This is a genomic window from Vibrio sp. 1401 (genome assembly GCF_033340295.1).
The window spans coordinates 1-90014 of the sequence record NZ_JAWOWF010000018.1 but is presented as its reverse complement, the minus strand read 5'-3'; the positions used below and the strand labels follow the sequence as shown (position 1 = coordinate 90014).

The following is a 90014-nucleotide window of genomic DNA, read 5'->3' as shown; positions in this document are numbered from 1 at the left end:
AGAGCGTACCACTTTCAGCAGTTGGCTTCCTCTTCTACACCTTTCCATGAATGTCGCACTTATTATCTGAAATCGGGCTTTGGTAGTTATGCTATTACAACAAAAGACAATACGATTGTAACCGCACTCGATGCGTCTTGGGTAGCTAAATCCATCTACGACGTACGTCCAATGTTAAAAGGAATTCGGTATAAATCTTCAATGATGTATACCAACCAAAGCGGAGAAACATTCCTTGCTCTAAAAGATGAAATCAATGATCAGTTTGACGTTCTAGCGTTCACATCATTGGATGAAAGCATCAAAAATATGCATTCGGTAATGACATGGCTCGTTGGCTTGATTTTTACTGGTGGTGCTATTTGTTGTATTGCGCTTGGGGCAGTTCTAAAACGCCAACTTAATCAACTACCAAAGATTGTTGATGTCATCGGAGGCATGGCTAATGGACAATTTGGAAGTTTCGAGATCAAAAAGAGTAATAATGAGATAAATCTAATATCTAATTCATTATCAACCATGCAACAAAGTATGAGCTCGTTCATTGGCGATACTAAATCACTCTGCAATGATGTGTTAACAAAGCAAGCTAATGTCTCTAATGTTGTGCAAAATGTTACCCAAGAAATAAACGAGGGGCTTTCTGCCGTCGAACAAGTTGCAACCGCAGCAACAGAGTTAAGCGCTACCGCCGAGGAAGTTGCTAAAAACGCTTCAGATGCAGAGGTAGCAACAAATGAAGCACTTGATGCTGTTAGTCGTGGTTCTATGGTATTAACGCGCGCAAGGGATACAAATGAACAAGTACGCTCTTCTATTGCAGAAAGTATCGCAGTGGTTAGTCAATTGCGCGGTTATTCGGAAGAAATAGGAACCGTACTTGAAATGATCAGCGCTGTGTCTGAACAAACTAACCTACTTGCACTTAACGCTGCCATCGAAGCTGCAAGGGCTGGTGAACAAGGTCGAGGTTTTGCGGTAGTGGCTGATGAAGTTCGAACATTAGCAAGCCGCACCCAAGAATCTACCGACATAATAAGAGACTTTATTAACCAACTGCAAGAGCAATCGAAAACTGCCGATAATCTAATGAAGCATAACTCGCACTTAATGGATGAATCATCAAAGACGAGTGATGAGCTTAATACCTCATTCCAAGAAATAACGGTACAAATAGATAACATTTCGCAAATCAATTCAATGGTAGCTACAGCATCAAGTGAACAGTCATGTGTAACACAAGATATTTCAATGCAGATTAATGGGATCAACAGTAACGTTAAGAGCTATTCGAACGCTTTCAATGAAACAGAGAAGTCCTGTGCTGAAAGTTCAGAAAGAATAAACCAACTAAACAAATCTTTAGAGTTCTTTAAAAGCGAATAGAGCGAGTATAAGTAACGAAATACAACATCATAAATAACTGAGATAAATATTAACCAGCAAAGAAATTTCAAGCGATATGAATGTGATTCTTCGAGTTAGAAAAAAACTTAAAATCGGATAACTGTGAGTATTACAGGGCGTTGAGATGATTTGGTTTATAAATCAATTAAATTATTTGAACGTCATGGAAATAATCATAAGTGTTATGAATGTTTCGTAGATATGATATATAAAAATAATTTTTCGGGTAATTGATTAATGGTAAATAAATGTAAGCTCTGTAAGGGTGATGGTATTATTATTGAGCTAGGAATCGACAAAATGTTCATTTGTAAGGATTGCGTTGAATATTTGAGTTTTCTACATTGTGAAAATACTTTTGATTTGTTGCCAGAGGTTGCGGCTTCGATTTTTAATGCACATTGCAGTTTAATATTATTAAGAAAAACTTTACCTCAACTTATACAGCATCATCAATTCAGCGAACTAACTAGTGAGTTAACAGGCGCAGTATCAGCATTAGGACGAATCCTTGATAGCTCAGAGAACGAGATACACGAATCGATAATGGAGCATTTGTACGAACAAAAAAATCAATTGGAAACGTTACTTAATTTATATGATCTGCCTGTAAGTAATTAGGTATAGGTGATTGATATGGAAGCAACTAAAACAATTATTGTACGTAATTTTGGTAGTTTCTTCGATATGTGCGATAACGAGTTGGTGAATAATTTAAACGTTCACTGCACGTTTTTTTGTTAATGAAGATGAAAAAAAATTTATGGAAGAATTATTTTTAAAAAAAGGTGGTAGAAAACTGTCCACTTCATCGAAAAAAAATTTCTTTCAGAAATTAAATATAAACATTTAGATTAAATAATTATGTTATTAAATGAAGTTAGTAAAAATTTAGCAGTGGTGTTAATTTTGTGTGGTTTTTCATCGCAAGTCTTTGCGGGAGGATATATGTTCTCTGAGCTTGGCGAACTGAGCACAAGTACGGCTGGCGCAGGTTCTGCTGCCGTAGCTGAAGGCGCTGAAGCTGCTTTTGTAAACCCTGCGAGTATGGTTCGCTTAAAAGGAAAACATATTGCGACCAACTTAGGCCTGCTTAATCTTGATAGTACTTATTACGATATGGGATCAAACGTAGGTGGGCACGAAAGTTCCTTTAAAGAAACGTCACTTAAAAAACTACTTCCAATCGGCAGTTTCTACTTTACAAATGAGATAGATGATAAATCTAGCTTCGGTATTGCAATGGGGGCCACTGGAGGGGCTGGTTTCGGCTATGGTAGCGGATTTTCAGGCTCAATCATGGCACAAGATGGTCTGCTACTGACTGCTCAATTAAACCCAAGCGTTGCTTACAAAGTGAATAACAAACTATCGTTGGGTATTGGTGTAAGTGCTGAAATGGCATATATCAATCAAACATTAAATACGACGGCTATCGACGGCGGACTCAATGTTATAGATGGTGAGATTTCTGCCGACGATATTTCTTTTGGTTGGAATATTGGTGTTATGTACCAGTTTAGTGATGCTAACCGTATTGGATTTGCCTATCGCTCACAAATAGAACATGAATTAGAAGGTGACTTAGCTCTTAAAGTTGAAGGACGTTATATAGGGTTGCCTTCAGGTAAAAGTTCACTTCCTGCTCAAGTGAATGTAATTATGCCAGCTCAGGTAAAACTTAGTGGTTATCACGTAGTTAAGAATAATGTTGCGTTACTGTGGACTTTGGGTTGGCAAGATTTAAGTGCAGTTCAACAAACGGATGTTATTGTCCATGGGTCTAACTCACCTATTATTCGTAGCTGGAAAGATACATATTCAACTGCTATCGGTGGTCATTTTAAGATCAATAAATCCTTGCGATTTGAACTAGGTTACTCGTACGAGACGTCACCACAAGATGATCCTACGAAAATCAATGTGGACGTTCCAACTGGACCAATCTCAAAGTACTCAACAGGTTTAACTTGGTTTATTAATGAGGCCATGAAAGCTCAGTTCTACTATGAACATCTAGATGGTAATTCAGTTCGTACTCTAGCTCCAGATAACCTAACTAATGGCCATTTAACTCAATTAAATGGTGTTTACGATTTGAATGTTCACTTTGTTGGTGCAGTATTGAATTACGCATTTTAAACAATGTAGGGGGAAAAATGATTAAAAAAATAATCAAATTATTCATAGTGCTTTTTGTGATTAGCTCTGCAATCGTCCAATATGCTATGTATTACATCGCTCAACATCTTCCCTCTGATGAACTCATTGGAGCTATTGTGAGTTCATCTTTGCAAGCTATTTTTTTGTGCGGTGGTTTATTCTGGATTTTAAGAAAAGAACTTTTATGCATAAGTCATTTACTTAATGAAATCAATGAAATGAAGGGTGGTGATTTGTGCACTAGTCAAGATCTACCGAAATTCACTAATGAGTTTGATATTATATTTAATATTCTTAATTCGTCAAAAGAAACTATATCGGAAACAATTGATGCAGTAAAAGATACTACGCTTGCTATTCTGGCTAGCGACAAACGAACAAAAGTCATTGTTGGAACTTTTATTGCCAATTCAGAACAAGAGCGTTTGGAAATTGAACAAGTTGCTACTGCAGCTGCAGAATTATCCGCTACTGCTCGTGAAGTTGCTGATAATGCTGTTAATGCTGAGCGTGCAAACAGTACTATGAATGAGGCAATACAAGGTGGTGTTGCAGTCCTAGGCCGTGCCCAACAGGTCATAACAGAGATTAATAGTTCTTTGAGTTCGTCATCTGATATTGTCAGTGAGCTTCGTGCTTATAGTGAAGAAATTAACCCTATAGTAGAAATGATTGCTTCAGTATCCGAACAAACCAATTTATTAGCACTTAATGCAGCAATTGAAGCGGCTAGGGCTGGTGAGTATGGGCGCGGCTTTGCTGTTGTAGCAGAAGAGGTCCGCGCGCTCGCTGAAAGGACACAAAAGTCTACGGTTAATATTCAAGAAGTGGTTGATCGTTTGCAGGTTAAGTCTAATGAGGCTGATGAGGTTATGTCGGTAAATAACAATTTAATTGACGAGTCAATTAAGATTGCCAGTGAACTAGAACATGCATTTAGTAGTATCTCTGAAGAGGTAGAAACACTGACTTCAATTAATGCTATGGTTGCGGCGGCATCCGAAGAGCAATCGACGGTGACTGAGGAGATCTCCATGCGTATTAACGAGATTAATCGTGGGCTTGAAGAAAATATTCAGAATGTATATCAAGCTTCAGACGATATGAAAATTAGAGATGTACGTTTGAACGAATTATCAAACCAATTAGCATTTTTTAAAACTAAGGGGCAAGTATTAATATTCATGGTTTAGGGTTAGTTCTAGAATCGATGCTGTCAAATCTGGATTTTGTCGTTGTTGTTGATCTAAAACCAGAAGTCTCACGAATAGGACGTTTAGTATATAAACCTCTTGAATTTCAAGTTGTTAATTTCGAGTATGACCTCGATCATCATTTAGTAAAACTTATCATTTCTAAATTCATACCACTTGCACCTTTAGGTAAAGTTGTCACTAATAGTGAAATAAATGGGGAGAGCATCTTTCTTGGTATGAACTTCTGCACTTTGAGTAATTCGCTTGTGCAGATTGATGTAATAGATAAAGGACAGGATCACGTTGAAGATGTTTCTGTTCATTCCTCTTTGTCTTCATTAATTCAAGTTGAGGAATAAGAATAAAAAGGAGGGTTAACTCCTCCTTTTAAAACTTGTATTAAACCGAAATTTTTTAAAATTTAACCATCAATTAAAATATCATATTCGCTATCTATACTCATTCAATTTATTCATTCCAGCAACGGTATAAGAGATACCAAACTAGCTTGTACATAAGCCATTATTTGGTGCTTAGCATGAATCTGATTTAAGCATTTTTGATGATCACGGGTATTGGCATGAATTTTATGAACATAACCGAGTAGTCTTATTTCTCATTGGAGAATGCGTTAATGTGGATTAAAAATACAGGGTAGTTTGCAGCTAGCCTTTACGATATTTATTGATGAAGAAAAACATATAAATATGAAATATATAGCACCACAAAGTATACATCGCGACTTCTTTTACTTTTACGTAAATAGTCGGTACGCATCGAAGAAATCCTATGATAAATCGCTTGTAAGCAAAATTGCTTTGCTTGCTAACGATGCTTTTGATCCCATGGTGTGGGATTCTTATAACGCAACGAATAGCGTTTCCAAAAAAGCGCTAATGCACATTATTGCTCACTTTGTTGAAACTGCGGGTAGTTCGTTCGCCGATCCGGAATACATAATGCAAGCAGTCAGTGCTTGCAGGGCAGGACAAAACTTAAACATTGAATTCCCGTCATTGTTTACAAGCAAATTCGGACAATTGTTTGCTGAAATGCATTCTCAAAGATACGGACATCGAACGGATAGTAACTTTGACGATGAATTTCCATTCACTCTATCTACGGAAGAAGTTTTTTTACCAAATGTTCGTGGCTACCGTTTAAGCTTAAACCTACAACACCTTCAAAAAATACCAAGCATCAAGAAAATCAGGTCAAGTAGTCTTGCAAGGTGCTTTTTTTAACGGCTCAGTATTTAAACTATTAATTGCTGTTAGATCGTTTTCTGGCGGCGATACTCTTAGTTATAAATTTAAAGCTAAGCGCTGTCAGTTAACTCATAAGATTAACGGCTTAAATGCTTACTTTGATGTGACATCATGATTTTTATATATACCAGTTCAACTTGAAGATGCCAGTTCCAACACCTGAAAAGTATCCGTAATTCTGGATGAGAGTGCTCCTGAAACATCTGGTGGCGTCATATCTAAAAAACGGCCCTTATCAAGGACCGCTCGTATGAGTTAGCCTTTGTAATTTTTTAGCATCAGGAGCGCTTATTTATTTTGAGCTCGCTCGTAAGATTCTAGGATTTCAGCTTTAGCGGCAGCAACATCTGCCCAACCATCCACTTTCACCCATTTGCCTGCTTCAAGCTCTTTGTAACGCTCAAAGAATTGCGTGATCTGCGCTTTCAGTAGTTCTGGGATATCGTCCACATCTTGGATGTGCTCGTACTCTTTCGAGATTTTTGAGTGGGGAACCGCAAACACTTTTGCATCTTCACCCGATTCATCTGTCATCTTCAAAACGCCAACAGGACGGCAGCGAATGACTGAACCTGGCATGAGTGGGTATGGTGTTGGTACCAATACGTCGACTGGGTCGCCATCAAGAGACAGGGTATTGTTCACGTAGCCATAGTTGCATGGGTAGAACATTGGTGCAGACATGAAACGGTCGACAAATACAGCACCAGAGTTTTTATCTACTTCGTACTTGATTGGATCTGCATTTGCAGGAATTTCGATAACGACATAGATATCTTCAGGCAGCGACTTGCCTGCTGGTACATGGTTTAAGCTCATTAGAATATTCCTTTTCATTAACGATGAGTCACACAAAAGCGGCTTCATCTGATGATAAATTCGCGTTTCACTTTAGCGACAAAAACGCGGCAGGTAAACACCTGCCGCGTTGGACAAAGGTCTGAAATTATTTTTCGTCGCGGTGCAGTTCAAGGAACTCTTCAACTTTGCGAACCATGTTCTTCGAACCCACAAAGAAAGGTACACGCTGGTGCAACTCAGTAGGCTTGATGTCCATAATGCGATTCACGCCGTCCGATGCAATGCCGCCAGCTTGCTCAATGAGGAATGCCATAGGGTTACATTCGTAAAGCAGGCGTAGCTTGCCTTGTGGGTGGCTTTGTGTGCTTGGGTAAAGGTAGATACCACCTTTCAGTAGGTTGCGGTGGAAATCAGCAACCAGCGAGCCAATATAGCGAGAAGTGTATGGGCGACCGTCTTCTGGCACGTTTTCTTGGCAGTACTTGATGTACTTCTTCACCCCTTGAGGGAAACGAATGTAATTACCTTCGTTGATGGAGTAGATCTTACCATCATCAGGAATCATCATGTTTTCATGAGAAAGACAGAAGCTGCCGATAGATGGGTCGTAAGTAAAGCCGTTTACGCCGTTACCAGTTGTGTATACCAACATGGTGGAGGAGCCGTAAATCACGTAGCCCGCAGCCACTTGCTTGTGACCAGGTTGTAGGAAGTCTTCTTCAGTTGGTGGAGTACCGATTGGAGAAACACGACGGTAAATCGAGAAGATAGTACCAACAGAGACGTTCACATCGATGTTAGAAGAACCATCAAGTGGGTCCATCAGTACTACATATTTGGCGTTTTGGTTGAGTTCTTTATTGAACGCAACTGCTTCGTCTTCTTCTTCACTGGCAACGCCACACACTTGATCACGAGCTTCAAGCGCGGCTTTGAACTTATCGTTCGCGTAAACATCGAGCTTTTGCTGATCTTCACCTTGGACATTTTCCGTGCCTACAGCACCAGTGATATCACCGAGACCCGCTGCGTTGATTTCGCGGTTAACGATTTTTGCAGCTAAACGAATGGAGGCTAAAAGGGATGATAGATCACCGCTAGCGTGGGGGAAATCCGCTTGTTTTTCGACAATGAACTCGCCTAGGGTGCGCAGTCCTGACATGGTTAATCCTTACATTTTCATTTCATTGGGGGTAGTGCGCAAGTGAGCATCTCTTTATGGATGTTAAACGTTTGCGCTGGATGTAAGTTTAAGTCGCAGATCTTTTTAATGGTAATGAAGTAACTGTTTGAGATCTCAATTTATTTGTAGACTTGTTTGAGGGCTTCATCAGTAAGCAAGAGGTTGTACAGTCTGTGTTCAACCTTGTCATATTTGTGAAAGGGACTGCAAGAAGAAGGCTAAAGTCTCTCGCTTTTCTGGTTGTGATCGCGATAATGAAAGCATTAAAGAACGCATTACAAGGTTTAGTTTATGCACATTCATATCTTGGGTATCTGTGGCACATTTATGGGCGGCGCTGCGATTTTAGCGCGCCAATTAGGGCATAAAGTCACTGGTTCTGATGCCAACGTTTATCCGCCAATGAGCACACTGCTTGAGTCTCAAGGTATTGAAATTATTGAAGGCTTTGACCCGTCTCAACTCGACCCTCAACCAGATCTTGTGGTGATTGGTAATGCGATGAGCCGTGGCAACCCTTGTGTCGAGCATGTGCTCAACACTAACATGCGCTACACCTCTGGTCCGCAGTGGCTCAACGAGTTTTTGCTGCATGATCGTTGGGTATTGGCGGTATCGGGTACACATGGGAAAACGACCACGTCGAGCATGCTTGCTTGGATACTTGAAGATTGTGGTTATCAACCGGGTTTCTTAGTCGGTGGGGTACTCGGTAACTTCGGAGTGTCTGCTCGTTTGGGTGAAAGCATGTTTTTTGTCGTTGAAGCGGACGAATATGACAGTGCTTTTTTCGATAAGCGTTCTAAGTTTGTGCATTACCATCCTCGCACTTTAATCATGAACAATCTTGAGTTTGATCATGCCGACATCTTCGATGATCTAGAAGCGATCAAGCGCCAATTCCATCATTTAGTGCGAACTGTACCGGGCAATGGATTGATCTTAGCGCCGAGGAAAGATCAAGCGTTAGCGGATGTATTAGAGCGTGGTTGCTGGACTGAAAAACAGTTCTCTGGTGAGAATGGTGACTGGCAAGCGCACAAATTAGTGCTTGATGGCTCAAAATTTGACGTTGCGTTGCAAGGTGAGAAGGTTGGTACCGTCGAATGGAATTTGGTGGGTGACCACAATGTGGATAATGCGCTGATGGCAATCGCTGCTGCACGACATGTTGGAGTCACTCCGGATCTTGCTTGCCAGGCATTAGGGCGTTTCATCAATACCAAGCGCCGTTTAGAGCTGAAAGGTGAAGAACAAGGTGTGACGGTTTACGATGATTTTGCGCATCACCCAACGGCAATTGAACTTACTGTCGGTGGTTTGCGTAACAAGGTAGGTGAAAAACGCATCCTTGCTGTGTTGGAGCCGCGTTCTGCCACCATGAAGCGAGGTGTACACAAAAACACACTTGCAGAGTCACTACACAGTGCAGATGAAGTCTTCTTGTTCCAGCCAGATAATATCGAGTGGTCTGTGCAAGACATTGCCGACCAATGCACACAGCCAGCGTTTGTCGATGCGGATATAGATAACTTTGTAGCCAAGATCGTCGAACGTGCGCGACCAGGTGACCAAATTCTAGTCATGAGCAACGGTGGCTTTGGTGGTATTCACGGAAAACTTCTTGAGCAGTTAAACAAAAAGCCTGATTGATATGCAAAACAAAACACAACCCTCTCATAAAAAAGCCATCACGTTGGCATTAACGGGTGCTTCTGGTGCTCCCTACGGCCTTCGTCTTTTAGAATGCTTGGTTGCGGCGGATTATCATGTCTACGTTCTGATTTCTTCGGCAGCTCGTGTTGTGATGGCAACCGAGCATAATCTTAAGCTACCAAGTGGCCCAGAAGCGGCGCAGCAAGCATTGGTAGAGCACCTGAACTGCAATCGAAATAACATCACCGTTTGCGGTAAAGACGATTGGTTCTCACCGGTTGCGTCTGGTTCTGCTGCACCAAAGCAAATGGTGGTTTGCCCATGTTCTGCGGGAAGCGTTGCAGCGATTGCGCATGGTATGTCAGATAACTTGATCGAGCGGGCCGCTGATGTGGTAATGAAAGAGCGCGGGCAGCTGTTGCTCGTGGTTCGCGAAACACCATTTTCAACGCTACATCTGGAGAACATGCACAAACTGTCGCAAATGGGCGTCACCATCATGCCAGCAGCTCCAGGCTTCTATCATCAGCCAAAGAGTATTGAAGACTTAGTGGATTTTATGGTGGCGAGAATTCTTGACCACTTAGGTATTGAGCAAGGTTTGGTGCCTCGTTGGGGTTATGACCAGCGTTCGTGAGCTGATTGTGTAACCACTCAAATACCTTTACAATCCATCCAACTCATCGGGGAGCAAACCCATTTTGCATTGAGTCAATCAATGCATTTGGGCGCTGAGACCTAAGTGCTTTACTAGGGACCCGTATTACCTGAACCAGATAATGCTGGCGTAGGAATTGAGTCTGGATATTGGAAATCCTTAATAGCCGCCTCAAACCCTGTGCCGCTCAACTTATTTCTCTGAAATACTCATGGAGAGCGAGCAGTGAAAACCACTCTAAATCTGATTGCCTTAGCTGCAATCACCTCTACTTCAGCGTTTGCCGCTGAAAACACATTAACCATCTATACCTACGACTCTTTTGCCGCAGATTGGGGGCCGGGTCCTAAAATCGAGCAAGCTTTTGAAGCAAAATGTGGCTGTGACGTTAACTTCGTAGCGTTAGACGATGGCGTGTCGATTCTGAATCGTCTTCGTCTTGAAGGCGGTAATAGCAAAGCGGACATCGTATTAGGTTTGGATAACAATCTGATGGCAGAAGCGAAGAAAACCGATCTGCTTGCCGAGCACAATGTGGATACGGCTAACACAGTGTTACCAAACGGTTGGAGTGACACGACGTTTGTACCGTACGATTACGGCTACTTCGCGTTTGTGTACAACAAAGAGAAACTGGCTAATCCGCCGAAAAGCATGAAAGAGCTGGTGGAAACGCGCGACGATCTGAAAGTGATTTACCAAGATCCGCGGACTTCAACGCCGGGCCAAGGCTTAATGCTATGGATGAAATCTATTTATGGCGACGATGTGACGCAAGCGTGGCAGAAGCTAGCGAGCAAAACCGTAACGGTCACGAAAGGTTGGTCTGAGGCGTATTCTATGTTCCTCAATGGTGAGTCCGATTTAGTGCTTTCTTACACCACTTCACCTGCGTACCACTTAATTGCGGAAAACGATTCGAAGTTTGCTACGGCGAATTTTGCTGAAGGCCACTACATGCAAGTTGAAGTAGCCGCCAAAGTGAAAGGGGCAAAAAATTCAGAACTTGCTGATCAATTTATGAGTTTCATTTTAAGTGATGAGTTCCAATCGGCGATGCCAACGGGTAACTGGATGTACCCAGTCACTGACGTTGAGTTACCTAAAGGTTTTGAAACTTTGAGTGTTCCAAGCAAGTCGTTGAGCTTTAGTGCTGATGAAGTGGCAAAAATGCGTAAGTCTTGGATTCGCGAATGGCAAAGCGCATTGACGTTTTAGCTGACGTTTCCATCCTCATCTGAATGAGATAGGTTTTACCTTTGAATTCTGTTCCAAAAATAGGTTTAGGGGTCGCGATGATCATCGCGACCTTTGTTATTTCTGCCCTAGGTGCTTTGATTGTTCAAGCCCCTTCACTTGATGTGTCTGTGGTATGGGGCGACCCGTACTATCAACATGTCACCAAGTTCAGTTTCTACCAAGCGTTTCTTTCCACATTGCTCAGTGTTGGCTTTGCCATTCCAGTAGCGCACGCACTTTCGCGTCGCCAATTTATTGGTAAATCATTACTGCTTAAGCTGTTTGCATCGACACTGGTTTTGCCGGTTTTGGTTGGTGTTTTTGGGCTGTTAGCGATTTATGGCAACAGTGGTTTGTTGGCGCAGTGGTTGCAAAGTTTCGACACTAAACTGCCATTCTCTATTTACGGTTTGAACGGCATTTTACTCGCCCATGTGTTCTTTAATTTACCTTACGCGGCACGATTGCTTCTGCAAGCCTTGGAGTCTATTCCTGCCGAGCAGCATAAGCTTTGCGCGCATCTTGGGATGAGCCATTGGGATAAGTTTCGCTGGGTAGAATGGCCGCGTTTAAGGCAGCAGCTTCCCCACGTTTGTGGGTTGGTGTTTATGTTGTGCTTTACCAGTTTTGCCACTGTAATGGCGTTGGGGGGAGGGCCAAAATCCACCACCATTGAATTGGCCATTTACCAAGCGATTAAGTTTGATTTTGATTTACAAGCTGGGGCGTTATTGGCGCTGTGGCAGATGCTGTTATGTGGACTGCTTGCTATTGGAGTGCAGAAGTTAACAAGGCCTGTTTCTATCAGTGCTGGAAGCACATCGGTACAGCAATATTTAACGAAGGATCATGGGTGGTCAAAAGCTTGGGATAGCTTTTGGATCATAGGTGCCTTTTTACTGGTAATACCGCCGTTATTGATGGTGTTACTGAGTGGCATCAACCAACAAGTTTGGACAGTATTAACCGATGAGCGTTTTTGGTCTGCGCTATTGAACTCTCTCAAAGTCGCCTGTGTCGCTAGCGCGCTTGCGGTCGCTGCAGGGGTGTCCATACTATTGACCAGTCGCCGTTGGCGGTTGCAGTACAAAAACACGCGAGCCGATCAGATAGAGTTAATCGGCACCATTATTTTGGTGACTCCAGGTCTGGTGATTAGCACCGGTTTATTCTTACTACTGCGCGCATTTACCGATGTTTTTAGCTTGGCATTTTTTGTCGTGATTTTGGTGAACGGTTTGATGGCTTTGCCTTACGTGATCAAAACGCTAGCGCAGCCAATGCTGCACATTGAACAACAGTATCAGTATGTATGTGCCAGCTTAGGCATGCGTGGCTGGCAACGGTTTAAAGTGGTGGAGTGGCAGGCGCTACGCAAGCCGTTTGCACATGCGTTTGCGATCAGCTTTATGTTTGCGATTGGCGATTTAAGTGCTATTGCGTTGTTTGGCGGACAAGAGTTCCGCACTTTACCTCTGTATTTATTCCAGCTGCTTGGCAGCTATCAGATGGACGCGGCTGCGGTGGTATCGGTGACCTTATTGTTGTTGAGTGTGGGCTGTTTTGCCTTGATTGAGAAAGTATTGAAAACGAAGGAGAGAGCGTAATGTTAGTGTTGGATGATGTGCAGTACACCTACCAACGTGAACTGTTTCGTTTTGACTTAACGATTGAGCAAGGACAGATTGTATCGCTGATGGGACCAAGTGGGGCAGGGAAGTCAACCTTGCTGGCGTTGGTGGCAGGATTCATCCATCCTGACCGTGGTGATATTTGTGTTGATGGTGAGTCCATTGTGCGTAAAGAGCCTTATCTGCGTCCGTTCTCTATGTTGTTCCAAGAGCACAATTTGTTTGCTCACTTATCGGTGCGTGACAATATCGGTTTGGGCTTACACCCGGGGCTAAAGCTCACGGTGGACCAAAATCGTCAGATTGAACAAGCCGCGCAGCAAGTTGGTGTTGCAGAGTACCTCGACCGTTTGCCAGAGCATCTTTCTGGTGGCCAGCGTCAACGTGTTGCCTTAGCGCGTTGTTTTGTTCAGCCTCATCCCATGTGGCTGTTGGATGAGCCGTTCTCGGCGCTTGATCCGGTGTTGCGTGAAGAGATGCTAGGCTTGGTAAAAAAACTGGCAGCAGAGCGGGGAATAACCGTATTGATGGTCACGCACCATTTAAGCGATGCCAAAGCGATTGCCAGCCACTTTGTGTTTGTGGCGGATGGTAAAGTGGAAGCCGCGGGTGATATGTCTGCATTGAGTGAACAGCATGCTAGTGAGAAGCTTGCGGCATTTATCCGAGCCGCATGCTAGTGCCCGATAGTTGCTAGGTTATGCTTCTCCGCAACACAAACCATGCCTAGGGCCAAATTCAAATTGAGATCTTAAGCTCATGATATGGTCAATCATTGCTTGTACGCGCCGTGGGCGGTTTGCTCCAGGACGATACACTAAATAAATAGGCATTGGTACCGTGTGCCATTGCGGCAACACTCTGACTAAGGTGCCACTTTCTAGCTCTTGCGTCATGTTCTGCACAGGTAAGTTCGCGATGCCTAGTCCTTTAAGTGCGCCTTTTAATATTGCTTCTACAGTTGTACTTGAAAAGTTACTGGTTATTGAAACATTGACGGTATTATCGTGTGAGATCAGCGTCCAAGGTCCTATTTCTGAAACATATTGATACCTCAAACAGTTATGTTTTGTCAGGTCTTCTGGCGTTTCAGGTACGCCGAACTCAGCTAAATACTCAGGCTAGCAGCCAGGACTCGAGTGGTATAGCCTAATTTTTTCGCGATTAATCGATCATCAACTATCTGACCGACTCGAATTGCCATATCAAAGCCGTGTGAAAACAGATCAACAAAATCGTTCGATGCTTCTAACGCAATTTGTACTTTTGGCCATTGTTTTAAAAATGGCAAAAAGATGTGCTCCGCCATATACGCATCCAACGCTGGTGGCGCGGAAATACGCAGCCGGCCTTGGATCTGTTGTTCCATCTCCTGAACGTCATGGCCAATTGAGTGGAATTCCTCAACTAAGCTTGCAGCACGCTCTAAAACCATTTGGCCAGCTTCGGTGATCACTAACTTTCGGGTTGTGCGCTCTAGCAGTTTGGCTTCAAAGTGTTGTTCGAGTTTGGTTATGGCTTTGCTAACAGTAGATTTTGGTAGGTTTAACTCCAGCGCGCACTTGGTTAAGCTCAGTAGTCGACAGCTTGTGACAAAGATAGAAAGCGTTCTAAAGTTAATTGTTTCTAAATTGCGAACAATCACTTTCAATTATCCATATTGTTTCAATATTAATCTGATTATAGTCTGGCACCTCATCCTTAGCCATCAAGTTATTGTCATTTGAGGTAAACACCATGTCCAACGCTGTAGACTTATTTTCTCCTATCGAACTCGGTCAATTAGCATTAGATAACCGTGCCATTATGGCGCCTTTAACGCGAGCTCGTGCTGGTGCGGACCATATTCCTAATGACCTTATGGTTGAATACTACGCTCAACGTGCGAGTGCCGGACTTATCATTGCTGAATGCACCATGGTGATGGAAGGTACGTCTGCTTTCATGGCAGAGCCGGGCATTTACAGCGAAGAGCAAATCGCAGCTTGGAAAAAGGTAACGGATGCGGTTCATGAGAGAGGCGGTAAGATTGTACTGCAAATTTGGCATGCGGGACGAGCTTGTCATCCTGATCTGAATGAAGGAAAAACACCTGTAGCGGCGAGCGCATTGGCCATTCGTGATGAATTAGTCCATACCCCTTCGGGTAAGCAAGCATATACGGTACCACGAGCACTCGAAGTGGATGAGATAGCTTCCATTGTTGCGGCGTTTAAACAAGGTGCAGAAAACGCCAAGAAAGCAGGCTTTGATGGGGTCGAGATACATGGCGCCAATGGTTATCTTATTGATAACTTCCTTCGTGACGGTTCAAATTTACGTACCGATGAATACGGTGGTTCGGTTGAAAATCGTGCTCGATTTTTACTTGAGATAGTGAAAGAAGTCGTTGAGGTGTGGGGACCTGGAAGAGTCGGTCTGCGCACATCTCCGCTAAATGGATTTAATGACATGAAAGACAATGATCCAGTTGGCTTGGTGCGTTACTTAGCAGAGCAACTTAATTCTTTCGATCTTGCTTATTGGCACGTGATGCGTGCGGATCTGAAAGGCGTACAAAAAGCAGATGTTCTCAAGCCAGCACGCGAAAACTATAAAGGTCACTTAATGGCGAACGTGGGCTACAGTGCACAAGAAGCGGCAACAGCAATTGCAGAAAACAAAGTTGATGTGGTCGCATTTGGCGTTCCCTTTATCGCAAACCCAGATTTAGTCGAGAGATTTAAGAAAAATGCACCTCTTAATGAGGCGAAACCAGAACACTTTTATTTGGGGGGAGCAGAAGGTTATACCGATTACCCAGTGATGGCATAACCCTTACTTGTTTAATATAAAAAGGACGCTAATGTTAGCGTCCTTTTTCGTTTCTGTATTTACTTAGCCTTGCGGTTTTACGACCATCACATTGATTGGAGAATATTCCACAACCTTACTCGCGACAGAGCCAAGCATTACTTTATTGATTTTAGAGCGCTTGTGGCTTGGCATAATGATGAGATCAGCGCCTAAACGTTCTGCATAATCAAGAATGGTCGCGTAGGCCTTGCCTTCAGCAACATGCACTTGGTAAACCACATCTTCAGCAATATGCTCATTAGCGAAAGCTTTTAGTTGCTGCTTCACGTCTTGCTTCATTTTGGCTGCAGCATCTTTCGGAAAGTATGTGGCAACCATCGACATGTGAATACCAGGTAGTACCGTCAGAAGATGGATTTGAGCATTTGCTTGCTTTGCCTGCCAAACCGCTAGTTCAACTGCTCGGTCTGAAAAGCCTTGGTCATTTAGATCAACCGGAACAAGAATTTGTTTGTACATTCAATGTCTCTCATTAAGGCCCCTTTATCCTCGGGGCCAAATCGGTTATGCGCTCAATTGTTCCTTACGAGCACGACGTTTTTGGTTCATTGCAAGCACCAGCAAAATCATTAAGCATGGTACAAACACCCACTCTTTCATCGGACGGTCTGCATCCTGGATAACCCACTTGATTTCCCAATCAAAGTCGATACCTGCGGACTCTGCTGGACTACCAAATTCAACCATATCGACAATCATTTTGTTGTCACTTTCGGTCAGCATCAGACCCATAGATGAAATACGTGCGTCTGCTGTTGTCGCACTGTCTTCGAATGGAAGACGAACCGTTTTCTCAATGTAGTCGCCCTCAAGGTTTTCACCGGCAACACGTAACTCCAATGATTCTCCTACATTTAGTGTTTCCGTGATTTGAGCTACCTCAACGCCAGGAGAAAGAACTTTCGCTGGGTACAGCATGTCCCACCAAAAACCTGGACGGAAAAACGAAAACGTCAGTACTAATAATAGGACTGTTTCCCACCACTTGTTACGCGTGAACCACCACCCTTGAGTTGCCGCAGAGAAAATCAGCATTGCAATGATCGATGAGATGACCGTGAGTGCCAAATGCCACCAAGAGTCGATCCCCATTAACAATAACTGGGTATTGAACACAAACATGAACGGCAAAATAGCGGTTCGAATATCGTAAGTAAAACCTTGGATACCGGTACGAATTGGATCTGATTTCGCAATTGCGGCTGCTGCAAAAGCTGCAAGACCTACAGGTGGGGTATCGTCGGCCAAAATACCAAAGTAGAAAACGAACAAGTGCACCGCTATCAACGGGATAATCAAGCCATGCGCCGCGCCGAGCGTAACAATAACCGGCGCCATTAGCGTAGAGACCACGATGTAGTTCGCCGTTGTTGGCAGACCCATCCCCAGAACCAAGCTAATGATGGCGGTAAACAGCAGCATAAGAATGATGCTGCCACCAGAGATAAACTCGACGAAGTCGGTCATCACTAGGCCGATACCCGTTAGTGTAACAACACCAACAACGGTGCCCGCTGCCGCGGTTGCAACGCCGATACCAATCATATTGCGCGCACCAGAAACTAAGCTCTCGGCAAGATCGACAAAGCCATCTTTGGTTTGCTGAAGCATGTCACCTTGCTTTGACAGCAGTGCAATCAACGGACGTTGAGTGAGCAAAATGAAAATCATGAACACCGTTGCCCAGAATGCCGAAAGGCCAGGTGAGAAACGTTCGACAGTCAAACACCAAACTAATACGACGATAGGGAGTAGGTAGTGCAAGCCTGACTTAACGGTTGGGCCAGGATCAGGTACTTCTGTTAATTCTGCATCAATCTCAATTGCGCCATCTTGCACGTGATTTGCTGAGACTTTCACCAACCCAACGTACGCGATTAATAGTGCGACGGTAACAATTGGTGTCGCGGCATCACCAAAGACGTCTTTTGTCCAACCCACTCCGTAGTAAACCAATGCGCTGATCACACACAATCCTAAGATTGTGCCAGTAAAGGACAGCAGACTTTGTACTAGTGTTGGGTTGTGGCGACGAGGAAGGCCCGTCATGCCTGCTTTACACGCTTCAAGGTGAACAATGTAAATTAAAGCAATATAAGAGATTAGCGCTGGAAGTAGGGCGGCTTTAATCACCTCAACGTAGGAGATACCGACGTATTCCACCATCAAAAATGCTGCTGCACCCATGATTGGCGGTGTTAACTGACCATTGGTTGAAGCCGCTACCTCTACCGCACCCGCTTTTGTGCCGGGAAAGCCAACACGCTTCATCAGTGGAATGGTAAAGGTGCCAGTTGTTACTACGTTTGCGATTGAAGAACCAGAAACCAGACCAGATAAACCTGATGCAACAACGGCCGCTTTAGCTGGACCACCTTTCATATGGCCAAGCAACGAGAAGGCAACGTTAATGAAGTAAGCACCAGCACCAGCGCGTTCCAGCATTGCTCCAAACAATACAAACAAGAAGACAAAAGAGGTAGAAACACCTAGCGCAACCCCAAATACGCCTTCTGTTGTTAGCCACAAGTGAGACATGGCCTTGTTCAAGCTTGCCCCTTTGTGCGCGATAACGTCAGGCATGTAAGGGCCTGCAAAGGTGTAAGTAAGGAAAACAGCAGCCACGACCATTAATGGTGGACCAAGAGCTCGGCGTGTTGCTTCTAAAAGGAGGATCATACCGATAACAGCAACAACGATATCAACCGTTGTCGGTGCGCCTGAGCGTCCTGCTAGCTCGGTATAAAAAAGGTATATATAGGCTGCTGAAAAGCTGCCAGCCAACGCGAGTATCCAATCAACAAGAGGGATATGATCGCGAGGAGAATTCTTCATCGCTGGATAAGCAGTGAAAGCCAAAAAGATCGCGAAAGTAAGGTGGATAGATCGCGCTTCCGTGTCGTTCAGTACGCCAAAATTGAAAATAAATGGTAACGGGGATGCGTACCATAATTGAAATAGTGACCAACACAGAGGAACAAACCAAAGGATTCGTCCTTGCATTCCCGAAGGGCTACGTGCACCTGTGTCTGCCTGAGCCACCATTTCTTGCACATCTTGTGACGGAGCTTGATTCGTCGCCATGTACTTTTTCCTTATTATTGATGGTCCTGTCTGATTTTTATCGAGAACCACACTTCGCCTCTATCAGTGTAGTGAATGGAGCGAAGTTTGCTTTCGAGTATTTTGCTGCCTGAACTCAAAGTGTTGATTGTTGGATACTCTGTTAGGCGGCGTTTAAGTTTTCTTGGGTATGAGCTCGCAGTTTTCAGAAGAAAACTGGCGAATGATGCATACAGTTAGAACGTGCTATAACCTGTATGCTCAAACAGGCAGAAAATATTCTTTCCTGCCTGTATGTAGAGTCTGAGGAAATTACTTAATTAGACCCATTTCTTTGTAGTATTTTTCTGCACCTGGGTGAAGAGGAATAGAAAGACCAGCTTTCACCATGTCTTCTTTCTTCAAGTTTGCGAATGCAGGGTGTAGACGTTTGAAGGTATCAAAGTTTTCAAACACAGCTTTTGCCACGTTGTAAGCGACATCGTCTGAAACATCAGAGGTCGTTACCATTGTTGCTGCAACACCAAAGCTGTTTACGTCTTTGTCTGTACCACGGTACATACCAGCCGGTACTGAGCTAAAGGCGTAGTATGGGTTGTCGGCAACAATTTTATCGATTTTAGGGCCTGTTGCTGAAACTAGCTTCGCATCACATGATGTGGTTGCTTCTTTGATTGAACCGTTCGGGTGGCCGACCATGTAAATGAAGGCGTCAATTTTGTTATCACAAAGTGCCTGAGAGCGTTCAGAGCCTTTTAGCTCAGACGCCAATTTGAAGCTGTCGTTTGTCCAACCCATCGCTTCCATGACAACGCCCATCGTTGCACGGTCACCAGAGCCTGGGTTACCGATGTTTACTCGCTTACCTTTCAGGTCTTCAACGTTTTCAATACCTGAATCTGCACGCGCAATGATGTTGAAAGGTTCTGTATGAAGAGAGAACATTGCGCGTAGCTTCTTGTACGGGCCTTGTTCTTCAAACTTGCTCGTACCGTTGTAGCCGTGGTACTGCCAATCCGATTGCACGATACCAAAATCTAATTCGCCCGCACGGATAGTGTTAACGTTGTAAATTGAGCCACCAGTTGATTCTACTGAACAACGGATGTTGTGGTCTTTACGACCTTTATTTACCAACTTACAGATAGCACCACCAGTTGGGTAGTAAACACCAGTCACAGAGCCAGTACCGATGGTAATAAACTCTTGAGCGTTAACTGCGCCTGCGCCCATTACGGCTGCAGCGATAGCGCCTACTTTGAGAAGTTTGTTAAATGCCATGAATTTCCCTTCCTTATATTCATTATTTACCCGGAAATAACCATAAATCACTTCTGGAGTTTCCTATTTGGAAACGGCACCTTTTTCAATCCAATCGTTTGAAAAAGCGAGCGAATCATAACAAAAAATTGGCAGAAAATTATCCAATTGTTAAATGTTATAGTTGATAAGTCTGAATTTTGTATCAGGGGATAGGATTCAATTTGTGATTTAATTCTTTTTATAACAAATACTTAATTAACATTTAGTGACTGAAATGAAAAAGATCAATTGCGTGATGTTAATCACAAAACGGATGGTTAAAGAATGAGCGGAGTAAGCAAAAAATTTACATAAATTATGGGCTACAAAATGAGACTTCTTTTATAACCCACAATGAGTTAGCTGATTGAAGCTTTATAGAACTTAACCAGTATATTCGAACAGCTCGCACACTGATTTGAAGAGTTGCTCAGTCGTAATTGCCATGGTTGGCGTAATGAAAATGGTATCGTCACCTGCGACAACACCAAGAATACCTTCGGATTTACCGAGTGAATCAAGCAAGCGAGCAATCAACTGTGCTGCACCTGGGCCGGTGTGAATTACTACTAACGCTGCGTTACGATCGATGTCTAGTACCAGTTCACGCAGAGAGCTGCTGACTGTTGGGACACCTAGCTCAGCAGGAAGACAGTAAACCATTTCCATTTTTGCATTGCGCGTACGGACGGCGCCAAATTTAGTCAGCATACGTGAGACTTTAGATTGGTTGATACTCTCAAACCCTTGCTGTTTGAGTGCGTCAACAATCTCGCCCTGTGAGCCAAAGCTTTCTTCTTTTAACAGGGCTTTAAAGGCGCGAACTAAGTTGTCTTGTTTTTCTGAATTGCGCATAGTCATTACAAATCTCTTATTACGGGTCAGCAATTTTGCATATTCTCGCATATATATTCAGGCGGTGCCAAAGAGTCCCAGTATTATGTTAGATGCGTCACTGTAAACTATATACCACATAGAATTCTTTAGCGCGCTGAAGTAGGGCTGTATCTGTTTTCTTGAATTCCTTGTCATTTCAACAGAATAAAAGAATAATCCAGGCCCCATTTGTAGCACGGTAACAGCGAGTTGCGCGAGGTCGCAAAGCTAGCGTTAATTGATTGTAATCAAGTTGTGATTCCGATAGCTTTATTTAAGTTGGTTACAAACTACCCTACGAATACGTTTATAAGAGAAATACTCTCAAGGAGAACTACATGAAAGTAGCCGTTATTGGTGCCGCTGGTGGCATCGGTCAAGCCCTGGCCCTTCTACTTAAGAACCGTCTTCCTGCTGGTTCTGATCTAGCCCTATATGATATTGCTCCAGTAACTCCTGGTGTGGCCGCTGATCTTAGCCACATCCCTACGCCAGTTTCTATCAAAGGTTACGCTGGTGAAGATCCTACTCCAGCACTAGAAGGCGCGGATGTTGTGCTAATTTCTGCTGGTGTTGCGCGTAAGCCAGGTATGGATCGTGCGGATCTATTTAATGTAAACGCTGGTATCGTTAAATCGCTAGCGGAGAAGATTGCGGTTGTTTGTCCGAAAGCTTGTGTTGGTATCATCACAAACCCTGTAAATACAACAGTGCCAATTGCTGCTGAAGTTCTTAAAAAAGCGGGTGTTTATGATAAGCGTCGTCTATTTGGTGTAACAACGTTGGATGTTATCCGTTCAGAAACGTTTGTTGCTGAGCTAAAAGACAAAGATCCAGGTGACGTTCGCGTGCCAGTTATTGGTGGTCACTCTGGCGTAACGATCTTACCTCTACTGTCTCAAGTAGAAGGTGTTGAGTTTACAGCTGAAGAAGTAGAAGCATTAACGAAACGTATTCAAAATGCAGGTACTGAAGTTGTAGAAGCGAAAGCGGGTGGTGGTAGTGCAACACTATCAATGGGCCAAGCTGCATGTCGCTTTGGTCTGTCTCTGGTTCGTGCTCTTCAAGGTGAAGAAGGCGTAGTTGAGTGCGCTTACGTTGAAGGCGACGGCGAACACGCGACTTACTTCGCGCAACCTGTGAAACTGGGTAAAGAAGGCGTTGAAGAAGTACTAAGCTACGGCAAACTCAGCGATTACGAAAAGTCTGCATTAGACGGTATGCTAGAAACACTAAATGGCGACATCAACATTGGTGTTGAATTCGCAAAGTAATCTAGAAAGCCTATATAAGAAGAAAGCCGATCATTTTGATCGGCTTTTTTGATCCTTGATTTCTCAACTTCGTAAAAATGGTCGAATAAAACCACGTAGTGAAGGAGAAGATGATGGAAGCGAGTCGAATCCGTAAAGGCATGGTTGTTGAGTGCCAACAAGGCGTCGGTACGATATTAGTGGTCGACCATGAAGCAGAGACGGTATTGTTGTCCAAACAAGGGACTGAACAGCAACTCGCCGTTAGCTTTGATGAAATAGAAGATGATCCACAACTGCATGGCGGTAGTGACAGATATTACTAGCGCCTCGGGGCGTCGTCATTAGGTATCAAACGTAAAAAAGGAAGAGCATGCTCTTCCTTTTTGCTATAAGTCTTGCGTTATGGGTAGCTATTGATTACTTCGTGCGTTGTACTGCGACATGAGCCAGAGTAACAAGCGCTTGTTTGTATTCAGACTCTGGCAACACTGATAGTTCTGCGATTGCTTTGTCTGCTTCTTCTAGAGCTTTTTGCGTTGTGTATTCCAGAGAGCCTGCTTCTTTCATGACCGCAAGAATTTCTTCTAAGCGATCCATGCCATTCGCTTTCTCAATCGCTTCACGAATCATGATTGCGTTTTCTGGTGTGGTATTACGCATAGCATGGAGTAGAGGTAAAGTTGGCTTACCTTCGGCCAAGTCATCACCCACATTTTTACCCATGTCTTCGCCATCAGAAGTGTAATCCATGACGTCATCAATGAGCTGAAACGCAGTGCCTAGATACTTACCGTAATTTTGCATTGCGATTTCCACATGCTCAGGAGCATCATTTAAGATTGCACCGATTTGAGTTGCGGATTCAAATAAGCGCGCAGTCTTAGAGTAGATGACTTGCATGTAGCTTTCTTCTGTCGTGTCAGGGTCGTTACAGTTCATCAACTGCTGTACTTCACCTTCGGCGATCACGTTTACGGCATTGCTCATTAGTTTAAGGATCTTCATGGATCCTAGTTCCGTCATCATCTGAAATGAGCGTGTATAGATAAAGTCCCCAACTAATACGCTAGCCGCATTGCCAAATGCTGCATTCGCAGTGGCTTTACCACGGCGCATGTCTGATTCATCTACCACGTCATCATGCAGCAAAGTTGCTGTATGGATGAACTCAATAAACGCAGCTGCCATTGTATGACCATTGCCTTGGTAACCAAGTGCACGGGCTGACAGTATCGCTAAAAGCGGTCTTAGACGTTTGCCTCCACCACTCACGATATAAAAACCGAGCTGGTTGATTAAAGAGACATCAGAATTAAGTTGGGCTTGAATTGTTTCATTCACTTTTGCCATGTCATCGGCAGTAAGCGCTTGGATAGTTTTAAAATCCATCGTATATCCGGCTGAAGTTAGACCCTGCAAGGCTTATTCGATTTATATAATTGTCGAATAATACACTAAAAAACGTTGATTAATACATTACTAAAGGGCATGATTGCCGCACTTTTCTTTGGCGATTAGCTTTTCGCCAATTTTTTCAAAATATGGCTTGTCATAGGAGCATCTATTCTGTAGAATCTGCGCCCTATTGATGATTAGTTTAGCGCACACCCTCAAGAAAGGCTGTGCGGAAAAAGCGGAGTAAAATATGTACGCTGTTTTCCAATCTGGTGGTAAACAACACCGTGTAAGCGAAGGTCAAACTCTTCGTTTAGAGAAATTAGACGTTGAAACTGGTGCAACTGTAGAATTTGATAAAGTTCTTCTTGTTGCTAACGGCGAAGACATCAAAGTTGGTGCTCCTCTTGTAGAGGGCGGCAAAATTGTTGCTGAAGTTGTACAACACGGTCGTGGCGATAAAGTTAAAATCGTTAAGTTCCGTCGTCGTAAGCACTCTCGTAAGCAACAGGGTCACCGTCAGTGGTTCACTGAAGTGAAGATCACTGGTATCAACGCTTAATCTATTAGGAGAGTTTAACAATGGCACACAAAAAAGCTGGTGGTTCTACTCGTAACGGCCGCGATTCAGAAAGCAAACGTCTAGGTGTTAAGCGTTTCGGTGGTGAATCTGTACTTGCAGGTAACATCATCGTTCGTCAACGTGGTACTAAGTTCCACGCTGGTAACAACGTAGGTATCGGTAAAGACCACACTCTATTCGCTCTTACTGAAGGTAAAGTGAAGTTCGAAGTAAAAGGTCCTAAGAACCGTAAGTTTGTAAGCATCGAAGCTGAGTAATTAGGTTTTTAACCAAATTACTTAATAGCTTTAAGCTGAATTCAAAAGCCCTGCCGAATCGGCGGGGTTTTTTATTTGTGGCAGTCGACATATCGAAGTTTCTCGCTAAGATCCTAAGCGATTTGAATCTGGGAGCTTAGATCTGTCATCTGCTAAAATTGTCGGATGACATAGTAAGATTTAATCCACGCACGAAGTAGTCGGAGTAAAAGATGAAGTTCGTAGATGAAGCGGTAGTAAAAGTTCAGGCTGGTGATGGCGGTAGTGGCGTTGTCAGTTTCTGGCGTGAAAAATTCATCACTAAAGGTGGCCCTGATGGCGGTGATGGCGGTGACGGTGGTGATGTTTATATCCAAGCCGATGAAAACCTAAATACCCTGATTGATTACCGTTTCCAGCGCTTCTACGAAGCTGAGCGTGGTGAAAACGGTCGCGGTGGTAACTGTACAGGTAAGCGTGGTAAAGACATCGTTCTTCGTGTACCTGTGGGTACGCGCGCTGTGGATATCCACACAAATGAAATCGTGGCGGAAGTTGCTGAACACGGTAAGAAAGTGATGATCGCAAAAGGCGGTTGGCACGGTCTAGGTAACACGCGTTTCAAATCTTCAGTAAACCGCGCGCCTCGTCAGAGAACATTGGGTACAAAAGGTGAAGTACGCGAAATTCGCCTTGAGCTATTGCTTCTTGCTGATGTGGGTATGCTTGGTCTACCTAATGCCGGTAAATCAACCTTTATCCGCGCAGTATCAGCAGCAAAGCCGAAAGTCGCTGATTACCCATTCACGACTTTGATCCCAAGCTTGGGTGTCGTAAGTGTCGTACCAGAGAAAAGTTTTGTTGTTGCAGACATCCCTGGTTTGATCGAGGGTGCAGCAGATGGCGCTGGCCTTGGTATTCGATTCTTGAAGCACTTAGAGCGTTGTCGAGTGTTGCTGCACATGATCGATATTATGCCAATTGATCAGTCCGATCCGGTGCAAAATGCATTGACGATCATTGATGAATTAGAACAATACAGCGAAAAACTGGCAAGTAAGCCGCGCTGGTTAGTGTTCAACAAAGTTGATCTAATGCCTGAAGAAGAAGCGAATGAGAAGATCCAAGAAATCTTAGACGCACTAGGTTGGGAAGACGAGCACTTTAAGATCTCGGCGATCAATCGTAACGGTACTAAAGAGCTTTGTTACAAACTGGCTGACTTTATGGATAACCTACCTCGCGAAGAGGAAGAAGTGGCTGAAGAAGATAAAGTTAACTTCATGTGGGATGATTACCATAAAGATGCGATGGCGGGTAAAGACGTTATCACTGAAGATGACGACGACGATTGGGATGACTGGGACGATGAAGAAGATGACGGTCACGTTGTCTACGTTCGTGACTAATCAGAACGGTCAAACAATGCCTGTTTGCCTATAATTCATTAAGCCGCAATTATTTATTGCGGCTTTTTTTGTATCTAAATCATATTTAGGTGATGTGATTTACGGCACAATAACTGATACGTCGTGTTTTTTTGAGGGTTAGTTTGGCCCTCGCGCGTATGAATGAGTAACACCCTAAAAGGAATTAGACTTATTTATGACTCTAGAAACCATACCGCCTAGAGAGTTGGCGGTATCTACTCAACGATCGATTTCTCGTCTTGTCGCCCAAGCCGGACAAATGCTACTTGCTCATGGTGCTGAAAGTACTCTTGTGAGCGATATTATGCGTCGTATTGGCCTTGCTTGTGGGGTGAATGAAGTTGCGGTAGCACTATCAGCTAATGCATTGGTTGTGACGACGGTAATGGATGGGCATTGCATCACCACCACCCGAAGCTGCGCTGATCGTGGCATCAATATGCGCGTTATTACGCAAATTCAACGAATCTGTATCATGATGGAACGTGGTTTGCTCGATTCAACCATGGCGCAGAAAAAGCTGAACGCTATCAGTCCAGAGCGTTATAACCGCTGGTTGGTGGTGTTTATGATTGGCTTGTCTTGTGCGGCATTCAGTCATCTAGCTGGTGGTGATTGGGGAGTCTTCATCATGACCTTTTTAGCTTCAGCTGGTGGCATGATCGTTCGCCAAGAAATTGGTCATCGTCATTTCAACCCTCTATTGAACTTTGCTGCGACCGCTTTTGTGACTACCTTAATTTCAGCACAGGCGGAAATTTACCAAATCGGTAATCTACCTACCGTAGCAATGGCATCGTCGGTATTAATGCTTGTACCTGGTTTCCCACTCATTAACTCTGTCGCAGATATGTTGAAAGGCCACATTAATATGGGGATTGCTCGATTTTTGATGGCTAGTTTACTAACGTTGGCGACATGTTTGGGGATCGTTGCTGCGATGAGTGTAACTGGAATTTGGGGGTGGGCTATCTAATGAGTTTATTTGATTTGATGTTTGGCCTTTTGAATGACATGTTTTTTGCGGCGATTCCCGCCGTAGGATTTGCATTGGTTTTTAACGTACCACAAAGAGCTTTAGTGTATTGCGCTGTTGGTGGCGCGATTGGTCATGGTAGCCGCTACTTGATGATGCAGTTTGGCATTCCTATTGAGTGGGCAACCTTTTTTGCTGCGACGTTAGTTGGGATGATTGGTGTGTACTGGTCTCACCGTTTTCTCGCGCATCCAAAAGTGTTTACTGTGGCTGCTTTGATCCCGATGGTGCCGGGTGTGTTTGCGTACAAAGCAATGATCGCTATGGTAGAGATCAATCATGTTGGCTACTCACCCGAGCTTGTCGCAACCTGTATGGAAAACTTTCTTAAGGCCATGTTTATTATTGCAGGTTTAGCTGTTGGTCTTGCGGTTCCAGGGCTGTTATTCTATCGCCGCAGACCAATTGTATAAGGACCTAACATGATCATTAGTATGATTGCCGCGATGGCCGACAATCGCATCATTGGCAAAGACAATCAAATGCCTTGGCATCTTCCCGCCGATTTTGCTTGGTTTAAGCGTTGTACCATGGGAAAACCGGTTGTGATGGGACGCAAAACCTATGAGTCTATTGGTCGCCCTTTACCTGGTCGCTTGAATATTGTTATCAGCCGTGATGAGACACTAAAGATCGAAGGCGTCACTACCGTAACATCGATTGAGCAAGCTTTGGACGTGGCTGGTGACGTGGAAGAAGTGATGATCATTGGTGGTGGTGCGATTTACGCATCTTGTCTGCCTATGGCCAATAAACTGTATGTAACACACATTGAAGCGGCCATTGATGGTGATACTCAGTTCCCAGATTGGGGAGACGAGTTTAAGGAAACTTACTCAGAAATGTATCAAGCCGATGAGAAGAACGCCTACAACATGCGTTTTACGGTGTTAGAGAAGTAATTCGAGATTAAAACGGGGTAATGCCGTTCGTATAGCAGCGAGCGGTCATCCCAACCTACCGTCATCCTGAAAAGCGACGAACGAGCGAGGTTCAGGATCCTCTATACGAGTACTTTGTTGTCAAAGGTATTTCTATCTATTCGCAGCGCGAGGATATTAGATTCCTAGTCTCGTTAAGGCTCGTTGGAATGACCCTACAGGAGGTGTTAAGTGACAGGTATTCCTCCTACTATGGATTATCGACTGTTATTCAGTGTTTAACTTAACGCATCCTGAGTAAAAATTTTCTTATCTTCCCAACGGATCATGGTCAGGCTTCCGCCCCAAACGCAGCCAGTATCTAGCCCGATGACTTCGTTGTTCATATAGCCTTGTAGTGCAGCCCAGTGCCCAAAGAGCACCGCTTTGTTTAAGTGGATACGTTTAGGCACATCAAACCATGGAATAAGTTCGTTACCGGAAACTTGTTGCGGTGGCAATTTACAATCCATATCCAAACGACCATTAGGGAAACAAAAGCGCATCCGCGTAAAAGCATTGATAATATAACGGTATCGGTCCAAACCTTGTAGAGAGTCATCCCAGGAATCAGGTTGATTGCTGTACATGTTTTTTAATAGCCAAGGCAGCTCTTCACTTTGGATGATGCGCTCAACTTCTCGGGCACACTTTCTCGCTGTTTTTAGATTCCACTGCGGTGATATGCCAGCGTGACACATCACGAACTCGTCATGCTCGGCCATTAGAGGTTGCTGAGCTAGCCATGTCAGTAATTCCTCTTTGTCAGGGGCCGTGAAAATAGGTGCGGTTCTATCTTTGTCTTTGACCTTTTTTATCCCGTGAGCCACTGCGAGAAGGTGAAGATCGTGATTACCAAGCACCACGATTGCGCTTGCGCCAAGTGACTTCACAAAGCGTAACGTTTCTAGTGATTTAGGCCCTCTGGCGACCAAATCACCAGCAAGCCAAAGTTGGTCTTTTTTCGCAGAGAAAGATACTTTTTCTAGTAGTCGCTGCAATTCATCAAAACAGCCTTGGATGTCACCAACAATATAGGTAGCCACTGAATCTCCAATTTACTAATTTAAAACATTTGGAACAGCCAAGCGAAATGGTTCGATTTCGGTGATGAACTCTTGCCCTTTCTCATCCAGCATTTTGTAGTGTCCTTGCATAACGCCGACAGGGGTTTCTAACGCGGTTCCGCTACTGTACGTGTATTCATCATTGCTTGGAATAAAGGGCTGCTGGCCTACCACTCCGTCACCTTCAACCGTCATTTGCTTGCCATTCGAGTCTGTGATTAGCCAGCGGCGGCTCACTAACTGTACGGTTTGCTGGCTAAGGTTTTTGATGGTGATGATATAAGCGAAAACGTAGCGTTGTAGCTCTGGGTTGGACTGTTCTTCGATGTATTTGGTGTGAACTTGAATTTTGATGCAAGGTTGAATGACGTCCATGTGCACTCCTCAGAAACGTAATATCCCAATAATAATAAGCCAAACCTACAAGGGTTTGGCTCATTGTTTGAGTTCTTAGTGCTGCGGGTTATCCGCAAGCCAGTTCGCCATTGCGACGAATTGTTCTAGCGTCAGGTTCTCTGGACGCATGCTTGGGTTAACACCTAGTTCTTCTAGTACTTCTGTGCTTAACAACGATTTGTAGCAGTTACGAACTGTTTTACGACGTTGGTTAAAGCCTTCACGACAAACGCGATCGAGCAAACGCAGATCTTTCGCCGGGCATGGCAGCTCTTCGTAAGGTACTAAACGAACAACGGCAGAATCCACTTTCGGTGGTGGAACGAATGCCGTTGGCGGTACTTCCAGTACCGGTACCACTTTACAGTAGTACTGAGCCATTACCGTTAAACGGCCGTAAGCTTTGCTGCCAGGGCCGGCGGCTAAGCGGTTTACCACTTCTTTTTGCAACATAAAGTGCATGTCTTGAATGTCTTTATGGAACTCAAAAAGGTGGAACATCAATGGTGTAGAGATGTTGTACGGCAAGTTACCAAAAATGCGCAGCTTGTTGTTTGGCTTCACTAGTTGAGTGAAGTCAAAACGCATAGCGTCACCCTCATGGATGGTCAACTTATCTGCCAGTTCAGGGTGAGTACGTAGGCGTTCCGCCAGATCGCGGTCTAATTCGATAACTGTGAACTTATCTACTTCACGACCTACTGGCTCAGTAATTGCTCCAAGACCAGGACCGATTTCAACCAGGTTTTGACCTGGTTTTGGGTTAATCGCTGATACGATTCCATCAATAATGTATGGATCGTTCAGGAAGTTTTGACCAAAACGTTTACGCGCTTTGTGTCCTAAATGGACATCATTTCTCATTGTTTCTTCTCTACCAAATCTATCGCATGCGTGAGCGCTGTTCGGAAACTCCCTGTATCCGCTTGACCTGTCCCTGCCAGATCTAATGCAGTACCGTGGTCCACCGATGTTCTAATAAAAGGTAGACCAAGAGTAATGTTTACTGAACGACCAAAGCCTTTGTATTTTAATACTGGCAACACTTGATCATGGTACATGCCTAAAACAGCATCAGCATCATTTAAATATTTTTCATTGAAAATGGTATCAGCCGGCAGAGGGCCGATCAGGTTGATACCTTTTTCTTGTCGAATTTTTTCCAGTGTCGGAGTGATGGTTTCGATCTCTTCACGACCTAAGCAGCCATCTTCGCCAGCATGAGGGTTAAGCCCGCAAACGTAGATGTTTGGTTGTGCGATAGCAAACTTTTCTACAAGGTCTTTATGAAGAATATCGATGATTTTTTCTAATCGCTCTTCGGTGACAGCTTTGGACACATAAGCTAAAGGAATATGTGTTGTAACCAGCGCCACGCGTAGTCCTTCCGTTGCTAGCATCATTACGACTAGCGGCGTTTGTGACTTCTCGGCGAAAAATTCAGTATGACCACTGAATGCAACACCTGCGCGATTAATCACCCCCTTATGAACAGGGCCGGTGACAATAGCATCAAATTCATCATTCATACAGCCTAAAGCCGCTCTTTCTAGCGTTTTTAGTACATAGTGGCCATTCGCTTCATTGAGCTCGCCTGCGACCGCAGGTTCCGATATTTGGATATGGTCAACGATAAGCGTGCCCGCTTTTTGTGCTTTAGGTGCTTCTTCTGGATTGTAATCAGACAGTTGGACTTCGATGCCAAGCTGCTTGGCTCGCTCCGTCAGCATATTCTTATCGGCACAGACGACAATTTGGTGCGCCCAATCTTCTTTCGATAGGGCAAGCACTAAGTCTGGGCCGATACCCGCAGGTTCCCCTGCGGTTACGACAATTCTACGAATTGTATTAGTTGTCATTGTTGTCATCCACGATTTCAACAAACGCACTTGCGCGTAGCTCTTGCATCCATGCGCCCGCTTCTTCATTAAATTTACGGTTAAATAGAATACGGTAAGCTTTGTTCTTCATCGCTGAGTCAGTACGGTCAACTTGGCGACGATCCAACACTTCAACGATATGCCAGCCGTGAACGGTTTTGAACGGTTCGCTGATTGAGCCAACTGGCAGAGTTTCTACTTGGTGCTTGAATTCTGGCACGTAAAGATCTGGTGTTTGATAACCTAGTTCACCGTCTTGTGCTGCCGAGCCAGGATCTTGACTGTATTGTGTTGCCAATTGAGCGAACGTTGCTTCACCGGCTTTGATGCGGCGTACAAATTCATTCAGTTGCTTCTTCGCCCCTTCGTCGCTCAGAATCACTGTTGGTTTAATCAAAATATGACGCGCATTTACTTCCGTTACCGAAACCGTTTCTAGGCCTTTTACATCCTCTATTTTTAGGATGTGGAAACCAACGCCACTACGGAATGGACCAATAATGCTGCCTTTATTTTGCATCTTGATCTGATCAGCAAAGATGGTTGGCATCTCTTCTTTACGCATCCAGCCCCAATCACCACCTTGTAAAGCTTTAGGACCTTTAGAGTAGGTGTAGGCCATCTCCGTAAAATCTGCACCTTCGTTTAGCTTTTTCGCGAGCGCTTTAGCTTCTGCTTCTACAGCAGATTTTTCTTTATCGTCAGAGAAGCGCAGTTGAATGTGTCCAATTTTGTATTGAACAGTCGCATTGGTTTCTTGTGATAGTTGCTCAGCAAGGCTATCTACCTCTGCTGGAAGGATATTAATACGGCGACGAACCAGTGCATTGCGGGCTTCTGATGCGGCGATTTCCTTACGAATTTGTTCGCGGAATTCTGGGTAACTTAAACCTTCACTTTCTACAGAAGCAGCGAGTTGTTCTACTGTTTGCTCATTATTACGTGCGATCTCCGCAATCGCTTGGTTTAAACGGTTGTCGTCAATACGTACACCGATACGGTCTGCTTCTTGGCCTTGCAACGTGTCAATAATCAGCTTTTCAACAACTTGTTCTGTTAACACGCTAGCAGAAGGTAAGCTTTTTCCGCTTTGACGTGCGTTGGCTTGCAGCGTTTTCATCGCTGTTTCGATGTCGCTTTGTAGAATTACACCGTCGTTCACGATGACCGCAACCTTATCGATCTCTACTGGTGCTGCAACCGCTCCGCAAGAGAGTAGGGTCGTGAATAAGATTGATTTCCAAATTTTCATTTAAAATTCCGTCAGTATTTTTTGAATAGGCGTCTTAAATGAATAAGACGCCTATTTCGATTAATTGTTCAGATAGAATGGGCGGCCGTACTTAATCGCGTTGTCAGAACCATCCAGTTCTTTGACTGCAGTGTCTTCACGCTGATTGGTCGCAAAGCCTTGAATACCGAAGTTAACGCTAAAGTTATTTTCGTATTCAGGTGATGCGCCAGTGCTGCCGATAGTTTGGTTTTTCCAACCAAGCAATTGGTTGGCGTAAGTCACACCAATGTACCAACAGTCAGACTGGTAACGCAGGCTCGCTAGCCATTCTAGGTCCGCATTTTCATTGAGGTCGTAGTAGTATTGACCACTTGCAGACCAGTTCGGGTTGAACTCGTAGGCCGCTACAATACCTGCTTGTGAAATGCCTTTACGAGTAATTGTGTCTAGGTTTTCGAGAATGATCGTATCTTCGATGTATTCACGCGTGACGTAACGATAGTTACCCTGAATAAAGCCACCGTTAAATTGGTACTCTAAGGTACTGTTCGCCAACTGCATGGAGCTCAAATCGATATCGTATTGAATTCCACCGTGATAGAACAAGTAATCGTTGTAGTTGAAATCGGCTTCAATCGCCCATGATGAATAGTTGGTGGTCTCATCCGGAAGATTTGGGCTGTTGCTCAGTTTGGTCTTTTTATCGAAGTAGTAAATCTGACCAAATGAAACGTTAAGACGCTCTTTATAGTCATCATCAAAGAAGCGAGTACTCGCACCGTAGCTTAACTGGTTCGCCGAGGCGATTTTATCAATGCCACTGTACTTACGACTGCGGAATAGCCCGTAGTAGTCGGTTTGTAGCAAGGTGGTATCGTAGTTGTAGATGTTGGTTTGATCTTCTTCAGGTACGTACAAGTACTGCAGCTGAGGCTCCAGTGTTTGTGTGTAGCCCTTGATCCAGCTTGTATCTCGCTCTAAGTAAAGTTGCGCATGCGTACGGAACTCAGGAATAACACGAGAAACTTCATCATCCAACTGGTTTTGCAAGTTTACATCTGTCAAACCCGTTAAGTCTTGAGAGTAATACGTAGAGAGCACACGCGCTTCTGTTGTCCACGTTGCCCATGAGTTTGAGAGTGGTAATGTAAGCCCTGGTTCAATGTGAACACGGGTCGCATTTGGTCGCGCAGCATCGCTGGTATCGAAGCGGCTGACTTGGCTCTTCACGTCAAAGTTAAGGTAATCTCCCCACAACGGCGTGTAGTAGTTCAAGTCTAACTGAGGAAGCAGGCGATAAGGGCGGTTCTCTTCTTTCAATAAGATTTGGAAGTCACGAACGGTTAACGAGGCATCCCAGAAGTCAGAACGATATTGTACTTGTCCTTCTTGGACCAGTTGACCATCTTCACGGTTACCAATGTCGGAGTCGAGATCGAGGAAGTAATCAATATCACTCACTTTTGAGTAATCGACTTTGACTATCCACTGTTTATTGATGATACCGTCGTGTTTAACTTGGTAGCCCCAACGAGACTCGTCCTGATATTTGCGATCACTATTGAGGTATTCGCCTTTGATTTCCCCATTTCCCCAACCATCTGTTAGATAGCGGAAATCAGTATCGAGTTTTGTACCACGTTGCTGCATATAGAGCGTGGTGAGTGTCATGTCATATTGAGGCGCGATGTTCCAATAGAATGGCACCTCGACTTCCATACCATCACTAGAACCGTACGATAAAGAAGGGAAGAGGAAACCCGTTTTACGCGTATCTCCAATTGGCATGGTTAGATACGGCACATAGAAAACAGGCACATCTAACACTTCAAATCGAGGGTGGTGCAGCGTCGCTGTCTCTTCATCTTGGTCAACATCGATGCCTGACGCAACCAATCGCCATGAATTATCGCCTTGAGGGCACGATGTGATAGAGCCGTCTTCGAGTTCATAAACCGACTGACCTGTGCGAGCGATATAGGCTGCAGTGCCTCGGCCTTGTTGGCAAAGGAACTGATAATCGGTGTTCTCAAGTGAAAACGTATCTTGATTAATGTCGTTAGTAACACGATCAGATCGAGCTTTGACTTGGCCGTCATTGAAAGTCACGTTGCCTTCGGCAACCACGACGTTGTCTTGTTGGTGCAGCGTTACGCTATCTGCGGTAATTTTCTTCTGGCCTTGGGTGACTTGTACATTACCTGAGTACTGAGCTTTGTCACCATTGATGGCTTGCAGGGTGTCAGCTTCTACCACTACTGGGGTATTAAGAGCGTCCTCCTCGCCACTTGTATCGACCAAACATTGATCTGTGGCGGGCATTTCCTGCACACTATCATGGATATTCGCTTCAGCTTGAGTGGTGGGTACAAACAAGGCGGTGCTGATAGAGGCCGCTAAAAATGTGCGGGAGAAATGTTGCATTGAATTGAACTTTCCTGTGTCACTACTACTCGATGGCTATAGGGCTTGTTGTACCCTAGCGTAATAGCCAAATGAATCAACTATAGTCGCATTTATCCCAGCGTATTGATTCACTGTGGCATAATGACGACAAAATAGCTGCAAAGATAAGCAGGCGAAATGGCCTAGCCGAAATAAAACTAATTCCATTATCATAAAGGAAATCGTTGCATCCGGCACTATAAGACCGCCGTCGTCGATAAAAATTCATTGATAGAGAACACATAATGCATATTTTTGGCAAAATTCTGGGTGCCTTTTTTGGCTTGTTACTTGGCGGGCCGCTAGGTTTACTCTTTGGCTTATTTATTGGCCATCAATTCGATAAAGCACGTCGCTTGAGTCAAGCCGGGTTCTCTACTGGCGGCTTTGGAAAAGGGCCAAGTCAAGCTCAGCGCCAAGAAGAGTTTTTTAAAGCGGCGTTTGCGGTAATGGGACATGTGGCAAAAGCGAAAGGCCAAGTCACCAAAGAGGAAATCCAACTGGCTTCAGCCATGATGGACCGCATGAATTTGCATGGCGAACAGCGTCGCGCAGCGCAAGACGCGTTTCGTGAAGGTAAAGACAGCGACTTTCCGTTAGAAGATGTTCTTGTTCGTGTGAAAATTTCGACAGCTGGTCGCTTTGACTTGTTGCAATTTTTCTTAGAGCTGCAAATCTCGGCGGCCTTTGCCGATGGATCGATCCACCCGAGTGAACGAAATGTACTACACAAGATTGCACGTGGTTTGGATTTCTCTTCTGAGCAATTAGAGCGTCGTTTGCAAATGCAAGAAGCCGCATTTCGTTTCCAAAGCCAGGGCGGTTTTCATGGTCAGCACCAAGGCCAATCTTCAGGTGGTAGCTGGCAACAAGCTTCACAAGCGGATCAGTTGGCCGACGCGTACAAAATTCTGGATGTGTCTTCAGATGCAGACAGTAAAACCGTCAAGCGTGCTTATCGTAAATTGATGAACGAGCATCACCCGGACAAATTGATGGCTAAAGGTTTACCACCAGAGATGATGAACGTCGCGAAAGAGAAATCTCAAGAGATTCAAAACGCTTACGATCTTATTAAGAAGGTTAAAGGCTTTAAGTAGTCGGACGTTTTCTATCAAACATTTGGATGTAAAAAAGGGCACTCAGTGCCCTTTTTCATGTCTTAGTCTTTGAGTTGCCTGTGTCTTTAGCTTTTGGCCTATCATGTCCCTAATGCTAATTGACCTCACATCCCCCCAGTTTAGTTGGCTTGATTCAAGTCCCAATCGTATTCGTATTTCACTTTGCCAGAGAAGTTTTTGTATTGCGGAGCATACTTTGCGATGTGTTTGAAGATTTGTTTTTCTCCACCAAAGTCCGTTGCAAACCAATCATAAATAGAAGACAGCTGTGCCGTGTTACCTTGGATAGATACGCCTTTGCTGCTGTTGATAAATGTTTTGGCGGCACTATCCAGTAGAGCTTGCGTGTTGTCAGCAGTGAATGCTTGAGATTGCAGATTAGGGCATCCTAGGCTGGCACAGTTAACCGCGTAATGCGTTCTTGGGTCATTCCAAATTGGACGCAAAATTCGATGTTCAATATCGTTTAAAGTTAGATCCTTCCCATTGACCACGACCACATCGTCTCCCCAAGGACCAAAGCTAAATAAACCACCTAGCTTGGTGATTGATTCGACTGGATAGTTATCCAAAATAAGATCTACCGTGATGGCGTTGTAAAGGTTTACCCAATAGGCATATTGCTCTGCTTGGTTGTATTGTAGAGGGTCTAGTTTTGCCAAACGCTGGATGTATTGTTTCAGCTTAGTTTTATCGACAGAGGAGACTTGGCTATAACGAAACAAGGTATTCTCGCCTTGTTCAACTAAATAAGTATCGAGCAGTTGTTGCCATTCTTGATGAGAAATTTGGGTTTGGTTGGCTTGATCCGATTGTTTCCAATATGGCCATAAGTCGGATTTAGGCGCGGACAATGTCGAGAAAGAAACCAGAGCACACAACAGCAATAACAGACGCTTCATAGAGATACCTTTGAATGAGATATTGTTGATAGTGTAGACCAGTTTAGTGCTTGTTTTCTTTCAGTAATCAGTGGCCTTTATTCGCTGTCATTCCGAGGAGCATAAGCGATATCAGGAATCTAATACCCACAAACTCTTGAGTAAAGACAGTATGAATCTGTACAGTGCGCTCTGGTAGTCGATCCTGAATCACGTTCCTTCGTCGCTGTTCAGGATGACGAATTTCAACAGAGGCGTTCGGTATTCTGTAAGCAAAGCGATATGAGATCAGTCACCCAAAACAAATCAAGGGCCGACAATTGCCAGCCCTTGATTTGTGTATTTACTAACGCGTCTTAACGCAAGAAGCTTGGAATATTCGCTTCGTACTCAGCAATCTTATCTTCGTGTTGAAGGGTTAGGCCAATGTTGTCCAAACCGTTTAGCAAGCAATGACGACGGAACGAATCGATTTCAAAACCATATTCTTTGCCGTTGGCACGAACGACATTCGCTTCTAGGTCGACCTCGACTTCTGCACCTTCATTTGCCTCAACAAACTGGAAGATTTCATCCACTTCTTGTTCAGTCAAACGAACTGGCACCATTTGGTTGTTGATCGAGTTGCCGTAAAAAATATCGGCAAAGCTTGGTGCGATCATCGCTTTGATGCCGTAATCCGCTAGTGCCCACGGTGCGTGCTCACGAGATGAGCCACAGCCGAAGTTTTCACGAGCCAGCAAGATAGACGCGCCTTGGTAGCGAGGTGCGTTCATCACGAACTCTGGATTTGGCTGTTCGCCAGCATCGTCTAGGAAGCGCCAGTCATGGAATAGGTGCTTACCAAACCCTAGGCGGGAGACCTTTTGTAGGAACTGCTTTGGAATGATGGCATCAGTATCAACGTTCGCTGCATCTAGAGGAACAACTAAGCCTGTGTGTTGTTTAAAGCCTGACATTGGTTTGCTCCTTAGTCTAGTTCACGAATATCTACAAAGTGACCAGCAATTGCTGCTGCCGCTGCCATCGCAGGGCTCACTAGGTGGGTACGGCCATCACGACCTTGGCGGCCTTCAAAGTTACGGTTTGAAGTAGACGCACAACGTTCATGTGGGCCCAAACGGTCATTGTTCATTGCTAGACACATCGAGCAACCTGGTAGGCGCCACTCAAAGCCCGCTTCTTTAAAGATAACGTCCAAGCCTTCCGCTTCTGCTTGCGCTTTTACTTGCTCAGAGCCAGGAACGATCAGCGCTTGAACGTGAGGCGCGACTTTGCGACCTTTCGCTACTTCAGCGGCTGCGCGCATGTCTTCGATACGTGAGTTAGTACAAGAACCAACGAAGACTTTATCGACGTTGTAATCAGACAATGACTTGCCTGCCTCTAGGCCCATGTAAGCCAATGCTTTTTCTGCCGATGCTTTTTCTACTGGGTCGGCAAAGCTTTCTGGTGCTGGGATAGGTTGGTCTACCGCGATCACTTGGCCTGGGTTAGTACCCCAAGTGACTTGTGGTCTGATATCCGCTGCGTTTAGTGTCACGACTGCATCAAACTGAGCATCATCGTCCGTTTTTAATGTCTTCCAGTATTCTACTGCTGCATCAAAGTCGGCACCTTGAGGTGAGAATTTACGGCCTTTGATGTATTCGAACGTGGTTTCATCTGGCGCAATCAAACCGGCTTTCGCTCCTAGCTCAATCGCCATGTTACATACGGTCATGCGGCCTTCCATTGAAAGGTTTGTGATCGCTTCACCACAGAATTCAACCACGTAACCTGTACCACCCGCTGCTGTCGTTTCACCGATGATGGCTAGCACGATATCTTTCGCCGTGATGCCCGGATCCACTTTGCCTTTTACTTCGATCTTCATCGTTTTTGCGCGCGCTTGTTTTAGCGTTTGAGTTGCTAATACGTGCTCAACTTCAGATGTACCAATACCAAAAGCGAGAGAACCGAACGCACCGTGTGTAGCCGTGTGCGAGTCACCACAAACAATGGTCATTCCCGGTAGGGTAATACCAAGCTCTGGGCCCATAACGTGCACAATACCTTGGTATTTGTGGTTAATGTCGTAAAGCGTAACACCAAACTCTTCACAGTTTTTCGATAGCGTTTCCATCTGGATACGTGCCATCTCACCGGATGCGTTGATGTCTTTGGTGGTTGTTGAAACGTTGTGGTCCATGGTGGCAAAAGTTTTGCTGACCTGACGCACTTTACGACCTTTTTCACGCAAGCCGTCAAATGCTTGCGGAGACGTCACTTCATGTACCAAGTGACGGTCGATGTACAAGATTGGGTTTTCCCCTTCTGCTGCGACGGCAACGTGTGCGTCGTAGACTTTTTCGTATAATGTTTTGCCCATTGTTTGCTTCCTTTCCTCGTCGCCTTTGCCGCAATAACTGCGTTAGCGGCACCCATTTATCCAGTTATTTAGCGAACTAAACGCCTTAATATAAATGGGCTTGCTGCCTTGCTATTGCACCAATGACTTAGAGGAAAGCCATTGGTTGACCGAGGATTTAGTATTTATTATTAATCTGTTTTGTATTAAGAGTTTAAGATGTACTCAGCGATCTTATCGCCCATCTCAGACGTCGAAAGTGCTGGGTTGTCACCAGCAAGGTCACCCGTTAGTTCCCCCGCTGATAGCGCTTTTGAAACTGCCGTTTCGATGTCTTGTGCCGCCGTTTCCTCACCTAGGCTATAACGTAGCATCAGTGCCGCAGACAGGATTTGTGCCACTGGGTTAGCGATGTTCTTACCTGCGATATCTGGTGCACTGCCGCCTGCTGGCTCGTACAGACCGAATTTGCTTTCGTTTAGACTTGCTGACGGCAACATGCCCATAGAGCCAGTGATCATCGCGCACTCATCAGAAATGATGTCGCCGAAGATGTTTGAACACAGCATCACGTCGAACTGTGCTGGGTCTTTGATAAGCTGCATAGTCGCGTTATCAATGTACATGTGTGACAACTCGACATCTGGGTAGTCTTTTGCGGTTTCTTCGACTACTTCACGCCATAAGATAGAGCTTTGTAGAACGTTCGCTTTGTCGATAGAGCACACTTTCTTGCGACGTAGACGAGCAGATTCAAAAGCGATTTTTGCAATACGTTCGATCTCAAAGCGGTGGTACACCTCAGTATCAAATGCTTTTTCTGTTGCGCCTTCACCTTCACGACCTTTCGGTTGGCCGAAGTAGATACCACCCGTCAGTTCACGGACTACCACGATGTCAAAGCCGCGACCCGAGATGTCTGCACGTAGCGGTGAGAAAGCTTCAAGACCTGAGTGAATTTGCGCTGGACGTAAGTTACAGAACAGTTGGAAGTGTTTGCGTAGTGGCAGTAGGGCACCGCGTTCAGGTTGGTCATTTGGTGGTAAGTGCTCCCACTTAGGGCCGCCAACCGAGCCGAATAGGACTGCATCAGACTCTTCACATGCTTTTATTGTGCTCTCTGGAAGTGGGCAACCGTGATTGTCGATCGCGATACCACCTACATCATGCTCGTCACGCTCAAACGCAATACCATGTTTCTTTTCGATTGCATCCAATACTTTATGTGCCTGCGCCATTACTTCCGGGCCAATGCCGTCACCGGGTAGGACGGCAATTTTGTACGATTTGTCTGTCATGTTAATCCTTTAAGTTTTCTAATTTTGAGCTTAATTATTTCAACGAGCGTGTTCTTTCCTGAGCCGTGTAGCCCGGTTGTTATTACACAGTCGCAATCTTTTTCTGCTTCATTTCTTCGATTTTATCTGCACGATGAATGCTGTTAATAACGTGCAATAATGCTTGGCCGGAAGCCTCAACGATGTCGGTGGAAACACCCGTACCGTGGTATTTGCGACCTTTGTAGTTGGCAATGATGTCTGCTTGACCCAAACCATCTTCACCTTCACCTTTCGCGGTTAGGTCGAATTTATCCAGAACGATGTCGTAGCCTGTCACGCGGTAGATACATTGGTATAGCGCATCAACTGGGCCATTACCGACCGCTGCTTCACACATTTCTTCATCACCGCATTGCATTTTGATGCTGGTGGTAGCCATTACGCTGCCAGACTGCACGCTTAGGTAGCTCAATTTGTAGAAGTCATCTTCTTCACGCAAGTTCGAGAAGTGCATTAGGGCTTCTAGGTCGTAATCGAACACTTGGCCTTTGCGATCAGCAAGTTTCAAGAAATCCGCATACAGCGCGTCTAGATTGTACTCGTCTTCGTTGTAACCCATGGTATCCATATGGCTCTTCACGGCAGCGCGACCGCTGCGGCTGGTTAGGTTCAGAGCTTGGTTTTTTAGGCCAATAGACTCAGGGGTCATGATTTCGTAGGTATTCTTATTCTTCAACATGCCATCTTGGTGGATGCCTGAAGAGTGGCTAAACGCATTTGCACCCACAATTGCTTTGTTGCTTTGAATAGGCATATTGCATAGCTGGCTAACCAACTTACTGGTGCGGTGAATTTCATCATGCTTAATGCCAGTGTGAACGCCCAAAAACTCTTGACGAGTCTTGATGATCATTGCGATCTCTTCAAGTGAACAGTTACCCGCTCGCTCTCCAATGCCATTGATCGTGCCTTCTATCTGACGTGCGCCAGCTTGAACGGCGGCAATAGAGTTGGCAACTGACATCCCCAAATCGTCGTGACAGTGAACGGAGATGATCGCTTTATCAATGTTCGGAACGCGGTTAAATAGGGTTTCAATAATCCCACCAAACTCACTTGGTACGGTGTAGCCAACGGTATCTGGAATGTTGATTGTACTCGCACCTGCATTGATGGCGGCTTCTACCATGCGACATAGGTTGTCGATTGGAGTACGACCAGCATCTTCACAAGAAAACTCGACATCATCAGTGTAGTTACGTGCATGTTTAACGGCGTTGACTGCCATTTCTAGTACATCGTCGTAGCTGCGGCGTAGTTTGTCTTCTACGTGAATGGTGGAAGTGGCTAAAAACGTGTGAATACGGAATTGGTCAGCCACTTTTAATGCTTCAGCGGCAGCATCAATGTCTTTCGCAACGGCACGCGAAAGGGCACAAACTCGACTGTTTTTTATGTTTTTTGCGATGGTTTGTACAGACTCGAAATCACCTGGTGAAGAGATTGGGAAGCCAGCTTCGATAACATCAACGCCGAGTCTTTCCAGCGCATAGGCAATCTGCAGTTTTTCTTTAACCGTCAAGCTTGCTGACAACGCTTGCTCGCCATCACGCAATGTGGTGTCGAATATAATGACCTGATCGTTCATGTTTGCTTCCTTCCTGATTTCTGCACTTTTGCGCAAGTGAATCGTTTACTTCCAGTATTTAGATATAAAAAAACCCGCATTCTCATGCGGGTTCTTAGAAATTGGTGTGGTTATTTTTCTTCCACAGCCTACCCGCGCGAACTGGTCACGATCAGGAGGAGGCTAAGCAGGATAGAAAAATGCGCTGACATAGTTGTTAAGCTTTCCACATAATTAAGTTAACAAATTAGTACCGCACTCCATGAAGCGCGTCAACCCTAAAGTCGATTTTTTATTCATATCGGATGAGTCTTTTCGTTTGCTTGAAAAAAATGATGCACTAAGTGAAACGACATGATGCGATAGAAACGTGCTAGAAGAAGTAAGTTCTCATCAAGTTTGCGACGTTTCATTACCAAAACAAGCATCGGGATTGCGACTTTTCACACAAAGGTCCGAATTGTTTGGCAAAAGTTTTGAATGACCATTTATAGTAGTGCAGTTGCACTAGGTAAAAGAAATAAGGGTTAGGGAAAGAATGAGGTTAACAAAACAATTTGGACGTTCAGCCATAGTATTTACTCTGGTCAGCTTGTCGGGTTGTCAGCTGTTTCAATCGCAGACCTATGTGGAAGTGGCTTCCCCCGTTGTTATGAATGATCACTCGCAGAGCGTCATGGTTATCAATGATCAAATGGATCGATTTTTGAGTTATGAGGGACGCGAATCGTTCTTGAATCAGATGCTTGTTGCCCTTGAGTCTGACAGCCGAAATAAGTTCAAAGGTAAAGATCCGGAAACGTATTCTTGGTGGAAGATCCGCGTTCAACCTAGTGAGAAACAGCAAGCGGAAGTTTTCCGACCAACCACTGAAGGTGTCGATACTTCAAACCCAGTAGAGTTTATGGATGTTTCTTACCGCTCTAAGACCACATTAAACCTACGCTCTAAACCGAGTCTTGAAGGGGCAAAGCTTGGCGTATTATCGAAAGGGGAAGTCTTTAATGTGCTAGCAAAAGTGGTTGATCAACCTTGGTTTCTCGTTGAACAGAAAGGAGTGATAAAAGGTTATGTCCATAAGGATTATGCGCGCAGCAATGTGATAAATCGTGACATTTTATCTACTCAGCCTAACCCTCTACTAGAGCCTAAATCGAGTAAAACGGAGCAAACGAGTATAGAGCATGAACTGTCGGGAAACTATACTTGCCGCTCACTGAGCTATGAGCTTACAAAAGATGGCGACATGACGACGGGCTCTTTGCGCGCCTGCCGCAAGAAGAGAAAAGTCTGGTATATAGACACCCCTCAACCGCAACCAGCAAACCCTTCTTAATGTTCTATTTTTATGGTTATGCCCAATAGATAAATTGTTGGGCACACCTTAATTTGGCCTTTGTCATTAATTGTCCAAATTCCCGTCATGCTGTTGTCACCTAAACCTCCTACTTTTCACACAAAGGCGTTGTCAAAGTAAGGAAAGGTCACATGCGAACCATAGAGACAATTACACAGCCAATTGCAACCATTGCTAAGTTTGATTTAGCGCTCTCTAGTGTTTGTCTTAAGCACCGTTTTAATCAACAAGTCGCCAATATCAGCAAAGGAGTCTCCCACAGTGGTGACGGGCATCTTTACTTGGTGTTGGGTTTATTAGCTTGGTATATAGATAAGGAGCAAGGAGTCTGGTTTTTACTGGCGGGTTTACTTGCTTTTGCTATCGAGCTACCAATTTATTGGACGCTGAAAAATAGTTTTAAGCGTCGTCGCCCTGAAGAGCTTAGTGCACTCCTTCCTGCTTTTATTACTCCCTCCGATCGCTACAGTCTTCCTTCAGGACACACTGCCGCTGCGTTTGTCATGGCGACGCTGATTGACCATTTCTATCCGAGCCTAGGCGTTGCTGCATTCTTTTGGGCAAGTTTAATCGGAACCGCGCGAATCTTATTGGGTGTGCACTTTTTTACCGATGTCATCATTGGTGCACTGCTTGGCAGTCTTTGTGGTGGATTAGCGATTGCGATGTTAGGAGGCTAATTGATGAAAATCTTGTACGGTGTTCAAGGGACAGGAAACGGACATATTGCACGCGCAAGGGCGATGAGTCATGCGTTTAAAGAGCACAATGTTGAGGTCAACTTTTTGTTTTCTGGGCGAGCGCCGGAAAAATACTTTTCAATGGAAGCATTTGGCGATTACCAGACTCGCCGAGGCTTCACCTTTATTACCGAAAAAGGCTCTGTAAACTACGCGAAAACAGCATTGAATAACAATTTGGTGCAGTTTTTCAAAGAAGTTAAGCAACTCGATCTGTCGTCCTACGATCTTATCATTAATGATTTCGAACCTGTGACTGCGTGGGCAGCGAGACAACAAAATAAGCCTTCTATTGGTATTAGCCACCAAAATGCTTTCCGTTATCCGGTGCCACTAAAGGGAGCAAGTTGGTTAGATAAATCCGTCATTGAATACTTTGCGCCTTCTCAACATCACCTTGGTTTGCATTGGCATCATTTTGATCAACCTTTGTTACCACCAATAGTGCATACCGTCGATAGCCAAGCAGAAAACGACGACTTCGTGTTGGTGTATCTGCCGTTCGAATCGATAGAAGATATCTCGGACTTATTGTTCCACTTTAATCAACAAGCGTTTATCTGTTATCACCCGGATGTGATCGAATGTGAGCAGGTAGAAAACATAGAACTGCGCCCTTTATGCCACAGCAACTTCCAGCATCATTTGCATCGCTGTAGTGGTGTCATTGCTAATGGTGGGTTTGAGCTTCCTTCAGAAGCCTTGTCTTTGGGGAAAAAATTGTTACTAAAGCCACTCGCGGGTCAATTCGAGCAGCAGAGCAATGTTGCGACCTTAGAAGATTTAGGGCTTGCGATGTCGATGGAGAGCTTAGACATTTCCGCAGTACGCCAGTGGCTAAAGGAGCAACAAGCCGAAAGTGTGAAATACCCAGATGTTGCTCAGGCTATTGTTCATTGGGTACTGCAAGGTGCATGGGATTCAAAAGCAGAGTTATCCAGACAACTGTGGGAGCAGGTTGATTTTCCAAGTTACGTGTCGAACATTTAAGTACGTTGTTCAGTACACTGTTCCTTCCATTTTTGACACGATTTTGTTGCAGCCTTTCTGTTTAGAAGGCTGCATTTTTATTCTTCCTCTCTCATTTCTATTCAGTGTGTATTTGCTGATAATTTGACTGATAAGTGCAAAATTCAATCAGAGATATAGCTGTCATCTGTTGTTCTTATTCCAACTAATAACTGAGCTAAATGCATGCTTGTGTTGACCGCCTGTCCTATCAATTTGCTAAATACGTCCTCAAAGAATGCATTTTTACGTGTTTTATAGTTTTTTATGTTTTTATCAAGTCTTTGTTATTTAATAAATAAATACCTAATTGGCTAAAATTTACTGATTAAATATCAATCTAGTTGCGAAACCGCAATCGATTAGTTGATAGTACAGTTCGAGCCGGAAGTATCCGGACGATAAATATAATAAAAAGTTAGGTTATCTATTCGTAAAATGATTCGAATCCAGCCGCCGTCTTTTGTGCGAGATGGGATTCTATTCGTTATGAATTTAATGAACAAAGTTGACGATTACAAAAGAGGCGCACTCAATGTTAGAGAAGAAAGACGCGATGAGCGCAATTGCTAGCTACCGTATGGAAAGCACTTTGCGTGGTGTAGATTTAAACCTACTGACTGTATTTGATGCTGTAATGCAAGAGCAAAATATTACTCGTGCAGCACATAACCTAGGCATGTCTCAACCGGCGGTAAGTAACGCCGTGGCACGCTTAAAAGTGATGTTTAACGACGAGCTATTCATGCGCCAAGGCCGTGGTATTCAGCCTACGCAACGAGCACGTCAACTGTTTGGTCCTATTCGCCAAGCACTGCAGCTGATTCGCAATGAACTTCCTAGCTCCGTATTCCAGCCAGAATCTTCGACTCGCTTATTCAAGCTTGCTATTTGCAGCCCTTGCGACATGCGTTTTGCTCCGAAGATCATGGCAAAAGTGAATCAACAAGCACCAAACGTTCAGCTTCACCTAGATGCAGAATTTGACCGTTTGTTGTCTGAGCGTATGCGCTACCAAGAAATTGATTTCGTGATCGACTACGCTCGTTTTGATGAGCAAGGTTTCTCAAGTACTGAAATCTTCAAAGATGAATTAGTGGTTATCGCATCAAAAACACACCCACGCATTCAAGGTGGTGTGACGGCTGAGCAACTGCTTAACGAAAAGCATGCGAAGTTATCGAAAGTGCATGGCCAACGTAGTTTCTCAGAGCAAGCGTACCGTGAACTGGATTGCCAAGCGGCGTATGAAGGTTCTAGTTTAAGCAACCTACTATACGTGGTGGGTCAATCTGAGCTTGTGACTATTGCACCACGTTGGATGGCGGAAAATGCGGTAAACAGCGATCAACTGCAAATTCTTGATTTCCCATTTGCGAACAAAGAAATCAGCGGCTTCTTAAGCTGGCATGAATCAAGCGAAAAAGATAAAGGCCACATTTGGCTGCGCGATCAACTGATGATCACTTGTGGTGAAGTCGTTGCCGCAAAATAAGATGACGTTTGGTCTTCTCGATTAGACCATATTGGTAATCATCAATTTTTACAATTCATTGGTCCCCGAGCGATTTTTGTCTCTCGGGGCTTTTTGTTTTCGTAATCAACAATCGAAACAGTAAGTTAAATAGAGTAATCATTCAGCAATTTGAGTTACGTTACGCGACGTATAAGTGATAGTTGTCTCTTATTAGTGATAAGTTTGATACTGGTCAGTTGCGTTTTAGCAAGCCGTGAGTACACTTGTTCGCTCAATTAGCTTACGCCTGTAAGCCAAAAGGTAAGTAAAAGAATGGCCAAGTTAGATTTTCATATCGTTAAACGTATTCGTGAACAAATTGCGAACGGTGGTACACGCGTTGCACTCAAGCATAAAGTGGGTGAGGAGTGGCAAGGTATTACGTGGACGCAATTTGGTCAGCAAGTTGATGCTTTATCACTTGCACTTTTGGCTCAGGGATTAGGAGTCCAAGATAAGATCGGCATTTTCTCGAACAACATGCCGCAATGGACGATCGCTGATATCGCAGCACTGCAATTACGCAGCGTGACAGTACCTATTTACCCAACCAATACTGCCGCTCAGTCGGCGTACATCATTAACAATGCAGACGTCAAAGTTCTGTTTGTTGGTGAACAGCCTCAATTTGATGCAGCCGTGAGCATTTTCGACCAGTGCGAACAGTTAGAGCTCATTGTTGCGATGTCTGATGATATAGAACTTGGCGATCATGATTTCGTTATCTCTTGGCAAGCATTTGTTGCCAAAGGCGACACTACATATCAAGTTGAATTGGATGCGCGTTTAGATCAGGCAAAAGAAGATGATCTACTCACGCTGATCTACACCTCGGGTACAACAGGGCAGCCAAAAGGCGTTATGTTGGACTACGCAAACATTGCGGCGCAATTGGAAGGGCACGATCAGCGCTTGAGCCTTTCTCAAAGTGACGTGTCATTATGTTTCCTTCCGTTGTCACACGTATTTGAGCGCGCTTGGACCTTTTATGTATTGTACAAAGGGGCGACCAACTGCTATTTGCAAGACACCATGCAAGTACGTGATGCACTGAGCCAGGTGCGACCTACCGTGATGTGTGCCGTACCGCGTTTCTATGAGAAGATCTTCTCTGCGATTCACGAGAAAGTGTCTCGCGCGCCGATTCACCGTAAGATCATGTTTACTTGGGCAGTCAACATGGGCGCAAAAATGGCCGCTTGTCATCAAGAAAAACGTCAGCCATCGCTCTTGCTGCGTAAGTCATACGCTTTGGCGGATAAGTTGGTTCTGAGCAAACTGCGTGCGCTACTTGGCGGGCAAATCAACTTTATGCCTTGTGGCGGTGCAAAGCTGGATGAAACCATCGGTCGATTCTTCCATGCGATTGGTATCAACGTTAAGTTGGGCTACGGTATGACTGAAACCACGGCGACAGTATCGTGTTGGGATGATAAATGTTTTAACCCCGACTCTATTGGTATGTCGATGCCTGGCGCACAGGTTAAGATCGGCGAAAACAACGAGATTCTGGTTCGTGGTCCAATGGTGATGCGTGGCTATTACAAAATGCCAGAAGAGACGGAAAAGACCTTTGATGAGCACGGTTTCCTAAAAACGGGCGACGCTGGTTACATTGATGAAAATGGCAACTTGTTCATCACCGACCGTATCAAAGAGTTGATGAAAACTTCAGGTGGTAAATACATCGCTCCACAAATGATTGAAGGTGCGATTGGTAAAGACCACTTTATCGAGCAAATCGCAGTCATTGCGGATACTCGTAAGTTTGTTTCTGCGCTTATCGTGCCTTGTTATGACTCGCTAGAAGAGTACGCAAAAGAGCTGAATATCAAATATCACGATCGCGTTGAGTTGATTAAGCATCACCAGGTGGTCGAAATGCTTGAGAAGCGGGTGAACGATCTTCAAAAAGAGTTGGCAAAGTTTGAACAAGTGAAGAAGTTTAAACTGTTACCAAGAGCTTTCTCTATGGATGATGGTGAGTTAACGCCAACTCAAAAACTTCGTCGTAAAGTCATCAATGACAAATACCAAGATGAAATTGAAGAAATGTATAAGGAAAAGTCGGATAAAAAGTAACTTAAGCTGACTTAGATTTTATATTGATGAAAAAATCCCCAGTGATGTGATCGCGCATTGCTGGGGATTTTTGTTTGTATTGATTTTTTCTGTTCTGCTCGTCAAATAACGCTATTTCGCACCCTATAGCTAAAACCTTATGAAATAATGTTCTTTTTTTGAGCGTTAATTTTTTAGGTTGTACTGTGAAATAGGAGATGTGTGGCTGCTATTCCTACTAACATTCTAATTACTAGTATCTTGTTTAAAAAGTAGACCAATCTCTCATTAGACCCTTTGATAATAAAACGTTACATTTGTTGGGTAACCTTGCGGGATGTTATGACGAACGCAAGACATAGCCGAAAACGTGGAAGTATTTCGATTAGGCTACGAATAAGACCTAGACTATGTAAAACCAGACCAATCCGTTGACCTTACGGTGAGGAAACTGGCTAAGGAGAGCAATTATGACAGCAATGTTGTCAGGCGCAGAGATGGTGGTTCAATCTCTGATAGAAGAGCACGTAGAGCAGATCTTTGGCTACCCAGGTGGCTCTGTTTTGGATATCTACGATGCACTGCATGCCAAAACCGATCAAATCAAACACGTACTTGTAAGGCATGAGCAAGCCGCCACTCATATGGCAGATGGTTACGCTCGAGCTACCGGTAAACCGGGTGTCGTACTTGTGTGCTCGGGGCCGGGCGCGACCAATACCATTACGGGTATTGCAACAGCGTATATGGACTCTATCCCAATGATCGTTATCTCGGGTAACGTACCGAATAGCCTAATTGGTAATGATGCTTTCCAAGAGTGTGACATCGTCGGTGTCTCCCGCCCAGTGGTCAAACACAGCTTTTTAGTAAAAAAAGCGGAAGATATTCCTGAAACAATCAAAAAAGCGTTTTATATCGCGACTACAGGTCGACCTGGTCCAGTTGTGATTGATTTGCCAAAAGATGTGATGAACCCGCAAATCAAACTGCCTTATCAATATCCAGAAACGCTTTCAATGCGTTCTTACAAGCCGACAACTTCGGGCCATAAAGGCCAGATTAAAAAAGCGCTTAAATCGCTATTAGAAGCGAAAAAACCAGTGCTTTATATCGGTGGTGGTGCGGTGATTTCTGGCGCTCATGAACATATTTTAGAGCTTTCCGACAAACTGAACCTACCCGTTGTGAGTACTTTGATGGGCTTGGGGGCATTCCCGGGTACACATAAAAACTCACTGGGCATGTTGGGTATGCACGGCACTTACGAAGCTAATATGGCAATGCATGAAGCGGATCTTATTTTTGGTATCGGTGTGCGTTTTGATGACCGTACAACCAACAACCTTGAAAAGTACTGCCCAAACGCAAAAGTGATGCATATTGATATCGATCCGTCATCGATCTCGAAAAACGTGAAAGTGGATTTGCCGATCGTAGGTTCTGCGGAAAAAGTGCTGACAACCATGCTCGGGCTGCTTGCAGAGCAAGGTAGTGGAAATGATCAAGATGCTATCACTGCATGGTGGGATGACATTCAAGTATGGCGTGACCGCAACTGCTTGTCTTATGAAACGTCTCCAGAACGAATCAAGCCACAGCAAGTAATTGAAACGCTGCACAAGCTAACTAATGGTGACGCATATGTGGCGTCTGATGTGGGCCAGCATCAGATGTTTGCGGCGCTGTACTACCCATTCAATAAGCCGCGCCGTTGGATAAACTCTGGTGGTCTTGGCACCATGGGATTTGGTCTTCCGGCTGGCATGGGCGTGAAGTTTGCCATGCCACAAGAAGAGGTCGTGGTTGTGACTGGTGACGGCAGTATTCAGATGAATATTCAAGAATTGTCGACAGCCATGCAATACGACATTCCAGTGAAGATCATCAACCTGAACAACCGATTCTTAGGCATGGTAAAACAGTGGCAAGACATTATTTATCAAGGTCGTCACTCTAATTCTTACATGAGTTCTGTTCCTGACTTTGCAGCGATTGCAGAAGCTTATGGTCACGTCGGTATTCGTATCGAAACGCCTGATCAGCTCGAAGAAGGGCTACAAAAAGCGTTGGATATGAAAGATCGTCTGGTGTTTGTGGACATCAACGTAGACGAAACCGAACACGTATACCCGATGCAAATCAAAGGTGAGGGTATGGATAAAATGTGGCTAAGCAAAACGGAGAGAACTTAATATGAGACACATTATTTCATTGCTATTGGAAAACCAACCGGGTGCGTTGTCTCGTGTTGTTGGTTTGTTCTCTCAACGTGGTTACAACATTGAATCTTTGACGGTATCACCGACTGATGATGAAACCCTGTCGCGAATGAACATTACCACGACATCTGATGAGATGCAGTTGGAACAAATTCAGAAGCAGTTACACAAATTGATCGATGTGCTGAAAGTGCAAGAAGTCACCGAGTATGAGCACATTGAGCGTGAACTGATGATGGTGAAAGTGAAAGCCAGTGGTTTTGCGCGAGCAGAAGTGAAGCGGACGGCAGACATCTTTCGTGGCCAGATTGTGGATGTCACGGCTTCCCAATACACCGTACAACTTGCGGGTACGAGTGAAAAGCTAGATGCCTTCATTCAAGCGATATCCGAAGTGACCGAAGTTGTCGAAGTTGCTCGTAGTGGTGTCGTTGGCATTGCGCGAGGAGAGCGAGCCCTCAAACCTTAACTCTCTGATTGCATATAGAAAAGCCACTTAATCTAAGTGGCTTTTTTGTTTAGAAAATAACAATTAATGATATAATTGTCGTTTTAGTAAGCATGATAGGCATCAGACGTGTGAAAGTACCTAAGCGAGTCGGCACCTTATTGGCGACAGCACTATTTTTTAGTGCACTCACTGCCGCTTACTACTATCAGAAATATCTGACGTTGTTAGAAAACAATGTTGAGAACACCGCTCAAGAAGCGTTACATCAATTGGCCTATACTGGCCGTGAATACAGCAATATTCAGGATCAAATCGAAACGATCAGTGACCTACTTGGTCACAGCCAAAGTCTGTATGAATATCTGCGCCAACCTAACCGGGTGAACCGTTCCATCTTAGAAGACATGTGGATCTCGGTCGCAATCAATCAAAAGTTGTATAAGCAAATTCGCTTTCTTGATGTTTCTGGTCGAGAAAAAGTGAGGATTAATTATGAGATTGAAACAGGCGCTGCGTTGCCCGCGATCAAATTGCAAAATAAGTCAGAGCGAGATTACTTTCAATTCGCTAAGAACTTAGACGATGGTGAAATCGCTTCGTGGGGGATAGGTTTAGAACGAGAGTATGGCGAGTTAGTCTATCCCTATAGCCCGTCACTGCGTATTTTGATGCCTATTTCGCTTAAAGGAAAGCGCGAAGGGTATCTCGTCCTTAATGTTGATATTGACTATTTATCTTCTCGACTCAACTATTCGTCAGTGCTTGATTTCCATATTGAGCTGATTAAAAGTGACGGATTTTACATTGATAGCCCTAAATCAGCTCGTTTATATGGCCATATAATTCCCGCTCGCTCTCAATTTAATTTTGGCCGGATGTACCCAAACATTTGGCGTAGTTTAAATTCAAAAGATTCGGGCTATGCTTACAATGGTTCGAATTTGGTCGCGTATCGCACCATCCAGTTTGTTTCTAGCGAACCTCTTCATCTGGTTATTGATCTTACCAATGAGCAGTTATTATCCCGAGCTCAGAGGGATATTGATGACTTAATCCAAGAAGCGTTTTTTGTTCTAAGTTTGGTGCTCGGCTTCACTTTGCCGACGGCAGCCCTTGCTCTGCATTATCGGCGTCATAGTATGGAATCGAAGTTGGCTCGAGCTGCTCTTGATGGTATGACTGCGGTGATGATCTCGGATGCTTCACATAGAATCATCATGGTTAATCAAGAGTTTGAAAATATGATGGGTTACTCAACCAAGCATGCCCAAGGTTGGAGTGCACATCATTTAATTCTCTTACCTGAAGATCTCGAAGCAAACCTGAGTATCTGGAAAACACTGAAGAGTGGACACGTATGGGAAGGGGAGATTCGTTGTCGAACTAAGTTTAATCAAGTCTTTACTGCAATAATGCGTATTCAGGCGAATTTAACCAAATCAGGTAAAGTGAGTTATTACATTACGTCGCTGGTGGATATCTCTGGGCAAAAAGAGTTAGAAGAAAAATTACGAAACCTAAGCGAAAAAGATGGCTTGACGGGGTTGTGGAACCGCCGAAAATTTGAAGAGCAATTGGCGCAATATGCGGGGATTATTGAACGCTATCCTGATAGCCCTCCTGCTTGTTTGGCGTTGTTTGATATTGACCATTTTAAACGTATTAATGACGAGCTTGGCCACGACGAAGGAGACAAGGTGATTTGTAGTGTCGCAGAAACCCTCCTAGAAGAAGTCCGCAGCACAGACTTTGTATCTCGTGTCGGTGGTGAGGAATTTGCAGTGATTATGCCGCATACAACACTAGAAGAGGCTGAAATTGTATTGAACAGGCTACGTGTCGCGGTTCAAATGCGTAGTGATAGAGGCATTACTGTCAGTGCTGGGTATAGTGATTTAACCTCTGATCGTACAAGAACGTATAAACGTGCTGATATTGCTTTGTATGAGTCAAAAAGTGCAGGGCGTAACTGCGTATCGCTATGTCATAGTTATGATGATATTGCTTAGTGCTTTTACAAAAACGAAAAAACGGGGATAGACCCCCGCTTTTTAGTCTCAGCGTTATTCGCTAGCCAGTATGCGACATTGGTTGTCGATGGCGGCTTCGATACACTGTATTGACTGTCTCAAATAACGCTCTAGATAACCTAAAGCATCCTGACTCTTTTTGTCTAGCGATGCCTTCATCAGTATTTCTTGCTCATCGAGATTACAGTGCCCAGGGTTCCCTGTGCCTAAAATCTGCATCGCGAAGTATTGGTAGCGTTTAATTTGCGTGAGTAGATCGCGGAAAAACCCAAACATATTGACAGAGCCAGCACCTTCAAACAGCGCAGTAAGAAACTGATTTTGGCGCTCTTCCCATTCCCTCCAGCAAAAGCTTTCGCCAGGTTTTACTCGGGATAACTTGTGATAAGCAGTTAGTACATCCAGTTCCCATTTTTCATCGCCAATCATAATTGCCTTACTGAGTAAGCATGCGGAGACCATTTGCAGGCTTTCGTACAAGTCATGTAACTCATCTTTACATACAGGTGCAACCCAGCAGCCTTTTTGCGGCTCGAGTTTGACGTATTTGCTCCAAGATAATTGCACCAATGCTTCTCGAATGGGTGACGCTCCTAAGTTGTACTTCTCTTTGAGTTCGGCAACCACGAGTTTTTGACCTGGTTTAAGCTCGCCATCGAGAATATCCTGACGGAGCATTCTTAATACTTTGTCGGTAAGAGTGGGACTAGACACATACACCTCATAGAAGAAACTTTAATCGTGACGATAAAATTAAACAGTACGAAATTCTGATAGAGGTGAATAATACAATTAGCCTATTATGAGAGCAAGAAAGCCATATAAAAAAGGAGGGCATAAGCCCTCCTTCTCAAGAAACTGAAGTGTTAAAAGTTCAGTCTTATAGTACGTGTACAGAAGCTGTGTTCGTAGTACCTGAAGCAACTAGAGCGCCAGAAACCATAACAACGATATCGCCTTTGTTACCTAGACCTGATTCTAGAGCAAGTTCTTTACCCGCTACGTAGAATGCGTCAGTGCTTTCGATTGAATCAACAACTACAGGAGTAACACCTTTAGTTAGAACTAGCTGTGCAGCAGTTTTCTTGTTAGTTGTTAGCGCTAGAATGTTTGCAGTTGGGAAGTACTTACGTACTGAACGTGCAGACTTACCGCCTTCAGTTGCAACAACGATAAGTGGAGCAGCTAGTTTCTCAGCTGTGTCTACTGCACCTTTACATACTGCTTCAGTGATGCGTAGGCGTGGGCTGTCTAGACGAGAACCTAGTTCAGCTTTTAGCGCTGAGTCAGTACGGTTCGCGATTTGAGCCATGATAGTTACCGCTTCAACAGGGTATTTACCTTTCGCCGTTTCACCAGAAAGCATTACTGCGTCAGTACCGTCCATTACCGCGTTAGCAACGTCGCCTGCTTCCGCACGAGTAGGACGTGGGTTGTTGATCATAGAATCAAGCATTTGAGTTGCAGTGATAACCATCTTACGTGCACGGTTACACTTCTCGATCATCATTTTCTGAGCGAAGATTACTTCTTCAGCTGGGATTTCAACACCTAGGTCACCACGTGCAACCATGATGCCGTCAGAAAGCTCTAGGATCTCGTCGAAGTTATCAACACCTTCTTGGTTTTCGATCTTAGAGATGATGTGGATGTTCTCGCCGCCGTTTGCAGCAAGTACTTCACGGATTTCTTGAACGTCAGACGCTTTGCGGATGAAAGAAGCTGCTACGAAGTCAACGCCTTGCTCACAACCAAATTTAAGGTCGTTCTTATCTTTTTCAGATAGTGCAGGTAGGTTTACAGAAACGCCAGGAAGGTTAACACCTTTGTTTTCGCCTAGTGCACCGTTGTTAAGAACTTTACATTTAACTTCAGTTTCAGTCTTAGAGATAACTTCCATCTCGATTAGACCGTCGTCTACTAGGATAGTGTTACCTACGTTTAGGTCTGCAGCGAAACCAGCGTAAGTTACTGCAACTTTATCTTTGTTACCTACAACTGAAGTGTCAGTTGTGAAAGTGAATTCTTGACCTGCTACTAGATCAACATCGTTACCGCCTTCTAGCTTGATAGTGCGGATTTCTGGACCTTTAGTATCTAGAAGAATTGCTAGTGGTTTGCCAGTAGCTTCCATTACTTTACGGAAGTTCGCGATACGAGTGCCGTGTTCTTCGTAGTCACCGTGAGAGAAGTTAAGGCGCATTACGTTCATGCCTGCGTTAACTAGTTCAGTTAGCTTCTCTACAGATTCTGTTTTAGGGCCAATCGTACATACGATTTTGGTCTTTTTCATGGAAGATACTCTCCGGTAAGTATAGTTACAATTTGAAAGTCGGTTATTTACTCTGAAGTCAGGACGTTTTTGATGACATTTAGTACCTGTCACCCACCGATTTTTCGTCTCATTATTAGAACTTCAGATTCTGAAAGTCTTTCACCAAGTTTAGTCATTTTATGACTAAAAGATCGGCGAATTTGGTTACCTTTTTGTGACTAATCCCACTTTATATGCAGAAAGTTGCAAAAAAATAGCCTTCAATTCTGTAATTTTTTTTCTTTTCGGTGGCGAATTCTACCACTGAATGAATCCAATATCACTGTTTAAGAATTGTCTTAGGACAAGGTTTTATCGAGAAATATTAATTTTTTGGATCGAAATAAATGGACTTAAAAGTTTCGGTTTGACTATAATAAGTTTCACATCGAAACTTAAAATCAAAACTTAAATGTCGAAACGAAATACTCAATTAAGAAGACACGCCATTTCTAACTTGGTTTCTGAACTAGGAGAAGTCAGCGTTGATGAACTTGCTCAGAAATTCGAAACCTCAGAGGTCACGATTAGAAAGGATTTAGCTTCTTTAGAGAAAAACGGCCAACTTCTACGCCGCTATGGCGGTGCGATTGCTATCCCAAAGGAAGTCATTCACGAAGAATTGGGCGCTAATGTTTCGACTCAAAAGTTAAGCTTAGCAAAAGCAGCAGCATCATTGATTCGCGATCATAATCGCATCGTGATCGACAGTGGCAGCACGACTGCCGCGCTGATTCAACAGTTGAATGATAAACGTGGCTTAGTGGTCATGACCAACTCGTTGCATGTTGCTAACGCTCTTAATGAATTAGAGAGCGAACCGACACTGCTGATGACTGGCGGTACTTGGGATACGCACTCAGAGTCCTTTCAAGGCAAAGTAGCCGAATCTGTATTACGAGCTTACGACTTTGACCAACTATTCATCGGTGCGGATGGCATCGATCTCGAGCGTGGAACCACGACATTTAATGAATTGGTTGGCTTAAGTAAGGTAATGGCAGAAGCGTCACGTGAAGTGATCGTAATGATCGAGTCCGAAAAAATCGGCCGTAAGATCCCAAACTTAGAGCTCGCTTGGCATCAAGTTGATGTGTTGGTGACCGATGCAGATATCCAAGCAGAGCATAAAGTACAGATTGAACAACATGGCGTGAAAGTCATTTGCGCCTAATAATGTAATCAGTTTCATATTTCACTTCCCTCTGGATAAAGGCCTTTGCTTGCTGCCTCTATTTGAAATCATGGCTAGGGAAGGACAAAACTACAAACGGAGATAAACACATGTGTGGAATCGTAGGTGCAGTAGCACAACGAGATGTTGCAGAAATTTTGGTTGAAGGTCTACGCCGCTTAGAGTACCGCGGTTACGACTCTGCTGGCGTTGCGGTTGTTGATGGCGAATCAAACCTAACGCGCGTTCGTCGCTTGGGTAAAGTACAAGAATTGGCTGATGCAGTAGAAGAAGCAAAAGTGATCGGCGGAACTGGTATTGCGCACACTCGTTGGGCGACGCACGGTGAACCTTCTGAAATCAATGCTCACCCACACATGTCTGGTGATATCGCAGTGGTCCATAACGGCATCATCGAAAACCATGAAGAGCTGCGTGAGCTGCTTCAATCTCGTGGCTACGTGTTTGAATCGCAAACGGACACAGAAGTTATCGCACACATGGTTGAGTGGGAACTTCGTACTTCAGAAACGCTATTAGAAGCGGTACAAAAAACAGCAAAACAACTTGAAGGCGCATACGGCACGGTAGCGTTGGATCGCAAAGACCCATCTCGCATCGTAGTAGCACGTTCAGGCAGCCCGATCGTGATCGGTTTTGGTGTAGGTGAAAACTTCCTAGCGTCTGACCAACTTGCATTACTTAACGTTACGCGCCGTTTCATGTACCTAGAAGAAGGGGACGTAGCAGAAATTACTCGCCGTGAAGTCACTGTGTTTGATGCAACGGGTGAGCCAGTTGAGCGTGAAATTGTTGAATCTAACGCAGAGCATGATGCAGGTGATAAAGGCCAATACCGTCACTTCATGCAAAAAGAAATCTATGAGCAACCTAAAGCGTTGATCAACACAATGGAAGGTCGTATCACGGCAGACTCTGTTGTGACAGACGCGATCGGTGTGCACGCGGCAGACATTCTAAGCAAAGTAGAACACGTACAAATCGTCGCGTGTGGTACGTCTTACAACGCAGGTATGACAGCGCGTTACTGGTTTGAAGACATTGCTGGCGTTAGCTGTGATGTAGAAATCGCGTCTGAGTTCCGTTACCGCAAGTTTGTGACTCGTCCAAACAGCCTTCTTATTACGTTGTCTCAGTCTGGTGAAACTGCAGATACGTTAGCAGCACTTCGTCTTGCGAAAGAGAAAGGTTATATGGCGGCGATGACCATTTGTAACGTAGCAGGCTCTTCTCTGGTTCGTGAATCAGATTTTGCATTCATGACTCGCGCTGGCGTCGAAATCGGCGTGGCTTCAACCAAAGCGTTCACGACTCAGCTTTCTGCACTACTTATGCTGGTAACAGCACTAGGTAAAGAGCAAGGCCGCATCAGCAAAGAGAAAGAAAAAGAGATTGTTGAAGCGCTGCATGCACTTCCTAAGCAAATCAACGCGGCACTTTCTTTCGAGAAAGAAATTGAAGCACTAGCAACGGATTTTGCAGACAAGCACCACACATTGTTCCTAGGCCGTGGCGAGTTCTACCCAATCGCGATGGAAGCGTCTCTAAAACTGAAAGAGATCTCTTACATCCACGCAGAAGCGTACGCGGCGGGTGAACTAAAACACGGTCCTCTTGCGCTGATTGATGCTGACATGCCTGTTGTTGTGGTTGCACCAAGCAACGACCTACTTGAAAAGCTAAAATCAAACGTTGAGGAAGTACGTGCGCGTGGCGGTCTTCTGTATGTATTCGCAGATGCAGACGCAGGCTTCGAAGGCGATGAAACAATGAAGATCATCACGATGCCTCACGTTAGTGAAATCACGGCGGCGATCTACTACACCATCCCAATGCAATTGCTGTCTTACTACGTAGCACTGATCAAAGGTACGGACGTAGACCAACCACGTAACCTGGCGAAAGCGGTAACGGTTGAGTAATTACGCTTAACAGCAAAAATCCAAGCGGCACATGCGAGAGTATGTGCCGCTTTTTTATTTAAGCCCACTTTAAGGGGGTGAGTTATTGACCCAACTGGTGAGCGGTTAGAATTGCAGAGTAGACATTTTCTGCCGTCACTGGGAATGGCATATTGTGGATGGTTTCTCCCTCGGCCGTTGAGGCTTCGGCGACCTCGCGCAACTTAGCGTGGTTAAGCTCTTTAACGCCCATATCAAATAAGTTGGTTGGTAGACCTACAGAGCGGCAGAATGCAAGAACCGTATTAATCTCTTCCATCGCTGCGTTTTCTAGTACCAGCTGAACTAGTGTGCCGAACGCGACTTTCTCACCATGATAGAGATGATGACACTCTTCAAGCTTAGTTAGGCCGTTATGAATAGCGTGAGCACCCGCTAGACCACTGCTTTCAAAACCGATACCGCTTAGGTATGTATTGGCTTCAATAATGTTTTCTACCGCTTTGGTGCTCACACCATTTTCTACCGCAGCTTTTGCTTTTACACCATCTTCAAGCAAGGTTTCATAGCAAAGTTTCGCAAGCGCTTGTGCTGAACGCGTCGCTAACCCACCAGCCATTGTTGCCTTACCAGAAGTCATGTTGGCACGAGCTTCAAAGTAGGTGGAAAGCGCGTCGCCCATCCCCGATACAAGTAAGCGAACAGGGGCTTTGGCGATGACTGACGTATCCATGATGACCATGTCTGGGTTTTTAGGGATCATCAAATATTCTGCAAATTCACCTTCAGGTGTGTATATCACCGCAAGCGCTGAGGTTGGTGCATCTGTCGAGGCAATCGTAGGAACCACCACGACAGGAATTTTTGTGTAAAACGCAACAGCCTTTGCTGTATCTAACGTTTTACCACCACCAATACCGACAATGACATCGTGTTTCTGAGTGGCACAAATGTCCGTGATGCGTTCAATCTCAACGCGCGAACATTCGCCACCAAAAATGTTCATAGTGAGTGGAAGCTTTTCGTCAGCAAAGCTTTGTTTGACGTCATCACCAACCAGGTTAGTCACGAACTCATCGGCAATTACTAACGGACGTTCACCTAATGTTTTCACATAGTGAGCGATAGATGTAAGTACTTGTTCACCTTGGACGTATTTGCTTGGGCTGATAATAATTTTGTCCATAATTCAAACCTTTAACCTTTTTTATGTGTGTTTTGGACTGCAATGAATATCCATTGTAGGGATAAGGTTTATATTAGGTTTGGTGTGGTAGGTGGTGAAGGATATCTCTGGTTTTGTTCCATGCTTTTATGACCTCTGTGTCAAACCGACTGTCAGAAGTAATAAGCATCAGCATGCTTTATGGCGCCGATCACTATTCAAGCGAATCTGTCGTTTTTCGTTTCATATTGAAACGAAAATACCGAAGTCGTTGTTTCAATATGAAACAGATTGATTTTTGTTGAGCACGTTTTTTCTCTGTTTAAGATGAATTCATACCCTACATAAAAATATAAATGGAATGAGATAGAACGATGAAAAAGTTAATTAACCAAGTCGATGATGTTGTATTGCAGCAAATGGAAGGCCTAGCATTGTCCCGCCCTGAGCTAAAAGCGAACTACGAACCTCGTTACATGTGGCATGAGGAAACGCCGGGGCAAGTGGCACTGGTTTCTGGTGGTGGCTGTGGTCATGAACCTTTGCACGCAGGTTTTATTGGTAAAGGCATGCTGACAGGCGCCTGCCCAGGAGAGGTATTTACTTCACCTACGCCTGATCAAATGTACGAATGTGGCAACCAAGTGAATACCGGTGAGGGCGTGCTGTTTATCATTAAAAACTACACCGGTGATGTGTTGAACTTTGAAACGGCTGTGGAGCTGCTTCATACCGATGGTATCAAAGTTGGGTCGGTGTTGGTGGATGACGATGTTGCAGTCAAAGACAGCCTATACACCGCTGGTCGCCGTGGCGTTGCTGGAACGGTATTGGTTGAAAAGTTAGTTGGGGCTGCCGCGAGCAAAGGTTATTCGTTGGAGCAATGTGAAGCGCTGGCTCGTCGCGTGAATAATCACTGTCGTTCATTTGGCGTGGCGCTTAATGCTTGTGTTGTACCCGCAGCAGGTAAACCATCTTTTGTTCTGGAAGATGATGAAGTGGAGTTTGGTGTTGGTATCCATGGTGAACCAGGTATCAAGCGAGTGAAATACACCGACGCCGATACGTTAGTGGATGAGATGTTTGCTGAAGTTGCTGAAAACACGCCTTATCAGCGCACATTGCGTATTTGGAATCGTGACGAAGGTGAATGGGATGAAGTGGAATCCAGCATTGAGCCTTTCGCCGCTGAGCACGACTACATCGTGATGGTGAATGGTATGGGTGGTACGCCAACTTCAGAGCTTTACGGAGTGTACCGCCGTCTTGCTCATAACTGCGAGCAAGCGGGGTTCCGTATCGTGCGGAATATGGTCGGTAACTTCTGTACGTCACTCGATATGGAAGGCGTTTCGATTACGTTTCTGAAGGCAGACAAAGAGATGTTGGAGCTGTTTGATGCTCCTGTCGATACGGCCGCGATCAAGTGGTAAGAGGGGGGAGCAAACATGCAAATTGAAAAACAACATATCGTTCACTGGCTAGAGTTATGTGCAAAAACGTATCAAGAGAATCAAGATTTTCTGACCGACCTTGATCGTGATATTGGTGACGCAGACCACGGTCTCAATATGAACCGTGGCTTTAAAAAAGTTGCTGAAAAACTGCCGCAATTTGCGGACCAAAATATCGGCAGCATTCTCAAGAATACGGGCATGACCTTACTTTCTAGTGTTGGTGGGGCAAGTGGTCCGCTGTATGGCACGCTGTTTATTCGCACGGCTGCCGCTGTCGGAACTCGAGAGCAATTAACATTTGAAGAGTTAGTGGATGCACTAAAAAGCGGTGTGGATGGCGTAGTGTCTCGTGGTAAAGCGGAACTGGGTGATAAAACCATGTGTGATGTTTGGTTACCCGTTTTAGTTAGCGTGAAGGCGTCGTTAGAAAATGGCATGAGCGCCGATCACTTACTGAATGAAATGGTTGAGCTAGCAGAAACGAGCGCGGTTGCCACGATTGAAATGTTGGCGAAAAAAGGGCGAGCAAGCTATTTAGGTGAACGTAGTATTGGCCATCAAGACCCCGGTGCAACCTCTTCTCTGTTAATGATTAAAGCACTACAGCAGGCAATAGCAGGTAATTAAGATGGTGGGAATTGTAGTTGTATCTCATAGTCGTCGACTTGCAGAAGGGGTGGCAGAACTTGCCACCCAAATGACGCAAGGCAAAGCCAAGCTTGCGATTGCTGCTGGGATTGATGATCCAGAGAACCCGATCGGAACCGATGCCATTGCCGTGATGGAAGCGATTGAGCAGGTACAAGATCAACAAGGGGTTGTTGTGTTGATGGATCTTGGCAGCGCGTTGCTTAGCACGGAAATGGCTCTGGATCTGGTTGATGATCATGTGAGGGAAAATGTCACCCTTATCTCGGCACCTATTGTTGAAGGGACCATGGCGGCGTCGGTGGCTGCTGCTGCCGGGCTACCTTTATCGACGGTAGTCGAAGAGGCACAGAATGCGTTAAGCGTAAAACGAGAGCATCTTGGTGATCAGCCACTAACATCCGCTGAGATAGCGCCAGTATCAGAGAACTTTGAGCAAGAACGGACATTTGATTGGGTAGTGCAAAATCCGCATGGATTACATGCTCGTCCCGCTGCGGCCATTGTTGGTGCACTCGCGCCTTTCGACTGCCAATTATGGTTGAAAAAAGGCGAGCGCCGTGTGAACGCGAAAAGCTTGAACAGCATTGCGAAACTTGGCGTTCGTAGTCAAGAGACGATCACCTTATGCGCACTTGGACCTCAATCCAGTGAAGCAATCAAGGCATTTGAAGCCTTAGCTAGTGAGCACTTCGGAGAAAAAGAGGCGGTTGAGCAAGGCATTATCGAACCTGAAGAAAGCTCGGATACTCTGCTCGATGGCATGACCTCAAATCAGATTGAAGGTGCTGTTGTTGGTATTAGAGTCAATGACGGTATCGCTACTGCTCCTGCTGTCCTTTTTACTCATGAAATGCCAGCAGTGCCTGAACGTGATTTCCAAAGTGAACAAGATGAAATTGAACGGGTTAAGCGTGCGATAGGCGTGGTTGTTCAACATTTGCAGGAGCAAGCGAAGCAGCCGAAAGGGGAAATATTTTCCGCTCATAGCATGATGCTCAGTGACCCAGAATTATGGGCATCGGTCGAGTCGCGAATTCAAACGGGCATGATAGCCGAGCAAGCTTGGGTAGAATCACTGCAAACGTTGGCCAAAGAGTTTCGCCAGGCAGAAAGTCAGTACATGCGGGAACGCGAAGCAGATGTGCATGATATAGCACGCCAAGTTATGGTCGAAATGACAGGCGTAACGCCTAATGCCATCGACATTCAGGAACCGAGTATTTTGTTGGCCCGTGACCTTATGCCTTCTGATGTGGCCGGGCTTGATAAATCTAAAGTGCTTGGTATCTGTTTGAGTGAAGGAGGAAAAACCTCTCACAGTGCGATTCTTGCTCGTGCGATGGGGATTCCTGCCATCGTTAAAGCTCAGGGTTGTCTTGATGCTGTGCGTGCTGGGCAAGTGGTGACTATTGATGGCTTTCGAGGGCATTTATGGTTCTCTCCTTCAGATGCCATACAACAGGAATTAGAAGCGCAACAAATTGAGTGGCAAAGCACCCGACAAAGTGCATTAGCGAGTGCTCAGCAAGCCGCAGTCACCTGTGATGGTGTCCATATTCCAGTATTCGCCAATATTGGTGGACCGAAAGATATTGATGATGCACTAACATCAGGAGCTGAGGGCATTGGTCTATTTCGGACTGAGTTTCTATTTCAAAACAGTGATGAGTTGCCAACTGAGGAAGCGCAATATCAAGTCTATCGTGATATTGCCGCCGCACTTGGTGATAAGCCACTTACGATTAGAAGTTTAGATGTTGGCGGTGACAAGCCTTTAGCCGCTTATCCTATGCCATCGGAAGATAATCCATTTTTAGGTTTGAGAGGGGTGCGGTTGTGCCTTCAACATGAGTCATTGTTTACCGCCCAACTTCGAGCCATTCTGAGAGCCTTTCACGAGCAACCGAATATTCAATTGATGATACCGATGGTGGCCCAGGTTGAAGAAGTGAGAAAAGTAAAAGCGCTGTTGGCACATCAAGCAAACCAACTTGGCTTGGATGCGACTCATTTACCTGTCGGTATTATGATTGAAGTACCAGCCGCGGTGTTGAATGCTGATGCGTTAGCACAAGAAGTCGACTTTTTCTCTATCGGCACCAATGATTTGACTCAATATGTTATGGCCGCCGATCGAGGTAACGCCGCTGTTGCTGAATTGGTGAACTACTTTGAACCATCGGTACTAAAAGCCATTGAGCTCACGTGTGCAGCAGGCGATCGCGCGGGCATACCGGTTAGTATGTGTGGTGAGATGGCTAGCGATCCAAATGCCACAGAAACATTGCTTCGCGTGGGGTTGCGAAAATTCAGCGCCAGTTCGAGTATGCTCCCGGGACTAAAAGCGCAGATTCGTCAGTTGTCTGTCGATGTTTAATCGATACCTTATCGTTAGTACATCTGTACCGGCGTGCTTACGCCGGTTTTACTTTTGTTATAGGAACGCCAATTCACGACTTAATACAGCTTCATTTGCTCCTGCAGCCCAAACTTATTAATTTTTCTCCATAAGGTCGTGCGGCCAATTTGCAATGCTTTCGCCATATCATGCATTTTGCCATCACACTGATTCCAAGCCTGAACGATAGCTCTTCTCTCGGCTTCTTCTAACGTGATTACTGGCGTATTTTCTGCGGTATGGCGAGAATTCAGTTTAATGTCTTCAGGAATATCGTTCAGCTTGATTAAGTTGGAACTGCGGTTCAGCAAAATTCGCTCAGTTCGGTTTCTTAATTCAGAGTTGTTGCCTGACCAACGAAAATTCATCAACGCTTCCAGTGCGACTGGCTCTATCGAGATCGTCACATTGTGGCGGCGTTCATAATGGCTGATAAGCTGCTGGACGAGAAATTCAATGTCTTCTTTACGCTTTCGTAGTGGCGGAATATGCAGCTCGTTCGAGGAGATTTCATAATAAAGTTGCCGACCAAATGAGCGCTGAGTGACATACTCGCTGATCTCTGAAGCGGTGCTCGTAATAAGTTGAAAGTCTACGGGGATCAATCGCAAACTGTCGCTGCGGCTGACGAGCCCAGTTTTTAACAACTTAAGTAACACGGCTTGTAAATCGGGCGACAGATATTCCACCTTCTCTAAAAAGAGCGTACCGCCATGGGCGAGTTCAAACTTAGAAGGCATGCCTTGCCCTTCGTCGTAGCCTAGGGTTTCTTTGACCAGTTGCTCTGTATTGATGGAGCGGCAGTTGAGCGTAATGAACGGCCCTTCTTTGTAGGTGCTTTCGTTATGAATCGCCATGGCGAGAGTGGCTTTTCCTACACCTTCTTCACCCGTAATTAGAATCGGTGATTTGGACTTTATGGCCCGTTTTGCCACGGTAATGACATGCTTCATTTTTCGTGAAATGACGGGCAAAGTGCTGAACGTATAGCGCGCACTGCCACCTATTTGTTGTTGAGCAAGTTCGCGAATTTTATCGATAGGGTGCAAGAACAATAAGTGTGTGCCGTCGTTGAGTGGACGCAAGGTGATGATCGCCTCAACAAACTCGCCACGAACCTCTACCGTTGTGAGTTTACGGTTTATGCTCGCACCTGACTCAATACTAGTAAGGACATTCGGTGGGAAGCGCAAAACAGAAAAGACTTCTTTATCCAAGACCTGACTGGCTTCAATGTTTAACAAGCGCTCGGACTGGTGATTTACCATGGTTATACGGCTTTCTTCATCCCAGGCCAGAAGGCCGTCATCCATGCATTCTAACGTTGCGTTGTGCGCACAAGTAAGGCGGTTCATGTTTTCTTGTTCCGACTGAATGTGGATTTGCAAGCTGACTTCTTTCGCGCTCGACGCGATGATGACTAAGTCTTCTTTCTTATAGCTTTCCGCTTTTCTGAAAAGGCATGTTGTACCGCGTAATTTGCCAAATTGGTCGAAAACAGGCGCCGCTACAGAGGCATAAGAGTGCAAGTGGCGATTGAAATGTTCGGCAGCAAAAACTTCACACGGGATATGAGTGTTGATACAGAGATTGACTGCATTTGTGCCTATCTTTCCTTCGGAGAGAAAACAGCCTTGTTTTATGCCGAGCGCTTGCATCTCTTGTCGCATAGAGTCGTGCCCGACGGTGGAGAGAATACAGCCGTTGCCATCGGTTACCATCAATACCAGGTCTTCGTCACCAAGCATATCGTACGTATCTTCAAGTACGGTCGTGGCGCATTCGATGAGATGTTCGTTGCGCTTCATTAGAGATGAGAAGGTAAATCCAGAGGCAATATGTGGTTTTGACCAGGTGTAAGGGCTGCATTGCTTTATGCAACGCTCCCACGACTCGAGGACGGGAGTGCGGGAAAATTCTGGAGATACCCAGTGGTGTTTCTGGAAAAACTCCCACTTAGTTTTAGTGTCTTCGATTGAAAGCATGCGATACCGTTTCAATACTAGCGATAGATTGGTCTGATGTTACAGAGACATCGGAATATGGACTGTGATGGCTTTCACGCACGTTGTATAGAAGAATGTGCAAAAAGAGGGGCGAGTTGAGGAGGCTTCCGTGCCAGTTTTTCGATTAAAAAGGGCTGTCTTTGCCGAGCTCATTGCAAATCTCGACAATGGCAAGTGAGAGCCCTGACTTAATGATTTGTTGTTGACGTTGCAGTTGTAGCTGATAAAACTCAAGGTCGATGTCGTCATCTGGTTCGCTGACTTCCAGTTGTACCATGCCCATTTTCTTCACCAAGTGCAGTTTCTTAATTGGTTCTAGAATATTCGGGTCAGTGAATTCGTAATCTGAAGCGTCACTATTGAGTTGGTTTTTGAGTTTGATGATGTCTTCGATGTCGTGGTAAATGTCATCGGGGAGCACTCCCAAGCCAAACAATAACTTCAAACGAACAGACAGATCGCCCAGCGGTCCAGAGTCTTGTAGCAGCGGACCGACAACCGATTGAACAGCGAAGTTATCTTTACGAAAGATTCTTTGCACTAACCCGTCGATCGAATCGTTAAAAACGTCGACTGCTGCAATGAAAAAGCCTCGTACCGATGGTGCGCTGTTTAATCGCTCAATGATCTCGGTTTCGTTGATGTTATCTGCCATATACTGAATACATTTCTAATTATTAGCTATCCCAACTCTTCAAGCAGAGAAGGACATAGAAGGGGAGCCGAGCTCCCCTAGGTAAATCAAAGTTGGTTGTAAAGTGTCTCGATTTGAGCCACTTCATCGCTGTCTTCTGCAAGACCTGTGTATGTCGCTAGCGTCTTCTTCACTCCCACTTCTTTTAATGAGTTTTGTAGCTCTACGGCTTGTGGGTCAGTGTCGTTAGTGTACTTCAACGCAGCGGCAATGCCTTTCAAAAGTGTTTGATTTTCAGTGCCATACTCAATTGTACCGAGTAAAGGCTTCACTAATCTATCGTTTGCACCCAATTTTCGAATTGGTTGACGACCTACGCGATCCACCTCATCCACTAAGTATGGGTTGGCAAAGCGTCCTAAAATCTTCTCGATGTAGGCGTTGTGCATGTCACGGTCGAAGCCGTAACGTTTGATCAGCACTTCACCACTCTCTTGCATCGCCTGTTTTACTTCAGCGTGAATGCTTGGGTCTTCAATTGCTTCACGAATGGTGTGATGGCCTTTCAAGCAACCTAGGTAAGCGGTAATGCAGTGGCCTGTATTGAGAGTGAATAGCTTGCGTTCTACGAATGCCATTAGGTTGTTGGTTCTTTCCATGCCAGCTATGTCAGGGATTTCGCCCTTGAATTGCTGCTCATCCACAATCCATTCGCTAAAGCTCTCTACCGTCACTTCTAGTGGGTCATCGTTCGCTGCTTCTGCTGGTGGCACGATGCGGTCTACCGCTGAATCGACAAAGCCAACCAATTCGTCTGCTTTCGCGTGCAATGATTCATCCAAGTGTTTGTACACTTCACCTTTTAGGTGTGTGGTGCCACGAACCATGTTTTCACACGCGATGATGTTCAATGGCTTATCGTTACCTGCTGCAAAGCGCTTAGCAATGCCGGTAGCGATGGTTTTTGCAATGATGTCCAGTACGTTAGGGCCAACCGCTGTTGTGACCAAGTCAGTTTTTACAATGCGGTCAATGACATCTTCACTGGCTGAGTTTACCGCGGTGACGTGAGTTACTGTGTCGATTTGGCACTCAGTACCGACCACTTTTACTTTGTATTCTTGCTTGTGACTCAGTTGGTCGACGAGTGGAGCGTCAACGTCTGCAAATGTGACCTCGACTTCTGCATCTGCTAAGAGTTTTCCGATGAAGCCACGACCAATGTTACCTGCGCCAAAATGAACTGCGTTTTTCATAATTCTTACCTACCAATGTCTAAAATGTTGACTTACGAAACTAGGGGGAGGCCAACCGCATAGGGGGTGACAGCTGACCTCATTTGCCTCAGGAGCAAATTAAAGGGGTAATTAAGCCGCTTGTTGACCGCCAAGGATGTTTAGAATCTCTTCCACATCGTTGGTGCTGGTTAGCTTCTCAATTGCCTCCGGCTCATCGAGCGCGTTCGTAATGGTGGTAATCACCTGGATGTGCTCATCGTTCTTAGCGGCAATGCCGATAACCAGTTTCGCTACATCATCGTCGTCTTCAGTAAATTGGATACCCGATGGGTATTGGCAGATTACAATGCCGGTTTTCTTCACGCGGTCTTTCGCTTCTACCGTGCCGTGAGGCACTGCGATAGATTCGCCTAGGTAAGTTGGAACCAATGCTTCACGCTCAAACATCGCGTCTACGTATTCTGGTTCTGCGTAGCCAAGTTCGACCAACTTGTTGCCCGCGAAGCGAATCGCTTCTTCTTTGTTGGCAGCTTTCAAACCTAGGTGAATGTTTTCACGCTGGATTTGGAACACCGACGTTTGCTGTGGCTCGAAGTTGTCGTCGTTTGCTGCCACGAGCGAAACTTTTACCATTTGGTCGTCATTGGCTGCGGATTGGTTTTGCGCTGCTAGTAGTTTGGTGACTAGCTGGTTGTACATCTCGCTGTCTAGGAAGTTAGTCAATGAAATGTGGTGTGCGTTTGGAGCATGCTTACGTGCACGATCCGTTAAGTCTTTATGAGTAATCACGATATCTGCACTCTCTGGTAAGCTGTTAATGGCAAGGTTGGTTACGTGGATTTTCAGACCTGCGTCTTGAACCTTTTTGCGTAGCATGCTCGCGCCCATTGCACTCGAGCCCATGCCCGCATCACAAGCGACAATGATGCTTTGTACTGTCGCTAGGTCTACGTCACCTTTGCTTTGGCTGTTTACCACCGCATCGTTTTTAGATGCAGATTTCATGTCTTTCATTTGTGATGTTGCTTTTTCTAGTGCTGCTTCATCACCGTCTTCTTCTGTGGACGTTTGTGTCTTCATTAGTAGTGCTGCTACGGCGAATGACACACCTGTTGCTGCTGCGATAGACGCTAGAACACCAACGATTGAGCCTTTCTGAGTCATCAACAAGATTGCAAAGATTGAACCTGGTGATGCTGGAGAAACGATACCTGCGTTAAAGATAGTTAGAACGAATACGCCAGTCATACCACCTGCGATAGCCGCAAGGATTAGGCGAGGGTTCATTAGGATGTATGGGAAGTAAATCTCGTGGATACCGCCGAAGAAGTGGATGATTGATGCACCACCTGCCGTTTGACGAGCCGTACCTTTACCAAACACCATGTAAGCTAGCAGGATACCTAGACCAGGACCTGGGTTTGCTTCGATTAGGAAGAAGATCGATTGACCTGTTTCAGACGCTTGTTGGATACCCAGTGGAGAGAAAATACCGTGGTTGATCGCATTGTTTAGGAACAGGATCTTCGCAGGTTCAACGAAGATTGAAGTCAGTGGTAGTAGGTGAGCAGAAACTAGGAAGTTAACGCCAGCCGCCAAGCCACCAGAAAGAATTTTTACGAATGGACCGATAAAGATGAAAGCAAGGATCGCACATAGCATGCCGATGATGCCCGCAGAGAAGTTGTTAACCAACATCTCGAAGCCACTTTTTACTTTACCATCGATGTAGTTATCGAATTTCTTGATAGCCCAGCCGCCCATTGGGCCGACCATCATTGCACCCATAAACATTGGGATGTCTGTGCCGACAATCACACCCATTGTTGTGATTGCACCGACTACCGCACCACGATCGCCACCAACTAATTTACCACCGGTGTAACCGATAAGTAGTGGCAGCAAGTAGGTAATCATTGGGCCAACCATAGAGGCTAACGTTTCGTTTGGTAGCCATCCAGTTGGGATAAATAGAGCAGTGATAAAGCCCCACGCGATAAACGCGCCGATGTTTGGCATTACCATGTTTGACAGAAAACGACCAAAATTTTGTATCTTGATCTTGGCATCTGGTGATATCATAACAATTCCCCGTTCGATGTTCTGATGAATCTTGTTGTAGTAAACGGTTCGCCAAAACCGTTTGTTTGATTGCTTAGTACCCAATCAATTTACCACACATTTTCCAATTGGAACTGACAACGGGTTTTTTGTGATCTACGCCCGCATTTCTTAGGCTGAGAAACGGTTTTTAAGTGACCAAGTTCAACTTATTAACTTGTAACTTAATAACAAAAAGCCACTTTCAAATCTGTCAATAAAAATCTTAGTGATCAATCCGATCTTCTGGCAAATTTAAAATTAAAATACCTTGTGACTTTGATCACTTTTAATTTTTTTTGAAATTCGAATTAAATACTTGTGATGATCAATGTCACGTTTTGTGTTGAGTTGTGGTGAATTTAAAGTGTGACTTGGATCTGTTTTTGTTTTTTGTGAAAGTTTGTGACGGAATTGGCGAGATAAATGCTATCTAGATCTTTCGATAGATTGTATCTACAAGAGTCTTTTCGGCGCACTTCACGGAGCACGCCTAATTAGTTAATGAAAGGGTAAATAAAGAGAGTCGCCACACGGTTCTTCTTGTGATTCCCAACTCTCTATTTAATCACTGTTCTTAATCATCGTTGCTATTAGTATGATAGACGAGGTAGTCATGAGCTTGCTCGCGTCCCATATACCTTGCCAACGTCTTTTCTTGAACATCGCGCAAATCCACCATAATCAATCCATCTAGAGCGTTATTGAATGCAGGGTCGATGTTGAAGCATACCAGCTTGCCATTGAGGCTTAAGTACTGACGCAGCAAAACGGGCACTCCTTTCCCTTCATCGATTCTGGCAATGACACGTGACAATAGCTGTAAATCACCCAGAGCGGTGAGCATGCTGGTATTCCAGTCACGGTGGTGCTCAGGAAGTGGGTTAGAAGGCGTGACGTATTCTGCACAGTTGTTGTCGTAGTGGTGCAGTGTCATTGATTGAGCCAGTAATTGACGTGCAGTATCGCTATAATCGTTGCTAATGCTTACCGGACCAAATAGGTGAGTGTAATCAGGATTTTGATGAACGAAGGTTGCGATGCCTTTCCACAGCAACAGTAGCGCGCTCATGCTCTTCTGATATTGCTGTGCAATCACTGAGCGCCCCATTTCGATGGATTTACCCATTTGGTCTATAAAGCGTTGGTCATAGTTAAACAACGTTCGTGAATACAGACCTGCTACGCCGCGCTTTTCAATCAGTTGATCAACTAGACCTAAACGATACGCGCCCACCAAGCATTGGTTTTCTCTGTCCCACACAAACAGATGCAGGTAATCATGATCGAAATGGTCAATGTCTATTGCTAGTCCTGTCCCTTCGCCAACCTGTCGAAAATTGAGCTCACGTAGGCGACCAATTTCATGCAGTAGGGAAGGGATGTTCTGCGACTCCGTGCAGTAAACATCGAACTCACCACTTGTTAGCAGCTTGGACTCTTTTGGTAAGTTGTTCAGCTCTTCAAGCAATTCGCCTACGGGTAACCCTGCCGCTATTGGAGAGAGCATTTCTGATGAAGAAGAAGGCTTCACTGAATGGGTTTCACGATTGAGCAAGTAAGTGTTGAGCCGCAAATAGTTCACCACTTGATCATCGTTAAGTGTGTTGATCTCTTTGAATTTGATCACTTGGCCAAAAGATAAATCAATGGTTTGCGCATGTTTGTTTAGCAACTCTCGACCAAGCAGTAGGGTACGCAAAAGTGGATGGATTTTCCCTGCCATATAGAAGCGTTTCGAGTTCTGACCACTGATGAACACTGGAACTGTTGTTGCTTTGTTTTTTCGGATTAGGCTGCTTACGCTTCGACTCCACGCTTTGTCTTCCAAGCGTTGCTGTTTGGCATCGACTAACTGGGAAACCTCGCCGGCAGGAAAGACAAGCAATAAGCCGCCACTTGCGAGGTGTTTATTGGCCGCTCTCAGGGCTTTCATATTCGATTTGACGGCGTCTTTGCCTTCAAATACATCGACACCAATGAAGAGCTGATCTAACTCCGGCACGGTTTTCAGGTATTGATTGGCTAGGATTTGGATATCGTCTCTGACCATCAACAGTAATTCAGCCAAGATCACGCCTTCCACACAACCAAGCGGATGGTTCGCCACAATGACGGTAGCACCTTGTTTGGGAACTGAATCGAGTGAACCATGAGCAATACGATAGTCGATACCTAAGACATCCAGCGTGAAGCGGAGAAAAGTTTTGGTATCGGCATTAACGGGGCGTTGGGCGTAGAACTTATCAAGTTGGTTTAAACCGGTTGCCCATTCAGCAACGTTTTCACCAATGCCAAACGGCGTTTTACGTGGGAGACGAAAAGGGGTCGAACTATCCATATTTACCTCAGCGTACAAGTTGCTGATTGGATAGTAGAAATTACAGATGACAATTCAGAGGCAAAAGCATGAGCCTTTGGTGACAAACCAATGAAGCTTTATTGACTAAAGAAAACGGTATATCACTGTGCTATGAATCAAAACTCGCGTTATGTCTCCCTCTTAAAACAAGAGATAGGCTATCTTATCTAGAACAAAGATTAAGCTAAGTTGATATTTATCAGGGGGAAATAATGGAACGAGTTTCCAATAAAGCAGCACTTTGGATTGGGCTAAGTTTGATACTTGGTCTTGGCATACTTGGCTATTTTATGCAGCAGACGGCGGTGAAATACCGAGCCTATGAAAGAGTCGTGACAGTAAAAGGTTTGTCGGAGCGTGAGTATCCTGCTGATACGGTGATTTGGCCGATTCAATTTACTCTAGCGAGTAATGATATGGGAGCCATGTTTGATGAAATTGACCAGCAAACCCGTTTGATTTTGGACTTTCTAAGTGCCAAAGGGCTTCCTGAAACCAGCGTTTCCCTTTCTTCCCCAGCGGTCATTGACAGAAAAGCACAGCAATATGGGAGCGAGCAAGACATTGAGTATCGTTATTTGGCCTCGCGAACCGTTACGGTTTATAGCCAGAGTGTTGATGTTGTTCGAGCGGCAATCAATGAAATAGGTGAGCTAGGAAAGCAAGGCGTTTTGCTTAACCAAGATCCTTATGCAAATCGTGTTGAGTACAGCTTTACTAAGCTGAATGATGTGAAGCCAGACATGATCGAAGAAGCGACTAAGAATGCGCGTGAAGTGGCTGAGAAATTTGCGAAAGACTCACAGAGTTCACTGGGTAAGATCAAACGTGCAACTCAAGGGCAGTTCTCGATTTATGACCGAGACAGCAACACGCCTTACATTAAGAAAGTACGAGTGGTATCGACGGTTCAATATTACTTATCTGATTAAAGTTGCGCTCATATAGTCAATAGTTGGTCGTTCCATCACCTTCTATTTGTAGAGGTATCTATGCTCTGTGATAGGGAAATCAGTCTTCGCTGACGCTATATACAAGTACTTTTTTATAAAACTAAGTTCTTAACAGTGATGAGGTGAGTTTGATAATAATCAAGCTCACTTGTTTCTTATGAGCGTAAGTTAGTATGACTTATTGCTAGAAGGAATTAGTATCATGGCATACAAGCACTTTGTTAGAGAACTACTGGGTTTAGCGATTGTTGTCTCTGTCGTCTTTGGCGTATTAGGCGTGATGTTAGAGCTCTTCGCACTGACGGCACTTTGGGAGCATCAGCAAACGATAGCCGATGTTTTCTTCCATGAATCTCTCTACTTCATCGTATTTTTAATCCCACCATACTTCCTCTGGAAGTTGATTAACCGTCCTGAATTGGTTTCTGCTGACCAAGCTTATTTGGCAATGAAGTTAGAGGCTGAAAGTCGACAATGAGTCGATTTAGTGAGTAATGAAAAGAAGAGGCTATGAGAAAACATTAGCCTCTTTTCTATCTGATTCGTGGGCAAAGTATTCGCTGCTTTATTGATTAAAAAGCTGCTTCGATTGTGCCTTTGAAAGTGCGATCGAGATAATCACGAATCGCTTGAGATTGATAAATAGAAACGAACTTTTTATACGCTTCATTATTTTTGTCTGCGTCACGAGTGGCGATGACCATGACTGCTAATGGGGCGTCTTTTGCTTCAAGATAGATACTTTGTTTCTTCGGATCTAAACCAGAAGACATTACGTAGTTCATTGTAATCGCAGCCGCGTCCACATCATCTAATGTTCTTGGTAGCTGAGCGGCATCTACCTCGACAAATTCAAATGATTTTGCGTTTTTTGTGATATCAGTTAGGGCGGCTTTATGGCCAACACCCTGTTTCAGCTCAATTAAACCTGCATCGGCGAGTAGCAACAGACCACGGCCACCGTTGGTAGGGTCATTTGGAAGCGCTATACGTGCATTGTTTGGAAGCTCTTGCAGTGAGCGATACTTATTGGAATAAAGCCCCATACGCATAAGAATGGACTGACCAATTGATACTAATTGGGCGTTATGGCTACTGTTGAAGTTGTCTAAAAATGGCTGGTGCTGATAGCTATTAATATCGATGCTACCATCGCTAAGAGCGGCATTAGGTGTCACGTAGTCAGAAAACTCAATGACTTCGACATTCAAACCTTGCTTTGCTGCCTCCTTCGCTACCGCCTCGACTACTTGTGCATGTGGTCCAACTGTCGCGCCCACTTTAATGACAGAGTCATCTTTTTCTCCACAAGCGCTTAAGCCGACTACTGCCGTGAGAATCAAAGCTAGTTTCTTTAAGTGACCAATATTTTTCATTGTAGCTCCATTTTTTTAGACGTCTATACGTTTATATGTCCATCCTATCAGAAGTTGTCTGAGGGTCAATGGTTTAAATCACGAGCAGACATTTTGTTTCTATTGCTCGTATAGAAAGCCAGATAATAGTTAAAGAAGAGGGGAAGAAGAAAAGCTATTACGAGGTTAGTGACGAGTTACCGCAACCGAAACTGTACCCAAAGATATAAGATACAAAAAAGGCGTAGTAGGTATTAACCTGCTACGCCTTTCGAAATATGGTGGCCCCTCGCAGACTTGAACTGCGGACCAATCGATTATGAGTCCTACCAGGTTCATTTTTATGAGTATGCAATGCTTGGTAATTTCTATTAAATTCAAATATTTATCTGTTTGTCTTTGTTGCGTTAGTTTGCATTGATTTTCATGTCACTTTTCTCTTGTCTGACCCATTACCTGACCTAGCTTTGCTTAGGCATGAAATCTGTCAATATTATTTTTGGCTGCTTTTAGGTTATGTCTATTGACCTAGAAAGTTAACTTCGCCAAAAAAGACAAGAGAAAATCAGAATGTTAACTGTTACTAAAATTCAATCCGCGACCAGTAGTAAAAATTCCTATTATCTCTGGGATCAATCAGGTCAACGCGGTACAGGGCGTTTGGGAGTAAAAATTTTCACTAGTGGGAAAAAGCAGTTCGTGTTTCGCTACTACCAGCACCAGAAAGAAAAATTTATCTCAATCGGTTTATTCAGTGCACGTGCTGGCAGCATGACTCTTACAGAAGCTCGCGAGAAAGCCCAAGTTTTCTCACAACTGTTGCTCGGCGGAAAAGATCCTAAATTGCACCTTGAACAACAAGAGAGCGAGCAGAAAAAAATTGATGCTGAGAGTAAAAGCTTAGGAACCATTGATGAGCTATTTCATAGCTACACGGAGCGCATGAAAATAGATGGAAAGAGAACGTATGAAGACGTGCGAAATGCGCTGGTACGAGAGTTCTATCCATATATAGACAAAAACACCAAAGCGTGTGATGTAACGACAGATGATATTAAATACGTTATTAGTATGATGATCCAGCGTGGAGCTATCACCCAAAGCAACCGAGTACGTAGCTATGTGATGGCGGCGTTTAACCATGGGATGCGCTTTGATAACGATCCTCGCTATTTCTCTTTAGAGTCGAAATTTGGCATAAAATACAATCCAGTAGCACCAATTCCAAAGCAAAAAGATGGAGAGCGCATTGGTGAAAGGTTCTTAGAATGGCGAGAGTTACGGCGTCTACTAAAAGATCTTCGTGAAAACTATGATCTTGTACCCATCGGACAAGATTTGAGGCACTTACTTCAACTGTGCATCTATCTAGGGGGACAACGACCATATGAGGTGATTACACTTGAATGGTGGAATGTTGATTGGGAAGAAAGGTTTGTCTGCATCACTAAAGAACGTTCCAAAAACAAAAAAGATCATATCGTACCGTTGAACGGATTGGCTTTTGAAATACTTCAGAAACAATATGAGCTTTCTGGTGGTGGACGATATGTTTTTCCAAATCCCAAAGATGCAGAAGAACCCATGAAAACTAGCTCAATTTGTCGTGCAGTGACTCGTTATCGCGATGCCGTAGGATTCGATAAGTTTGTGCCTAAAGATCTTCGCCGAACGTGTAAAACTTTGATGGGGGCATGCCGAATCAGCAAGGAAGTTCGAGATCGTATTCAAAATCACGCGTTACAAGATGTGAGTACACGTCACTATGATCGCTATGACTATTTTGACGATAAGTTAGTTGGGCTTGAAGCCTGGAGCAGTAAATTGAAAGAGTTGATTGGGTATGTTCCACCAGCGTTGTCAGTTGTACCCTCCGCTGAAACGTTACCTTTTCCAGACATTAAAAGTACTCAGTCGCTAAGAGCTAATCTTAAATAAAGATTGTTTTTGAAAGCCCCATTGGGGCTTTCTGTTAATTTTGTTACTACCTAGTTTTTGTCTAGATCATTCAGGTGATCAAGTAAGTATTCGGTGTAGTAAAGCGGCATCACGATGTGCTCCTTCTCTGTTGCTGGAGAGCCTTGAGTACCTGTAAGTTTGATTGTCTTGTGGGGTTTGCACTTCTCGATGTAGGATTGCAATGATTTCGCACGGGTTCGCTTACCACTCTTTACTTCTACAGGCACAATTCGACCTAGGTCATCAGCGATAATGAACTCTATCTCTGCTCTTGCGTCTCCCCAAGAGAAACTTGGTTCAATACCTAGCGCAGCGATTTCCTGTTGAACATAGTTTTCGGCGACATATCCCTTGTATTCATAGCCTTGCTGTTTGATTTCACGGTAACCAGTACCGAGCATATGGTTCAATAGCCCTACATCAAAGAGAAATAGTTTAACTGTATTGTCCTTCTGATAAGCAGCTAAAGGAGAACGAGGCTGTCCTTCAATAGGATGGTTTTTTAAAGCAAGCCGACACTTGTGAAGCCATGTAATCGCACTTTCATATTCAGCATAGCGAGACTTGCGTTCGTGAACTCCCTTGAACTTAAACCGTTTAACGGAGTCGTCGAATACCGAAGATAGTTGAGCGGGAATGCTTCGAAATACAGATTCGATTAGCTGTGCGTCCACTTTTCCAGAGTACTTTCCGAAATCACGCATGTAGCCCTCAATTAAGTTCCTATGGACTTCAGATACGGCTTCAATGCGTTCAATAATACTGAGTTCTGAGTTTTCGAACCATGAGTTTACGGCTTCAGGCATACCGCCAACAAAATAATAATCGGTCAGTAGTTCGATTAATTTTGTATGAGCAGCTGAAGAGTTCAGCTTTTGGTCAAATGCTTTGTGCAGTGCTTTTTCTCCAGATGCCCACAAGAATTCCCTGAAAGTCAGTGGCCTTAAGTTGTGCTGCTCAACTTTTCCAACGGGAAAGGACGTGAGCAATCCGATATTTGAACCACTGGCCGCAACATAAGCTTTGGGAGCCTTTTCTGCAAAGTACTTAAGAGAGGTGACCGCTCTTGGACATTCACCAATTTCATCTAAAATAAGGAGATCTGTCGATGGTTCGAAGATTTCTCCTGTTAAGAGTTCAATGTTGGTGATGATGTCATCAGGGTTTAGAGAGCCTGAAAAGGCTTCCATTAACTCAGGGCTTTCTAGAAAATCGATTCTTAGGACATTTTCGAATGTACTTCCTAATAGTTCCTGCAATAGGAATGTTTTACCAGTTTGTCTAGCACCGTCAATCAGCAAAGGCTTCCTTGTCGGCTTGTCTTTCCAGGTGAGTAGGTTTTCAAGTAGTGTTCGTTTCATCTAGCCACCTCAGTTAAAGTGCTTATCTGGTCGATTGTTTATTACATAAAAATGCGCAATAAAATGCAAGCGTTAACATTTAAGTGCGCATAAAAATGTATTAAATAACACTTTTATGCGCGTAAAAGTGTTATGTGTGTATTTGTGCGAATGATAGTGTTGGCATTGTGAAGGGAGGTGATGAATCTATGCATCATTTCTGATTGGTTGCTTCACAAGGCCAATGATCACAGTGAGAAAGCCCTAGCGGGCTTTCAGATGCCGAAGTTTGTTGCTGGCTAGCTCTTATAGGTAATAAGCTTTATTAGTAAGTAATCCACTGGTTAAGCGTACAGAACCCTTGGGGTTACAAATAAATGTCGTCCTACCGTCAGCGATGACTTTCTCTACAGCATCATGTTGATGCCCTGCCACCCAATACCTAGCTCTTGAGATCAACTCATTACTCAACCCTGCATGATAATACGGAGCATAATCGCTGCTGGCATTTTGCTCGAAAGCAAAAGCTTCTTTAGATGGAAGGTGGTGAGATATTGCTATATCAACTTTCTCTGGAAAGTTGTTAATGAATGCTTTGTGCTGCTCTTCAATCATTTGATGGCTGATGTACTTTGTATCATTCATCAGTTCTGAGTACACATCAATCAGCGCAGACGAGTATGTGTGGATAGGAAACCAAAGAGTTCCTCCATAAATACTACATCCATCTAAATTTATTGACTCATTATTCAAAAAGAACAGGTTTTCAGTTGTATCACTATGAGCCTTAAGCTTGGCTAGTACGGAACTCCTAGAATCTTTGAGAACGTCAGAGTTAGCACTAGATTTGCACCCAACGGACGTACTTCTATGGCGGTAGGATTTACTCTTATTGCTATACCATTCATGGTTTCCTGCAATCATTATCACAGTCTTAAAGTGGCGGCAAAGTACATTCTTCACATACGCCATGCCTAAGAGGCCGTTCGCTGTGTCACCTGCAACGACTAAAGTGGCTTCGTTATCGAAGCTATACCAGAAATCACGGCGTATTCCGTGAATGTCGAGATGCAGATCGGAAACAACGTAAAACTTCAAACTATCATGACCTTAGAGTTGATTGACTTCTCCATGGTACAGGGGTTTTTTAGATTAGAGAAGTGAGCACATACGCTAAGTGCTTTAACATCAGTAGCTTAAAGTGAAACCTCCATGGAAGACAATGATTGGACGCTTTGTTTGATTTTTCGGCACTAAGATTTAGACACTAACTTTTAGTGTCTAAATCTTGGTGGTTTATAACTGTCTGAAATTAATCGTTTTTATTGTAAACAGTTAAGGTTTTTTGCTGAGGAAACTTCTCAGAGGCTGGCGAGAGTGTAATTGTGCTACAGCCGTGTGTACGGCAGGCATTTTTATGAGCGAGGCTGATATGAAGAACGAGGCTAAGGCTACAAGAAGTGATAACGAGCAAGCCGAATCAAAGGATAGTAAGGTTACGCTAAATGGACTTCTTGACTTGCTTGATCACGCTATCTTTACCAATACTGATAAGCTAGTTGAAGTAACTGAAGCCCTCAAAATAGAACTGGAAGAGATCATCTATGGCTATCAAGTTGGCCTAGACGGAAAGTATCAAGAACAATCACCATTCGAGTCTGCACAGCATGAAGCTGTGCTACCCAAGCGGCATGCGCCGCAGTAACGAGTGTTCGGTATCATGAAAGATAGCCTTCTTGCAGTGTATTCTCTAATTCTTTGCCGAGAATAATCTCAAAGTCAGTAAATACAGCAATAGGGCGGCAAGCGTTGCCTTTTTCCTCTAACTGGATGAATCCTTTTGATGATAAGTCGTCGAGAGTTCGTGAGAGTTCGCGGATATGATGACCGCTAATCTCCGCAAGCTCAGCTAGACTTTCAGGCTTTTCTCTATTGATCAGCAGCATTAGTTCGATATTCTCATTACACAGTAGCTTTGAGGCTTCATTTAGTGACGTGAACCAAAGCGTCGGTAGATGCTTGTTATGGCTAATGTTGCCTGCGGCCACACTAATCATGTGCCTACGAATGAGATCTTCCGATGCAACCCCAATGCGAGCTTTCATGAGTATCCTTCTCAGAACGAAGTAATAGAATCCTAGTGTATACGACGCTGTTCTGAAAGAAAAAGTGGATAGTTATATTCGCTATGCTAATTGACGCCCCTTTCACGAGTAAAAGGTCAAGAGACTATTCTCATCGAACCCCTTTCGATTCAGTTGATTGTTAGCTCTTGTTTGGCTGCTAGCAAAGATACTCTCTCTGAATCAAAGTCCTGGGGATAATATGACACTAATTTTGATATTGTAAATGGTCCTAATTGGGTCATTTCATATAAGCACTCTGTCGATTGGTTTCAGTCAGTACTACTAGAAACTGCAATAATCAAAGAGTTCACTGAAGGGTATATTAACGAGGGTAAGTTGAACTCTAAACAAGACATTATCACTTGCTTCCATAATGCTCTTTTCCCATTTGATTTGAATATCCCTTTAGCCAATGGTGACGATGGAAGTCCCCAAACTCTTGGTGAATCAATACGTTTTTGGGTAAGACCACAAGGGAGCAGTCATCCTGTAGACGTCACAAAAGAGTTACTTACTGGCTTGATGACTTGAGTATCGGGCAAAATCGTGAGATTTCTTTCTTAGTTTTAGGTATAAGCGAGTTTAGCTAGTTGTTAGCACATACTACTTTATTAAACAACAGGATGAAACTAACTATGCCTATTAAAAGAAGAGTTAAAAATAATCATATCAATTATGAGCATGTGGCGAAGCTGATTCTTTTGTGTTCTCAAAAACACTGTTCAGATGCTGAAGCAGGTCAAAATAGGTTCAAAGTTCGTGAAGGTCTCATCCAGAAGATAACGGGCATACCTTTATCTCATGATGACCGCTTTTCCATTATCAGAGAGTTTAATTATCTAGGCTGGCAGGTAGCCATTAACCCTGATTATTGGCTTGTATTTGCGGTGGATGAAGATCAACTATTTAAATGGGATGAGGCTAGTTACCTGTATGGGCTGGAGCAAAGCATCAAAGCAATACAGCAGGGATATGAGCCGCAACTGGGAGAGATTTACGATTACTATCCACTTAGATCAAACCTAACTGCAAAGTTCTTAGGTTGGTCGGACGAAGATATTCAAGAACAGCTTGTGGAAGAGGCTTTAAGGGAAGCAACAGATGAAGTTGAAGAAGAGTATGAAGAAACAGGTGATAAATCTCTTCTAGGTATCGGACAGAATGATGAAATCTGCTTAACAAACTTCACTTTTTGGGAGTATCTAGACTTCGAACTGGCTAGAAATGGACTAGTTTTCAAATCTAAATAAGACTGGCGCAGGTGTGTGGTTACTCGATAGTAGCCACTTATCCTCCAAGGAGGTTTGTGTTGTTAACCCCTCAAATACCTACCGTGATCAATACCAGTAATCTTCACAAATGCCTAGAAGATGCGAAGTTCATATCGGAAAATGTTGGAGAGCAGAACATTCTCTTAGAGCTTCAAATTTATCTATTAAGGATAGATTTATTAATAGCCAATAGCCGTTTCCAGAGTGATTGGCGAACCAATACATTAACCCTCGATAAAATTCTTCGTAAACTTTTAGGACTCTCCAAGCAGATCGAGTCATTGACAGATAACCATGTTTTTTCAACTCGATATTGCCTTGATAGTGCTTTGGAACAAGTGAAGGTATTGATTACCGTAACCTGTAAAGCTATAGACGGTCGGTAATATTCTTGGTGTAATTTGGTGCTTGATATGATGGTTATGTTCTAAGACAGACTGAGTGATTATATGTCACCCCGACAATTACAAAGGACTATTTACAGTCTCTCCAGAAATGATTTGTGCAGTTTTTGGGAGTGCCCGCATCTGCTTAATCCTGATTCGTCACAATTCAGTGTGTGTTTCTTCCAACTCTTTTTAGATCACGAATTGATGTCTCTTTATTAGCAATTCGCAGGGGCCGATCTGAAGTTATGGTATTGTTGATAATGTCAATATTATCACGTTTCGTGTGTGTGAACTCGATAACGCCATATGAGGTCCTAAACTCCCCCCTTGCGTCCAGTCGTCATGATCGTAATTCGGTCAATCATCACTTGGGAAATGACACTGTATGGCAATCTGGTTAATAACTTAAAAGTGAACGGCCTACCTAGCGATTTTGGTATTATAATATTGATAATTAGGAAAAAACTCTTCAATATTGACGCTGCGAATAGCTAAGAAGCTCAAAGCCTATTTTTCAAGCTTTGAGCTTACCTTACGATTTGCTCAGATGATGGCTGCAAATTTAACTTTAATGAATACCAAAATTTTTTAAAAGGAACTAAAGATGGCAAGACATAGTGCCAATCGGGGAATACTGGTGCTGGAAAGTCCATGGGAATTGGATGATAGTGACTCTAACCGTTCAAGTGTTGTGCCTTTTATTGAAGGTGTTGCAAAATTGGCAGGGGATACAGAAGTTTACCATGCTGATTTTTATGACAAAAAGAGCTTTGAATATGCCTTAGAATGTCTTTGTAAAGTCAGGTTTTCTAACACTATTGTCTATATTGCAGCTCATGGGTACAAGAAGAAAATAGGTAATATGAAGTTAGAGGATATTCTTTTCGCTATTGGCATGAAATCAAAACAGTACAACATAACAGGGGTTATGTTCGGTTCATGTTTCGTCGGGGGGAATACTGAGTTAATCGAAGTCTTCACCACTGCCAATAATTTACGTTGGTGTGCAGGTTATGCTTCGACATCTAACTGGCTAAGTGGCACTTTCATCGATAGTGCAATCATTGCGCAGATGATCAATTTAGAAGAAAGTGAGTTCTCTAATCGAGATACACTTGTCGAACATCTTGCTTATGCAATATCCCCTTTCTCAGACCAAATGTACATTGGTGACGATTATGAAGAGAATCCTGTAGCTTTGTCGGACTCATTGCAGTTTATCGTGCAACCTAAGGGACAGGGTTATCATCCAAAAACGGTTTCGTCGGAAGTCTTCATAGCTAAGAAACAGTACGACGTATAAGATCTCCGCCACATGACGGATTAACTCGAACTGTAGTGGATGAGTTGATTTGGCCAATAGATAAGAGGTATTTGCAATACCTCAGATTATCCGCTAAATGCTAATTTAGGGAAAGCACTGCAAACTTTTGTCCAAAAGTGAGTTGTGTGGTTTTTGGGAGTACCCAAATCAGCCTTAATCATGATTCATCACTATCAAGTGTGTGTTTCTGCCAACCCTTTTCAAATCTCGAATTGCAGCTTCTTTCTTCGCAATCCGCAAGGGACGGCCTGAAGTTATGGTATTGCTGATAATGTCAATATCATCACGTTTCGTATGTGTGAATTCGATAACGCCGTAAGGTGTCTTAAACTCTCCCTTGCGTCCAGTCGTCATGATCGTAATTCGATCAAGCATTACTTGGGAAATAACACTGTATTCTGAAAGCGCCGATTCTAGAGAGATGTAGTTGTACTCTCCTCGTCGCAAGCATTTGGCAATGTATTCAATAGTATAACCGCCCTTATGACGACTGTATGAGAATACATAAACACCGTTGCATACCCGCTCTAGTACTCCAGCTTTCACCAAACGAGGTAAACTTTGCTGGAATGCTGTAAGTGAATCATCAAAAAATAATCTCCTGAGATCACTCTTTCGATAAACGTGTATACCTCGCCCGTCAAATTTATGCAGGCGCTCCAATGCAACCTCAATCTTCACGTCAATGCTCATAAGTAGCCATAAAAAGTAAGTATGACATATATTTTTGTACACTTATGGTTGAAGATAGCAACTGGTGATCGCTAATACCCTTCCTGATCCCTGATTGGTTTTTCCGAGTTAGGATCCTAACTCGGAATTATGATGAATATGGTTCTTTGAGGAGGGGGAATAGCGTCACCAATAGTCAGAATCTGTTCTTTATTCTCGGTTAGGATCCTAACTCGGAATTTATGGGGATGATTATGGTTGTTTTGAGGTAAGGAAATGGCAGCACCAATAGTCAGAAGCTGGTTCCCTATTCTCGGTTAGGATCCTAACTCGGAATCTATGATGATAAATATGATTCTTTGAGGAGGATAATCGCAACACTAATAGCCCAGAGTCCGATCTTTTTCATTTGGGTAGGAGTTTAACTAATTATTGCTTCTCTAATTTAATAATTAAAAAATCAAACGATTTTTATTTAATAATCAAATGTTAATGTTATTTTTAAAATAGTGGTTAAAGGTCCTTTACAAAGAGAATATTACTTGATAAATATAATAGTCATTGAATTTATCTATATATATTAAGAGGGTTGTCGATATGTCTCAAGTTTTGGTTTATTCTAAACGTAATCGTGAAATGAGTTATCTCTCTGCAAGAGAAGAACGTGAAACTAAGCCAAATAGATTTCAAGTCGTTTATAACGATATTTCGGATGAAGAAGCATTACGTAGAGCAAACTTTATTAATTTAGATGAAAAGAACAATGTTCCTCAAGTTCGTTTAAAAAGACAACCTATTAAGGAAGATAAAGAATGCCGAGTGCCTGGCTTATATGGTTGTAACCGTTATAAGTCAAGGAAAAATGAGACATTCAACGTGTTCTAACGTTGTTCTTTTTTTGCACAACGTTAAAGCCTGTGAGCTTGTGTCAGGCAAATGATGAAAGCCTTAAAAATTCCGTCATCAAAGCTCGTGGCAAGAGAATTTGCCAAGACTGGCAAGCAATGTGCCACTACTGGCATTGAAAGTGCCAGTAGTGGCAGAAGAATTTCTGCAATAATTTAGACTTATTTGGGTTTAACCTTCATTTTTGTAAAAGCTAACCTTATATTAGAATTATAACTTTATAATAGTTATAACAGTTATAATAGTTATAACATAAAAAATTAAATAAATAAAATTTAATTTTTTATGTTGGATTTTAATGTCAAGGTTTTTTAACTGAGTTTGTTTTTTATTATATATAAATAACTTTAGAGTAATGATTTTTATCTATGCGTAATAATTTATTTACTCGATTTTTATTAAGGCAAAGGTGGTTTGCCTTAATTATCGACTTAACTAGTCAACTTTAGCGAGATGTAAACACCCCTGTAGTATCAACAAACATCCGTTTTCTGATACTAGTTGTGATGCCAAAAAGGGGGCTATTGTGGGGAGTATGGGACGGACATTCGCTTATTGTCGTGTATCGACTAGTGAGCAAACAGTTTCAAATCAGATTTTAGCCATTCGGAATGCTGGCTACGATATTCAGGAGCACCGAATTGTTCATGAGACGGTTTCGGGGAGTGTACCTGCAACTGAACGACGTGAGTTCAAAATGTTGATTGAGCATAAACTTGAACCAGGGGACAAACTGGTGGTACTAAAGCTTGATCGACTTGGAAGAGATAACATCGATGTTCAGCATACGATCAGTATGCTGTTAGAAAAAGGTGTTACGCCAATTTCTCTGGATCTGCCGACCGCTGATCTAAGCTCAGCAGAGGGACGATTGATGCTACAAATGTTCTCAGCATTTGCTGAGTTTGAGCGAAACCGTATTCGGGAACGGACGTTGGAAGGGCAAGCTAGGGCTAAATCTGAGGGTAAGCGGATTGGCCGACCAGAAGCTATCAGTACAACTCAAAAAGTTCAAGAATGTAGGGTAAGAGGACTGAGTCAATCCAAAACAGCAAATGCTCTTGGTATCTCCATTCCGACGGTCAAGCGGCATTGGAACAAGCGGCTAACTGAAAGAGTTCAATGAGAACAATGTTCCATGATACTGTTAGGTTGAGTTGAGTTCTGCCAGAAGTAATTACTCGTTAAGAGGTTAACGATATTGCAAGAACCTTGTTCTTGCTTAGAGCAAGGCTACTAAGATATCACGCTGATATTTGATACAAGAACATTGTTCTGACTGGAAAATCGGATAACCTTTTTGCTAGGAAACGGCGCTGACAGAAAGGGATGCTTGTGGGCTTATTCATCAATACTCAAAAACTAACGGTAGCAAAAGAGGATCATTTAACTGAGTTCTTCGCTGCGGCGTTAAGGTCTTCAGAACGTTTCAGTCGTGCATTTGTCAGGTTGATTTTTGGAGACGAAGATAGCAGGTTGATCAGCAAGGTCGAGACACAAGTTATCTATCCTGGATGCCGACCAGACATGCGTTTGATATTAAGTGATGGTTCAATTGTTCTTTGTGAAAATAAACTCGATGCTGCCGAAACGATCGGTAATGTTGAGAGTGGCAACCTTTTACAATTGGAGCGATATCTGCAATTGCCTGTGGATCATGTGATTTATATTCGCTCTGAGTTACTGTCGCCTTCATACCAAGTTACGAGCCATCCTAAGTATCTATCGCCGATAGAAAGGCCTCATTATTTGTGGCGTGATATTTACCCTTTGTTATGCGAAGACTCCAATCCAATCGTCAAAGAATTACGAGATGGTTTTAAGAGCATGGGATTTGTTCCTGCTCACCCAGTGATTGGCGATCTGACACGTAATGTGCCAAGAGAACAGAGAGAGAATTTCTCTAAGTTTTGGATGCCGACAACGACTGCGGCCATTCAACAAGGTTGGAAGGTAGCAATTGGAGATGTAGTAGAACGATACTTTTACCACGAAACAGCAGAACTTGCTCGGGAAGTGTTCGTAAGCCCAATAAACCCTACCCGATTTTTGATTCGTTACACACCGCAAATATCTCAATGTGACGCTCTATTAAGTGCACTAGATACCGTTGAAAGTGAAGCCGAAGCACTAGTAGTGGTAACGAAAAAAACGGTACCACGAGCGAGTGGAATGGTCACTGTTATAGATGTTGAAACTCCTATGAACAATGTTCTACCAGCTCAACTAAAAACAGTGGAACAGATAGAGTCTAAGCTCAAAGCGTATGTATTGCCTTATCTGACGCTAGCTTTTAAGTAACACCTGTTTTGATTTTATGTGAATAACTATCTCGACAGTGAGATGATGTTTACTTGGAACAATGTTCTTATCGCAATCTTAAAATAGTAAAGATTGGGTATTTAATTAATCAATAAAAAACTGTGGAAGAACAATGTTCCGAATGATAAGTCAGAGAACCTTTCTTTTAATAAGAGAGGCTTTCAGAGAGTAGTGTTTGTGGAGTTAATAATTAATACTCAACAACTAGCCTTCTAAAAATATAATTAATTAAAAGTCCTGAAGAGTAGTTTTGCAATTAATAATAAAAAGGCCGAGATAAACTCGACCTTTTTATCCAACGCTTAACCGCCAGTTGGCGCGGAAGTGTAACCATCTATTAGTGGATAAAATAGTGATACATTTAATTGTATTAAAACTAAATTTTCTTTAAGCCACCAGTGAGGTGGAAGAAATTATTTTTACTTTTAAAGGTTAAGTAATATTAGTTTAAATATATCTTTAAGCCACTTTCTAGATAGAAGCTCTGCTTCTTGCTACGGGATTTAATATATTAGAATGTTTTTTCTTAATCAAGTGTTTTTTCAACTTGACTAAAAAGTTTTTTATGTATAATAAAAACTATATTTTTGACTTTTTAAGTGGATGGATCTTAATTAATATGACTATGCTATGAGCTTATTTAGCAAAAGGTCGTATTGACCCAAGGCTTTGCTCATCCATGATTTTATAGATCTTATAGTAGGGATATTCTAAATATTGGAACAATGTTCCCTGAGTCGCGAGTGTTGCAAACGGTATTGGTGAGCTGGTGATTGATACTGCGAGAACACTGTTCTCGCTCAAATCATCAAAACCTAAAGATTGAGTATTTGATTAACAAATAAAAAATGCTTCGAGGAGAACGATGTTCTACTCAAAGCTTGTTACTTGAGACTTTGGGTAGCTGAATCAGTCTGCTTTTTCTACAACCATGCCACTTTGCTCTGCAAAGTGAATCAATCGAGTGATATTGCTTAGGCTCCATTGGTTGGTGATGGCTATCACCTCGTCGTTAGGCAGGGTAATCAGCGCGTCCTCATCGCTGTGGAAGCGGCGAATTCTACCTTGAGGGATATCATCTGCTAGGATGGCAATGCGTCGTCTTACTGGCTCGTTAAATGCGTTGAGTACATCATTCAGGCTTTGTGGCTGATGCTTCTCGATCCAGTCCGTGACTAACGCTAGCGCGAGGTGACGCTTTTTATAGGTATGACCGCTATAGCGGTACTCCGAGTAATCTTTTTCGCCTTTTTGAACGCTTGTGCGCTGCTCGGCACGCTTCTCGCGGAACTTCACTTGGTACTCTTCCACTTCTGGAACAGGGATGATCTGCTCAGCATTGATCAGTACATCTTCTTTGTAGCGATAGGGCGTGAGGCGCACACAACTGATATCGACGCCTTTATCACGCAGCCATAACACAGAAGTGGTGAGTTCTTTACCGAAGTCTGCTGAGGCTAGAACGATTCGCACATCGTTACCAAAGTCATCCAAGCTGTTCTCATCAAGATCGACAAACTCTAGGATGGCTTCGCGGGCCTCGATCTCTAGACCTTCTTTCTTCAAGTACTGGGCATAGTAGTCACATGCTTTGTCGAACGTCATGGTAGAGATCATTGCGGCATAGCGTAGCGCTTGAAGTTCCATATGCGCCCCGATTTCATCCCGCTTAAGCTCGATGACGACTAAGTTGGCATTTTTGTCGATGGCTAACAGGTCGATACGGCGGCGGCTGTCTTCCCAGTCTGAAAACTCCTCTGATATCACCAAACAGTCAGGAGCGATGGCATCAATACAGCCTTTCAGCGCTTCTTGTAAATCGTGCCGCTCTTGCAGCCCTTCGGCTGCAAAAGTGGTCGGTGTCAGTGCGGTGAGGTTTTTATTGGCGATATTGTATAGGCTCATGGTTATACCGCCTGTTCGACAATAGCATCAGTCAGATGTAGTTGAGTGATTTGGGACTCTTTTAATCGAGTTTTAAGTTGATCGCAGACATCCATAAAATGATTAACCATAGCAACAACAAGTTTTTGTTCTCTCACTGGAGGAATAGGAATAACAAACTTAGATATATTACTCCCGATTTCAGATAATAAGTGCGACATTCATGGAAAGGTGTAGAAGAGGAAGCCAACTGCTGAAAGTGGTACGCTCT

74 protein-coding genes, 2 pseudogenes and 1 riboswitch are annotated in these 90014 nt (G+C 44.0%); of the genes and pseudogenes, 42 read left to right on the top strand and 34 right to left on the bottom strand.

Annotated features, from left to right (window positions below; genetic code table 11):
* From R7Z77_RS11595 to R7Z77_RS11575, 5 genes are all read left to right on the top strand, one after another.
* On the top strand, positions 1-1386 hold a 1386-nt coding region (locus tag R7Z77_RS11595; RefSeq protein ID WP_318136676.1), incomplete at its 5' end, for a methyl-accepting chemotaxis protein.
* 885 nt (positions 1387-2271) lie between these two features.
* Positions 2272-3549 (top strand): OmpP1/FadL family transporter, encoded by a 1278-nt coding sequence (locus tag R7Z77_RS11590; protein WP_318136675.1) that lies wholly within the window; start codon positions 2272-2274, stop codon positions 3547-3549.
* A 17-nt stretch (positions 3550-3566) separates the two neighbouring features.
* Entirely contained in the window at positions 3567-4763 is a 1197-nt protein-coding gene (locus R7Z77_RS11585) for a methyl-accepting chemotaxis protein (protein WP_318136674.1), read from the top strand.
* A gap of 17 nt (positions 4764-4780) precedes the next feature.
* Positions 4781-5125 (top strand): hypothetical protein, encoded by a 345-nt coding sequence (locus R7Z77_RS11580; RefSeq protein WP_318136673.1) that lies wholly within the window; start codon positions 4781-4783, stop codon positions 5123-5125.
* A 300-nt stretch (positions 5126-5425) separates the two neighbouring features.
* Entirely contained in the window at positions 5426-6010 is a 585-nt protein-coding gene (locus R7Z77_RS11575) for a hypothetical protein (protein ID WP_318136672.1), read from the top strand.
* Positions 6011-6322: 312 nt separating this feature from the next.
* Here the strand turns inward: R7Z77_RS11575 and ppa are convergent, their stop codons facing one another.
* On the bottom strand, positions 6323-6853 hold the full coding sequence (ppa, locus tag R7Z77_RS11570) for an inorganic diphosphatase (protein ID WP_226083717.1): 531 nt from the start codon (positions 6851-6853) through the stop codon (positions 6323-6325).
* 127 nt (positions 6854-6980) lie between these two features.
* Positions 6981-7997: a class 1 fructose-bisphosphatase gene (fbp, locus tag R7Z77_RS11565; RefSeq protein WP_104975822.1), complete on the bottom strand. Its 1017-nt coding sequence runs from the start codon at positions 7995-7997 to the stop codon at positions 6981-6983.
* A gap of 312 nt (positions 7998-8309) precedes the next feature.
* On the opposite strand from fbp, the gene mpl reads away from it, so the two are divergent.
* The 5 genes from mpl (at position 8310) to thiQ (ending at position 13882) form a co-directional block, all read left to right on the top strand.
* Positions 8310-9671 carry a UDP-N-acetylmuramate:L-alanyl-gamma-D-glutamyl-meso-diaminopimelate ligase gene (mpl, locus tag R7Z77_RS11560; protein ID WP_318136671.1) on the top strand — a complete coding sequence of 454 codons (1362 nt, stop codon included), beginning with the start codon at positions 8310-8312 and terminating at the stop codon, positions 9669-9671.
* A gap of 1 nt (position 9672) precedes the next feature.
* Complete coding sequence (locus tag R7Z77_RS11555) at positions 9673-10311, top strand: flavin prenyltransferase UbiX (protein ID WP_005379640.1); 639 nt, start codon at positions 9673-9675, stop codon at positions 10309-10311.
* Positions 10312-10348: 37 nt separating this feature from the next.
* A riboswitch (TPP riboswitch) is annotated at positions 10349-10485 on the top strand.
* A gap of 72 nt (positions 10486-10557) precedes the next feature.
* Positions 10558-11550, top strand: a complete 993-nt coding sequence (gene thiB, locus R7Z77_RS11550) for a thiamine ABC transporter substrate binding subunit (protein WP_213877122.1) — start codon at positions 10558-10560, stop codon at positions 11548-11550.
* 41 nt (positions 11551-11591) lie between these two features.
* Positions 11592-13178, top strand: coding sequence for a thiamine/thiamine pyrophosphate ABC transporter permease ThiP (thiP, locus tag R7Z77_RS11545; RefSeq protein ID WP_086046505.1), 1587 nt, complete (start codon positions 11592-11594; stop codon positions 13176-13178).
* On the top strand, positions 13178-13882 hold the full coding sequence (gene thiQ / locus R7Z77_RS11540; RefSeq protein WP_047101922.1) for a thiamine ABC transporter ATP-binding protein: 705 nt from the start codon (positions 13178-13180) through the stop codon (positions 13880-13882). The genes thiP and thiQ overlap by 1 nt, the downstream gene beginning before the upstream one ends.
* An 18-nt stretch (positions 13883-13900) precedes the next feature.
* Here thiQ and R7Z77_RS11535 read toward each other — a convergent pair.
* Positions 13901-14847 (bottom strand): annotated as a pseudogene (locus R7Z77_RS11535) (LysR family transcriptional regulator).
* Between the two features lie 92 nt (positions 14848-14939).
* On the opposite strand from R7Z77_RS11535, the gene R7Z77_RS11530 reads away from it, so the two are divergent.
* Entirely contained in the window at positions 14940-16016 is a 1077-nt protein-coding gene (locus R7Z77_RS11530; protein ID WP_318136670.1) for an alkene reductase, read from the top strand.
* A 63-nt stretch (positions 16017-16079) separates the two neighbouring features.
* Here the strand turns inward: R7Z77_RS11530 and R7Z77_RS11525 are convergent, their stop codons facing one another.
* The 4 genes from R7Z77_RS11525 to argR all read right to left on the bottom strand — a co-directional run bounded on the left by R7Z77_RS11525 (position 16080) and on the right by argR (position 21278).
* Positions 16080-16517: a universal stress protein gene (locus R7Z77_RS11525; protein WP_017820275.1), complete on the bottom strand. Its 438-nt coding sequence runs from the start codon at positions 16515-16517 to the stop codon at positions 16080-16082.
* Between the two features lie 45 nt (positions 16518-16562).
* On the bottom strand, positions 16563-19142 hold the full coding sequence (locus R7Z77_RS11520; RefSeq protein ID WP_318136669.1) for a TRAP transporter permease: 2580 nt from the start codon (positions 19140-19142) through the stop codon (positions 16563-16565).
* Positions 19143-19433: 291 nt separating this feature from the next.
* A complete protein-coding gene (locus tag R7Z77_RS11515; protein WP_005379657.1) occupies positions 19434-20402 on the bottom strand; it encodes a TAXI family TRAP transporter solute-binding subunit in 969 nt (322 codons plus the stop codon).
* Between the two features lie 405 nt (positions 20403-20807).
* The gene (gene argR, locus R7Z77_RS11510) at positions 20808-21278 is read right to left on the bottom strand and encodes a transcriptional regulator ArgR (protein WP_005379659.1); all 471 of its coding nucleotides are present in this window, start codon (positions 21276-21278) and stop codon (positions 20808-20810) included.
* 359 nt (positions 21279-21637) lie between these two features.
* Here argR and mdh point away from each other — a divergent pair, with 359 nt between their 5' ends.
* Both mdh and R7Z77_RS11500 read left to right on the top strand, forming a co-directional pair.
* On the top strand, positions 21638-22573 hold the full coding sequence (gene mdh, locus R7Z77_RS11505) for a malate dehydrogenase (RefSeq protein ID WP_005379660.1): 936 nt from the start codon (positions 21638-21640) through the stop codon (positions 22571-22573).
* A 113-nt stretch (positions 22574-22686) separates the two neighbouring features.
* Positions 22687-22878 carry a hypothetical protein gene (locus tag R7Z77_RS11500; protein ID WP_005379661.1) on the top strand — a complete coding sequence of 64 codons (192 nt, stop codon included), beginning with the start codon at positions 22687-22689 and terminating at the stop codon, positions 22876-22878.
* A gap of 94 nt (positions 22879-22972) precedes the next feature.
* Here the strand turns inward: R7Z77_RS11500 and ispB are convergent, their stop codons facing one another.
* The gene (gene ispB / locus R7Z77_RS11495) at positions 22973-23944 is read right to left on the bottom strand and encodes an octaprenyl diphosphate synthase (protein WP_005383097.1); all 972 of its coding nucleotides are present in this window, start codon (positions 23942-23944) and stop codon (positions 22973-22975) included.
* Positions 23945-24200: 256 nt separating this feature from the next.
* On the opposite strand from ispB, the gene rplU reads away from it, so the two are divergent.
* The 6 genes from rplU to folA all read left to right on the top strand — a co-directional run bounded on the left by rplU (position 24201) and on the right by folA (position 28137).
* Positions 24201-24512 (top strand): 50S ribosomal protein L21, encoded by a 312-nt coding sequence (gene rplU / locus R7Z77_RS11490; protein WP_005383096.1) that lies wholly within the window; start codon positions 24201-24203, stop codon positions 24510-24512.
* A 20-nt stretch (positions 24513-24532) separates the two neighbouring features.
* On the top strand, positions 24533-24790 hold the full coding sequence (rpmA, locus tag R7Z77_RS11485; protein ID WP_005383095.1) for a 50S ribosomal protein L27: 258 nt from the start codon (positions 24533-24535) through the stop codon (positions 24788-24790).
* 212 nt (positions 24791-25002) lie between these two features.
* Positions 25003-26178, top strand: a complete 1176-nt coding sequence (cgtA, locus tag R7Z77_RS11480) for an Obg family GTPase CgtA (protein ID WP_258510024.1) — start codon at positions 25003-25005, stop codon at positions 26176-26178.
* Between the two features lie 196 nt (positions 26179-26374).
* Complete coding sequence (locus R7Z77_RS11475) at positions 26375-27175, top strand: threonine/serine exporter family protein (protein WP_318136668.1); 801 nt, start codon at positions 26375-26377, stop codon at positions 27173-27175.
* A complete protein-coding gene (locus R7Z77_RS11470) occupies positions 27175-27648 on the top strand; it encodes a threonine/serine exporter family protein (protein ID WP_005379665.1) in 474 nt (157 codons plus the stop codon). The genes R7Z77_RS11475 and R7Z77_RS11470 overlap by 1 nt, the downstream gene beginning before the upstream one ends.
* Positions 27649-27657: 9 nt before the next feature.
* Positions 27658-28137, top strand: a complete 480-nt coding sequence (gene folA, locus R7Z77_RS11465; protein ID WP_132936736.1) for a type 3 dihydrofolate reductase — start codon at positions 27658-27660, stop codon at positions 28135-28137.
* A gap of 257 nt (positions 28138-28394) precedes the next feature.
* Here the strand turns inward: folA and apaH are convergent, their stop codons facing one another.
* The 6 genes from apaH to lptD form a co-directional block, all read right to left on the bottom strand.
* Complete coding sequence (gene apaH / locus R7Z77_RS11460) at positions 28395-29201, bottom strand: bis(5'-nucleosyl)-tetraphosphatase (symmetrical) ApaH (RefSeq protein WP_238855067.1); 807 nt, start codon at positions 29199-29201, stop codon at positions 28395-28397.
* A 15-nt stretch (positions 29202-29216) separates the two neighbouring features.
* On the bottom strand, positions 29217-29597 hold the full coding sequence (gene apaG, locus R7Z77_RS11455) for a Co2+/Mg2+ efflux protein ApaG (RefSeq protein ID WP_005379668.1): 381 nt from the start codon (positions 29595-29597) through the stop codon (positions 29217-29219).
* Positions 29598-29672: 75 nt separating this feature from the next.
* A complete protein-coding gene (gene rsmA / locus R7Z77_RS11450) occupies positions 29673-30482 on the bottom strand; it encodes a 16S rRNA (adenine(1518)-N(6)/adenine(1519)-N(6))-dimethyltransferase RsmA (RefSeq protein WP_005379669.1) in 810 nt (269 codons plus the stop codon).
* The gene (gene pdxA / locus R7Z77_RS11445) at positions 30479-31477 is read right to left on the bottom strand and encodes a 4-hydroxythreonine-4-phosphate dehydrogenase PdxA (protein ID WP_005383085.1); all 999 of its coding nucleotides are present in this window, start codon (positions 31475-31477) and stop codon (positions 30479-30481) included. The genes rsmA and pdxA overlap by 4 nt, the downstream gene beginning before the upstream one ends.
* The gene (gene surA / locus R7Z77_RS11440; protein ID WP_318136667.1) at positions 31467-32750 is read right to left on the bottom strand and encodes a peptidylprolyl isomerase SurA; all 1284 of its coding nucleotides are present in this window, start codon (positions 32748-32750) and stop codon (positions 31467-31469) included. The genes pdxA and surA overlap by 11 nt, the downstream gene beginning before the upstream one ends.
* A 60-nt stretch (positions 32751-32810) precedes the next feature.
* The gene (gene lptD / locus R7Z77_RS11435) at positions 32811-35156 is read right to left on the bottom strand and encodes an LPS assembly protein LptD (RefSeq protein ID WP_172563391.1); all 2346 of its coding nucleotides are present in this window, start codon (positions 35154-35156) and stop codon (positions 32811-32813) included.
* Between the two features lie 266 nt (positions 35157-35422).
* Here lptD and djlA point away from each other — a divergent pair, with 266 nt between their 5' ends.
* Complete coding sequence (djlA, locus tag R7Z77_RS11430) at positions 35423-36277, top strand: co-chaperone DjlA (protein WP_203345702.1); 855 nt, start codon at positions 35423-35425, stop codon at positions 36275-36277.
* Between the two features lie 140 nt (positions 36278-36417).
* On the opposite strand, the gene R7Z77_RS11425 is transcribed toward djlA, so the two are convergent.
* The 5 genes from R7Z77_RS11425 to leuA form a co-directional block, all read right to left on the bottom strand.
* Positions 36418-37200, bottom strand: a complete 783-nt coding sequence (locus R7Z77_RS11425; protein ID WP_318136666.1) for a DUF547 domain-containing protein — start codon at positions 37198-37200, stop codon at positions 36418-36420.
* 335 nt (positions 37201-37535) lie between these two features.
* Entirely contained in the window at positions 37536-38138 is a 603-nt protein-coding gene (gene leuD, locus R7Z77_RS11420) for a 3-isopropylmalate dehydratase small subunit (protein ID WP_005383071.1), read from the bottom strand.
* A gap of 11 nt (positions 38139-38149) precedes the next feature.
* A complete protein-coding gene (leuC, locus tag R7Z77_RS11415) occupies positions 38150-39550 on the bottom strand; it encodes a 3-isopropylmalate dehydratase large subunit (protein ID WP_033906033.1) in 1401 nt (466 codons plus the stop codon).
* Between the two features lie 185 nt (positions 39551-39735).
* Positions 39736-40827: a 3-isopropylmalate dehydrogenase gene (gene leuB, locus R7Z77_RS11410; protein ID WP_054574254.1), complete on the bottom strand. Its 1092-nt coding sequence runs from the start codon at positions 40825-40827 to the stop codon at positions 39736-39738.
* Positions 40828-40909: 82 nt separating this feature from the next.
* Positions 40910-42457 (bottom strand): 2-isopropylmalate synthase, encoded by a 1548-nt coding sequence (leuA, locus tag R7Z77_RS11405; RefSeq protein WP_005379685.1) that lies wholly within the window; start codon positions 42455-42457, stop codon positions 40910-40912.
* Positions 42458-42974: 517 nt separating this feature from the next.
* On the opposite strand from leuA, the gene R7Z77_RS11400 reads away from it, so the two are divergent.
* The 8 genes from R7Z77_RS11400 (at position 42975) to R7Z77_RS11365 (ending at position 53800) form a co-directional block, all read left to right on the top strand.
* On the top strand, positions 42975-43772 hold the full coding sequence (locus R7Z77_RS11400; protein ID WP_047101941.1) for an SH3 domain-containing protein: 798 nt from the start codon (positions 42975-42977) through the stop codon (positions 43770-43772).
* A gap of 152 nt (positions 43773-43924) precedes the next feature.
* On the top strand, positions 43925-44473 hold the full coding sequence (locus R7Z77_RS11395; RefSeq protein ID WP_258510021.1) for a phosphatase PAP2 family protein: 549 nt from the start codon (positions 43925-43927) through the stop codon (positions 44471-44473).
* Positions 44474-44476: 3 nt separating this feature from the next.
* A complete protein-coding gene (locus R7Z77_RS11390) occupies positions 44477-45523 on the top strand; it encodes an MJ1255/VC2487 family glycosyltransferase (RefSeq protein ID WP_054576647.1) in 1047 nt (348 codons plus the stop codon).
* Positions 45524-46076: 553 nt separating this feature from the next.
* Positions 46077-47036 (top strand): LysR family transcriptional regulator CalR, encoded by a 960-nt coding sequence (gene calR, locus R7Z77_RS11385; RefSeq protein WP_005379693.1) that lies wholly within the window; start codon positions 46077-46079, stop codon positions 47034-47036.
* A gap of 294 nt (positions 47037-47330) precedes the next feature.
* Positions 47331-49139 (top strand): AMP-dependent synthetase/ligase, encoded by a 1809-nt coding sequence (locus tag R7Z77_RS11380; RefSeq protein ID WP_033906039.1) that lies wholly within the window; start codon positions 47331-47333, stop codon positions 49137-49139.
* Positions 49140-49588: 449 nt separating this feature from the next.
* On the top strand, positions 49589-51313 hold the full coding sequence (locus tag R7Z77_RS11375) for an acetolactate synthase 3 large subunit (RefSeq protein WP_005379695.1): 1725 nt from the start codon (positions 49589-49591) through the stop codon (positions 51311-51313).
* 1 nt (position 51314) lies between these two features.
* Entirely contained in the window at positions 51315-51809 is a 495-nt protein-coding gene (gene ilvN / locus R7Z77_RS11370) for an acetolactate synthase small subunit (RefSeq protein WP_005379697.1), read from the top strand.
* Positions 51810-51919: 110 nt separating this feature from the next.
* On the top strand, positions 51920-53800 hold the full coding sequence (locus tag R7Z77_RS11365; RefSeq protein WP_318136665.1) for a diguanylate cyclase: 1881 nt from the start codon (positions 51920-51922) through the stop codon (positions 53798-53800).
* A 54-nt stretch (positions 53801-53854) separates the two neighbouring features.
* Here R7Z77_RS11365 and R7Z77_RS11360 read toward each other — a convergent pair whose 3' ends face one another.
* Together R7Z77_RS11360 and pykF are read right to left on the bottom strand one after the other, a co-directional pair.
* Complete coding sequence (locus R7Z77_RS11360; protein WP_081008270.1) at positions 53855-54541, bottom strand: GntR family transcriptional regulator; 687 nt, start codon at positions 54539-54541, stop codon at positions 53855-53857.
* Positions 54542-54701: 160 nt separating this feature from the next.
* Entirely contained in the window at positions 54702-56114 is a 1413-nt protein-coding gene (pykF, locus tag R7Z77_RS11355; protein WP_005392243.1) for a pyruvate kinase PykF, read from the bottom strand.
* A gap of 433 nt (positions 56115-56547) precedes the next feature.
* Here pykF and R7Z77_RS11350 point away from each other — a divergent pair, with 433 nt between their 5' ends.
* On the top strand, positions 56548-57309 hold the full coding sequence (locus R7Z77_RS11350; RefSeq protein WP_318136664.1) for a DeoR/GlpR family DNA-binding transcription regulator: 762 nt from the start codon (positions 56548-56550) through the stop codon (positions 57307-57309).
* Between the two features lie 110 nt (positions 57310-57419).
* Positions 57420-59252, top strand: a complete 1833-nt coding sequence (glmS, locus tag R7Z77_RS11345) for a glutamine--fructose-6-phosphate transaminase (isomerizing) (protein WP_033906046.1) — start codon at positions 57420-57422, stop codon at positions 59250-59252.
* A gap of 82 nt (positions 59253-59334) precedes the next feature.
* Here the strand turns inward: glmS and R7Z77_RS11340 are convergent, their stop codons facing one another.
* Positions 59335-60417, bottom strand: a complete 1083-nt coding sequence (locus R7Z77_RS11340) for a glycerol dehydrogenase (RefSeq protein ID WP_005379703.1) — start codon at positions 60415-60417, stop codon at positions 59335-59337.
* 353 nt (positions 60418-60770) lie between these two features.
* Between R7Z77_RS11340 and dhaK the strand changes: the two genes are divergently transcribed.
* The 3 genes from dhaK to ptsP are packed head-to-tail and all read left to right on the top strand — an operon-like array spanning position 60771 to position 64881.
* Positions 60771-61829 carry a dihydroxyacetone kinase subunit DhaK gene (dhaK, locus tag R7Z77_RS11335; protein WP_047101950.1) on the top strand — a complete coding sequence of 353 codons (1059 nt, stop codon included), beginning with the start codon at positions 60771-60773 and terminating at the stop codon, positions 61827-61829.
* A gap of 15 nt (positions 61830-61844) precedes the next feature.
* A complete protein-coding gene (dhaL, locus tag R7Z77_RS11330; RefSeq protein WP_053304323.1) occupies positions 61845-62480 on the top strand; it encodes a dihydroxyacetone kinase subunit DhaL in 636 nt (211 codons plus the stop codon).
* Position 62481: 1 nt separating this feature from the next.
* A complete protein-coding gene (ptsP, locus tag R7Z77_RS11325; RefSeq protein ID WP_205390705.1) occupies positions 62482-64881 on the top strand; it encodes a phosphoenolpyruvate--protein phosphotransferase in 2400 nt (799 codons plus the stop codon).
* An 80-nt stretch (positions 64882-64961) separates the two neighbouring features.
* Here the strand turns inward: ptsP and dhaR are convergent, their stop codons facing one another.
* The 5 genes from dhaR to R7Z77_RS11300 form a co-directional block, all read right to left on the bottom strand.
* Complete coding sequence (dhaR, locus tag R7Z77_RS11320) at positions 64962-66887, bottom strand: dihydroxyacetone kinase operon transcriptional regulator DhaR (RefSeq protein WP_025768380.1); 1926 nt, start codon at positions 66885-66887, stop codon at positions 64962-64964.
* 145 nt (positions 66888-67032) lie between these two features.
* Positions 67033-67563: an MltR family transcriptional regulator gene (locus tag R7Z77_RS11315; protein WP_005379708.1), complete on the bottom strand. Its 531-nt coding sequence runs from the start codon at positions 67561-67563 to the stop codon at positions 67033-67035.
* Positions 67564-67649: 86 nt separating this feature from the next.
* Positions 67650-68798 carry a mannitol-1-phosphate 5-dehydrogenase gene (locus R7Z77_RS11310; RefSeq protein ID WP_149192008.1) on the bottom strand — a complete coding sequence of 383 codons (1149 nt, stop codon included), beginning with the start codon at positions 68796-68798 and terminating at the stop codon, positions 67650-67652.
* A 111-nt stretch (positions 68799-68909) separates the two neighbouring features.
* On the bottom strand, positions 68910-70862 hold the full coding sequence (locus R7Z77_RS11305; protein ID WP_318136663.1) for a PTS mannitol transporter subunit IICBA: 1953 nt from the start codon (positions 70860-70862) through the stop codon (positions 68910-68912).
* A 595-nt stretch (positions 70863-71457) separates the two neighbouring features.
* A complete protein-coding gene (locus tag R7Z77_RS11300; RefSeq protein ID WP_064377418.1) occupies positions 71458-73221 on the bottom strand; it encodes a lysophospholipid acyltransferase family protein in 1764 nt (587 codons plus the stop codon).
* A 233-nt stretch (positions 73222-73454) separates the two neighbouring features.
* Here R7Z77_RS11300 and R7Z77_RS11295 point away from each other — a divergent pair, with 233 nt between their 5' ends.
* A complete protein-coding gene (locus R7Z77_RS11295; protein WP_005379714.1) occupies positions 73455-74174 on the top strand; it encodes an SIMPL domain-containing protein in 720 nt (239 codons plus the stop codon).
* A gap of 223 nt (positions 74175-74397) precedes the next feature.
* A complete protein-coding gene (locus R7Z77_RS11290; protein WP_005379716.1) occupies positions 74398-74673 on the top strand; it encodes a hypothetical protein in 276 nt (91 codons plus the stop codon).
* A 94-nt stretch (positions 74674-74767) separates the two neighbouring features.
* Here the strand turns inward: R7Z77_RS11290 and R7Z77_RS11285 are convergent, their stop codons facing one another.
* Complete coding sequence (locus tag R7Z77_RS11285; protein WP_054576655.1) at positions 74768-75571, bottom strand: MetQ/NlpA family ABC transporter substrate-binding protein; 804 nt, start codon at positions 75569-75571, stop codon at positions 74768-74770.
* 549 nt (positions 75572-76120) lie between these two features.
* Between R7Z77_RS11285 and R7Z77_RS11280 the strand changes: the two genes are divergently transcribed.
* Complete coding sequence (locus R7Z77_RS11280) at positions 76121-77488, top strand: tyrosine-type recombinase/integrase (RefSeq protein ID WP_182019229.1); 1368 nt, start codon at positions 76121-76123, stop codon at positions 77486-77488.
* Positions 77489-77538: 50 nt separating this feature from the next.
* Here R7Z77_RS11280 and R7Z77_RS11275 read toward each other — a convergent pair whose 3' ends face one another.
* Together R7Z77_RS11275 and R7Z77_RS11270 are read right to left on the bottom strand one after the other, a co-directional pair.
* Positions 77539-78870 (bottom strand): ATP-binding protein, encoded by a 1332-nt coding sequence (locus R7Z77_RS11275; protein WP_253652028.1) that lies wholly within the window; start codon positions 78868-78870, stop codon positions 77539-77541.
* Positions 78871-79155: 285 nt separating this feature from the next.
* The gene (locus R7Z77_RS11270; protein ID WP_078581137.1) at positions 79156-79947 is read right to left on the bottom strand and encodes a metallophosphoesterase; all 792 of its coding nucleotides are present in this window, start codon (positions 79945-79947) and stop codon (positions 79156-79158) included.
* Between the two features lie 334 nt (positions 79948-80281).
* Between R7Z77_RS11270 and R7Z77_RS11265 the strand changes: the two genes are divergently transcribed.
* Positions 80282-80554: a hypothetical protein gene (locus tag R7Z77_RS11265; RefSeq protein ID WP_318136662.1), complete on the top strand. Its 273-nt coding sequence runs from the start codon at positions 80282-80284 to the stop codon at positions 80552-80554.
* Between the two features lie 13 nt (positions 80555-80567).
* On the opposite strand, the gene R7Z77_RS11260 is transcribed toward R7Z77_RS11265, so the two are convergent.
* The gene (locus R7Z77_RS11260) at positions 80568-80954 is read right to left on the bottom strand and encodes a transcriptional regulator (RefSeq protein WP_253652030.1); all 387 of its coding nucleotides are present in this window, start codon (positions 80952-80954) and stop codon (positions 80568-80570) included.
* A 656-nt stretch (positions 80955-81610) separates the two neighbouring features.
* Between R7Z77_RS11260 and R7Z77_RS11255 the strand changes: the two genes are divergently transcribed.
* The gene (locus tag R7Z77_RS11255) at positions 81611-82225 is read left to right on the top strand and encodes a hypothetical protein (protein ID WP_250154589.1); all 615 of its coding nucleotides are present in this window, start codon (positions 81611-81613) and stop codon (positions 82223-82225) included.
* A gap of 573 nt (positions 82226-82798) precedes the next feature.
* On the opposite strand, the pseudogene R7Z77_RS11250 reads toward R7Z77_RS11255, so the two are convergent.
* A pseudogene (locus R7Z77_RS11250) lies at positions 82799-83021 on the bottom strand (hypothetical protein); the annotation flags it as partial.
* Positions 83022-83239: 218 nt separating this feature from the next.
* Between R7Z77_RS11250 and R7Z77_RS11245 the strand changes: the two are divergent.
* The gene (locus R7Z77_RS11245; RefSeq protein WP_213869531.1) at positions 83240-83938 is read left to right on the top strand and encodes a hypothetical protein; all 699 of its coding nucleotides are present in this window, start codon (positions 83240-83242) and stop codon (positions 83936-83938) included.
* A gap of 174 nt (positions 83939-84112) precedes the next feature.
* Here the strand turns inward: R7Z77_RS11245 and abiEi are convergent, their stop codons facing one another.
* On the bottom strand, positions 84113-84652 hold the full coding sequence (gene abiEi, locus R7Z77_RS11240; protein ID WP_253652031.1) for a type IV toxin-antitoxin system AbiEi family antitoxin: 540 nt from the start codon (positions 84650-84652) through the stop codon (positions 84113-84115).
* 576 nt (positions 84653-85228) lie between these two features.
* On the opposite strand from abiEi, the gene R7Z77_RS11235 reads away from it, so the two are divergent.
* The 3 genes from R7Z77_RS11235 to R7Z77_RS11225 all read left to right on the top strand — a co-directional run bounded on the left by R7Z77_RS11235 (position 85229) and on the right by R7Z77_RS11225 (position 87838).
* Entirely contained in the window at positions 85229-85516 is a 288-nt protein-coding gene (locus R7Z77_RS11235; protein WP_253652032.1) for a hypothetical protein, read from the top strand.
* A gap of 556 nt (positions 85517-86072) precedes the next feature.
* Positions 86073-86663, top strand: coding sequence for a recombinase family protein (locus tag R7Z77_RS11230; RefSeq protein ID WP_001963163.1), 591 nt, complete (start codon positions 86073-86075; stop codon positions 86661-86663).
* A gap of 203 nt (positions 86664-86866) precedes the next feature.
* Positions 86867-87838, top strand: a complete 972-nt coding sequence (locus R7Z77_RS11225) for a hypothetical protein (protein WP_253652033.1) — start codon at positions 86867-86869, stop codon at positions 87836-87838.
* 930 nt (positions 87839-88768) lie between these two features.
* Here the strand turns inward: R7Z77_RS11225 and R7Z77_RS11220 are convergent.
* The gene (locus R7Z77_RS11220; protein ID WP_140104346.1) at positions 88769-89764 is read right to left on the bottom strand and encodes a hypothetical protein; all 996 of its coding nucleotides are present in this window, start codon (positions 89762-89764) and stop codon (positions 88769-88771) included.
* Positions 89765-90014 lie beyond the last annotated feature (250 nt).

Bases quoted from the DNA above. Each gene is read 5' to 3' on its own strand.
- glmS (WP_033906046.1), top strand. From the start codon at position 57,420: ATGTGTGGAATCGTAGGTGCAGTAGCACAACGAGATGTTGCAGAAATT.
- R7Z77_RS11395 (WP_258510021.1), top strand. From the start codon at position 43,925: ATGCGAACCATAGAGACAATTACACAGCCAATTGCAACCATTGCTAAG.
- R7Z77_RS11590 (WP_318136675.1), top strand. From the start codon at position 2,272: ATGTTATTAAATGAAGTTAGTAAAAATTTAGCAGTGGTGTTAATTTTG.
- pdxA (WP_005383085.1), bottom strand. From the start codon at position 31,477: ATGACAACTAATACAATTCGTAGAATTGTCGTAACCGCAGGGGAACCT.
- R7Z77_RS11280 (WP_182019229.1), top strand. From the start codon at position 76,121: ATGTTAACTGTTACTAAAATTCAATCCGCGACCAGTAGTAAAAATTCC.
- R7Z77_RS11285 (WP_054576655.1), bottom strand. From the start codon at position 75,571: ATGAAAAATATTGGTCACTTAAAGAAACTAGCTTTGATTCTCACGGCA.
- ispB (WP_005383097.1), bottom strand. From the start codon at position 23,944: ATGGATTTTAAAACTATCCAAGCGCTTACTGCCGATGACATGGCAAAA.
- rplU (WP_005383096.1), top strand. From the start codon at position 24,201: ATGTACGCTGTTTTCCAATCTGGTGGTAAACAACACCGTGTAAGCGAA.
- leuB (WP_054574254.1), bottom strand. From the start codon at position 40,827: ATGACAGACAAATCGTACAAAATTGCCGTCCTACCCGGTGACGGCATT.
- lptD (WP_172563391.1), bottom strand. From the start codon at position 35,156: ATGCAACATTTCTCCCGCACATTTTTAGCGGCCTCTATCAGCACCGCC.
- R7Z77_RS11220 (WP_140104346.1), bottom strand. From the start codon at position 89,764: ATGAGCCTATACAATATCGCCAATAAAAACCTCACCGCACTGACACCG.
- apaG (WP_005379668.1), bottom strand. From the start codon at position 29,597: ATGGACGTCATTCAACCTTGCATCAAAATTCAAGTTCACACCAAATAC.
- calR (WP_005379693.1), top strand. From the start codon at position 46,077: ATGTTAGAGAAGAAAGACGCGATGAGCGCAATTGCTAGCTACCGTATG.
- R7Z77_RS11290 (WP_005379716.1), top strand. From the start codon at position 74,398: ATGGCATACAAGCACTTTGTTAGAGAACTACTGGGTTTAGCGATTGTT.
- mpl (WP_318136671.1), top strand. From the start codon at position 8,310: ATGCACATTCATATCTTGGGTATCTGTGGCACATTTATGGGCGGCGCT.
- djlA (WP_203345702.1), top strand. From the start codon at position 35,423: ATGCATATTTTTGGCAAAATTCTGGGTGCCTTTTTTGGCTTGTTACTT.
- ilvN (WP_005379697.1), top strand. From the start codon at position 51,315: ATGAGACACATTATTTCATTGCTATTGGAAAACCAACCGGGTGCGTTG.
- R7Z77_RS11400 (WP_047101941.1), top strand. From the start codon at position 42,975: ATGAGGTTAACAAAACAATTTGGACGTTCAGCCATAGTATTTACTCTG.
- R7Z77_RS11340 (WP_005379703.1), bottom strand. From the start codon at position 60,417: ATGGACAAAATTATTATCAGCCCAAGCAAATACGTCCAAGGTGAACAA.
- ptsP (WP_205390705.1), top strand. From the start codon at position 62,482: ATGGTGGGAATTGTAGTTGTATCTCATAGTCGTCGACTTGCAGAAGGG.
- R7Z77_RS11310 (WP_149192008.1), bottom strand. From the start codon at position 68,798: ATGAAAAACGCAGTTCATTTTGGCGCAGGTAACATTGGTCGTGGCTTC.
- argR (WP_005379659.1), bottom strand. From the start codon at position 21,278: ATGCGCAATTCAGAAAAACAAGACAACTTAGTTCGCGCCTTTAAAGCC.
- R7Z77_RS11245 (WP_213869531.1), top strand. From the start codon at position 83,240: ATGGCAAGACATAGTGCCAATCGGGGAATACTGGTGCTGGAAAGTCCA.
- R7Z77_RS11470 (WP_005379665.1), top strand. From the start codon at position 27,175: ATGAGTTTATTTGATTTGATGTTTGGCCTTTTGAATGACATGTTTTTT.
- R7Z77_RS11375 (WP_005379695.1), top strand. From the start codon at position 49,589: ATGACAGCAATGTTGTCAGGCGCAGAGATGGTGGTTCAATCTCTGATA.
- R7Z77_RS11225 (WP_253652033.1), top strand. From the start codon at position 86,867: ATGCTTGTGGGCTTATTCATCAATACTCAAAAACTAACGGTAGCAAAA.
- R7Z77_RS11235 (WP_253652032.1), top strand. From the start codon at position 85,229: ATGTCTCAAGTTTTGGTTTATTCTAAACGTAATCGTGAAATGAGTTAT.
- dhaR (WP_025768380.1), bottom strand. From the start codon at position 66,887: ATGCTTTCAATCGAAGACACTAAAACTAAGTGGGAGTTTTTCCAGAAA.
- rsmA (WP_005379669.1), bottom strand. From the start codon at position 30,482: ATGAGAAATGATGTCCATTTAGGACACAAAGCGCGTAAACGTTTTGGT.
- R7Z77_RS11265 (WP_318136662.1), top strand. From the start codon at position 80,282: ATGAAGAACGAGGCTAAGGCTACAAGAAGTGATAACGAGCAAGCCGAA.
- R7Z77_RS11260 (WP_253652030.1), bottom strand. From the start codon at position 80,954: ATGAAAGCTCGCATTGGGGTTGCATCGGAAGATCTCATTCGTAGGCAC.
- R7Z77_RS11555 (WP_005379640.1), top strand. From the start codon at position 9,673: ATGCAAAACAAAACACAACCCTCTCATAAAAAAGCCATCACGTTGGCA.
- dhaL (WP_053304323.1), top strand. From the start codon at position 61,845: ATGCAAATTGAAAAACAACATATCGTTCACTGGCTAGAGTTATGTGCA.
- leuC (WP_033906033.1), bottom strand. From the start codon at position 39,550: ATGGGCAAAACATTATACGAAAAAGTCTACGACGCACACGTTGCCGTC.
- leuD (WP_005383071.1), bottom strand. From the start codon at position 38,138: ATGTCAGGCTTTAAACAACACACAGGCTTAGTTGTTCCTCTAGATGCA.
- pykF (WP_005392243.1), bottom strand. From the start codon at position 56,114: ATGAAAAAGACCAAAATCGTATGTACGATTGGCCCTAAAACAGAATCT.
- cgtA (WP_258510024.1), top strand. From the start codon at position 25,003: ATGAAGTTCGTAGATGAAGCGGTAGTAAAAGTTCAGGCTGGTGATGGC.
- R7Z77_RS11350 (WP_318136664.1), top strand. From the start codon at position 56,548: ATGTCGAAACGAAATACTCAATTAAGAAGACACGCCATTTCTAACTTG.
- R7Z77_RS11425 (WP_318136666.1), bottom strand. From the start codon at position 37,200: ATGAAGCGTCTGTTATTGCTGTTGTGTGCTCTGGTTTCTTTCTCGACA.
- R7Z77_RS11230 (WP_001963163.1), top strand. From the start codon at position 86,073: ATGGGACGGACATTCGCTTATTGTCGTGTATCGACTAGTGAGCAAACA.
- R7Z77_RS11515 (WP_005379657.1), bottom strand. From the start codon at position 20,402: ATGGCATTTAACAAACTTCTCAAAGTAGGCGCTATCGCTGCAGCCGTA.
- R7Z77_RS11305 (WP_318136663.1), bottom strand. From the start codon at position 70,862: ATGATATCACCAGATGCCAAGATCAAGATACAAAATTTTGGTCGTTTT.
- R7Z77_RS11275 (WP_253652028.1), bottom strand. From the start codon at position 78,870: ATGAAACGAACACTACTTGAAAACCTACTCACCTGGAAAGACAAGCCG.
- R7Z77_RS11300 (WP_064377418.1), bottom strand. From the start codon at position 73,221: ATGGATAGTTCGACCCCTTTTCGTCTCCCACGTAAAACGCCGTTTGGC.
- thiQ (WP_047101922.1), top strand. From the start codon at position 13,178: ATGTTAGTGTTGGATGATGTGCAGTACACCTACCAACGTGAACTGTTT.
- R7Z77_RS11500 (WP_005379661.1), top strand. From the start codon at position 22,687: ATGGAAGCGAGTCGAATCCGTAAAGGCATGGTTGTTGAGTGCCAACAA.
- abiEi (WP_253652031.1), bottom strand. From the start codon at position 84,652: ATGAGCATTGACGTGAAGATTGAGGTTGCATTGGAGCGCCTGCATAAA.
- R7Z77_RS11585 (WP_318136674.1), top strand. From the start codon at position 3,567: ATGATTAAAAAAATAATCAAATTATTCATAGTGCTTTTTGTGATTAGC.
- R7Z77_RS11525 (WP_017820275.1), bottom strand. From the start codon at position 16,517: ATGTACAAACAAATTCTTGTTCCGGTTGATCTAAATGACCAAGGCTTT.
- dhaK (WP_047101950.1), top strand. From the start codon at position 60,771: ATGAAAAAGTTAATTAACCAAGTCGATGATGTTGTATTGCAGCAAATG.
- leuA (WP_005379685.1), bottom strand. From the start codon at position 42,457: ATGAACGATCAGGTCATTATATTCGACACCACATTGCGTGATGGCGAG.
- ppa (WP_226083717.1), bottom strand. From the start codon at position 6,853: ATGAGCTTAAACCATGTACCAGCAGGCAAGTCGCTGCCTGAAGATATC.
- R7Z77_RS11315 (WP_005379708.1), bottom strand. From the start codon at position 67,563: ATGGCAGATAACATCAACGAAACCGAGATCATTGAGCGATTAAACAGC.
- mdh (WP_005379660.1), top strand. From the start codon at position 21,638: ATGAAAGTAGCCGTTATTGGTGCCGCTGGTGGCATCGGTCAAGCCCTG.
- R7Z77_RS11255 (WP_250154589.1), top strand. From the start codon at position 81,611: ATGCCTATTAAAAGAAGAGTTAAAAATAATCATATCAATTATGAGCAT.
- R7Z77_RS11580 (WP_318136673.1), top strand. From the start codon at position 4,781: ATGCTGTCAAATCTGGATTTTGTCGTTGTTGTTGATCTAAAACCAGAA.
- R7Z77_RS11380 (WP_033906039.1), top strand. From the start codon at position 47,331: ATGGCCAAGTTAGATTTTCATATCGTTAAACGTATTCGTGAACAAATT.
- rpmA (WP_005383095.1), top strand. From the start codon at position 24,533: ATGGCACACAAAAAAGCTGGTGGTTCTACTCGTAACGGCCGCGATTCA.
- R7Z77_RS11530 (WP_318136670.1), top strand. From the start codon at position 14,940: ATGTCCAACGCTGTAGACTTATTTTCTCCTATCGAACTCGGTCAATTA.
- folA (WP_132936736.1), top strand. From the start codon at position 27,658: ATGATCATTAGTATGATTGCCGCGATGGCCGACAATCGCATCATTGGC.
- R7Z77_RS11390 (WP_054576647.1), top strand. From the start codon at position 44,477: ATGAAAATCTTGTACGGTGTTCAAGGGACAGGAAACGGACATATTGCA.
- R7Z77_RS11295 (WP_005379714.1), top strand. From the start codon at position 73,455: ATGGAACGAGTTTCCAATAAAGCAGCACTTTGGATTGGGCTAAGTTTG.
- surA (WP_318136667.1), bottom strand. From the start codon at position 32,750: ATGAAAATTTGGAAATCAATCTTATTCACGACCCTACTCTCTTGCGGA.
- fbp (WP_104975822.1), bottom strand. From the start codon at position 7,997: ATGTCAGGACTGCGCACCCTAGGCGAGTTCATTGTCGAAAAACAAGCG.
- R7Z77_RS11520 (WP_318136669.1), bottom strand. From the start codon at position 19,142: ATGGCGACGAATCAAGCTCCGTCACAAGATGTGCAAGAAATGGTGGCT.
- R7Z77_RS11475 (WP_318136668.1), top strand. From the start codon at position 26,375: ATGACTCTAGAAACCATACCGCCTAGAGAGTTGGCGGTATCTACTCAA.